The sequence below is a fragment of the Streptomyces sp. NPDC048254 genome, assembly GCF_043201895.1.
GTDB lineage: Bacteria > Actinomycetota > Actinomycetes > Streptomycetales > Streptomycetaceae > Streptomyces.
The window spans coordinates 808,584-921,313 of sequence record NZ_JBICZJ010000002.1 but is presented as its reverse complement, the minus strand read 5'-3'; the positions used below and the strand labels follow the sequence as shown (position 1 = coordinate 921,313).

97 protein-coding genes, 2 tRNA genes, 2 pseudogenes and 1 riboswitch (1 of these 102 only partly in view) are annotated in these 112,730 nt (G+C 70.9%); of the genes and pseudogenes, 49 read left to right on the top strand and 52 right to left on the bottom strand.

Translation table 11 applies throughout. The features are described from left to right. Positions 1 to 3,160: the 3' portion of a multifunctional oxoglutarate decarboxylase/oxoglutarate dehydrogenase thiamine pyrophosphate-binding subunit/dihydrolipoyllysine-residue succinyltransferase subunit gene (locus tag ACGFZQ_RS09500; protein WP_393839810.1), read on the top strand. 716 nt of this gene lie to the left of the window's left edge; 3,160 of the gene's 3,876 nt are visible here — the last part of the coding sequence; its start codon lies off the left edge, out of view; it ends in the stop codon at positions 3,158 to 3,160. A gap of 71 nt (positions 3,161 to 3,231) precedes the next feature. Here ACGFZQ_RS09500 and fxsT read toward each other — a convergent pair whose 3' ends face one another. From fxsT to ACGFZQ_RS09460, 8 genes are all read right to left on the bottom strand, one after another. Next, positions 3,232 to 6,234: an FxSxx-COOH system tetratricopeptide repeat protein gene (gene fxsT, locus ACGFZQ_RS09495; protein ID WP_393839809.1), complete on the bottom strand. Its 3,003-nt coding sequence runs from the start codon at positions 6,232 to 6,234 to the stop codon at positions 3,232 to 3,234. A gap of 126 nt (positions 6,235 to 6,360) precedes the next feature. Next, entirely contained in the window at positions 6,361 to 7,755 is a 1,395-nt protein-coding gene (locus ACGFZQ_RS09490) for an aKG-HExxH-type peptide beta-hydroxylase (RefSeq protein ID WP_393839887.1), read from the bottom strand. Next, positions 7,755 to 8,909, bottom strand: a complete 1,155-nt coding sequence (locus ACGFZQ_RS09485; RefSeq protein WP_393839808.1) for an FxsB family cyclophane-forming radical SAM/SPASM peptide maturase — start codon at positions 8,907 to 8,909, stop codon at positions 7,755 to 7,757. The genes ACGFZQ_RS09490 and ACGFZQ_RS09485 overlap by 1 nt, the downstream gene beginning before the upstream one ends. A gap of 168 nt (positions 8,910 to 9,077) precedes the next feature. After that, entirely contained in the window at positions 9,078 to 9,230 is a 153-nt protein-coding gene (fxsA, locus tag ACGFZQ_RS09480; RefSeq protein WP_351747318.1) for an FxSxx-COOH cyclophane-containing RiPP peptide, read from the bottom strand. 38 nt (positions 9,231 to 9,268) lie between these two features. Then, entirely contained in the window at positions 9,269 to 12,796 is a 3,528-nt protein-coding gene (locus ACGFZQ_RS09475; RefSeq protein ID WP_393839807.1) for an SAV_2336 N-terminal domain-related protein, read from the bottom strand. 7 nt (positions 12,797 to 12,803) lie between these two features. Next, positions 12,804 to 13,829 (bottom strand): MoxR family ATPase, encoded by a 1,026-nt coding sequence (locus ACGFZQ_RS09470; RefSeq protein ID WP_351747321.1) that lies wholly within the window; start codon positions 13,827 to 13,829, stop codon positions 12,804 to 12,806. 112 nt (positions 13,830 to 13,941) lie between these two features. Next, positions 13,942 to 16,146, bottom strand: coding sequence for a trypsin-like peptidase domain-containing protein (locus tag ACGFZQ_RS09465; protein WP_393839806.1), 2,205 nt, complete (start codon positions 16,144 to 16,146; stop codon positions 13,942 to 13,944). Beyond that, complete coding sequence (locus ACGFZQ_RS09460) at positions 16,143 to 16,601, bottom strand: CU044_2847 family protein (RefSeq protein ID WP_393839805.1); 459 nt, start codon at positions 16,599 to 16,601, stop codon at positions 16,143 to 16,145. The genes ACGFZQ_RS09465 and ACGFZQ_RS09460 overlap by 4 nt, the downstream gene beginning before the upstream one ends. Before the next feature lie 590 nt (positions 16,602 to 17,191). Between ACGFZQ_RS09460 and ACGFZQ_RS09455 the strand changes: the two genes are divergently transcribed. Continuing rightward, positions 17,192 to 17,371 carry a DUF6104 family protein gene (locus ACGFZQ_RS09455; RefSeq protein ID WP_152776632.1) on the top strand — a complete coding sequence of 60 codons (180 nt, stop codon included), beginning with the start codon at positions 17,192 to 17,194 and terminating at the stop codon, positions 17,369 to 17,371. Positions 17,372 to 17,464: 93 nt separating this feature from the next. Here the strand turns inward: ACGFZQ_RS09455 and ACGFZQ_RS09450 are convergent, their stop codons facing one another. Continuing rightward, the gene (locus tag ACGFZQ_RS09450) at positions 17,465 to 17,806 is read right to left on the bottom strand and encodes a hypothetical protein (protein ID WP_393839804.1); all 342 of its coding nucleotides are present in this window, start codon (positions 17,804 to 17,806) and stop codon (positions 17,465 to 17,467) included. 237 nt (positions 17,807 to 18,043) lie between these two features. Here ACGFZQ_RS09450 and ACGFZQ_RS09445 point away from each other — a divergent pair, with 237 nt between their 5' ends. Beyond that, a complete protein-coding gene (locus ACGFZQ_RS09445) occupies positions 18,044 to 19,012 on the top strand; it encodes a DUF4097 domain-containing protein (protein WP_393839803.1) in 969 nt (322 codons plus the stop codon). A gap of 1 nt (position 19,013) precedes the next feature. After that, positions 19,014 to 20,099, top strand: coding sequence for a helix-turn-helix transcriptional regulator (locus ACGFZQ_RS09440; RefSeq protein WP_393839802.1), 1,086 nt, complete (start codon positions 19,014 to 19,016; stop codon positions 20,097 to 20,099). 118 nt (positions 20,100 to 20,217) lie between these two features. Here the strand turns inward: ACGFZQ_RS09440 and ACGFZQ_RS09435 are convergent, their stop codons facing one another. Beyond that, positions 20,218 to 21,183 carry a zinc-binding dehydrogenase gene (locus ACGFZQ_RS09435; protein ID WP_351747332.1) on the bottom strand — a complete coding sequence of 322 codons (966 nt, stop codon included), beginning with the start codon at positions 21,181 to 21,183 and terminating at the stop codon, positions 20,218 to 20,220. A gap of 289 nt (positions 21,184 to 21,472) precedes the next feature. After that, on the bottom strand, positions 21,473 to 22,705 hold the full coding sequence (locus ACGFZQ_RS09430; protein WP_351747334.1) for an NADP-dependent malic enzyme: 1,233 nt from the start codon (positions 22,703 to 22,705) through the stop codon (positions 21,473 to 21,475). A gap of 585 nt (positions 22,706 to 23,290) precedes the next feature. Between ACGFZQ_RS09430 and ACGFZQ_RS09425 the strand changes: the two genes are divergently transcribed. Genes ACGFZQ_RS09425 through ACGFZQ_RS09415 form a run of 3 tightly spaced genes read left to right on the top strand, consistent with a single transcriptional unit; the run spans position 23,291 to position 26,005 of the window. After that, a complete protein-coding gene (locus ACGFZQ_RS09425) occupies positions 23,291 to 24,247 on the top strand; it encodes an ABC transporter substrate-binding protein (RefSeq protein ID WP_393839801.1) in 957 nt (318 codons plus the stop codon). Positions 24,248 to 24,278: 31 nt separating this feature from the next. Beyond that, positions 24,279 to 25,208, top strand: coding sequence for an amino acid ABC transporter permease (locus ACGFZQ_RS09420; RefSeq protein WP_393839800.1), 930 nt, complete (start codon positions 24,279 to 24,281; stop codon positions 25,206 to 25,208). Next, positions 25,205 to 26,005, top strand: coding sequence for an amino acid ABC transporter ATP-binding protein (locus tag ACGFZQ_RS09415; RefSeq protein ID WP_358919137.1), 801 nt, complete (start codon positions 25,205 to 25,207; stop codon positions 26,003 to 26,005). The genes ACGFZQ_RS09420 and ACGFZQ_RS09415 overlap by 4 nt, the downstream gene beginning before the upstream one ends. Before the next feature lie 66 nt (positions 26,006 to 26,071). Here the strand turns inward: ACGFZQ_RS09415 and ACGFZQ_RS09410 are convergent, their stop codons facing one another. After that, entirely contained in the window at positions 26,072 to 26,842 is a 771-nt protein-coding gene (locus ACGFZQ_RS09410; RefSeq protein WP_393839799.1) for a class I SAM-dependent methyltransferase, read from the bottom strand. Positions 26,843 to 26,942: 100 nt separating this feature from the next. Between ACGFZQ_RS09410 and ACGFZQ_RS09405 the strand changes: the two genes are divergently transcribed. Next, a complete protein-coding gene (locus ACGFZQ_RS09405; protein WP_351747343.1) occupies positions 26,943 to 27,590 on the top strand; it encodes a CGNR zinc finger domain-containing protein in 648 nt (215 codons plus the stop codon). Here ACGFZQ_RS09405 and sodX read toward each other — a convergent pair. Then, positions 27,476 to 27,928, bottom strand: coding sequence for a nickel-type superoxide dismutase maturation protease (gene sodX / locus ACGFZQ_RS09400; RefSeq protein WP_382527928.1), 453 nt, complete (start codon positions 27,926 to 27,928; stop codon positions 27,476 to 27,478). The two genes, ACGFZQ_RS09405 and sodX, sit on opposite strands and share 115 nt — an antisense overlap. A 145-nt stretch (positions 27,929 to 28,073) precedes the next feature. On the opposite strand from sodX, the gene sodN reads away from it, so the two are divergent. Then, positions 28,074 to 28,469: a superoxide dismutase, Ni gene (sodN, locus tag ACGFZQ_RS09395; RefSeq protein WP_055634112.1), complete on the top strand. Its 396-nt coding sequence runs from the start codon at positions 28,074 to 28,076 to the stop codon at positions 28,467 to 28,469. 7 nt (positions 28,470 to 28,476) lie between these two features. Here the strand turns inward: sodN and ACGFZQ_RS09390 are convergent. Continuing rightward, positions 28,477 to 28,644, bottom strand: a pseudogene (locus ACGFZQ_RS09390) (site-specific integrase); the annotation flags it as partial. Positions 28,645 to 28,694: 50 nt separating this feature from the next. On the opposite strand from ACGFZQ_RS09390, the gene ACGFZQ_RS09385 reads away from it, so the two are divergent. Continuing rightward, entirely contained in the window at positions 28,695 to 28,955 is a 261-nt protein-coding gene (locus ACGFZQ_RS09385; protein WP_393839798.1) for a hypothetical protein, read from the top strand. 140 nt (positions 28,956 to 29,095) lie between these two features. Then, positions 29,096 to 29,491, top strand: coding sequence for a hypothetical protein (locus ACGFZQ_RS09380; RefSeq protein ID WP_393839797.1), 396 nt, complete (start codon positions 29,096 to 29,098; stop codon positions 29,489 to 29,491). A 30-nt stretch (positions 29,492 to 29,521) separates the two neighbouring features. On the opposite strand, the gene ACGFZQ_RS09375 is transcribed toward ACGFZQ_RS09380, so the two are convergent. The 4 genes from ACGFZQ_RS09375 to ACGFZQ_RS09360 all read right to left on the bottom strand — a co-directional run bounded on the left by ACGFZQ_RS09375 (position 29,522) and on the right by ACGFZQ_RS09360 (position 32,455). After that, positions 29,522 to 30,016: a GNAT family N-acetyltransferase gene (locus tag ACGFZQ_RS09375; RefSeq protein WP_393839796.1), complete on the bottom strand. Its 495-nt coding sequence runs from the start codon at positions 30,014 to 30,016 to the stop codon at positions 29,522 to 29,524. Between the two features lie 100 nt (positions 30,017 to 30,116). Continuing rightward, positions 30,117 to 31,022 carry a polyphosphate kinase 2 gene (gene ppk2, locus ACGFZQ_RS09370; protein WP_393839795.1) on the bottom strand — a complete coding sequence of 302 codons (906 nt, stop codon included), beginning with the start codon at positions 31,020 to 31,022 and terminating at the stop codon, positions 30,117 to 30,119. Positions 31,023 to 31,055: 33 nt separating this feature from the next. After that, positions 31,056 to 31,286: a hypothetical protein gene (locus ACGFZQ_RS09365; RefSeq protein ID WP_393839794.1), complete on the bottom strand. Its 231-nt coding sequence runs from the start codon at positions 31,284 to 31,286 to the stop codon at positions 31,056 to 31,058. 14 nt (positions 31,287 to 31,300) lie between these two features. Continuing rightward, positions 31,301 to 32,455, bottom strand: a complete 1,155-nt coding sequence (locus ACGFZQ_RS09360; protein ID WP_393839793.1) for an anion permease — start codon at positions 32,453 to 32,455, stop codon at positions 31,301 to 31,303. 106 nt (positions 32,456 to 32,561) lie between these two features. Between ACGFZQ_RS09360 and ACGFZQ_RS09355 the strand changes: the two genes are divergently transcribed. The 6 genes from ACGFZQ_RS09355 to ACGFZQ_RS09330 all read left to right on the top strand — a co-directional run bounded on the left by ACGFZQ_RS09355 (position 32,562) and on the right by ACGFZQ_RS09330 (position 37,280). Further along, complete coding sequence (locus tag ACGFZQ_RS09355; protein WP_393839792.1) at positions 32,562 to 32,960, top strand: helix-turn-helix transcriptional regulator; 399 nt, start codon at positions 32,562 to 32,564, stop codon at positions 32,958 to 32,960. Between the two features lie 112 nt (positions 32,961 to 33,072). After that, the gene (locus ACGFZQ_RS09350) at positions 33,073 to 33,441 is read left to right on the top strand and encodes a hypothetical protein (RefSeq protein WP_351747365.1); all 369 of its coding nucleotides are present in this window, start codon (positions 33,073 to 33,075) and stop codon (positions 33,439 to 33,441) included. A 1-nt stretch (position 33,442) separates the two neighbouring features. Beyond that, positions 33,443 to 34,759 carry a tetratricopeptide repeat protein gene (locus ACGFZQ_RS09345; RefSeq protein WP_393839791.1) on the top strand — a complete coding sequence of 439 codons (1,317 nt, stop codon included), beginning with the start codon at positions 33,443 to 33,445 and terminating at the stop codon, positions 34,757 to 34,759. Next, entirely contained in the window at positions 34,740 to 36,050 is a 1,311-nt protein-coding gene (locus tag ACGFZQ_RS09340) for a Clp protease N-terminal domain-containing protein (protein ID WP_393839790.1), read from the top strand. Before ACGFZQ_RS09345 ends, ACGFZQ_RS09340 begins: the two co-directional genes overlap by 20 nt. A gap of 50 nt (positions 36,051 to 36,100) precedes the next feature. Then, complete coding sequence (locus ACGFZQ_RS09335; RefSeq protein ID WP_393839789.1) at positions 36,101 to 36,517, top strand: VOC family protein; 417 nt, start codon at positions 36,101 to 36,103, stop codon at positions 36,515 to 36,517. 22 nt (positions 36,518 to 36,539) lie between these two features. Next, positions 36,540 to 37,280 (top strand): VOC family protein, encoded by a 741-nt coding sequence (locus ACGFZQ_RS09330; protein ID WP_393839788.1) that lies wholly within the window; start codon positions 36,540 to 36,542, stop codon positions 37,278 to 37,280. On the opposite strand, the gene ACGFZQ_RS09325 is transcribed toward ACGFZQ_RS09330, so the two are convergent. The 3 genes from ACGFZQ_RS09325 to ACGFZQ_RS09315 form a co-directional block, all read right to left on the bottom strand. Further along, the gene (locus tag ACGFZQ_RS09325; RefSeq protein WP_351747374.1) at positions 37,277 to 37,609 is read right to left on the bottom strand and encodes a DUF952 domain-containing protein; all 333 of its coding nucleotides are present in this window, start codon (positions 37,607 to 37,609) and stop codon (positions 37,277 to 37,279) included. The genes ACGFZQ_RS09330 and ACGFZQ_RS09325 overlap by 4 nt on opposite strands. A gap of 423 nt (positions 37,610 to 38,032) precedes the next feature. Next, complete coding sequence (locus ACGFZQ_RS09320; RefSeq protein WP_393839787.1) at positions 38,033 to 39,133, bottom strand: family 2 encapsulin nanocompartment cargo protein polyprenyl transferase; 1,101 nt, start codon at positions 39,131 to 39,133, stop codon at positions 38,033 to 38,035. 113 nt (positions 39,134 to 39,246) lie between these two features. Beyond that, a complete protein-coding gene (locus tag ACGFZQ_RS09315; RefSeq protein ID WP_351747379.1) occupies positions 39,247 to 40,653 on the bottom strand; it encodes a family 2B encapsulin nanocompartment shell protein in 1,407 nt (468 codons plus the stop codon). A gap of 287 nt (positions 40,654 to 40,940) precedes the next feature. Here ACGFZQ_RS09315 and ACGFZQ_RS09310 point away from each other — a divergent pair, with 287 nt between their 5' ends. Together ACGFZQ_RS09310 and ACGFZQ_RS09305 are read left to right on the top strand one after the other, a co-directional pair. Further along, positions 40,941 to 41,531 carry an N-acetylmuramoyl-L-alanine amidase gene (locus ACGFZQ_RS09310; protein WP_393839786.1) on the top strand — a complete coding sequence of 197 codons (591 nt, stop codon included), beginning with the start codon at positions 40,941 to 40,943 and terminating at the stop codon, positions 41,529 to 41,531. A gap of 33 nt (positions 41,532 to 41,564) precedes the next feature. Further along, positions 41,565 to 42,446: a 1-aminocyclopropane-1-carboxylate deaminase/D-cysteine desulfhydrase gene (locus ACGFZQ_RS09305; protein ID WP_393839785.1), complete on the top strand. Its 882-nt coding sequence runs from the start codon at positions 41,565 to 41,567 to the stop codon at positions 42,444 to 42,446. 19 nt (positions 42,447 to 42,465) lie between these two features. Here ACGFZQ_RS09305 and ACGFZQ_RS09300 read toward each other — a convergent pair whose 3' ends face one another. Then, a complete protein-coding gene (locus tag ACGFZQ_RS09300; protein WP_393839784.1) occupies positions 42,466 to 44,061 on the bottom strand; it encodes a Na+/H+ antiporter in 1,596 nt (531 codons plus the stop codon). Positions 44,062 to 44,122: 61 nt separating this feature from the next. On the opposite strand from ACGFZQ_RS09300, the gene ACGFZQ_RS09295 reads away from it, so the two are divergent. From ACGFZQ_RS09295 to ACGFZQ_RS09285, 3 genes are all read left to right on the top strand, one after another. Further along, positions 44,123 to 44,383, top strand: coding sequence for a UBP-type zinc finger domain-containing protein (locus tag ACGFZQ_RS09295; RefSeq protein WP_351704979.1), 261 nt, complete (start codon positions 44,123 to 44,125; stop codon positions 44,381 to 44,383). 271 nt (positions 44,384 to 44,654) lie between these two features. Then, entirely contained in the window at positions 44,655 to 45,068 is a 414-nt protein-coding gene (locus tag ACGFZQ_RS09290; protein ID WP_020130755.1) for an anti-sigma regulatory factor, read from the top strand. Between the two features lie 17 nt (positions 45,069 to 45,085). Next, positions 45,086 to 46,159: an RNA polymerase sigma factor SigF gene (locus ACGFZQ_RS09285; protein ID WP_393839783.1), complete on the top strand. Its 1,074-nt coding sequence runs from the start codon at positions 45,086 to 45,088 to the stop codon at positions 46,157 to 46,159. 21 nt (positions 46,160 to 46,180) lie between these two features. Here the strand turns inward: ACGFZQ_RS09285 and ACGFZQ_RS09280 are convergent, their stop codons facing one another. Beyond that, complete coding sequence (locus ACGFZQ_RS09280) at positions 46,181 to 46,558, bottom strand: hypothetical protein (protein WP_393839886.1); 378 nt, start codon at positions 46,556 to 46,558, stop codon at positions 46,181 to 46,183. 198 nt (positions 46,559 to 46,756) lie between these two features. Between ACGFZQ_RS09280 and ACGFZQ_RS09275 the strand changes: the two genes are divergently transcribed. After that, positions 46,757 to 47,725, top strand: a complete 969-nt coding sequence (locus ACGFZQ_RS09275; RefSeq protein WP_393839782.1) for a diacylglycerol/lipid kinase family protein — start codon at positions 46,757 to 46,759, stop codon at positions 47,723 to 47,725. A 320-nt stretch (positions 47,726 to 48,045) separates the two neighbouring features. Further along, positions 48,046 to 48,303, top strand: coding sequence for a WhiB family transcriptional regulator (locus tag ACGFZQ_RS09270; protein WP_010353616.1), 258 nt, complete (start codon positions 48,046 to 48,048; stop codon positions 48,301 to 48,303). Between the two features lie 165 nt (positions 48,304 to 48,468). Here the strand turns inward: ACGFZQ_RS09270 and ACGFZQ_RS09265 are convergent, their stop codons facing one another. Next, complete coding sequence (locus ACGFZQ_RS09265) at positions 48,469 to 49,935, bottom strand: sensor histidine kinase (protein ID WP_393839885.1); 1,467 nt, start codon at positions 49,933 to 49,935, stop codon at positions 48,469 to 48,471. A 573-nt stretch (positions 49,936 to 50,508) separates the two neighbouring features. Here ACGFZQ_RS09265 and nagB point away from each other — a divergent pair. Beyond that, entirely contained in the window at positions 50,509 to 51,294 is a 786-nt protein-coding gene (gene nagB, locus ACGFZQ_RS09260; RefSeq protein ID WP_351704963.1) for a glucosamine-6-phosphate deaminase, read from the top strand. A gap of 116 nt (positions 51,295 to 51,410) precedes the next feature. Here nagB and ACGFZQ_RS09255 read toward each other — a convergent pair whose 3' ends face one another. The 4 genes from ACGFZQ_RS09255 to ACGFZQ_RS09240 all read right to left on the bottom strand — a co-directional run bounded on the left by ACGFZQ_RS09255 (position 51,411) and on the right by ACGFZQ_RS09240 (position 56,188). Further along, the gene (locus ACGFZQ_RS09255; RefSeq protein WP_393839781.1) at positions 51,411 to 52,913 is read right to left on the bottom strand and encodes a glycoside hydrolase family 3 protein; all 1,503 of its coding nucleotides are present in this window, start codon (positions 52,911 to 52,913) and stop codon (positions 51,411 to 51,413) included. Positions 52,914 to 52,921: 8 nt separating this feature from the next. Beyond that, on the bottom strand, positions 52,922 to 53,758 hold the full coding sequence (locus tag ACGFZQ_RS09250; RefSeq protein ID WP_351704957.1) for a carbohydrate ABC transporter permease: 837 nt from the start codon (positions 53,756 to 53,758) through the stop codon (positions 52,922 to 52,924). Beyond that, positions 53,755 to 54,729: a carbohydrate ABC transporter permease gene (locus tag ACGFZQ_RS09245; RefSeq protein ID WP_393839780.1), complete on the bottom strand. Its 975-nt coding sequence runs from the start codon at positions 54,727 to 54,729 to the stop codon at positions 53,755 to 53,757. The genes ACGFZQ_RS09250 and ACGFZQ_RS09245 overlap by 4 nt, the downstream gene beginning before the upstream one ends. 175 nt (positions 54,730 to 54,904) lie before the next feature. Beyond that, entirely contained in the window at positions 54,905 to 56,188 is a 1,284-nt protein-coding gene (locus ACGFZQ_RS09240) for an extracellular solute-binding protein (protein WP_393839779.1), read from the bottom strand. 358 nt (positions 56,189 to 56,546) lie between these two features. Here ACGFZQ_RS09240 and ACGFZQ_RS09235 point away from each other — a divergent pair, with 358 nt between their 5' ends. The 3 genes from ACGFZQ_RS09235 to mctP all read left to right on the top strand — a co-directional run bounded on the left by ACGFZQ_RS09235 (position 56,547) and on the right by mctP (position 59,329). Beyond that, the gene (locus ACGFZQ_RS09235; protein WP_089098851.1) at positions 56,547 to 57,311 is read left to right on the top strand and encodes a GntR family transcriptional regulator; all 765 of its coding nucleotides are present in this window, start codon (positions 56,547 to 56,549) and stop codon (positions 57,309 to 57,311) included. Positions 57,312 to 57,434: 123 nt separating this feature from the next. Further along, positions 57,435 to 57,704: a DUF3311 domain-containing protein gene (locus ACGFZQ_RS09230; protein WP_351749031.1), complete on the top strand. Its 270-nt coding sequence runs from the start codon at positions 57,435 to 57,437 to the stop codon at positions 57,702 to 57,704. After that, positions 57,701 to 59,329, top strand: coding sequence for a monocarboxylate uptake permease MctP (gene mctP, locus ACGFZQ_RS09225; protein WP_393839778.1), 1,629 nt, complete (start codon positions 57,701 to 57,703; stop codon positions 59,327 to 59,329). Before ACGFZQ_RS09230 ends, mctP begins: the two co-directional genes overlap by 4 nt. Positions 59,330 to 59,360: 31 nt before the next feature. Here the strand turns inward: mctP and ACGFZQ_RS09220 are convergent, their stop codons facing one another. Then, the gene (locus ACGFZQ_RS09220; RefSeq protein WP_393839777.1) at positions 59,361 to 62,984 is read right to left on the bottom strand and encodes an ATP-binding protein; all 3,624 of its coding nucleotides are present in this window, start codon (positions 62,982 to 62,984) and stop codon (positions 59,361 to 59,363) included. Between the two features lie 182 nt (positions 62,985 to 63,166). Between ACGFZQ_RS09220 and ACGFZQ_RS09215 the strand changes: the two genes are divergently transcribed. The 3 genes from ACGFZQ_RS09215 (at position 63,167) to ACGFZQ_RS09205 (ending at position 67,331) form a co-directional block, all read left to right on the top strand. After that, a complete protein-coding gene (locus tag ACGFZQ_RS09215) occupies positions 63,167 to 63,697 on the top strand; it encodes a GNAT family N-acetyltransferase (protein ID WP_393839776.1) in 531 nt (176 codons plus the stop codon). Then, positions 63,695 to 63,827, top strand: a riboswitch (cobalamin riboswitch). It overlaps the preceding gene by 3 nt. Positions 63,828 to 63,951: 124 nt before the next feature. Then, positions 63,952 to 66,318, top strand: coding sequence for a ribonucleoside-diphosphate reductase subunit alpha (locus ACGFZQ_RS09210; RefSeq protein WP_393839775.1), 2,367 nt, complete (start codon positions 63,952 to 63,954; stop codon positions 66,316 to 66,318). Continuing rightward, positions 66,318 to 67,331, top strand: coding sequence for a ribonucleotide-diphosphate reductase subunit beta (locus tag ACGFZQ_RS09205; protein WP_351749045.1), 1,014 nt, complete (start codon positions 66,318 to 66,320; stop codon positions 67,329 to 67,331). Before ACGFZQ_RS09210 ends, ACGFZQ_RS09205 begins: the two co-directional genes overlap by 1 nt. Here ACGFZQ_RS09205 and ACGFZQ_RS09200 read toward each other — a convergent pair. Further along, positions 67,244 to 67,486, bottom strand: coding sequence for a hypothetical protein (locus ACGFZQ_RS09200; RefSeq protein WP_393839774.1), 243 nt, complete (start codon positions 67,484 to 67,486; stop codon positions 67,244 to 67,246). The genes ACGFZQ_RS09205 and ACGFZQ_RS09200 overlap by 88 nt on opposite strands. Positions 67,487 to 67,579: 93 nt before the next feature. Here ACGFZQ_RS09200 and ACGFZQ_RS09195 point away from each other — a divergent pair, with 93 nt between their 5' ends. Continuing rightward, positions 67,580 to 68,545, top strand: a complete 966-nt coding sequence (locus ACGFZQ_RS09195) for a helix-turn-helix domain-containing protein (protein WP_393839773.1) — start codon at positions 67,580 to 67,582, stop codon at positions 68,543 to 68,545. Between the two features lie 39 nt (positions 68,546 to 68,584). Here the strand turns inward: ACGFZQ_RS09195 and ACGFZQ_RS09190 are convergent, their stop codons facing one another. The 10 genes from ACGFZQ_RS09190 to ACGFZQ_RS09145 form a co-directional block, all read right to left on the bottom strand. Next, entirely contained in the window at positions 68,585 to 69,964 is a 1,380-nt protein-coding gene (locus tag ACGFZQ_RS09190; RefSeq protein ID WP_393839772.1) for a cytochrome P450, read from the bottom strand. Continuing rightward, positions 69,961 to 71,046, bottom strand: coding sequence for an epi-isozizaene synthase (gene cyc1 / locus ACGFZQ_RS09185; RefSeq protein WP_393839771.1), 1,086 nt, complete (start codon positions 71,044 to 71,046; stop codon positions 69,961 to 69,963). Before cyc1 ends, ACGFZQ_RS09190 begins: the two co-directional genes overlap by 4 nt. 293 nt (positions 71,047 to 71,339) lie before the next feature. Next, the gene (gene def / locus ACGFZQ_RS09180) at positions 71,340 to 71,990 is read right to left on the bottom strand and encodes a peptide deformylase (protein ID WP_393839770.1); all 651 of its coding nucleotides are present in this window, start codon (positions 71,988 to 71,990) and stop codon (positions 71,340 to 71,342) included. A 130-nt stretch (positions 71,991 to 72,120) separates the two neighbouring features. Then, the gene (locus tag ACGFZQ_RS09175; protein ID WP_393839769.1) at positions 72,121 to 73,128 is read right to left on the bottom strand and encodes a tetratricopeptide repeat protein; all 1,008 of its coding nucleotides are present in this window, start codon (positions 73,126 to 73,128) and stop codon (positions 72,121 to 72,123) included. A gap of 111 nt (positions 73,129 to 73,239) precedes the next feature. Continuing rightward, the gene (locus ACGFZQ_RS09170; RefSeq protein WP_393839884.1) at positions 73,240 to 74,460 is read right to left on the bottom strand and encodes an HD-GYP domain-containing protein; all 1,221 of its coding nucleotides are present in this window, start codon (positions 74,458 to 74,460) and stop codon (positions 73,240 to 73,242) included. Between the two features lie 239 nt (positions 74,461 to 74,699). Next, positions 74,700 to 76,019 carry an HD-GYP domain-containing protein gene (locus ACGFZQ_RS09165; RefSeq protein WP_393839768.1) on the bottom strand — a complete coding sequence of 440 codons (1,320 nt, stop codon included), beginning with the start codon at positions 76,017 to 76,019 and terminating at the stop codon, positions 74,700 to 74,702. Positions 76,020 to 76,154: 135 nt separating this feature from the next. Beyond that, positions 76,155 to 76,493, bottom strand: a complete 339-nt coding sequence (rsrA, locus tag ACGFZQ_RS09160; RefSeq protein ID WP_351749302.1) for a mycothiol system anti-sigma-R factor — start codon at positions 76,491 to 76,493, stop codon at positions 76,155 to 76,157. Then, on the bottom strand, positions 76,490 to 77,173 hold the full coding sequence (gene sigR / locus ACGFZQ_RS09155; RefSeq protein WP_362569623.1) for an RNA polymerase sigma factor SigR: 684 nt from the start codon (positions 77,171 to 77,173) through the stop codon (positions 76,490 to 76,492). Before sigR ends, rsrA begins: the two co-directional genes overlap by 4 nt. A 256-nt stretch (positions 77,174 to 77,429) precedes the next feature. Further along, positions 77,430 to 78,062: an alpha/beta family hydrolase gene (locus ACGFZQ_RS09150; RefSeq protein ID WP_351745378.1), complete on the bottom strand. Its 633-nt coding sequence runs from the start codon at positions 78,060 to 78,062 to the stop codon at positions 77,430 to 77,432. A gap of 9 nt (positions 78,063 to 78,071) precedes the next feature. Next, positions 78,072 to 78,887, bottom strand: coding sequence for an SOS response-associated peptidase (locus ACGFZQ_RS09145; RefSeq protein ID WP_393839767.1), 816 nt, complete (start codon positions 78,885 to 78,887; stop codon positions 78,072 to 78,074). 332 nt (positions 78,888 to 79,219) lie between these two features. Between ACGFZQ_RS09145 and ACGFZQ_RS09140 the strand changes: the two genes are divergently transcribed. From ACGFZQ_RS09140 to ACGFZQ_RS09100, 9 genes are all read left to right on the top strand, one after another. After that, positions 79,220 to 79,777, top strand: coding sequence for a hypothetical protein (locus ACGFZQ_RS09140; protein WP_393839766.1), 558 nt, complete (start codon positions 79,220 to 79,222; stop codon positions 79,775 to 79,777). Between the two features lie 99 nt (positions 79,778 to 79,876). Continuing rightward, on the top strand, positions 79,877 to 81,376 hold the full coding sequence (locus ACGFZQ_RS09135; protein WP_393839765.1) for an ABC1 kinase family protein: 1,500 nt from the start codon (positions 79,877 to 79,879) through the stop codon (positions 81,374 to 81,376). Positions 81,377 to 81,456: 80 nt separating this feature from the next. Next, positions 81,457 to 82,215 (top strand): thioesterase II family protein, encoded by a 759-nt coding sequence (locus tag ACGFZQ_RS09130; RefSeq protein WP_393839764.1) that lies wholly within the window; start codon positions 81,457 to 81,459, stop codon positions 82,213 to 82,215. Then, positions 82,209 to 82,979: a class I SAM-dependent methyltransferase gene (locus tag ACGFZQ_RS09125; protein ID WP_393839763.1), complete on the top strand. Its 771-nt coding sequence runs from the start codon at positions 82,209 to 82,211 to the stop codon at positions 82,977 to 82,979. Before ACGFZQ_RS09130 ends, ACGFZQ_RS09125 begins: the two co-directional genes overlap by 7 nt. Next, the gene (locus ACGFZQ_RS09120) at positions 82,976 to 88,822 is read left to right on the top strand and encodes an amino acid adenylation domain-containing protein (RefSeq protein WP_393839762.1); all 5,847 of its coding nucleotides are present in this window, start codon (positions 82,976 to 82,978) and stop codon (positions 88,820 to 88,822) included. The genes ACGFZQ_RS09125 and ACGFZQ_RS09120 overlap by 4 nt, the downstream gene beginning before the upstream one ends. Before the next feature lie 161 nt (positions 88,823 to 88,983). Then, complete coding sequence (locus ACGFZQ_RS09115; protein WP_351745396.1) at positions 88,984 to 89,697, top strand: M50 family metallopeptidase; 714 nt, start codon at positions 88,984 to 88,986, stop codon at positions 89,695 to 89,697. A 128-nt stretch (positions 89,698 to 89,825) separates the two neighbouring features. Continuing rightward, positions 89,826 to 91,154, top strand: a complete 1,329-nt coding sequence (aroA, locus tag ACGFZQ_RS09110) for a 3-phosphoshikimate 1-carboxyvinyltransferase (RefSeq protein WP_393839761.1) — start codon at positions 89,826 to 89,828, stop codon at positions 91,152 to 91,154. A gap of 11 nt (positions 91,155 to 91,165) precedes the next feature. Next, complete coding sequence (rsgA, locus tag ACGFZQ_RS09105) at positions 91,166 to 92,176, top strand: ribosome small subunit-dependent GTPase A (RefSeq protein ID WP_393839760.1); 1,011 nt, start codon at positions 91,166 to 91,168, stop codon at positions 92,174 to 92,176. A gap of 76 nt (positions 92,177 to 92,252) precedes the next feature. Further along, on the top strand, positions 92,253 to 92,576 hold the full coding sequence (locus ACGFZQ_RS09100) for a multidrug efflux SMR transporter (protein WP_351745403.1): 324 nt from the start codon (positions 92,253 to 92,255) through the stop codon (positions 92,574 to 92,576). A gap of 21 nt (positions 92,577 to 92,597) precedes the next feature. Here the strand turns inward: ACGFZQ_RS09100 and ACGFZQ_RS09095 are convergent, their stop codons facing one another. From ACGFZQ_RS09095 to ACGFZQ_RS09085, 3 genes are read right to left on the bottom strand one after another with little or no spacing between them, the layout of a single operon-like run. Next, on the bottom strand, positions 92,598 to 94,397 hold the full coding sequence (locus ACGFZQ_RS09095; RefSeq protein WP_393839759.1) for a dipeptide ABC transporter ATP-binding protein: 1,800 nt from the start codon (positions 94,395 to 94,397) through the stop codon (positions 92,598 to 92,600). Next, positions 94,394 to 95,323, bottom strand: a complete 930-nt coding sequence (locus ACGFZQ_RS09090) for an ABC transporter permease (protein WP_393839758.1) — start codon at positions 95,321 to 95,323, stop codon at positions 94,394 to 94,396. The genes ACGFZQ_RS09095 and ACGFZQ_RS09090 overlap by 4 nt, the downstream gene beginning before the upstream one ends. Next, positions 95,320 to 96,306, bottom strand: a complete 987-nt coding sequence (locus ACGFZQ_RS09085) for an ABC transporter permease (protein WP_351745411.1) — start codon at positions 96,304 to 96,306, stop codon at positions 95,320 to 95,322. Before ACGFZQ_RS09085 ends, ACGFZQ_RS09090 begins: the two co-directional genes overlap by 4 nt. Before the next feature lie 134 nt (positions 96,307 to 96,440). Here ACGFZQ_RS09085 and ACGFZQ_RS09080 point away from each other — a divergent pair, with 134 nt between their 5' ends. Continuing rightward, positions 96,441 to 98,135, top strand: a complete 1,695-nt coding sequence (locus ACGFZQ_RS09080) for an ABC transporter family substrate-binding protein (protein WP_393839757.1) — start codon at positions 96,441 to 96,443, stop codon at positions 98,133 to 98,135. Positions 98,136 to 98,143: 8 nt separating this feature from the next. Here ACGFZQ_RS09080 and ACGFZQ_RS09075 read toward each other — a convergent pair whose 3' ends face one another. Further along, positions 98,144 to 98,746, bottom strand: coding sequence for a helix-turn-helix domain-containing protein (locus tag ACGFZQ_RS09075; RefSeq protein WP_351745684.1), 603 nt, complete (start codon positions 98,744 to 98,746; stop codon positions 98,144 to 98,146). Between the two features lie 234 nt (positions 98,747 to 98,980). Here ACGFZQ_RS09075 and hisN point away from each other — a divergent pair, with 234 nt between their 5' ends. Next, positions 98,981 to 99,781 (top strand): histidinol-phosphatase, encoded by an 801-nt coding sequence (gene hisN, locus ACGFZQ_RS09070; protein ID WP_351745417.1) that lies wholly within the window; start codon positions 98,981 to 98,983, stop codon positions 99,779 to 99,781. A gap of 183 nt (positions 99,782 to 99,964) precedes the next feature. Continuing rightward, the gene (locus tag ACGFZQ_RS09065) at positions 99,965 to 100,357 is read left to right on the top strand and encodes a CBS domain-containing protein (RefSeq protein ID WP_351745420.1); all 393 of its coding nucleotides are present in this window, start codon (positions 99,965 to 99,967) and stop codon (positions 100,355 to 100,357) included. Between the two features lie 95 nt (positions 100,358 to 100,452). Here the strand turns inward: ACGFZQ_RS09065 and ACGFZQ_RS09060 are convergent. Continuing rightward, positions 100,453 to 100,946, bottom strand: a pseudogene (locus ACGFZQ_RS09060) (catalase-related domain-containing protein); the annotation flags it as partial. Positions 100,947 to 101,041: 95 nt separating this feature from the next. Between ACGFZQ_RS09060 and ACGFZQ_RS09055 the strand changes: the two are divergent. The 4 genes from ACGFZQ_RS09055 to ACGFZQ_RS09040 all read left to right on the top strand — a co-directional run bounded on the left by ACGFZQ_RS09055 (position 101,042) and on the right by ACGFZQ_RS09040 (position 104,370). After that, positions 101,042 to 101,461 (top strand): Fur family transcriptional regulator, encoded by a 420-nt coding sequence (locus tag ACGFZQ_RS09055; protein WP_351745423.1) that lies wholly within the window; start codon positions 101,042 to 101,044, stop codon positions 101,459 to 101,461. Between the two features lie 100 nt (positions 101,462 to 101,561). Beyond that, the gene (locus tag ACGFZQ_RS09050; protein WP_382527648.1) at positions 101,562 to 102,383 is read left to right on the top strand and encodes an ABC transporter ATP-binding protein; all 822 of its coding nucleotides are present in this window, start codon (positions 101,562 to 101,564) and stop codon (positions 102,381 to 102,383) included. Continuing rightward, positions 102,380 to 103,243 (top strand): ABC transporter permease, encoded by an 864-nt coding sequence (locus ACGFZQ_RS09045; protein WP_351745429.1) that lies wholly within the window; start codon positions 102,380 to 102,382, stop codon positions 103,241 to 103,243. Before ACGFZQ_RS09050 ends, ACGFZQ_RS09045 begins: the two co-directional genes overlap by 4 nt. Further along, complete coding sequence (locus tag ACGFZQ_RS09040; protein WP_393839756.1) at positions 103,240 to 104,370, top strand: ABC transporter substrate-binding protein; 1,131 nt, start codon at positions 103,240 to 103,242, stop codon at positions 104,368 to 104,370. The genes ACGFZQ_RS09045 and ACGFZQ_RS09040 overlap by 4 nt, the downstream gene beginning before the upstream one ends. Before the next feature lie 68 nt (positions 104,371 to 104,438). Here ACGFZQ_RS09040 and ACGFZQ_RS09035 read toward each other — a convergent pair. The 4 genes from ACGFZQ_RS09035 to ACGFZQ_RS09020 all read right to left on the bottom strand — a co-directional run bounded on the left by ACGFZQ_RS09035 (position 104,439) and on the right by ACGFZQ_RS09020 (position 109,773). Beyond that, positions 104,439 to 104,512 (bottom strand) — tRNA-Met (locus ACGFZQ_RS09035). Between the two features lie 84 nt (positions 104,513 to 104,596). Next, the gene (locus tag ACGFZQ_RS09030) at positions 104,597 to 106,432 is read right to left on the bottom strand and encodes a sel1 repeat family protein (RefSeq protein WP_393839755.1); all 1,836 of its coding nucleotides are present in this window, start codon (positions 106,430 to 106,432) and stop codon (positions 104,597 to 104,599) included. A gap of 259 nt (positions 106,433 to 106,691) precedes the next feature. Then, a tRNA-Met gene (locus ACGFZQ_RS09025) sits at positions 106,692 to 106,765 on the bottom strand. Positions 106,766 to 106,806: 41 nt separating this feature from the next. Continuing rightward, positions 106,807 to 109,773, bottom strand: a complete 2,967-nt coding sequence (locus tag ACGFZQ_RS09020) for a UPF0182 family protein (protein ID WP_393839883.1) — start codon at positions 109,771 to 109,773, stop codon at positions 106,807 to 106,809. 181 nt (positions 109,774 to 109,954) lie between these two features. On the opposite strand from ACGFZQ_RS09020, the gene ACGFZQ_RS09015 reads away from it, so the two are divergent. Beyond that, complete coding sequence (locus ACGFZQ_RS09015; protein ID WP_393839754.1) at positions 109,955 to 110,503, top strand: PPA1309 family protein; 549 nt, start codon at positions 109,955 to 109,957, stop codon at positions 110,501 to 110,503. Positions 110,504 to 110,610: 107 nt separating this feature from the next. Here ACGFZQ_RS09015 and ACGFZQ_RS09010 read toward each other — a convergent pair whose 3' ends face one another. The 3 genes from ACGFZQ_RS09010 to ACGFZQ_RS09000 all read right to left on the bottom strand — a co-directional run bounded on the left by ACGFZQ_RS09010 (position 110,611) and on the right by ACGFZQ_RS09000 (position 112,512). Then, entirely contained in the window at positions 110,611 to 111,708 is a 1,098-nt protein-coding gene (locus tag ACGFZQ_RS09010) for a PDZ domain-containing protein (protein WP_351745441.1), read from the bottom strand. Positions 111,709 to 111,768: 60 nt separating this feature from the next. Continuing rightward, complete coding sequence (locus ACGFZQ_RS09005; protein ID WP_351745444.1) at positions 111,769 to 111,933, bottom strand: hypothetical protein; 165 nt, start codon at positions 111,931 to 111,933, stop codon at positions 111,769 to 111,771. Between the two features lie 117 nt (positions 111,934 to 112,050). Continuing rightward, positions 112,051 to 112,512, bottom strand: coding sequence for a molybdenum cofactor biosynthesis protein MoaE (locus ACGFZQ_RS09000; RefSeq protein WP_382527666.1), 462 nt, complete (start codon positions 112,510 to 112,512; stop codon positions 112,051 to 112,053). Between the last annotated feature and the right edge of the window lie 218 nt (positions 112,513 to 112,730).

The window sequence follows — 112,730 nt, the reverse complement described above, 5'->3', positions numbered from 1 at the left end:
GGCCATCAAGGCCATGCCGTCGATGAACTGGCACTACGCGGAGAAGGACGGGAAGCCCACCCTCGTCAAGCCCGCGCACGTCAACTTCGGCCTGGCCATCGACCTGGTGAAGCCCAACGGCGACCGCCAGCTCGTCGTGGCCGGCATCAAGAAGGCCGAGACGCTGAACTTCTTCGAGTTCTGGCAGGCCTACGAGGACATCGTCCGCCGCGCCCGCGACGGCAAGCTGACGATGGACGACTTCTCCGGTGTCACGGTCTCCCTGACCAACCCGGGCGGCCTCGGCACGGTCCACTCGGTGCCGCGTCTGATGCCCGGCCAGTCGGTCATCATGGGCGTCGGCTCCATGGACTACCCGGCGGAGTTCCAGGGCACCAGCCAGGACACCCTGAACAAGCTCGGCATCTCGAAGGTCATGACGCTCACGTCGACCTACGACCACCGGGTCATCCAGGGCGCCGCCTCCGGCGAGTTCCTGCGCGTCGTCGCCAACTACCTCCTCGGCGAGAACGGCTTCTACGACGACATCTTCGAGGCCCTGCGGATCCCCTACGAGCCGGTCCGCTGGCTCAAGGACATCGACGCCTCGCACGACGACGACGTCACCAAGGCCGCCCGGGTCTTCGAGCTGATCCACTCCTACCGGGTCCGCGGCCACGTCATGGCCGACACCGACCCCCTGGAGTACAAGCAGCGCAAGCACCCCGACCTGGACATCGTCGAGCACGGCCTCACCCTGTGGGACCTGGAGCGCGACTTCGCCGTCGGCGGCTTCGCCGGCAAGTCGATGATGAAGCTCCGCGACATCCTCGGCGTGCTGCGCGACTCGTACTGCCGTACCACCGGCATCGAGTTCATGCACATCCAGGACCCCAAGCAGCGCAAGTGGATCCAGGACCGCGTGGAGCGCCCGCACTCCAAGATGGAGCGCGAGGAGCAGCTGCGGATCCTGCGCCGGCTGAACGCGGCGGAGGCCTTCGAGACCTTCCTGCAGACGAAGTACGTCGGCCAGAAGCGCTTCTCCCTGGAGGGCGGCGAGTCCGTCATCCCGCTGCTCGACGCGGTGCTGGACTCGGCCGCCGAGTCCCGCCTGGACGAGATCATCATCGGCATGGCCCACCGCGGCCGGCTGAACGTGCTCGCCAACATCGTCGGCAAGTCGTACGCGCAGATCTTCCGCGAGTTCGAGGGCAACCTCGACCCGAAGTCGATGCACGGCTCCGGCGACGTCAAGTACCACCTGGGCGCAGGCGGCACCTTCACCGGCCTGGACGGCGAGCAGATCAAGGTCTCGCTGGCCGCCAACCCGTCCCACCTGGAGACGGTCGACCCGATCATCGAGGGCATCGCCCGCGCCAAGCAGGACGTCATCAACAAGGGCGGCACGGACTTCACGGTGCTGCCGGTGGCGATCCACGGCGACGCGGCCTTCGCGGGCCAGGGCGTGGTGGCCGAGACCCTGAACATGTCGCAGCTGCGGGGCTACCGCACCGGCGGCACGGTCCACGTCGTCATCAACAACCAGGTCGGCTTCACCGCGGCCCCCGAGTCCTCGCGCTCGTCCATGTACGCGACGGACGTGGCCCGGATGATCGAGGCCCCGATCTTCCACGTGAACGGCGACGACCCGGAGGCCGTGGTCCGCGTGGCCCGCCTGGCCTTCGAGTTCCGTCAGGCGTTCAACAAGGACGTGGTGATCGACCTCATCTGCTACCGCCGCCGCGGTCACAACGAGTCGGACAACCCGGCCTTCACCCAGCCGCTGATGTACGACCTGATCGACAAGAAGCGCTCGGTGCGCAAGCTCTACACCGAGTCCCTGATCGGTCGCGGCGACATCACCCTGGAAGAGGCCGAGCAGGCCCTGCAGGACTACCAGGGCCAGCTGGAGAAGGTCTTCACGGAGGTCCGCGAGGCCACCGCGCAGCCGGCCGTCGTGGACGCCCAGGCACCGCAGGACGGCTTCCCGATCGCCGTCCCGACGGCGATCTCCACGGAGGTCCTCAAGCGGATCGCCGAGTCCCAGGTCAACATCCCGGACTACTTCACCGTCCACCCGCGTCTGCTGCCGCAGCTGCAGCGCCGGGCGGCGATGATCGAGGACGGCACGATCGACTGGGGCATGGGCGAGACCCTCGCCATCGGCTCGCTGCTGATGGAGGGCACCCCGGTCCGGCTCTCCGGCCAGGACTCCCAGCGCGGCACCTTCGGCCAGCGCCACGCGGTCCTGATCGACCGCGAGACGGGCGCCGACTACACCCCGCTGCTGTACCTGTCCGAGGACCAGGCCCGCTACAACGTCTACAACTCGCTGCTCTCCGAGTACGCGGTGATGGGCTTCGAGTACGGCTACTCGCTCACCCGTCCGGACGCGCTGGTGATGTGGGAGGCCCAGTTCGGCGACTTCGCCAACGGCGCCCAGTCGGTCATCGACGAGTACATCTCGGCGGCCGAGCAGAAGTGGGGCCAGACCTCCGGCGTCACGCTGCTGCTCCCGCACGGCTACGAGGGCCAGGGCCCGGACCACTCCTCGGCCCGGATCGAGCGCTACCTCCAGCTGTGCGCGCAGAACAACATGACGGTCGCGATGCCGACCCTCCCGTCGAACTACTTCCACCTCCTGCGGTGGCAGGTGCACAACCCGCACCACAAGCCGCTGGTCGTCTTCACCCCGAAGTCGATGCTGCGCCTCAAGGCGGCGGCCTCGAAGGCGGAGGAGTTCACGAGCGGGCAGTTCCGTCCGGTCATCGGCGACGCGTCGGTCGAGGCCAACGCGGTCCGCAAGGTCGTCTTCTGCACCGGCAAGGTCTACTACGACCTGGAGGCCGAGCGGCAGAAGCGCGGTGTCACGGACACGGCGATCATCCGGGTCGAGCGCCTGTACCCGCTGCCGGGTGCGGAGCTCCAGGCGGAGGTCAACAAGTACCCGAACGCCGAGAAGTACCTGTGGGCCCAGGAGGAGCCGGCGAACCAGGGTGCCTGGCCGTTCATCGCCCTCAACCTGATCGACCACCTGGACCTGGCGGTCGGCGCGGACATCCCGGCCGGCGAACGCCTGCGCCGCATCTCGCGCCCGCACAGCTCCTCCCCGGCCGTCGGTTCCGCGAAGCGGCACCAGGCGGAGCAGGAGCAGCTGGTGCGTGAGGTGTTCGAGGCGTAGTCCTCCGGATCAGCACGCCGAAGGGCCCGGTCCCCGTCAGGGGGGCCGGGCCCTTCGGCGTGTGTGTCGCGTCAGCTCGCCTGGGGTTCGAAGTCCCAGTACGGGCGGTTGCGGGCGCGGGCGGAGATGGTGTGGACGTGCTGCTTGCCCATGGTCGTCTCCAGGTCGGCCAGCGCCTCCTGCTCGGTCTTCTCCGCCTGCTGACGGGCGCGCAGCCCGCGCAGGTCGGCCGCGTAGGCGACCCGGGCGGAGAGGGTGAGCGGGTGGGTGCGGCCGAGGGTCCCGGTGGCCCGGGCGATGGTGATCCTGCTGAGTTCGGCTGCGGACTCCGTCTCGCCCATCAGGTTGCGCAGGGCGGCGGCGTTGATGGCGCAGCCGAGGGTGTAGGGGTGGTTCTCGCCCACGGCCCCGGTCATGTCGGCGAGGGCCTGCTCGACCAGGACATGTGCGGCCTCGCGCTCACCGACGTTGCGCAGGACCAGCGCCTGGTTCGCCCGGGCACCGATGATGAACGGGTGTCCCTCCGCCAGCAGTTGCTCGTAGCGGGTCAGGATGGACTCGCTGGTCTCGCGGGCCAGGTCGATGTCACCGTGCTCCCGGTTGAAGCAGCTGTGGCTGACGGCGGCGGACAGGGTACGGAGGTGGTTCTCGCCCAGTTTCCGCTCGTACCCCTCCAGCACCTGGATGAGCAGCGCCCCTGCCGCCACCCGGTCCCCGCCGCGCAGCTGGCAGAGCGCCAGGTTGAGCTGGGCCCGCAACGCGTCCGGACTGGCCAGGCCACCGACTTTCTGGTAGTCGCGGATGTTCCGCAGATGGATGGACTCGGCCTCCGCGTAGCGGCCCAGCAGCCTGAGGTCGATGGAGTAGGACACCTCGGAGAAGAGGGTCATGAGGTGACGGCCCGTCAGCACGAGGCGGCGTGTATCCAGGGTCTGCCGGTCGGCGTTCATGGCCTCCTCGTACCGGCCCATGAGCCGCAGCGTGTACCCCTTGTTGTTCAGGGCGTTGAGGGTCCGGGAATCCTGCTCGCCCAGGAGGTCCCGGTAGGCCGGGTACAGCCGGTCGTCCAGTTCGAGGGCCTCGTCGTAGCGGGCCAGTTCACGAAGGTCGGCGCCCAGCCCGTTGGCCGCCCGAAGATACTCCAGGGACCGCTCCCCGCCCCCGCGCAGGTGCTCCATGGCTTCCCGGTCGATCGCTTCGGTCTCCTCGAACCGGCCCGCCGACCGCAGCAGGTTGGCGTAGTGGTGCGTGGCCTCCCACACCCGCGGATCCGTCTCGCCCAGCAGCTCACGCCAGGCGTTGACGGTCCGCCTGCCGAGTTTCCAGCCCGAGGTGTACTCCCCTGCCCACCACATGTACCGCAGGCAGTTGAGGACCAGGTTCTGCACTTTGCGGTCCGTGCTGTTGAGGACGTCGGCGTACTTCAGGTGCGGCACGAGCTCCGCGTACGCCTCCCAGTTACGGGTGTCGGTGGGACGGCCGGGGTCGGCCTCGGCCAGCGCGCGCCGCACCACGTCGATGAACTCCCGCCGGCTCTCCTCCGGCATGTCCTTGCCGACGATCTGGTGGACCATCCGGTGCAGGTACACCGCTTCACCGGGAGAGGGGATCTCCTCCGAACCGGCCTCGTGGGACTCCAGCCGGACCACGGAATACTGCCGCAGCTGGTTGATCGCCTTGTTCCACAGCAGCGGATCGTCGAACAGCCTGATCAGCTGCTCCGGCAGGTCGTCCTTCGACATCTCCCGCAACATGCGTACGGGGATGAAGCCCGGCGCGAAGAACGTGCACAGGCGGAGCAGGTCGACCGACTCGGGAACGGTCTCGCGCAGCTTGTTCAGCAGTATCGCCCACGCGGTCTGGAAGGCCAGCGGGAAGTCCGCCGACACCTTGACGACGTCGGGGTCGACGCCGTCCTCCAGCAGGGCGATGTAGTCGTCGACGGAGAGGTCGGAGTCGTTGAGCCAGCCCGCCGTCTGGTCCAGCAGCAGGGGTAGGTCCTCCAGCGCCTCGGCGAGCTGGTCGGCTTCCGGCTCGGTCAGCCGGGGTGCACGCCGCCTGATGAAGGCCACCGACTCGTCACGGTCGTAGACATTCACCTCCACCAGCTTGCTGTTGTGCTCGCCCCACTCCGGATTGCGGGAGGTGATGATCACATGTCCCGGGCCGGTCGGGACCAGGTCCCAGATCTGCTCGGGCTCGTCCGCGCCGTCCAGGATCAACAGCCAGCGCGAGTACGGATTGCCCCGCCGCAGCGAGTCACGGACCGCGCGCAGCCGCTCTCCGTATTCGTCACCCGTGGAGAGACCGAGCCTGGTGGAGAGTTCGGCCAGCACGCGGCGATAGGTGACCCTGCTCTCCGCGTTGACCCACCACACCACGTCGTACTCGGAACCGAACCGATAGACGTACTCGGCCGCCATCTGGGTCTTGCCCACCCCCGGCATGCCGTGCAGCGTCAGCACGCCCGCGCCCGGCTCACTGCCCTGGAGCAGGTGATAGGCGTCGTTCAGCACTGGTTCGCGCCCCGTGAAACGCGTGTTGCGGCGCGGTACGCCGCCCCACACTTCGGGCAACGCGGCCGGGAACCGCGGGCCACGGGCGCCGTCCGCCCCCGGCCGGACATCGGTCGGCAGGTCCAGCCGGTCCAGCAGACGGCGCTCCGCCTCGTCGGCCCCCATGTTGGTCAGGTCGACCGCACCCAGCACGGCGATCGCCGCGGGCACCTGCGTATTGGTGACGGAGACGGCTGCGAACTTGGCGGGATCCGGTCCTACCACCTCGCGCAGCGCCGCGTTCCACTCCTCGAAGGTCCGGGGGCCGAGTTGGAAGTACCACTCACTGACCAGGATGAGAATGCGGCCCTCCGCGAGCGCGAGGCCGCGCAGAAGGTCGACCAGGGTCTCCTCCGCCGGCGCGTCCCAGCGCACATAGACGACCCGCACGCCCCGCCGCTCCAGCCTGTCCCCGATCCACGCCGCCCAGGCCCGGTTGAACCCGGCGAAGCTGATCGTGACGGTCTGCCTCGCGGCCCCCCTCTCGGTCGACCTGACCGGCGTACGAGTTTCAGACATGCGACGGCCTCCACGCGTAGTCTTAAAATCCTAGAACCTCGGTGCGGCTATGGGGAGTCCGGCGACTTCGAAACCGACACCTCGGCTCGTCGATCTTTGCGCAGGGCGGCCTGAGAAGTCGTCATTTCAGAGCGATTCGGTGCGGGGCTGACGCTGCGTCCACAGCGCGCGCACCGCCTTCACGTACGCCTGCGCGCGCGCCGTGTGCCCCCGGGGCGCGGGACGCGCGGCAAGCCGTTCATGGGCGACGGCCATCTCGTCCACGAACCGCCGGCCCACCACCGTGAGGTCCGAAGAGGCGGCCAGCGCGGGCAGCGCGGCCCCGACCTGGGCGTGGTAGCGCGCGTACTGCGCCCACGCGCCCTCACTCCGCGCCGGCTCCACGGTGAGCGCGCGGCGCTGGAAGAAGTCCGCCAGGGCCAGATGGGAATACGCGCCCTGCAACAATCCGTCGTACGGCCTCGGGTCCGGACGCCAGGGCGCGAAGTACCGGGCCGCCGGCCCCGCCCGGTGCAGCTCCACCATCTCGCTCAGCGCCGCCAGTTTGGTGTGCTGGAGCTCATGGACGAGGGTCGCCGCGAAGGCGACCGGGGTCGCGGGAGCACTGCTGAGCAACGCCCCGAACGCCTCCCGCCGGGTACCGCTGCAACTGCCCCGGCCGCCCGCCCCCGGCGGCATCTCCAGCGGGACCAGACAGCGCAGCAGCGCCAGCGCCTCCGTGAGCCGCCCCTCGCCGCCCGTGCGGAGTGCGGCGGCCGTGCCGGACCAGCTCTGCAGCCACCGCTTGCGTTCGGCCTCGTCCGGGCCCGCCGGCCCGCTGAGCGCGTAGTGATCGGGTTCGCGGGGCGGTACGCGGTAGGGGTCGAGGTCGTCGAGGGGCATGGGGGCGGCGCCGGGAACCAGGCCCGAGAGCGTGTACGCCGACGTCCAGGCGAGTGAGCCGGACCATGCACCGCTGTCGTTCTCCAGAAACACGGTCACCTGATCGAGCGTCATGCGGGCCTGCTCGTACTTCACTCGAACCCGCGTGTCACCCCGCTCCGCCGACCTCAGAGCACCCAGCGACGGGAGTACCAGGATGCCGTCGCGGGCCGTCAGTTCCGTGGTGAACGGGATTCCGGCGCGGGCCGCCGCCACCGCCGCCACCGCGCTGAAGTAGGAGAGATCGAGGGCGAGTTCGCGGCGCCGTTCGTCCGACGGGGGAGACGTGCGCGGGTCGAGGCCGGTCAGGCAGCGCCGAGCCCAGGGGCCGAGCAGCGGATAGCTGAGCCTGGTCCGCGCCGGGGAGTCGGGGACAGCGGCCCGGTCCGCCGCCGTCAGCAGGGCCCAGTCCTCCCTCAGCCTCGCCTTCGCCGCCGGAGAGCAGAGCGCCGGATCCGCCTCCTCCGCCGCGTCCAGCACCGCCCGCAGCAGAATCAGCCGCCGGGTGTCCTGGTCCCGGTTCAGCAGAGAGAGCGTGTCTGGTTCGCCCCCGGTGCGTGCGAGTTCGGCGAGGAACCGGTCCGGGACCGCGGGGAGTATCACCGGGTTCCCCCTTCACAGGAGGCCGGCGCGGGCACCGCGTCCGCGGCGAGCCGGCCGGCCACATGCCGGATGAAACGCTCCAGGTCGGCGCAGTACACCGAGGGATTGCGGAAGCCGTGCCCGGCCCGGTAGCGGTGCGCGTAGTGGCCGCCGCCGCACACCGACAGCAGCGGGCAGGACCGGCAGTCGTCGGCGAGGGCCGCCGCGCCCGCCTGCCGTGCGGCGACCCCGGGGTGCCGTAACGCCTCGTCGAAATCGTGCCGGAAGACGTCCAGACCGGTCCGTGCGGCGCCCTCGTACGCCGACTTCAGCGAGTCGACCTGTTCGATCGACCCGTCCGTCTCCACCACGAGAGCGTCGAAGGGGGCCAGTCCGAGGGATTCGGTGGCCGCCGGCAACCCCAGCAACAGGGCCAGACACTCCTCGAACAGCCTTATCCGGGTCGCCCGTTGCCCGGCCGACCACCAACGGTCGAAGACGGCGCACAGCCAGTCGCCGTACCGGACTCCGGACCGATGCGGCGGCGGCGCGGACCAGTTGCCGTGCGGCAGCAGCAGGTCCACGGCGGGTGGGCGGAGTTCGAGCAGGGAGTCGTACGTCTCCACCGGGTCCAGCAGGGGGTCCACGACGGTCAGGATGCCCGCGTACGACTCCGGGAAGCGGTCGGCGACCAGGCGCGCACCGCGTGCCGCGGCCGGCCAGGACGGGCGGCCCGCGTGGTCGACGCGACGCGCGTTGTGCTCGGGGCGGCCGCCGTCGAGGCTGATGCCGATCCGGATGCCGTGCCGGGCCAGGACCGTGAGCCGGGCCTCGGTCAGGAGGGTGGCGTTGGTCTGGACGGTGGGGCGGACCGCGCAGTCGGCGGGCACGCGTGCGCGTACGGCGTCGGTGAAGCGGGCCAGGGTGTCGGCGCCCGCCAGCAGGGGTTCTCCGCCGTGCAGGACCAGGGAGACCGTGGTCAGGCCGTGGGTGCGGGCATGCTCGGCTATGCGGTCGGCGGTGCGGTCCAGGACGGCGGGCGGGGCGGCGGCCGGGCGGGTGCGCCAGGTGCGGTCGGGGCCCTCGTAGAGGTAGCAGTAGGTGCAGGCCAGGTTGCAGCGGCCGTGCACCTTCACGACGAACTGGCGGAAGGGGTGACCGGTCGTAGCCAATCCAGCACCCCCATGCCGTACGCCGTTCCACCCGTATCAGGGCGCATTCCCGGTCGGAGACCGGACGCAAACCCGATGCGATCGAAGTCGCCCTTTTCTGAATCTATTTGACCGAACGTGACCGCCTTCCACAGCGCCATGTGGCTCACAACACACCCTTCCGGTGGCTCACATCGCGTTGTTGAAGCCCCAGAGCATCTCGCTCGGCCGCTCCGCCCGCTCGCGCAGCCCCTCCAGCACCTCGTGCAGGACCGGGTGCTGAAGGGTCCTCAGCTCCTCCAGGTCCAGGTCCAGCAGTTCCGGCAACGGCTCGTCCGTCATGTCCCCGTTCCTCTCCTCTCGGCCGCTCTGTGGCGCGTTCACTCCAGTTCCGCCAGCCGCTCCGCCGTGTCGTCGGCCGTCGGCTCCCCCGTGCCCAGCGTGCCCTCCGGCAGCCGCGACCACTCCGCGCGGGCGGCCCGGTAGGCCTCGCGGGCGGCCCGTGGGCGTGCGGCCGCCTCGTAGGACATACCCCGCCAGTGGTGGGCCTGCGCGCCCAGCACCACCGCTTCCTGGCGGCGGCGCTCGGTACGGGCCTCCGCCTCCGCCTCGCGGGCCGACTCGGCGGCGAGGCGGAAGGCGTCCACCGCCTCGTCGAGCCTGGTCGGGCGGCCGAGGCTGCGGTAGGCCTCGTACTGCGCCTGCCCCAGCTCCAGGCGGCAGCGGGCGGCCAGCAGCGGGCCGTCCGTGGCGGTCGCCGCGAGCCCGAAGAGGTACTCCGCCTCGCGGAGATCCACGCGGTCGCCGCGCAGCCGGTAGCGGAGGATCAGGGCACGGCCGAGCAACAGCAGCCGGAGGCCGAGCTCCCGGTTCCCCGTGGAGGTCTCCCGGCGGCAGTCCCGCAGCACCCGGATCGCCTGCGACAGCGGCGCCCACGCACGGTCGCCGGTCTCCGAGTCCGCCCGGCGCAGCAGCGCCTCGCCCCACTCGGCGAGGACCTGGGAGTACGCCGGGTCGTCCCGCGGCATCTCCGCCGCCGCGCTCGCGAACGCGTTGGCCGCGTCCTGGAGTTCGCGCGGATCGCCGGTCTCCGCGTACCGGGCGACCCGGACGCGCCCGGCCCGCAGATGCAGGGCGGACCGCTGGCCGCGCTTCCGGGTGACCGCCAGCGCCTCGTCGAGCAGGTCCTGGGCCTCGTCCAGGGAGGCGCCCGCGCACAACAGGGCGTCCACCAGGTCGAGCCGTACCCTGACCCGGTCCGGGGCCTCGGGGGCGGCCTCCAGGGCATCGCGCAGCGACCTGGACGCCTGTTCCGCGTAGCCGCGGGCCTGCTCGGGGTCGGTCGTCGCCCCGGACAGGCGCAGCAGGATCCGGCCGTGCGCGCGCGGCAGTTCGGGCGGGCGGTGCCGGCGGTCCGGCCAGGCGTCGGCGAACGCCTCCAGCATGCCGACCGCGCTCTGCAGCAGCGCGCTGTCGCCGCCGAGGCTCCACTGCGCCTCCAGCGCACCGACCCGCTCCAGCGTGAGCCGCAGCGCCTCCCGCTGATCGAGGTCGGGGGCGCCGCAGGCCACCGCGTACTCCCGGTCCGCGCGGCGCAGCAGGTCGAGGGCGCCCGAACGGTCGCCGTGCCGCCTGCGGTCGGTGGCGGCGGCCCGCAACACCTGGGCCAGGACGGCCCGTTCACGCCGGGCGTGCGGGTGGGCCACGGCCCGCTCCGCCGCCTCCTCGGCCTCGTGCAGCAGCTCGGCGCCGCCCTGTACCTCCCACAGGCGCAGGGTGCAGTGCGCGTACTCGGCCCACAGCTCCGGGTCCGCGCCCACCGGCTCCTCGTGCCCGGTGGCCCCGCGCAGCAGCTGCACGGCGTCGATCAGGTCCTGCACCATGCCCTCGGTGTCGAACCGGGCGAGCAGGGCGCGGGCCCGGTCGACCGCCTGGTGGGTGCGGTGTTCGCCCGGCCGTACGGCGGTGTCGCGGGCGCCGTACAGGCGGAACTGCTCGGGCAGCGGCATGAAGCGCTCCAGTACGCGGGCGGCGACCTCGGCGAAGGGCTGCGGGACCAGGGTCGCGTCGCCGTTGTCGCCGTTGCGCGCCGGGTAGCCGGTCCCCGGCGGGGTGTACGGCCGCCCGGAGCCGCCGTCACCCAGCTGGGCGAGGGCGAGGGCCGGGAAGTTGGGGCCGCCCTTGCCGAAGTGCTGCTCGATGTACTCGGAGCAGTGCTTGAGGACGAGCAGGGCCTCGTCGCGGCCGAGCGCGGAGAGCAGCGCCTCCTGGATCTCGGGGGCCATCTCGTACCACTGGGTGCCGTCCGTGTTTTGATCGTTTTGATCGTTCTGATCGACGTACTCCTCGCGGGCCCGGGTGACCAGGCCGCCGAGCAGCACCTCGGCGAGTTCGGAGGGGCCGGAGTCGGGCAGCATGGTCCGCTGGACCAGTTGCATCACCGGGAGGCTGAGCGGGGCGGCGGCCAGGTAGACGGCGAGCCGGCCGGCGCTCGGGGAGGCGGCGGACTGGAACCTGCTGACCCGCTCGATCGGCGACGGCGGGCGCCCGGCGCGTACCGCCTGCGCGGGCGGCTGGTCGACGCGCACCCAGCCCACCGCGCCCGCCACCGGCCCGGCACCGACGCCGGACAGCAGCCTCGCCCACGCGCCGAGCGCCACGGGCTCGGGTGGCAGCACCGGCACCGGTACGGCGCCCCGTGGCCCGCCCGACGGGGTACCGGCCGGGGTGCGCACGCGCAGCGCGGTGGCGCCGCCCAGTGTCTCGCCGCGGCTCAGCTCGCCGTAGGTGACGGGCAGCCGGGTGCGGCTCCACATCCGCTGCGGCAGCGGCTGGAGCACCGCGACCGGGGCCTGCCGGGAGAGGTGGTGCAGCAGCCGGTGGGCGCGGCCGCTGTGCCACAGCGGTCCGGCGCAGTCGCTGATCAGGACGGTGATCCGGCGCCCGGTCGGGTCGCTGAGGCGGTCCGCGGTGTGCAGCGGTGCCGTGCGCACGTCCGCGCTGCGGCTGACCGCCGGCTCGCCGTCGGGGCCGGTGTGCAGATGACTGATCTGGATGTCCCGGAAGGCGCCCAACTGGCCGAAGACCTGGACCAGTTCGGTGAACATCCGGTCCCAGACCCGCATCGAGGGGGAGGCCTCCAGGACCAGTTGGAGCCGGGCGTCGCCCCGGGTCACCGCGCGGTACACGGGCAGGATCAGACCGCCCGCGCGTGCGCTGTGCTCGGCGGTCCGCGTCTCGTCCAGTTCGGTGCGCAGGGGCGGTGCGGCGCTGCGGTAGGCCTGCAACGGCCGTAAAGCGCGCTGGAGTTCGAGTGGCGCGGGCAGCGCGGGGGCGGCGGGTACGCCGACCGGCAGCCCGGCGATCCGGCCGGCGGCCCGGCCGTGCCCGGCGCCGTGCTGCTGCGGTACGGGGTACAGGGAGGCACGGCGGTCGGCTCCGCCGGCCTCGGAGGCGACCGGCGCCGGCCGCGGCGGCCGGCGCGCGCCACCCGTGGCCGAGGGGTCATCCTGCGGGTCCTTCGGCGGTGCGACGCTCCCCTTCGGCAGGCGGCCACCGGGCCCGGGGACCACCTGCTCCTCCGCCGCCTCGACGGCGGGCCGCGCCCATCGGGCCAGCCACAGGGCGTCGCTCAGCCCCTCGGTGTCCGGGTCGAGCCCGACCTCGCGCAGCCTGCGGACGAGTTCGGCCACCGGATCGCCGTCGGCGACGCCGCCCGGCTCCGGGCCGCCGGCGACAGCGCCGGGGCCGCCCCGCCCGGGGTCCCCGTCGGCCCTCGCGGCCGCCTCGGGCCCGCCGGAGGGGTCGCAGCGGTCCCCCGCCGGGTCGCCGGGGGGCAGTCCGGGCTCGCCCGGTGCCCGGTCCGGGTCGGGTGGCAGAGAGCCGTGTCGCGGCGCTGCGTCCGGCATCAGCGCCTCACCTCGGGCGGTCGAGTCGCTGGATGAGCAGCTCGGCGAGGCGGTCGCGGCTGGGCGGGGCGGCCGCGTCGGTGAGGTAGATGGCGTTCAGCAACTGGTCGGCGGCGAGGAGTTCACTGCGGGAGCGTTCCAGGAAGCGGCTGATCAGGTCGTCGCCCGCGCGGGCCGCCTCGTCGCCGAGGTGGGCGCGGACGAAGGTGGCGAGGCGGTTGTGGTCGGGGCGGTCCAGTTCGAGGTGGATGCAACGGCGCATCAGCGGGGCCGGGAAGTCCCGCTCGCCGTTGCTGGTGAGCACCACGAACGGGAAGGCCCGGCAGCGCACCCGGCCGTCCCGGACCCGGACCTTCGTGCCGTCGGCGGTGAGCACCTCGGCCTCGCCGTCCGGCAGCCGGTCGGCGATCCGCTGCAGCTCGGGTATCTCGAACTCCCCTTCCTCCAGCACGTTCAGCAGATCGTTGGGCAGGTCGATGTCGCTCTTGTCCAGCTCGTCGATCAGCAGCACGCGCGGGGTGTCGGAGGGGAGCAGGGCCGTGCCGAGCGGGCCCAGCCGGATGTAGCTGCCGATCGCCTCCACCGCACCCGGGGTGCCGCCGGCCGCGCCGTACCCGCCCTGAGCGGCGATCTGCACGTCCTGGAGCCGGGCGATGGCGTCGTAGTGGTAGAGGCCGTCCTGGAGCGCGGAGCGGCTGACGATGGACCAGCGCAGGACGTCGCCCAGACCGAGTTCGTACGCCACCGAGTGCGCCAGGGTGCTCTTGCCCGCGCCGGGGCTGCCGGTGACGAGAAGCGGGCGGCGCAGATACAGCGCCGCGTTGATCATCTCCAGCTCCTCGGCGCCCGGCCGGTGCAGCTCGGCCATATGCCGGTTGGCGCCGAGCCTGCGGTCCCGGGAGCCGTCGCCGCCGCCACCCTCGGCGGTCCGGCCGGTGAAGTCCCGCCAAGGGGGCGGCGGGGGCAGCCTGGTCATGCCGTCGTGGGGTTCGCCGGCGCCTCGGTAGATGAGCCACTCACTGGATTCGGTCATGTCCGGTCCTCGTCGTCACTCGTCCGTCCGGTCCCCACGGCAGCCATCGAACGTGCATCACGTTATCGACCTTCAGGAGACCCCGTAAGGGCCTCACACAGGGCGCGCGAGTTCACGGCGCCTGGAGCAGGTCACCCGTACCGGGCAGGGGTTGGTGCGGGTCGTCGTACAGGAGAGCGATGTCCTTGGCCCAGAACGCCTCCGTGAGCCCCTCGCGCACCTGTTTGCGCAACCTGTGCACCGATTCGGGCAGCTCCCAGGCGCCGTCCACGTCGTAGACGGTCATCCTGGCGCCCCGGTGGAACTCACCGCACACGGAGTCGGTCTGGCGGCTCCAGCGGCGCCACAGCACCACCCCGTACCCCGCCCGGACGATCCGGCCGAGTGCGGTGGGGTCGTCCGGGTAACGCTGGTCGCCCTGCCGGCACAGCACCGGGACGGTCCCGGGCGCGAGGCCGCGCAGCACGGCCACGTCGGACACGGGCCGGCGCACCGCGTCGTCGCAGTCCAGTATCTCGGCCCTGGCCCGGTTCTCGGCCCGCTCGCGCCCTTCGTGCACCCGGTGCCAGCGGTCGCGGCGGTCGGACTCCTCGTCGTCGCCGGGGAGTCCGTCGCCGGGGAGTCCGTCGCCGTACCAGCCGTCCTCCTCCCCCGGCAGCTGGTCGCGGTCCTTGCAGCGGACCAGGACCGGCCGTTCGACGCCCAACGGGTCGGCGCCGGGCCGCAGCCGCCACTCGTCCACCGGGAGGTCGAGCAGCAGATGCGGCAGGGCGGCGTGCAGCGGGACCGGCCGGCCGGGCTCGTCACAGCGGCGGAAGGCCTCGGCGAGCGGATCCGCGACCCGGGCGGCGAGGTCGGCGAGCGGGGCGCCCTGCCCGTCGTCCAGCCGGGTCGTCCCGCCGTCGGCCCGCACCACCGCGACCGACCAGTCGCAGTAGCCGCGGTTCCAGGCCAGATGGTCCACTTCGAGCAGGACGGACTGGTCGTGCGCGGTGCCCTGCGGGTGCTCCCGGCCCTGCTCCCCCGCCGCGCCCCCGGTCCGGTGCTCGCCGCGGTCGCGGCCGGTCCGCTCGCGCAGCCGGTCGCCGAGGTGCTGGGTGCGCCTGCGGGCCAGCTCGCTGCGGTAGTCGCTGTCCAGCCGGGTCGCGGCCTGCTTGATCCACTCCCACAGGGCCTGTTCGGCGTCGAGCACGAAGGGTGTGACCGGGCGCTCGGCGGTCATGACCCGCATCGCGTACTCGGCGACCAGCCGGAGCGCGCCGTCGTTGCGCACGTTCTCGTACAGCGCGCCGAGGCCGTCACGCCAGCCGCGCGGCGCGGGCGACAGGGTCGGCAGCCGGAAGTTCGGCAGCGACTGGAGGATGTCGAGCAGGCCACGGGTGCTGTCCGGCGGCGGCAGGTCGGCGAGCCGGCCGAGCAGTTCCGCCCGCTCGTCCGGGCTCAGGGTGCGGCCCGGCCGGGCCCCGAGTTCGGCCTGGAGGTCGGTCCAGGTGGGGCGCCCGTCGTCGGTGGGCTGCTGGCGGTCACGGTGGTAGCGGTCGTGGGCGTGGCAGACGGCCTGGTAGAGGTCGTGCTGGTACGGGTCGTGGTGGCGCAGCCCGTGCCGGTACAGGTCGTGCCGCCGGTCGCCCGGCGCCGTCGGCAGGGTGCGCAGCCGCTCGATCCCGATCGAGGTGCCGCCCGATCCGTGGTCCGCGCGTGACTTGAGCACGCCGACGACCTCGCCGCGCACCGGGTCGATCACCGGCCCGCCGGAGACGCCGAGCGGCAGGTCGTTCTCCCCGAGGCGCATCTGGGCGCCCGTGGACCAGCCGCCGATGGTGCCGTGCACGGTCAGGAATCCGTCGTGCGGCTGCGGCCGGCCCTGGAAGGGCGCCCAGCCGGCGTAGAACACCCGGCCCTCGGTGTAGTGCGGCATCGGCCGCTCGGAGACGTAGACACAGTCGTGGTCCACCGGCTCGCGCAACCGCACGAGCGCCAGGTCCGGAGCGGGCCAGCTGCTCGGGACGGGACGGTCGACGTGCTCCGGGAGGGTCGCGGCGACCTTGCCGGGCACCGCGCAGGGCTCCTCGAAGGGACCGGGCTGATAGATCACCGTGACCTCGCCCCCTTCCCCGCCGTCGATCACATGGGCGCAGGTCAGCACCCAGTTCGGTGCGATGAAGAAACCACTGCCGAGGAACGCCCCCGACTCCTCCGGGGCATACCCGACACCTGTGCGATGGATGCGTACGGTGGCCGCCATCACGAGTTCACGCAGCGCATGGTGGGCCGGCTCCCAGCCGCCGGACGCGCCCCCCTCGTGCCGGTCCGTCATTCCGCGCCCCCGGCCCCGGCTCCCTGGACGCCCCCTTGCACCGGGGCGCCGCCGGATGCGCCCGCGCGAGCGACCGGGGAGCCGTCGGGACCGGCGTCCGGGTCGGGCGGGCCGTCTCCGCGCCAGGTCAGGGTGACCGTGAGGGCCGCCTTCGCCTCCCCGTCCGCGAGCAGCCCGACCACCTTGCCCGCCTTCGCGGTCAGCTCGATGCCGAACTCGACGCTCACCTCGTCGGGCCGCACCGCCCGCAACGGCTCGGCGAGCGACCGCGCCACCCCGCCGACCAGCGAGTTCAGACTCTCGACGGTCGCCTCCACGCGGTCGGTGAAGCCGGTGTCCGTGAACGACAACTCCCCCGACGGCACGGCCAGTTCCTCGGCCCCCGAGATCCGCGCCCATACCGGCGTACCGTCCGGCAACCGCACCCGCGCTATCCGCGTAGCGTCCTGCTCCATTCCGCTCCCCCGTTCCCCCGAGCCCCGTGTGCTCCGTACGCCGTATCGTTCGTGGTTTCCCGCCCTTCCCGCACGGGAAGACATCGCCGCTTCAATCCACGGGGAAAGAGTCCTTCCCCCGGGAGCCGGGCCCTACCCCTGTGCCGCCCCGAAGCCGTGGGACCCACAGTCGTCACCCCGGCCGCGGCGGTGCGCTCCCGACGCCCACAGGGTTGCCCCGGCGGGACATCGACCCCGGCCGGGGCATGACGGCCCCAGCCTCGGTCACGGCCGCGGCCGGGGGTGGGCCGTTTGAAGACGACGGGCCCGCGCCGCCCCGGCGCGCAGCACAGGCGATCGGGTGCACCCCTGTGCGCGCAGAGGGGCGCACCAGACCGGGCAGGGACCCGGCACGCATGACGGGCCGGCTCCCAGCCGCCGGATGCGCACCCGCCGTGCCGGTCCGTCACTCCGCGCCCTCTGCTCCGGCCCCCTGGGCGCCCCCGTGCACCGGCGGGCCGCCCTACGCTGGTATCCAGCAACCCCAGCACCCGTACCTACGCTGGCCCAGCAATCCCACGCACACCCGTACCTACGCAGGAGACCGACCCATGTACTTCACCGACCGCGGCATCGAGGAACTGGAGAAGCGGCGCGGCGAGGAAGAGATCACCTTCGAGTGGCTCGCGGAACAGCTCCGCACGTTCGTCGACCTGAACCCCGACTTCGAGGTCCCGGTGGAGCGCCTGGCGACGTGGCTGGCGCGGCTGGACGACGAGGACGAGGAGTAGGCGCCCGGTCAGGGCGCGGGGAACCGCGCGACCAGCCCCACCGGCCCACAGCCGCAGCCGCAGCCGCAGTACGGACCTGAGCCCCGGGGTCCCTCAGTCCCGCGGGAACACCGTCTCGTACGACAGCTCCAGCGCCCCGTGCACCATCAGCACCGTCCCCACCACGGCCCACCTCACACTGCGCCGCCGCACCCCCCACGCGGCGGCCGGCACCCCCACCGCCACCTCGGCCAGGGCCAGCCGACGGGCCCTGGGCATCCCGCCCTCGGCCACACACGTGAGGACCGCAAGCAGCCCGCGCACACGCGCGCGCGTGTCGGCCTCCGGGGACCAGCGCCTGGACCGGGGCTGGGACTGGGACTGGGACCGGAGCTGGGGCTGGGGCCAGGGCTTGGGCTGAGGCCGGGAGACGGCCTTGGATTCGTCCGTCGGCATGGATACACGCTAAGCAATTCATCCACTTGCCGCCCGATATGCGGCCCCTCGCACGGCCCGGCTTGCGACCCGCCCACACCTCCCCGACGTCAAGTCCAAGCCCAATCGGCCACCCCAAAGGGTGTCTTGACTTCCGACAGCCACGATATATCGTGTTTACAGAAGACGCGATATGGCGCGAGCCGTGCATGCGCGTCCGTGTCCAGCCGTCATGCCCGGCCGAGGGAGGTCCGCACCATGTCCGAGTGGTCCGTCGCTGAGCCCAGGAAGCTCACCTTCGACACCCCCGTGAGCGATCTGCACGTGCGCATCGTCAACGGAACAGTCAACGTCGTGGGCACGGACGAGGGTTCCGCCCGCCTGGAAGTCTCCGAGATCGAGGGCCCGCCCCTGATCGTCACGCACCGGGACGGCACCCTCACGGTGGCCTACGAGGACCTGCCCTGGAAGGGCTTCCTCAAGTGGCTCGACCGCAAGGGCTGGCGGCGCAGCGCGGTCGTCTCGCTCGCCGTCCCGGCGGACACCCGCGTGGAGGTCGGCGTGGTCGGCGCCGCCGCGGTCGTCTCCGGGATCAGTGGTACGTCGGTGGTCAAGGGCGTCACCGGCGACACGACCCTGGTCGGCCTCGCCGGCGAGGTCCGCGCGGACACCGTCTCCGGGAACCTGGAGGCCCAGGCCGTCACCGGTGACCTGCGGTTCAACTCCGTGTCCGGCGACCTGACCGTCGTCGAGGGCTCGGGCTCCGCCGTGCGCGCCGAGTCGGTCAGCGGCTCGATGATCATCGACCTGGACCCGGACGGCCCGACGGATGTCCGGCTGACCAGCGTCTCCGGCGAGATCGCCATCCGGCTGCCGCATCCGGCCGACGCCGAGGTCGAGGCCAACACCGCGAGCGGCACGATCTCCAACGCCTTCGACGGGCTGCGGGTGCACGGTCAGTGGGGCGCCCACAAGATCACCGGCCGCCTCGGCGCGGGCACCGGCAAGCTCCGCGCCACCACGGTCTCCGGCTCCATCGCCCTGCTGCGCCGCCCGCCCAAGGAGGACGACGACGAGAAGACCGCCTGGGGGGCCGAACCGACGCCCGCCCCCTCGGAACCGACGGGTCCGGCCGCCCCCTCCGCGCCCACCGCCGGGTCCGAGTCCGGCTCCGGCTCCGGCTCCGCAGCCCCGGCCGACGGTACGACCGACAAGAAGGTGCTCTGAGATGCCTCCCGTCTTCGCCCACGGCCGCCTTCGCCTCTACCTGCTCAAGCTGCTGGACGAGGCCCCGCGCCACGGCTACGAAGTGATCCGGCTGCTGGAAGAGCGCTTCCAGGGCCTGTACGCCCCGTCGGCGGGCACCGTCTACCCCCGCCTCGCCAAGCTGGAGGCCGAGGGTCTGGTCACCCACACCACCGAGGGCGGCCGCAAGGTCTACGCCATCACGGACGCCGGCCGCGCCGAACTGGCCGACCGCAGCGGCGAGCTGGCCGACCTGGAGCTGGAGATCCGCGAGTCGGTGGCCGAACTGGCCGCGGAGATAAGGGCCGACGTACGCGGCGCGGCCGGCGATCTGCGCCGCGAGGTGCGGGCTGCCGCCTCCGAGGCCCGGCGCGGCAGCGGGACGGGGAGCGGCGACCTCGGTGACCTCGGTGACGGGGAGTCCTGGCGGGCCGCCAAGGAGGAGATGCGGCGCGTCAAGCAGGAGTGGAAGGAGCAGGCCCGCCGCGCCAAGGACGAGAGCCGCCGGGCCCGTGACGAGGCCCAGCGGGCCCGCCGACAGGCCCAGGAGGCCCAGTCCCGGGCCCGCGCCCAGGCCCAGGAGGAGATGCAGCGCATCGCCCACCGGGTGCAGGAGCACGTCCAGGACCACTTCGCCCGCGGTGACTGGCCGACAGGGGTCCGCGAGGGCCTGGCCGAACTCGCCAAGGAGTTCGGGGAGTTCGGAAAGGACTACGGCAAGGACTTCGGGAAGGACTTCGGCTTCGGCGGCCGGACCGAGCCGCAGCCCGGGTCAGGCCCGGACCTCCGCAAGCCGACCCCGCCCCAGGCACAGACTCCGACACCGGAGTATGCGGAGACCCCGGAGGACTTCCCGGCGCAGTACGTCCCGGAGTGGGCGCACGGCGACGAGACCGGCACCGGCGACCCGGCCCGCGACCTCGACCGGCTCCTGGACCGCTTCCGCGACGACATCCGGGACGCGGCCCGCGATTACGGAGTCACCGCGGAGCAGCTCGGCGACACCCGCCGCCACCTGTCCACGGCGGCGGCCCGCATCGGAGCGCTGCTGCGCGGCCCGAAGTCCTGAGGACCGGCGAGCGACAGCGGGCCGCCCCCACACGGCCCGCCCGCTTCCCCTCCCCCTCACGTCCCCCTCACGTCCCCTCACGTCCCCCTCGCGCAGGACTTGGCCGCTCGCCCGCCGCTCAGGAGTTGGTCAGGACGATCTTCCCGAACTGGTCGCCTGACTCCAGCCGTGCGAAGCCCTCGCGGGCGCGGTCGAGCGGGAGCAGTTCGTCGATGACCGGGCGTACCCCGGTGGCGGCGCAGAAGGCGAGCAGGTCCTCCAGCTCGTCCTTGGTCCCCATGGTCGAGCCCACGACCTTCAGCTCAAGGAAGAAGATCCGGGTCAGCTCGGCGTGCGAGGGCCGGTCGCCGCTGGTGGCGCCGGAGATGACGATGGTGCCGCCGGGCCGCAGCGACTTCACCGAGTGGGACCAGGTGGCGGCGCCGACGGTCTCGATCACGGCGTCCACGCGCTGCGGCAGCCGGGCGCCCGGTTCCACCGCCTCGACGGCGCCCAGTTCCAGGGCCCGCTTCCGCTTCGCCTCGTCCCGGCTGGTGGCGAAGACCCGCAGCCCCGCGGCCTTGCCGAGCACGATCGCGGCGGTGGCGACCCCGCCGCCCGCGCCCTGCACGAGGACCGAGTCACCGGGACGGACGCCCGCGTTGGTGAACAGCATCCGGTACGCCGTCAGCCAGGCGGTGGGCAGGCAGGCGGCCTCCGCGAAGGAGAGTTCCTTCGGCTTGGGCAGGAGGTTCCAGGTGGGTACGGCGACCTGCTCGGCGAAGGTGCCCTGGTAGCGCTCGGTGAGGATGGACCGGGGCTCGTTCGGCGCGACCCCGTGGCCGGTCTGCCCGATCACGGAGTGCAGGACGACCTCGTTGCCGTCCGCGTCGACACCGGCGGCGTCACAGCCGAGGATCATCGGCAGCCGCTCCTCCGGGAGGCCGACGCCGCGCAGGGACCAGAGGTCGTGATGGTTGAGGGAGGCGGCCCGGACGTCGACGGTACTCCAGCCGGGGCGGGCCTCGGGGGCGGGACGGTCCCCCAACTCAAGGCCGGAGAGCGGCTGGTCGCGGTCGATTCGGGCGGCGTAGACGGCGAACATAGGGCCGACGATAGGTTCCCGGGGCCGAGGGCGAAACCGGGGGCCGCTGTGACACATCCCCTCTTGCGCACAACGCCACGTAAGAGGCGCGGGCCGTTTTCGATATGCGGCTCCGCCGCGTGGGCGCGACCGGCCCCCACCCACCGGAACCGAAACAACGACTCCGGCCACCCCGATACGGGGGTCTGGGGGCGGCAGCCCCCACGGCGACGGTCGCCCCTCGGCCACCCGAACGGGTGGGCGGGCGGGCAAAGAAATGGCCCCGCCCGAGAGGGCGGGGCCATCCGGGTTACCGGCGGGCGACGCCCTCGGCGCGCGCAGCCGCGGCCACCGCCGCAGTCACCGCCGGCGCGACCCGCTCGTCGAACGGCGACGGAATAACGTAGTCCGCCGCAAGGTCGTCACCGACGACCGACGCCAGCGCCTCCGCCGCCGCGATCTTCATCCCCTCGGTGATCCGGGAGGCCCGCACCTGGAGCGCGCCCGCGAAGATCCCGGGGAACGCCAGCACGTTGTTGATCTGGTTCGGGAAGTCCGACCGCCCGGTCGCCACGACCGCCGCGTACTTGTGGGCGACGTCGGGGTGCACCTCCGGGTTCGGGTTGGCCATGGCGAACACGAACGCGCCCTCGGCCATGGAGGCGACGGCCTCCTCCGGGACCGTACCGCCGGAGACGCCGATGAAGACGTCGGCACCGGCCAGCGCGTCCTCCAGGGTGCCCTTGAGCCCGGCCTTGTTGGTGAACCCGGCGACCTCGCGCTTGACCGCGGTGAGGTCGTCCCGGTCGGCCGAGATGATGCCCTTGCGGTCGGCCAGGGCGACGTCCCCGATGCCGGCCTCGACCAGCATCTTGGCGATCGCGACCCCGGCCGCGCCGGCGCCCGAGATCACCGCGCGCAGCTGCCCGATCTCCCGCCGGCTGAGCCGCGCCGCGTTCCGCAGCGCCGCCAGCGTCACGACGGCCGTACCGTGCTGGTCGTCGTGGAAGACCGGGATGTCGAGCCGCTCCTGGAGCTTGCGCTCGATCTCGAAGCACCGCGGTGCCGAGATGTCCTCCAGGTTGACCCCGCCGAAGGACGGGGCGAGCCGGACGACGGTCTCCACGATCTCGTCGACGTCGGTGCAGGCGAGGGCGATCGGCACCGCGTCCACGCCGCCGAACTGCTTGAAGAGGATCGCCTTGCCCTCCATCACGGGGAGGGAGGCCTCGGGGCCGATGTCCCCGAGTCCGAGCACGGCCGTGCCGTCGGTGACGACGGCCACGACGGACGACTTCCATGTGTAGTCGTTGACCAGCTCGGGCTGTTCCGCGATCGCGGTGCACACGCGCGCGACTCCGGGCGTGTACGCGAGGGAAAGGTCGTCCTTGTCACGGATCGGCACGGTGGCCTGCACGGCCATCTTGCCGCCGCGGTGCAGCGCGAACGCCGGATCGAAGGAATCGAGGGGCTCGGCCCCACCGTCCTGGTCCGAATTGCCCGGCGTGCTGTCGCTGCGAGGATTGACGATCTCCGCTGCCACTTGTCTTACCCCTTAGGTATGCATGGTTGAGGGTCGGCCGCTCCCCGGTGAGGGAGTGGACGGGCACCGCGCAGGGCCCGATCACTGATACGTACGAGTGGCACGTACGAGCACCTGCGCGACGGGCGCGCCGCACACGCGCCCTGGAGCCCCGGATGAGGGGTGTAAAGAACCTTCTTACCGGACGGACCGCTCCCACGACGAGTCGAATAGGCGCAAGGTCACATCACGGATGTCGTAGGTAACCGACAGATGAGCGGTGCGAGTGACCGGAAGACGACCACGGAGTACGGCCCGGGATGAACCGGCGGTGAACCGAAGATCTTCCGCCCAGAAGGTCGGATTCCCGCAGATGTGCGGGGCGACGGGCCGGGGAAGGCCCTACCCGTCGTGTTCCGGGGGTCACCCGTTATCCGATTTTGACATCGTGACACGCCTGAATGGAGCAATCCCAATGGCAGGATGCCGTAAACCCACGAGGTCGCGACACCCGATGGTGTGTGTTTCCGTCGACCCATCGGCATATCGACATATCAGACACATCGGTATATCGGCTTGTCCAACCCACCGCCGGAGGAACCCACCATGACCGCAAGCTCCACCCGTCGTACCACTGTCGCGCGCTCCAGGACCGCAGCGTTCGGTGCGATCGCGGTCGCAGGCGCCCTGATACTCACCGGCTGCGGTGACCAGACGGACCAGGGCGGCGACACCGGCTCCTCCTCGTCCTCGGCCCCGCTGGCGAGCAAGCTGCCGGACGACATCCGCAAGGCCGGTGTGATCAAGGTGGGCTCGGACATCGCCTACCCGCCGGTCGAGTACATGGAGAGCGGCAAGGCCGTCGGCGTCGACCCGGACATCGCGGACGCGCTGGGCAAGCAGCTGGGCGTCAAGTTCGACTTCCAGAACGGCAAGTTCGCCCAGCTCATCGTGGGTCTGCAGTCCAAGCGGTTCGACATGGTGATGTCGGCGATGAACGACACCAAGGACCGCCAGAACGGCATCGACTCCGACACCGGCAAGAAGGTCGGCAACGGCGTCGACTTCGTCGACTACTTCACCGCCGGCACCTCGATCCTCGTCCAGAAGGGCAACCCGAAGGGCATCAAGTCCCTCGACGACCTGTGCGGCAAGGTCGTCGCCCTGCAGCAGGGCACCACCTCCGAGGGCATCGCCAAGGCGCAGAGCACGAAGTGTACGAAGGACGGCAAGAAGGCCATCACCCTGCAGACCTTCGACACCGACCCCGAGGCGCTGCTCCGGCTGAAGCAGGGTGCGTCCGTCGCCGACCTGAACGACTTCCCGGTCGCGGCCTACAACGCCAAGACCTCGGGCGGCGGCAAGGACTTCGAGGTCGTCGGCGACCAGATCGAGGCCGGCCCCTACGGCATCGCGGTCACCAAGGAGAACACCCAGCTGCGTGACGCCCTCCAGGCCGCCCTCGACGCGATCATCAAGAACGGCGAATACCAGAAGATCCTGTCGAAGTGGAACGTCACGCAGGGCGCGGTCACCGAGGCGAAGACCAACGGCGGCTCCTGAGGAACCCGGGCAAGACTGAAGGGCTGTCACTGTGACTGACACGGTCGACAAGATTCCGGCGCCAGCGGTGCCGCCGGAGCAGATCAAGGCCATCCCGGTCCGCCACTACGGCCGCTGGGTGGCCGGCGCCGCCGTCATCGCCGTCCTGGTGCTGATCGGTATCGCCTTCTCCAACGCGAACATCAACTACAGCATCATCCCGGACTACGTCACGGACGGCACCATCCTGTCCGGCGTCTGGCACACGCTGTACATCTCGGTGCTCGCGATGGTCCTGGGCCTGGTCCTCGGCATCATCCTCGCGGTGATGCGGATGTCCTCGAACCCGGTCACCAGCACCGTGGGCTGGCTGTACGTCTGGTTCTTCCGCGGTACTCCGGTGCTGGTGCAGCTGCTGCTCTGGTACAACCTGTCCCTCGTGTTCCCCATCCTCAACCTGGGGTTCTACAAGGACGAGATGAACCAGGTCATGACGCCGTTCCTGGCGGCGCTGCTGGGTCTCGGCCTGAACGAGGCCGCGTACATGTCGGAGATCGTCCGGGCCGGCATCCAGTCGGTCGACGAGGGCCAGACCGAGGCCTCGCACGCGCTGGGCATGACCAGCGGCCAGACGCTGCGCCGGGTGATCCTGCCGCAGGCGATGCGGGTGATCGTGCCGCCGACCGGCAACGAGTTCATCAACATGCTCAAGACCTCGTCGCTGGCGTACGCGGTGCAGTTCAACGAACTGATCAAGCGCGCCCAGGACATCTCCAGCACCTCGCTGGCGGTCGTGGAGATGTACTTCGTCGCGTCGATCTGGTACCTGATCCTCACCAGCGTCTTCAGCGTCGGCCAGTACTACCTGGAGCGCCGTTACGCCCGCGGTTCGACGCGCAACCTGCCGCCGACGCCGTTCCAGCGTCTGCGCAAGAACCTCCGCCTGTTCGGTTCGTTCCGCCGCCCGGAGGTGGCCCGATGACCGGTCTCGCCAAGGACATCACCCCGCCGAGCAGCGGCGCGCCGATGGTCAAGGCCGAGGGCGTGCACAAGTCGTTCGGGCTGGCGCACATCCTCAAGGGCATCGACCTGGAGGTGCTGCCGCGCGAGGTGTTCTGCCTGATCGGCCCGTCCGGTTCCGGCAAGAGCACGTTCCTGCGGTGCATCAACCATCTGGAGAAGATCAGCGCCGGCCGGCTGTACGTCGACGGTCATCTGGTCGGCTACCGCCAGCACGGCGACAAGCTCTACGAGCTGAAGGAGAAGGAGGTCGCGGCGCAGCGGCGGGACATCGGCATGGTGTTCCAGCGCTTCAACCTCTTCCCGCACATGACGGCCCTGGAGAACGTCATGGAGGCGCCGGTCCAGGTCAAGCGCGAGTCCAGGGCGGTGGCCCGGGAGCGGGCCGAGCGGCTCCTCGACCGGGTGGGCCTCGGCGACCGCAAGGGCCACTACCCGGCGCAGCTCTCCGGCGGCCAGCAGCAGCGCGTGGCGATCGCCCGCGCGCTCGCCATGCAGCCGAAGCTGATGCTCTTCGACGAGCCGACCTCCGCGCTCGACCCGGAACTGGTCGGCGAGGTCCTGGACGTGATGCGGGACCTCGCCGAGGACGGCATGACGATGATCGTCGTCACCCACGAGATGGGCTTCGCCCGCGAGGTCGGCGACAGCCTGGTCTTCATGGACGACGGCGTGGTGGTCGAGTCCGGCCACCCGCGCGACGTCCTGACCAACCCCCAGCACGACCGCACGAAGTCGTTCCTGTCGAAGGTGCTGTAGCAGGACTACGGCCGACGCCAACCCAAGGGGCGGTACGACTCTTGTCGTACCGCCCCTTCGGTCCCTCTACTTCACGGCGAGCAGCAGCGTGTCCGAAGGCGAGCACCACACCGCCCGGGCCTCCCCGAACCCCTTCTCCCGCAGCACGCGCGCGTGCCAGGCCGCCGGGGGCATGTCGCCGTCCGCGTGCTCGCCGTAGATCTCGAACCGGCGGGCCGTCGGCCCGGCCAGTACCGGGTCCTGCGCGGCCAGCTGCCACCACTCGGCCCAGTCGAGCGCCCCCGACCCCTTGGCCTGATCCATGCGGAGATGCCGCTGCGCCCGTTCCGCCGCGTTGATCCGGGGCGTGCTGTCGTCGATCATGTGGTCCGCGTTCATGAAGACACCGCCGTCGCGGACGAGTTCCGCGACCTGACCGTAGAGGGCCGCGAGGGGTTCACTGTGCAGCCAGTGCAGGGCCGTGGCGGTCAGGACGGCGTCGTAGGAGTCGTACGGCAGCCTCGCGCGCCACTCGGGGTCCTTGAGGTCGGCGGTGACGAACGTGGCCCGCCCGTCGCCCTCGAAGGTGCCCTCGGCGATGGCGAGGAGGGCCGGGTCGAGGTCGACCCCGACGCTCACCGCCGTCGGGAAGCGGGCGAGCAGCCGGGCGGTGATGCTGCCGGTGCCGCACGCGAGGTCGAGGATCCGAGGGGCCGTACCGACGAGCGCCTCGACCATGTCGAGCATGATCCTGAAGCGTTCCTCGCGGTCCGGCATGTACCACTCCTGCTGCCGGTCCCAGCTCCTCTGCCAGGCACCCCAGTCGGTCCCGGTCGTGGTCGTCTGCGCGTCCGTCATGGCAACCCTCCACCGCACAAGTCCCGTAATACCCTGGAAGCACGATCGGCTGTTACCCGACCGCACCACTGACCGTAGAGCACCCTCGTAAGGACTACAAGTGGAACTGGCCTATTACTCGGACTACGCCGTCCGGCTCGTCAACAGCGAGGAACCGGCCCGCGGCAAGGACTCCCTGACCTCGGTCGAGGCCGTCCGCGACCTCTTCGGGGTCAACGCGTCGGCGGCCCGCCGCACCACCGACGCCGATGTCACCCGCTTCCGCTCGGTACGGGCCCGGCTGCGCGCGGTCTTCGAGGCGGCCGACACGGGCGACGAGACGCTGGCCGTGGACCTGCTGAACTCACTGCTACTGGAGTTCCCGGTGTCGCCGCAGATCTCCGGCCACGACCACCGGGACGAGGACGACCGCCCGCTGTGGCACATGCACCTGGCCGACCACCCCTCCAACGCCACCGCCGGCTATGCGGCGATCGCGGCGATGGGCCTGGCCTTCCACCTCACCGAGTACGGCGTCGACCGGCTCGGCCTGTGCGAGGCCGCGCCGTGCCGCAACGCCTATCTCGACACCTCCACCAACCGCTCCCGGCGCTACTGCTCGGACCGCTGCGCGACCCGCGCCAACGTGGCCGCCTACCGGGCCCGCAAACGCCTGGAGGCGGACCGGCCCGACCTGCCCGAGCGGTCGGCGAGCACCGGGCGGGCCGCCGAGAGCGCCCAGCGCGCCAGTGCCAGCGGCGAACGCTGACCGGCCTTGAGCGGCCGCCAGCGGAACAGGGCGCGGCCGAGGATCAGCTCCTCCGGCACCGTCCCGTAGTCCGTACTGTCCCCGCCCGCGTACGCGTTGTCCCCGAGCACCCACCAGCCGCCCTCGCGCGGCTCCACGGCCCGCTTGACGACCAGCAGGTCCTGCTGGAAGGGGTGGCGCAGGACGACGACGTCACCGGCCCTCACCCTGGCCCCGTACCGCACCAGGAGCTGATCCCCCTGGTACAGCGTGGGCACCATCGACGGGCCGGTCACCTCGGCCAGTCCGAAGGGCGCGGCGCCCCTCCCCCGCTCGGTCTCCTGCGACAGCTCCGGCATCGCCGGCACCTCCCCGGTCCGTTCCTCCACCAGTCTCAGTCTGACCCTGGACTTTTGTCCGAAGCCCATGGGGGCACTCGCGAAATCAGGCTTCCCAGGGAGTAATGTCCCACCTGAGAAGACGATCACGAGGAAGGAATGCTCCATGCTTTCCCGCCTGTTTGCCCCCAAGGTCAAGGTCAGCGCGCACTGCGACCTGCCCTGCGGTGTGTACGACCCGGCCCAGGCCCGCATCGAGGCGGAGTCGGTGAAGGCCGTGCAGGAGAAGATGGCCGCCAACGACGACCCGCACTTCCAGGCTCGCGCCACCGTCATCAAGGAGCAGCGAGCCGAGCTTGCCAAGCACCACGTGTCGGTGCTCTGGAGCGACTACTTCAAGCCCCCGCACTTCGAGAAGTACCCCCAGCTGCACGTTCTGGTGAACGACACCCTGAAGGCCCTGTCCGCCGCCAAGGCGTCCACGGACCCGAAGACCGGCGAGAAGGCCCTGGAGCTCATCGCCGAGATCGACAAGATCTTCTGGGAGACCAAGAAGGCCTGATCTTTATTCATGCCTTCTGACCTGCGATTACTTTGGTTGCAGTGTCTCCGAGTCCGCACCCGGTCCGCAGGCCGCCGAGAACGGCGTCCATGACGGATCGGGTGCGGTCTTCTTCACCCGGCCACAGGTGCGCGTAGACCCGCAGCGTGATGACGGCGGACGCGTGGCCGAGGACCGTCCAGCTCTACCCGGTCGGCACCGCGCCACGGAACATGAGGTCAACTCGTGCCGGACCCCGCACAAGAGCCCCCGGAGCAGCCCGGGCTCTGGCAGGTGAAGATCGCGCTCGTCGCCACGGCTGCTCAGCACGAGGAACTGATGGACCGGATTTCAGACCTCCTGTGCCCCGACCCGAACCATGACGGGCCCTGCCCCATCCCATGGGGCATGCACAGCGTCAACGAGGACTCTCTCTCGCGACGGCAGCGCGAGGCGCTGTTGACGGAGATCAAGGAGACCAACTGGAATCCCGTAGAGGGCGATTAACCAGAGGGCGCAGGACGGGAGTTGGCGACCTGCCTGAGTCAGGTTTGGATCTCGTCCACCACCAGATCTCATCAGTCCGCACCCAGTCCGCAAGACACCCATCAAGACCGTCGCACCCCACGCCCCGGATCGGATCCCCCATGTCCAGTTCCATATGGAAACCGGCCGGAGTCATCGCTCTGCTGGTCGCCACCATCATCACGGCCACGTTCCTGGTCATGGCCCTGTGGGCGGCCCGGACCCGAAGCCCCAGGCGCCAGTATCTGGAGTGGCCCTTTTCCGTTCATGTCGTCGCGGCTTCACTGCTCAGCGTGCTCATCGGCGCAGGGGCAACCGATCGAACCCCGCACTTCGACATGGACGAGCTCAGAACCGTGTCGATTCCGCTCACCACGGGACTCTCGGCTCACGCCCTCGTCCGGACCCGGCTCGCCGACAACGAGGGAAGGCAGTGGCCGACCCGCTATGTCCCGGCTGCTCTCTCACTGCTCATCGGCACCCTCGTCGCCGGTGCGACGACATACCTCGACGCCTGAATTCCGACGCCTGAACACGGCGACGAGGATCTACGGCGCAACGGCCGGGGCCCGGGCCGCGAGTTCGCCGAGCGGGTCGCCGGTCAGGCGGCACACCCGCCACTCGTCCAGGAAGTCCGCCCCGATCGACTTGTAGAAGTCGATCGCCGACTGGTTCCAGTCCAGCACCCACCACTCGAACCGCTCGTAGCCGCTGCGCAGGCAGAGCGCGGCGAGGGCGGCGAGCAGGGCCCGGCCGTGGCCGCCGCCGCGGGCGTGCGGCCGTACGTAGAGGTCCTCCAGGTGCATGCCCCGGGTGCCGGTCCAGGTCGAGAAGCGCGGGAACCACAGGGCGAAGCCCACGACCCCGCCCGTGGTGTCGTCCTCGGCGATCAGCGCGTAGGCGGCCCGGTGCGCGCCGAACAACGCCTCGCGCAGTTGCTCCTCGGTGGCCCGGGCCTGCTCGACGGCCCGTTCGTAGGCGGCGAGTTCGCTGATCATCAGGCGGATCTCGGCGATGTCGTTCTCGGTGGCAGCACGGATCATACGGAAGATCCTCGGGCACCGCGCCGAGTCGTGTCCATCCCGTTCCGAAAGCAAAGGGGCCGGCCGGAGGTCCGGTCGGCCCCCGCCCTGTTCGCCGGTGCTAGTGATGGCCCCCGTGGTCGTCCTCGCCGGCCTCCAGGAGGCCCGCCGCCGCACCCACTATCCGCGGGTCCGGGCTGCCGACGACCTCCTCGTCCTTGTTGGCGTAGTCGAAGCGGGCCAGGACGCTGCGCATGGCCTCGACCCGGGCCCGCTTCTTGTCGTTGCTCTTCACCACGGTCCAGGGCGCGTACTCGGTGTCCGTCTCGCGGAACATCGCGACCTTCGCGGCCGTGTAGTTGTCCCAGAGATCCAGCGAGGCCAGATCCATCGGGCTGAGCTTCCACTGCCGTACCGGGTCGACCTGGCGGATGGTGAAGCGCGTCCGCTGCTCGCCCTGCGAGACCGAGAACCAGAACTTCACCAGGTCCACCCCGTCGTCCACCAGCATCCGCTCGAACAGCGGGGCCTGGCGCATGAAGCGGCGGTACTCGTCGTCCGAGCAGAAGCCCATGACCCGCTCGACGCCGGCCCGGTTGTACCAGGACCGGTCGAAGAGGACGATCTCACCGGCCGTCGGCAGGTGTTCGACGTAGCGCTGGAAGTACCACTGGCCGCTCTCGCGTTCGCTGGGCTTCTCCAGCGCCACCACCCGCGCGCCACGGGGGTTCAGGTGCTCCGTGAAGCGCTTGATGGTGCCGCCCTTGCCGGCCGCGTCCCGTCCCTCGAAGACGATGACGATCCGGCGTCCCGTCTCCTTGATCCAGGTCTGCAGCTTCAGCAGCTCGATCTGCTGGAGCCGCTTGTGCCACTCGTACTCCTTGCGCTCCATGCGGGACGCGTACGGGTAGTTCTCCCGCCAGGTGTCGATCGGGGATCCGTCCGGGCGGATCAGTACGGGGTCGTCCGGGTCGCTGTAGTCGACCTTCAGGTCGGCCAGGTCGGACAGCAGGTCCGGCGTCGTCATCCAGTCCTCCTCAGCGGCTCAGTGGGTCAGGGGTCAGTGGAACTGCGGGACGATCAGGTAGATGCCGTACGCCACCACCGCCAGGCAGGCCAGGAAGCACAGCCCCGCCTGGGCGACGCCCACGCTGCTGGTGCCCCCCTGCTCCTTGGCACCCTCGTAACGGGCGAGCCCGAGGACACCGAGGGCGAAGACGACCACCACTGCGACTGTAACTCCGATGCTCACCGCGGTGACCTGCCCCAGTGAGGTCCAGTCGATACTCATGGGAACTCCCTCACTCAGGCGGCGGTGCCGACGTTGGACGGGGGCGTGGTGCGGATGGCGACCTCGTGGCCGTCGTTGACGTTCTTCGCGTCGATCGGGTTGCGACGCGACAGCAGGACGATGCCCGCCGCGAGCGCGGCGCCGACCAGCGCGACCACGACCGTGCCGAAGTTGCCGCCTTGCTTGACCGCGGCCGCGGAGATGCCGCCGACCAGCGCGGCACAAGGCAGGGTGATCACCCAGGCGGCCACCATGCGGCCGGCGATGCCCCAGCGGACCTCCGCGAGTTTCCGGCCGAGGCCCGCGCCGAGGATGGAACCGGAGGCGACCTGCGTGGTGGACAGGGCGAAGCCCATGTGGGCCGAGGTCAGGATGACGGCCGTGGAGGCGGTCTCCGCCGCGAAGCCCTGCGGGGACTGGATCTCGGTCAGGCCCTTGCCCATGGTGCGGATGATCCGCCAGCCGCCGATGTAGGTGCCGAGGGCGATGGCGAGACCGGCGCTGAAGATCACCCAGACCGGCGGGCCGGCGTCGCCCGGGAGTGCGCCGACCGAGATCAGGGTCAGGGTGATGATGCCCATGGTCTTCTGGGCGTCGTTGGTGCCGTGCGCGAGCGAGACCAGCGAGGCCGAGCCGATCTGCCCGAGCCGGAAGCCCTTGGTCACGGAGGACTCGCGGCCGCGGGCGGTGAGCTTGTAGGCGCAGTACGTCGCGATCAGCGCGGCGACGCCCGCCACCACCGGCGAGGCGAACGCCGGGATGATGATCTTCTCAAGGACCTTGTCGAAGTTGACCGCCCCCGAGCCGGCGCCGACCCACACCGCGCCGATCAGTCCGCCGAACAGGGCGTGGGAGGAGCTGGAGGGGAGTCCGACCAGCCAGGTCAGCAGATTCCAGAGGATCGCACCCACCAGCCCCGCGAAGATCATCCCGGGGGTCACCACGGCGTCGTTCACAATGCCGCCGGAGATCGTCTTGGCGACCTCCGTCGAGAGGAAAGCTCCGACCAGGTTCAGCACACCACTGATCAGAACGGCTGTCTTCGGTCTGAGCGCGCCGGTCGCGATGGACGTGGCCATCGCGTTCGCCGTGTCGTGGAACCCATTGGTGAAGTCGAAAGCAAGTGCAGTGACGATCACGACCGCCACGAGGAACGTGATGTGGTCCATTCTTTTATGCAAACAAGCGCGGACCAATTGCGTGAGAACCGGAGGCAAACGAAGGTTCAAGAACAGACCCGGTCCGTGTGGGGGATGTGCATGCCATGCTGAGGCCATGACCCTGGAGGACCTGAGGCGGCTGCGCCGGGCGCGCGACCGGATGGACCGCGAGTACGCCGAGCCGCTCGACATGACCGAGCTCGCCCGGACGGCCGTCATGTCCCCGGGGCACTTCCAGCGCAGCTTCCGCAAGGCCTTCGGAGAGACGCCGTACAGCTATCTCATGACCCGCCGGGTCGAACGGGCCAAGGCGCTGCTGCGCCGCGGTGACCTCACGGTCACGGACGTGTGCATGGCCGTCGGCTGTACGTCGCTGGGGTCCTTCAGCTCGCGGTTCACCGAGCTGGTCGGGGAGACGCCGAGCGCGTACCGGGCGCGGGACCACGAGGAGAGCACGGTGATCCCGTCCTGTGTGGCCCGTACGTTCACCAGGCCCCGTCGCCGTCCGTACTGACCAGGTCGCTTTCCGCTGCCCCGGCCCTACACTGGCCGTCAAGGTCGACACCGTTGCCCGACGACGTCTGTGCACGCTTCGGGCAAGGTCGGTGCACGCATCGGGGGGATCCTTGGCAACTGCGATCATCTCTGTCCTGAGCCCCGCCCCCGTCACGGACGCCGAGTCCCTGACCGACTGGCTCAGCGGCGAGCCGGCGCTCGCCGGCAAGGTCCGGCTGACCGGGGGCGCCCCGGCCGAGGGCCGGCTGGGCGTCCCGCTCGACACGGTGTCCGTGCTGCTGGGCGCGGGCGGCCCGCTCACCGTGCTCGCCTCCTGTCTGCGCGCCTGGATCACCCAGCCGCGCCGCAGCGACGTGAAACTGAGCGTCAGGCACGAGCACGGCCCGGCCGTCGAGATCGACGCCAGGCGGGTCAGCCGCGAGGACGTCGAACAGTTGCTGCGGCAAGCCCTGGAGGAGCGGCCGGAACAGGGCGGGTGACATGCGCCTCCCCGACCCCCACCGCTCCCGGGTCGTCCTGATCGGCGCGAGCCGCTACTCCGACCCGGCACTGCCCGACCTGCCGGCCGTCGGGCGGACCGTCACCGATCTCGCCGGGCTGCTCACCGAGCCCGCGTACCGGCTCGTCCCCGAGAGCCACTGCACGGTCCTGCTCGACGACGGCGACCTGCGCACGGTCGGCGACCGGCTGCGTTCCGCCGTCGCCGAGGCCGAGGACCTGCTGCTGGTCTACTACGCCGGTCACGGCCTGGTCGCCGGCCGCCGCCACGCCCTGTACCTGGCGCTGCCGGACAGCCGCTGGGAGGCGCCCGAGTTCAACTCCCTGGAGTACGACAAGCTGCGCGACGCGGTCCTGGACTCGCCCGCCGAGACCAAGGTGGTCGTCCTCGACTGCTGCTTCTCCGGCCGGGCCGTCGGCGACTCGCTCAGCGGTGACACCGGGCGGATCGACCGGCTGGAGGTGGCCGGCACCTACGTCCTGACCTCCGCCCAGCGCGACCAGGTCGCCCTCGCCCTCCCCGACGAGGAGCACACCGCGTTCTCCGGCCGGTTGATCCGGCTGCTGCGCGAAGGGGTGGTCGGCGGGCCCGAGTTGCTCACGGTCGACGACCTCTATCGCCGGCTGAACGCCATCATGGCCGCCGAGGGTCTGCCCACCCCGCGCAACCGGGGCGCCGGCACGGCCAGTTCGATCGCCCTGGGCATCAACCGCGCGTTCGGCGCCACCGCCGGACCCGAGCTGCGCCGCCGCCACACGGCCGCGGTCGAGCAGGGCCGGGCCGGGGACTGGACGGGGGCCGCCGCGCTGCTCCAGGAGATCGTCGACGAGCAGACCCGGATCCTGGGCGCCGAGCACGAGGACACCCTGCGCGGCCGCCAGTCCCACGCGCACAGCCTCGGTGGCGCCGGCAGCCCCGTGGAGGCGGCGGGGCTGCTGCGCCGGCTCCTGGCCGAACAGGTGCGGCTGCTCGGCCCCGACCACGAGGACACCCTGCGCACCCGGCAGTTCCTCGCCGTCAACCTCGGCGAGGCGGGACACCGGGAGGAGGCGGTCGGGATGCTCCGGGTGCTGCTCGCGGACCGGGGGCGGGTGCTGGGCACGGAGCATCCGCACACGCTGCGGACCCGGCATCTGCTGGCCCGCAACCTGGCGTTCGCGGGCGGCCGGGAGGAGGCCCTGGCGCTGCTGCGGGAGGTGGTGGCGATACGGGAGCGGCTGCTGGGCGCGGAGCACCCGCACACCCGAAGGGCCCGGGCGGACCTGGCGGGGGTGAGCCATGTACGAGAGGTTCGGTGACCGGGCGCGGGAGGTCGTCGACCTCGCCCGCGAGGAGGCACGGGCGCTCAGGCACTGGTACGTCGAGTCCGGGCATGTCCTGCTCGCACTGCTCGTCGCGGACGAGACCGAGGTCGTACGGCTGCTCGGCACCCCCGCCGAAGGGCTGCGCGCGGCGCTGACCACAGCCCTGGGCAGGGGTACGGCCGAACCGGGGGACCACCTGCCGCTGACCGGTGAGGCCACCGCCGTGTTCGAACGGGCGCCCCGGGAGGCCGACCGGCTCGGTCACCGGCTCGTGCAGCCCGTTCACATCCTGCTCGCGCTGCTGGCCACCGCGCACACCCTGCCGGCGGACATCCTCACGGAACACCAGGCCGACCCCGGGCGGGTCCGCGCGTCCTTCACCGCCCCGCAGGCCCCCGCCCTGCCTGACTCCGCCTCCCTGCTGGAGTCCCTCACCCGGGATCCGGCCGCCGGTGCCATGCCCGTCATCGGCCGCGCCACCGAGATCGACCGGGTCCTGCGCACCCTCACCCGCCGCGACCGCAGGGTCCCGCTCCTCACCGGCCCGCCCGGCGTGGGCAAGGAGGCCGTGGCCGTGGGGGTCGCCCGGGCCGTCGGCGAGGGCCGGGTACCGGACGCCCTCCTCGGCCACCGGGTCCGCGCCCTCGACCTGAGTGCCGTCCTGACCGACCCCCAGCACCGCGCCCGCGGCACCGCCCTGATCGCCGGCCTCCTCAACGAGGTCAGGGAGAGCACCGGCCTGGTCCTCTACCTGAACGGCGCCCTCACTCCCCTGCACCTGCCCGAGGGCTCCACCACCCCCCTCGGCCTGCTCCGCCCGGTCCTGGGAGCCCCGGGTGTCCTGGTCTTCGGCGACTGCGGCCCCAGGGACTACGACCGCCGGGACCCCGACCCCGGCCTCGACCGCCTCGTCCAGCCCGTCCCGCTCGAAGAGCCGCCCGCCGCCGACGTACGCGAGATCCTCCGCGCCGGGCGGGCGGGCCTTGAGGAGCACCACGCGGTGACACTCACCGACGAGGCGCTGGCGGCGGCCGCCGCCCTCGCCCACGACCACGTGCCCGACCGGGCGCTGCCCGGCTCGGCGTTCGACCTCCTGGACGAGGCGGCGGCCCTGGCCCGGACCCACGCCGCCGGCGCGGACCCACCCCCGGACGGCCCGCTGACCGTCACGGCCGCCCATGTCACCCAGGCCCTCGCCACCACCTCGGGCATCCGCACCCCGGCCCCCACCGCTCAGGCCGGCCCACCTCCCGATCACGACCCCTACGTCTGGGCCATGAGCTGAACCCATGAGCCGATCCGGCGCGGCCGGCCGTTTCCTCCTAGCCTGACCCCATGGACGTAAAACTCGCGCAGTGTTTCATCGCCGTCGACGACCATGACAAGGCCCTGGCCTTCTACCGGGACGTCCTCGGCCTGGAGGTCCACAACGACGTGGCGTTCGAGGGGATGCGCTGGGTGACCGTCGGGTCGCCCCAGCAGCCGGGGGTGGAGATCGTGCTGGAGCCGCCCGGCGCCAACCCGGACGCCTCCCCCGCCGACCGGCAGGCCATGGCCGAGCTGCTCGCCAAGGGCATGCTGCGCGGGGTGATCTTCTCCACCACCGACTGCGACGCGCTCTACGAGCGGGTGCGGGAACACGGCGGTGACGTGATCCAGGAGCCGACGGACCAGCACTGGGGCGTCCGGGACTGCGCGTTCCGGGACCCGGCGGGCAACCTGCTGCGCTTCACGGAACGCCGGGACACGTAGCAGCACCTTTACGATCCCGTCCATGACCATCCGCTGGACATACGCCTTCGCCGACCGCCCCGCCGCGCACCTCGCCACCGCCCAGGCTTTCTGGACGGCCGTCACCGGCACCTTCCTCTCCGCGCCCCGCGGGGAGAACGACGAGTTCGTGACGCTGCTGCCGGCCACCGGCGTCGACGCCTGCGTCAAGCTCCAGGGCGTCGACTCGGGCCCCGGCGGAGCCCACCTGGACCTCTGCGCGGAGGACGTGCCGGGCCTGGTGAAGCGGGCCCGGGAACTCGGCGCCGAACCGGTCGCCGAGCACGACGGCTGGGCCGTACTGCGGTCGCCCGCCGGACAGTTGTGGTGCGCGGTGCCCTGGCAGGGGGAGTCGGTACGGCCGCCGGTCGCCGCGGGCACCCGGCTCGACCAGGTCAGCCTCGACATCCCGCCGTCCGCGTACGAGACGGAGACCGCGTTCTGGGCGGAGCTGACCGGCTGGGAGCTGCTGACCGGTGCGCTGCCGGAGTTCCGGGTGCTCAGGCCACCGGCCGGGCTGCCCGTGCGGATCCTGCTCCAGCGACTGGCCGACGAACGGCCCGCCGCCGCCCATCTCGACCTGGCCTGCGCGGACATCGCGGCGACCCGGGCCCGGCACGAGGAGCTCGGCGCCGTCCACGTGGCCGACGGCCGGCACTGGACGGTCATGCGCGACCCGGCGGGCGGCGTCTACTGCCTGACCGGCCGGGACCCGGAGACCGGCGGACTTCCGGGCCGGGGCTAGCCCCAGGGCTCCACGTCCACCACGGCCGTGACCGGGATCGGCCCGTACACGTGCGGGAACTCCTCGCCGCCCGGCTCCGCCGCCTCCCACTTCACCGGTACGCCGACCCGGGCCGGGTCCACGACGAGCACCACCAGCTCGTCCGGGCCGTCGTAGGAGCCGTACAGGAAGGCGGCTATGCGCGGGAGTTGGTCGCGGGTGGAGCAGTGGATGAAGCCCTCCTCCTGGAGGGTGCGGCCGCGGGTGGACAGCTCGTAGCCGCCCCGTGCCCGGGCCTCCTCCCACAGGGAGCGCTCGGTGATGTGCAGGATGTTGGGAAGTCCGGTCATGGGAGCACGCTACGGGTCAGTGCGCAGGGCTCGCATCGTCCGATTCGGGCGGCGTGGGCGGGGGCGGGGGCGCCGGCTGCTCTTCCGTGCGGTTCCCGCCGCAGTCGGGGTTACGGCAGGGACCCGGCCTCCAGACGGGTACCCATGCCCCCAGCGTCTTGTGCCGATGCACCACACGCGCGACGGTCTGCCCGCACACCGGACAAACCTGACCCTGGCTGTCCATGTCCCCAGCGTAGGCCGAGGCCGGGCGCCCCGCCCATCAAAAACAGCGAAAAACAGTGGAATGCATCTGATAATGGTGGAAAACGCTGGAAATCGGCGGGCCCCGCACACCGTGGGGATGTGCGGGACCCGTCGGGCCGGAGCCCCTGGGGGCCGTGCGGGGTCAGGAGCCGCACGGTTCCGGGGGCTCCGGGGTCTTCACCTGCTGCGCCGGGTCACGAACTCGGCGAGCGCGAGCAGACCGCCGGCCGACTCGGGGTCGGGTACGGCACGGGCGAGCTCCTGCATCGCCCGGGCCATCCGGTCGGCCGCCTCGGCCTGCGCCCAGTCGCGGCCGCCCGCCCGCTCCACGGCCAGTGCCGTACGCGCGATCTCGTCGGCGTCGGCCCGCACCCGCGGCCCGGTGTACAGCTCGGCGAGTTCGTCCGCGGCCGGGGTGCCGGAGGTGAGGGCCGCGACGACCGGCAGGGACTTCTTGCGGGCTGCCAGGTCCGCGCCGGCCGGCTTGCCGGTGCGCCGTGGATCACCCCATATCCCGATGACGTCGTCGATCAGCTGGAAGGCGAGCCCGGCCTGCCTGCCGAAGCCGTCGAGCGCCGCCACCTCCTGCGCCGCCGCGCCCGCGTACAGCGCGCCCAGGGCGCAGGCGGAGCCGAGCAGCGCCCCGGTCTTGGCCTCGGCCATGACGAGCACCTCGTCGAGGGTGACCTCGCCGGGGGCCCGGTCCTCCATGGCCGTGTCCGCGTGCTGACCGGCGCACAGTTCGAGGACGCACTGGGCGAGCCGGGCGGCGGCCGGGCCGGACGCCGGGTGCGGGTCCTCGGCGAGCAGCCGCAGGGCCAGCGCCTGGAGGGCGTCCCCGGCGAGGATCGCGTCGGCGTCACCGAACACGGTCCACGCCGTGGGCCGGTGCCGGCGGGAGGTGTCCCGGTCCATGACGTCGTCGTGCAGCAGCGTGAAGTTGTGCACCAGCTCCACGGCGGCCGCGCCCCGTACGGCGGCCGCGCGGGCTGCCGGTCCGCCGAGCGCCTCGGCGGCGGCGAGGACCAGGGCGGGCCGGATGGCCTTGCCCGCGTCGCCGGCCGCCGGGGTGCCGTCCGCCTGCTCCCACCCGAAGTGGTAGCGCGCGATCCGCCGCATCGAACCGGGCAACGAGTCGACGGCCGCGTGCAGTTCGGGGTAGACGGAGGCCCGGGCCCGCTCGAGTATGGCCGTCGCCTCGGCCCCGTCGAGCGACTCGGACCGCTCCGGCGGCACCCCCGTGGCACGCTGCTGCCGCTCCGTCACGAACTCGGCCATGGCCTCCCCTTCGCGGAGTGCGCATACGGTGGCGTCTCCGCCCCGGCTCGGCACGTACCCCGAGGGTGTACCCGCCCCGGAGGGCGGGAACACGGCCGCCAAGTGCGGAAACGTCACCTCCAGCGGCCGATCTCGACGTTCTCCAGCACGCCGAGCGCGTCGGGGACCAGAACGGCCGCCGAGTAGTAGGCCGTGACCAGGTAGTTGATGATGGCCTGCTCGTTGATGCCCATGAAGCGCACCGAGAGGCTCGGCTCGATCTCGTCGGGGATCCCGGACTGGCGCAGCCCGATGACGCCCTGATCCGCCTCGCCCGTACGCATGGCGATGATCGACGTGGTCCGGGCATCGGAGACCGGGATCTTGTTGCACGGGTAGATCGGGACCCCGCGCCAGGTCGGGATGCGGTTGCCGCCGACCTCGACGGACTCGGGGACCAGTCCGCGCTTGTTGAGCTCACGGCCGAAGGCGGCGATCGCGCGCGGGTGGGCGAGGAAGAGCTTGGTGCCGCGGCGACGGCTGAGCAGCTCGTCCATGTCGTCCGGGCTGGGCACGCCGTCGTGCGGCTGCAGCCGCTGGTCGTACTGGCAGTTGCTGAGGAGACCGAACTCCGCGTTGTTGATCAGCTCGTGCTCCTGGCGCTCCTTCAACGCCTCGACGGTGAGCCGGAGCTGGTGCTCGGTCTGGTTCATCGGCTGGTTGTAGAGGTCGGCCACCCGGGTGTGGATGCGCAGCACGGTCTGGGCGATGCTCAGCTCATACTCGCGCGGCCGGGCCTCGTAGTCGACGAAGGTGTGCGGGATCTCGGGCTCGCCGCTGTGGCCGGCCGCGAGGGCGACCTCCTTCTCGCCGAACTTGTTGGTGCGCTGCTCGGGGATCGCGCGCAGCTGCTGAAGGTGCTCGCGCAGCGAGTCGGCGCGCTCCGCGACCTGCTCGAAGTCCTGCCGGGACAGGGTCAGCACGGTGCAGGCCGTGTCCGCGCGGGCGGTGTACTCCCAGATGGCGTCCGGGTCGATCAGGCCCTGCTCGCCGAAGTGCGCGCCGTCGGCGAGGACGCCGAGCACCGCGTCGTCGCCGTACGGGCCGGTGCCGACCTTCTCGACACGGCCGTGGGCCAGCAGATAGACCTCCTCCGCCTGGTTGCCGAACGAGGCGATCACCTCGCCCGCGGCGAAGTCGCGCTGCCGGCAGCGCTGGGCCAGCTCCCCCAGTACCTCCTGGTCCTCGTACGACCGCAGGATGGGCAGCTCGCCCAGCTCCGCGGGGATGACCTCGACCCGGTCGCCGGTCTTCAGGAACGTGATACGGCCGTCGCCGACCGTGTAGGTGAGCCGCCGGTTCACTCGGTACGTGCCGCCCTGGACATCGACCCAGGGCAGCGTCCGCAGCAGCCAGCGGGAGCTGATCTCCTGCATCTGGGGCGCGGACTTGGTCGTGGTGGCCAGGTTCCGCGCGGCCGCCGTGTCCAGAGACTGCTGCGGCTTGCCCTGATCCGTGCGGACCTCTTCGCCTACCGACATAAGGAAATGCCCTCCCATACCTGCGCGGACGCCGAACTGCCCGCGCATCGGTCTCACCGGCCACCCTGTCATCACGGAGCGTGCCGGGACCATTACCCGAAAGAGCGGGAATAGATCATCGAACAAGTGGGCATGCCGGGCGAATATCCACTCACCTGACCTGTGATATGACGACTTGTCCGGATCGGCTCGCACGCGATCCGAACACCTTCGTGGGTGCTGGTCCGGGGCTCGCGCCTTCGGTAGAAGTTCCGGCACAAGCCAGTACAAAAGCGAAGGAGGCGGTCATGGCCCCACCCATGTCCGCGGGCGCTTTCCTCGACGCGTTGCGGAACGAGGGCGTCACGGTCGTCGAGGTCGGCGACTGGAGAGAACACAACCGGAACCACAAGGGGCCCTGGGGCCCCGTCCACGGCGTGATGATCCACCACACGGTGACCCGCGGCACCGGAAACACGGTCCGGATCTGCTACGACGGCCGCCCCGACCTCCCCGGCCCGCTGTGCCACGGAGTCATCACCAAGGACGGCACGGTCCACCTCGTGGGCCACGGCCGCGCCAACCACGCGGGACTGGGCGACGACGACGTCCTGCGCGCCGTGATCGCCGAGAAGGTCCTGCCCCCGGACAACGAGGCGAACACCGACGGCAACCGGCACTTCTACGGCTTCGAGTGCGAGAACCTGGGCGACGGCGAGGACCCCTGGCCCGAGGCCCAGCTGGAGGCGATCGAGAAGGTGGCCGCGGCGGTGTGCCGGCGGCACGGCTGGTCCGAGCGGTCGGTGATCGGCCACGCGGAGTGGCAGCCCGGGAAGGTGGACCCCCGCGGCTTCACCATGGGCTGGCTGCGCGAGCGCGTCCGGGACCGCCTGAAGTGAGCCCCGGTGCGCACTCCGGGCGACAATGACGGCGTGACCAGCGCCGACATACTTTCGCCCCGGCTCCCGTCCCCTCTTGAGGAGGTGGCCGACGACCGGTTCGCCCGCCAGGGGGTCCGGCTCCTCCTCAAGCGGGACGACCTGATCCACCCGGAGCTGATCGGCAACAAGTGGCGCAAGCTGGTCCCGAACATCGAGGCGGCGGCCGGACGGCCGGTGCTCACCTTCGGCGGGGCGTACTCCAACCATCTGCGGGCGACGGCCGCGGCCGGGCGCCTGCTCGGTTTTCCGACGGTGGGCGTGGTCCGGGGCGAGGAGCTGGCCGCCCGGCCGCTGAACCCCTCGCTGGAGCGGTGCGCGGCCGACGGCATGCGTCTGCACTTCGTCGACAGGTCGACGTACCGGCGCAAGACCGAGCCGGAGGTGCTGGCCGGTCTGGCGCGGGCGGCGGGGGCCGAGGACGCGTACGTCGTACCGGAGGGCGGCAGCAACGCGGCGGCGGTACGCGGGTGCCGGGCCCTCGGCGAGGAGCTGCGCGGACGGGCCGACCTGGTGGCGATCGCGTGCGGAACCGGGGGCACGCTGGCCGGGCTCGCCGCCGGGCTGGGCCCGGGACAGCGGGCGCTGGGGGTGCCGGTGCTGCGGGGCGGGTTCCTGGCGGGGGAGACGGAGCGGCTCCAGACCGAGGCGTTCGGGGGGCGTCGGGGGGACTGGTCGCTCGACGAGCGGTTCCACTTCGGCGGATACGCGCGGACGACACCCGGACTCGACGGCTTCGCGCGGGACTTCGAGGACCGGCACGGGGTGGCGGTGGAGCGGTTGTATGTCGCCAAATTGCTGTATGGGCTTGTCGAGCTGGCAGCGGAAGGCGCGTGGGGGCGCGGGACCCGGGTGGCGGCGGTCATCACCGCCTGACCAGCGCTTCTCCTGGGGTTCAGGCCGCCTCCCGGTACGCCGCCGCCTCCTCCAGGTCGAGTCGGCGCAGCAGGGTGCGGAGCATCTCGTCGTCGATGTAGCGGTGGTCACGGAGCCGGACGAAGACCTCGCGTTCGGCGCTGATCATGTCGCGGGACAGCCGGCGGTAGGTGTCGTCGACCGTCTCGCCGGTGACGGGGTTGGTCTGGCCGAGGCGCTCCCAGACGGCGTTGCGGCGGCGTTCCAGGACCGCGCGCAGGCGGTCGGCGAGCGGCGGCGGCAGCTCGTTGCGTTCGTCGGAGAGGAGTTCGTCGAGGCGGTTCTCGGCCGCGCGGGACGCCTGCGCCTGGGCGTTGGCCTCGGCGAGGGTCTCGGCCTGCACGTCCCGGGGCGGGAACTTCATCAGGCGGATCAGCGGGGCCAGGCTGAGGCCCTGCACCACCAGGGTGCCGATGACGGTCGTGAAGGTCAGGAACAGGATCAGGTTGCGCTGCGGGAAGGGGCTGCCGTCGTGCACGGTGAGCGGGATCGAGAAGGCGACGGCCAGCGAGACGACCCCGCGCATCGCGGCCCAGGACTCGACGGCGGGCGATCTCCAGGTGGGGTTCTCCTCCCGCTCGCGGATCCGCCGGAACAGCATGCGCGGCACGAAGGCCGCCGGGTAGATCCACACGAAGCGGGCCGCGACCACGACGAGGAAGAGGGCGACCGCGTACCAGGCGGCGTCGATGCCCTTGTACGCGCCGAGGCCCTTCAGGACGACCGGCAGTTGCAGTCCGATCAGCGCGAAGACCGCCGACTCCAGCAGAAACGCGACCATCCGCCACACCGCGTCCTCCTGGAGACGGGTGGCGAAGTCGACCTCCCAGGCGCGGTGGCCGAGATAGAGGGCGACCACCACGACCGCCAGCACACCGGAGGCGTGGAACTGCTCGGCGACGCCGTAGGCGACGAACGGGATCAGCAGCGACAGCGTGTTCTGGAGCAGGGGCTCCTGGAGATGGGTGCGCAGCCAGTGGATCGGCACCATGAGCGCCAGCCCGACGAGCACGCCGCCGATCGCGGCCACCAGGAACTCGCCCACTCCGTGGATCCAGGAGGCGCCCTCGCCCAGGGCGGCCGCGACGGCCACCCGGTAGGCGGTGATCGCGGTGGCGTCGTTCAGCAGGGACTCGCCCTGGAGGATCGTGGTGAGCCGGGACGGCAGCCCCACCCGGCGGGCGATCGCGGCGGCCGCGACGGCGTCCGTGGGCGCCACCACGGCGCCCAGCGCCAGCGCCGCGGGCAGCGGCAGCCCGGGCACGATCGCATAGGCGGCCCAGCCGACGACGAAGGTCGCGAAGAGCACGTACCCCACCGACAGCAGCGCCACGGGCCGCATGTTGGCCCGCAGATCGAGATACGAGCTCTCGGTGCCCTCCTTGTACAGCAGCGGGGGCAGCACCAGCGGCAGCACGACGTCCGGGTCGAGGGTGTAGTCGGGAACTCCGGGAATGTACGACACGGCCAGCCCGACGGCGACCAGCAGCAGGGGCGCCGGCACCGGGGTGCGGCGCGCCGCGCCGGCGATCGCCGCGCTTCCGGCCACCAGCAACAGCAGTGGCAACACGTCCATGATCCTCGCCCGCCCTCATTTTCCGCGCGGCCACCCGCACAGCCGTCGTAATCTGGCAATCATGAAACAGTGCACGCACGCCGGCGCGCTGCCGCACCCGGAACCCGAGCCACTGAACGAGACCTGCCCGGAGTGTCTCTCACGGGGCTGGCACCCGGTCCAGCTGCGGCTCTGTCTGACCTGTGGCCATGTCGGCTGCTGCGACTCGTCACCGGGAAGACACGCGACGGGGCACCACGAAACGTCCGGTCACCCCGTGATGCGGACCTTCGAGCCGGGCGAGGACTGGCGCTGGTGCTTCGTCGACCACGTCCTCGTGTGACACTGCACTACGGCTGCTGAAGGCGGCCGTGGCGACGGTTCGACGGTTCGACGCCGGGGTACGTCAACCCGGCGCGCGCTCTTCCCAATTGGACGAGCCGGACCCCTAGACACGGAGCGTATCCGCAGGTTTACTGTGAGTGACGCCAGGGGGTTGGGGTCCCGGGACAGAAAAGTTCGGAGCGCGGTAGCGTCACCGCTGAACCACGTAGTGCGTTACCCCGGGGGGCGACCCTCGGCCCCGAAATGCTTGTACCACCATGGAGGTGAGGGTGTCCCAGATCGCAGGCGAGCCCGCGACCCAGGACTTCGTGGAAGTCCGGCTGCCGGCTGCGGGTGCCTACCTGTCGGTGCTGCGGACGGCCACGGCCGGTCTCGCCGCCCGCTTGGACTTCACCCTGGACGAGATCGAGGACCTGCGCATCGCGGTGGACGAGGCCTGCGCGATCCTGCTCCAGCAGGCCGTTCCCGGCTCGGTGCTCAGCTGTGTCTTCCGCCTTGTCGACGACTCGCTGGAGGTCACGGTCTCCGCCCCTACCACGGACGGCCACGCCCCTTCGCGAGACACCTTCGCCTGGACCGTGCTCTCGGCCCTGGCGGGCAAGGTCTCGTCGGCCGTCGACGAGGACAAGACCGTGACGATCAGCCTCTACAAACAGCGCGGCGCGGGACCCGGGCCGGCGTGAGGAACGGGGACGGGCCGGTGCGGGACGAAGAGCGCGGCACACGGGAGCTGCCGGCCGGGGGCGAAGACCCCGAGGCCGGCTCCCGCCGCATGGCTGACGGCATCGACGGCATCCCGGAACAGGCCAGGCCGCACCCGGAGGAACCCTCCGCGCCGGCCGGGCTTGACGGTGCCGTGCAGAGCGCGCCTCCGGAAGGGCGGAACGGGGTCGCGGCCCCGGACCGAGCCGGGGCGAAGGCTCGTGGAAGGGCGACGGGCGGGACGATGAGCGAGCACGAGCGATACGCCGAGGACGAGGCGCTGGCCGCGGAGGTTGTGCAGGCGACCCAGCACGGACCTCAGGACCGCAGCGGGGCCCGCGCCATGTTCATCGAGCTGCGCAAGCTGACGGACGGCAGCCCCGAGTACGCGGAGCTGCGCAACAAGCTGGTCCGGATGCATCTGCCGCTCGTGGAGCACCTCGCGCGCCGGTTCCGCAACCGCGGCGAGCCGCTGGACGACCTCACCCAGGTCGCCACCATCGGCCTGATCAAGTCGGTCGACCGGTTCGACCCGGAGCGGGGCGTGGAGTTCTCCACGTACGCCACCCCGACCGTGGTCGGCGAGATCAAGCGCCACTTCCGCGACAAGGGCTGGGCGGTCCGCGTCCCGCGCCGTCTCCAGGAGTTGCGTCTCGCGCTCACGACCGCCACGGCGGAGCTGTCCCAGCAGCACGGCCGCTCCCCCACGGTCCACGAGCTCGCCGAGAAGCTCGCGATCTCGGAGGAGGAGGTCCTGGAGGGCCTGGAGTCGGCCAACGCGTACTCCACGCTGTCCCTGGACGTCCCCGACACCGACGACGAGTCCCCGGCGGTCGCCGACACGCTCGGCGCGGAGGACGAGGCCCTGGAGGGCGTCGAGTACCGCGAGTCCCTCAAGCCGCTCCTGGAAGACCTCCCGCCCCGAGAGAAGCGGATCCTTCTCCTCCGCTTCTTCGGCAACATGACGCAGTCCCAGATCGCCCAGGAGGTCGGCATCAGCCAGATGCACGTCTCCCGGCTGCTGGCCCGGACGCTGGCTCAGCTCCGGGAGAAGCTGCTGGTGGAGGAGTAGGTCTCTGCGGCACCCCGCGGATCAGCTACTACGCCCGGGCCCCTTGATCCCCAGGGCCTGGGTGGTAGCGGAGTTCACCAGCAGGACCAGCGAAGCCACCGCCACCACGGCCAAGGCGATCCCCGCCGGAATGGCCGCGCTGTCGGCCTGCAGCAGGCTGTAGGCCACCGGCAGCGCCATGATCTGCGTGATCACCGCAGGCCCCCGGCTCCAGCTCCTGCGCAGCAACAGTCCGCGCGCCGCCACCAGCGGCAGCAGCGCCAGCACGATCACGGTGACGCCCCCGGTGACCGCCTGCCCCCGGTCGTCCGGAGACCCGGTGAGCCCGAGGACGAGCATCCACACCCCGCCGACCGCCAGCGCGAGCCCTTCCAGTCCGCTCAGCGCGGCCGCGTACATCAGCCGCCGCGGACGGGACCCGTCGGTTACGTCGGCCTTCTCAGCCGTAGGCGCATTGCTCACGCCAGAAGGGTAGCCCTCGCCCGAAAACACCGGCCCCGCCCCGCAGGGTCACGTGTTCAGACTCACGCCCCTTTCTCTTACCGGATCCCTAACACGGCCTGGGCCCGGTACTTTCGAGTAGGTACGCTGCAATCCATGCGTGCACTTCTCGTGGTCAATCCGGCGGCAACCACCACAAGCGCACGTAGGCGCGATGTCCTGATCCACGCGCTCGCGAGCGAGGTCGAACTCGAGGCCGTCACCACCGAGTACCGCGGCCACGCCCGTGACCTGGGCCGGCAGGCGGCGGAGAGCGACGACATCGACCTTGTCGTGGCCCTCGGCGGCGACGGCACGGTCAACGAGGTGGTCAACGGACTCCTCTACGCCGGCCCCGACCCGGACCGGCTGCCCGGCCTCGCCGTGGTGCCCGGCGGCTCCACCAATGTCTTCGCACGCGCCCTCGGCCTGCCCAACGACCCGGTCGAGGCCACCGGCGCCCTGCTCGGCGCGCTGCGCGAGAAACAGGAGCGGGTCGTCGGCCTCGGGCTGACCGCCGGCACCCCCGGCACCGCGGACGAGGGGGTCCCGGCCCGCTGGTTCACCTTCAACGCGGGGCTCGGCTTCGACGCCGGTGTGGTCGGCCGGGTCGAGCAGCAGCGTGAGCTCGGCAAGAAATCGACGCACGCCCTGTATGTACGACAGGTCGTCCGGCAGTTCTTCGGTGAGCAGCACCGCAGGCACGGCACGATCACCCTGGAGCGGCCGGGCGCCGACCCGATCGACGATCTGGTCGTGGCGATAGTCTCGAACACCTCGCCCTGGACGTATCTCGGCAATCGCCCGATGTACACGTCACCTAAGGCCTCGTTCGATAAAGGCATCGACGTACTCGGTCTCAGCCGCCTGTCGACAGCCGCGGTTGCCCGGTATGGCACGCAGTTGCTCACTTCGTCCCCCGAGCGCGGACCCCATGGCAAGCACGCCGTGTCCCTGCACGATCTGGACCAGTTCACCTTGCATTCGAAGGTCCCCCTCCCCCTTCAGATGGACGGCGACCACCTAGGATTGCGTACGAGCGTGACGTTCACAGGCGTACGCCGCGCACTGCGTGTGATTGTGTGAGCGGAACAGGCCAAAGTCCTTTCACTCGAACGTTTAGGCCAGGATCCACCCCATGGAAGTACGGCTGTGACCCAGTCGACACCGAGGAATCAAAAAAAACTTTCCGGAAGGGGTTGTATCCGTCGCTGAGGTTTGCGAGGCTCTACGTGGCGATCGGGACGGCCCGCAAGACCGGCCTCCACTGATCACCGGAATCCCCCTTCAACTCACAGGACCCCTGCCAGGGAACCTGGCGGTCGGCCCTTCACTTGTTGAGGGATTCGTGAAAGCGTTCACATTCACAAGCAACGTGCATGTAATACCAAGGAGAGGTAGCAGCCATGGACTGGCGTCACAACGCCGTTTGCCGCGAGGAAGACCCCGAGCTCTTCTTCCCCATCGGCAACACCGGTCCTGCGCTGCTGCAGATCGAGGAAGCCAAGGCCGTCTGCCGTCGCTGTCCCGTTATGGACCAGTGTCTGCAGTGGGCGCTCGAGTCCGGCCAGGACTCCGGCGTCTGGGGTGGCCTCAGCGAGGACGAGCGTCGCGCGATGAAGCGCCGTGCCGCCCGCAACCGAGCCCGTCAGGCCACCGCCTGACAGTCCCACCCCTGGTGACAGCCTGAGCTTGGCGGCGCGTACAGCGAGTACGCATCTCCCGCCCCCGAGCCGCAGCGCGCAGTACCCCCAACGAGCGAACAGCCTCGGACCCACCAGGTCCGGGGCTCTTTGCTGTGCCCGGTACCTGAAGCGCCCCGGCCCGGACTACTTCTGCGGCTGCACCGGAACGTCGAGGATCACCCGGGTCCCCCGCTCCGGCGCGGGCACCATGTCGAACGTGCCGCCCAACTCGCCCTCCACCAGCGTCCGTACGATCTGCAGACCGAGGTTGCCGGAGCGGTGCGGGTCGAAGCCCTCGGGCAGGCCGACGCCGTCGTCCTGGACGGTGACCAGGAGCCGGGCCTCCTTGGTGGTGCCGCCACGGACCGCCGCGACCTCGACGGTGCCGGTGTCGCCCTCGCGGAAGCCGTGTTCGAGGGCGTTCTGCAGGATCTCGGTGAGCACCATCGAGAGCGGGGTGGCCACCTCGGCGTCGAGTATTCCGAAGCGTCCGGTGCGCCGGCCGGTGACCTTGCCCGGCGAGATCTCGGCGACCATCGCGAGCACCCGGTCGGCGATCTCGTCGAACTCCACGCGCTCGTCCAGGTTCTGGGACAGCGTCTCATGCACGATCGCGATCGAGCCGACCCGTCGTACGGCCTCCTCCAGGGCCTCCCGGCCGCGCTCGGACTCGATCCGGCGGGCCTGCAGGCGCAACAGCGCGGCGACCGTCTGAAGGTTGTTCTTCACCCGGTGGTGGATCTCCCGGATGGTCGCGTCCTTGGTGATCAACTCGCGTTCGCGGCGCCGGAGTTCGGTGACGTCCCGGAGCAGCACCAGGGAACCGATGCGGGTGCCCTTGGGCTTGAGCGGGATCGCCCGGAACTGGATCGCGCCGTCGTTGGACTCGATCTCGAACTCGCGCGGCGCCCAGCCGCTGGCGACCTTGGCGAGCGCCTCGTCCACCGGCCCCCGGGTCGGGGCGAGTTCGGCCGTGGTCTGACCCAGGTGATGGCCGAGCAGGTCGGCGGCGAGGCCGAGGCGATGGTAGGCGGAGAGGGCGTTCGGGGAGGCGTACTGGACGACGCCGTCCGCGTCCAGCCGGATCAGGCCGTCGCCGACGCGCGGCGAGGCATCCATGTCGACCTGCTGGTTCGGGAAGGGAAACGATCCGGCAGCAATCATCTGCGCAAGGTCGGAGGCGCTCTGGAGGTAGGTCAGCTCCAGCCGGCTCGGGGTGCGCACGGTCAGCAGATTGGTGTTGCGGGCGATGACCCCGAGGACCCGGCCCTCACGCCGTACCGGGATGGACTCGACCCGTACGGGGACCTCCTCGCGCCACTCCGGGTCACCCTCACGGACGATCCGGCCCTCGTCCAGGGCGATGTCCAGCATCGGGCGGCGGCCCCGCGGGACCAGATGGCCGATCATGTCGTCCTGGTAGGAGGTGGGACCGGTGTTGGGGCGCATCTGCGCCACCGAGACATACCGGGTGCCGTCTGCGGTGGGGACCCACAGGACCAGGTCGGCGAAGGAGAGGTCGGAGAGCAGCTGCCACTCCGAGACCAGCAGATGGAGCCACTCGAGGTCGGAGTCGTCGAGAGCGGTGTGCTGGCGGACCAGTTCGTTCATGGAGGGCACATCTGCGAGCGTACCCGCGGGTCTGTTCATGGCCTAAAAGCGGCCGAAAACACCCGCGGGCCGCGGCGCCTGAGAGGGACCCTCAACCCTCCCGGCACCGCAGCCCGGAGCAGCAACGGCCGTGGGGTGTGCGGTCCCGGTCGGCCGAAGGGTGAGGAGCCGGGGCAGTCAGGGCAGAGAGCTCCGGTTCCTCGGTCCGCCTTCCTGTGCGGGGAAGACGGAAGAGTGTGACTGTGTCGTACGGTCCCGCCGTACTCCTTCAGTCCTCGTACGCAATTGTGGACTAGACCACGGTGTGTGTCCATGCGTTGGAGACTGTTCACAGTCGATGCGATCGCAGCGTAGCCCGCCGGAAGCGCTTGTGGGGCCGGATGGGGCACGGCAATTTCCGACACTCCGGTAGACGGCTGGGAATTTTCCTTGATTCACCCGTTCTGACGCATTCACGTAACCTCGCACTTGTCCCCTTTTCCTGCACCCGCTCCCAGGGTGGCGGGGGCTGGTTCTGTTAGATTGGTCCCATCGGATTGGTCTAAACCACATAGACAGAACGGCAGGCCCAGCGTGGAAGTTGTCATCGTTCCGGACGCCGCCGCGGGTGGCGAGCTGATCGCCGAGGCCATGGCCCAGCTGCTCCGCCGCAAGCCGGACGCGCTGCTCGGGGTGGCCACGGGCTCGACCCCGCTGCCCATCTACCAGGCGCTCACGGCCAAGGTGCGGTCCGGTGCCGTGGACACCTCGCGGGCGCGCATAGCCCAGCTCGACGAATACGTGGGGCTGCCGGCCGAGCATCCGGAGTCGTACCGGTCGGTGCTGCGGCGCGAGGTGCTGGAGCCGCTCGGGATCGGGATGGACGCGTTCCTCGGCCCCGACGGCGCGGCCGAGGACGTGCAGGCCGCCTGCGAGGCGTACGACGGGGCGCTGGCGCAGGCAGGCGGCGTGGATCTGCAGTTGCTCGGGATCGGGACGGACGGGCACATCGGGTTCAACGAGCCGTGCTCGTCGCTGGCCTCGCGGACGCGGATCAAGACGCTCACCGAGCAGACCCGGGTCGACAACGCGCGGTTCTTCGACGGGGACATCGCGCAGGTGCCGCACCATGTGATCACCCAGGGGATCGGGACGATCCTGGAGGCGCGGCATCTGGTGCTGCTCGCGACGGGTGAGGGGAAGGCCGACGCGGTCGCGGCGACCGTGGAGGGGCCGGTCGCCGCGGTGTGTCCCGCGTCGGCGCTGCAGTTGCATCCGCATGCGACGGTGGTGGTGGACGAGGGGGCCGCGTCCAAGCTGAAGCTTGCGGATTACTTCCGGTACACGTTCGTCAACAAGCCGGCTTGGCAGGGGATTTAGCGGTCCCTGTGCCGGGTGCGGTGCGTCGGCGGGTGGCCGCCCGGTGGGGGCTGGTCGCGCCCCCGCGGCGGAGCCGCGTGTCGACACAGCCCCGCGCCCCTGAAGGGGCGCTCCAGCTAACGGGGTGCGATGACCTCCGCCGCTGCCGTGCCGCACACCCGTGCCGCGCCGTGGGTCGCGATGTGCAGGGCGCCTCTGGCCGGGGCCTGGGGGACGCCCATTTCCACCACGATCGTGTCCGGGCGGGACTTGAGGAGTGCGTCCAGGGCCGTGGTCATCCAGGGGTGGCGGTGTTCGTCTCGGAGCACTGCCACGATCCTGCGGTCGCCCGCCGCCGCCAGGGCCTCCTGGCCCGCGTGGTCGCCCGTGAAGTCGGCCGTCTCCGTGCCGGGCAGGCGGCGGGACAGTTCCGCGGCCACTCCCCAGGGGGTCTCCGTGCCCACCGCGATGTTGGACTCCGAGGTGAACACGGCCACGAAGGGGGCCGTGGTCAGGGGCGCGCCGGAGTCGACGCGCGTCACATCGAGTGCGCGGCGGGCCGCGACGAGGCCGATGTCCGTGGCCGCGGGGTCCGGATGCGCCCGCTCCGTCGTCGCCGTCCAGCGGGCCAGTGACCGTACCCGGTCCGCCGCCTCCGCCAGGCGTTCCTCGGGGAGTTCACCGGAGTGGACCGCCGCGACCAGGGCGTCGCGCAGGCGCCGTACCGTCTCCTCGTCCGAGAGGCCGCCGCCCACGCAGATCGCGTCGGCTCCGGCTGCGATGGCCAGGACGCTGCCGTGTTCGATGCCGTAGGCCGCGGAGATGGCCTGCATCTCGATGCCGTCGGTGACGATCAGGCCGTCGTAGCCGAGTTCGCCGCGGAGGAGATCGGTGAGGATGGTGCGGGACAACGTGGCCGGCCGGTCCGGGTCCAGGGCCGGGACCAGGATGTGCGCGCTCATCACGGCGCGGGTGCCGGCGGCGATGGCGGCACGGAAGGGTGCCAGCTCACGGGTGTGCAGCAGGTCGGCGGTCGCGTCGATGCGGGGCAGCGCGAGGTGGGAGTCGACGGCGGTGTCGCCGTGGCCCGGGAAGTGCTTGGTGCAGGCCGCCACCCCGGCCGCCTGGAGGCCGGTGACATAGGCCGCCGTGTGGCGGGCGACCAGCGCCGGGTCGCCGCCGAAGGAGCGGACGCCGATGACCGGGTTGGCCGGGTTGGAGTTGACGTCCGCGGACGGGGCCCAGTTGAAGTTCACCCCGCAGGCCGCCAGGCGGCGGCCCAGTTCGAGGGCGACCTCCCTGGTCAGCTCCACGTCGTCGACGGCGCCGAGGGCGTTGTTGCCGGGGAAGGAGGAGCCGGTGCGCACCTCGAGGCGGGTGACGTCACCGCTCTCCTCGTCGATCGCCACCAGGAGGTCGTCCCGTTCGGCGCGCAACTGGGCGGTGAGGGCGGTGAGTTGTTCGGGTGAGGCGACGTTGCGGCCGAACAGGCCCACGGAGGCGAGGCCTTCGCCGAGCCGGCGCAGCAGCCAGTCGGGGGCGGTGGTGCCGGTGAAGCCGGGCTGGAGGACCGTCAGCGCGTCGCGGGACAGGCGGTCCTTCGGATCGGACGCGGTGGTGCCGCCGGCGAGTGTCGTCATCGGGTGGGTTATCCCTTCACGGCGCCCGCGGTCAGGCCCGCGGCCATCTTGCGCTGGACGAGGAGGAACAGGACGACGATCGGCACGGCCATCATCGTGGAGCCGGCCATCATCGGGGCGTATTCGGTGCCGTGCTTGGTGGTGAAGTTGGCGAGCCAGACGGTCGCGGTCTGGTGCTCCTGGCTGAGCAGCATCAGGGCGTAGATGTACTCGTTCCAGGCCTGGATGAAGGCGTAGACCGAGGTGGCGACCAGGCCCGGGGCCAGCAGCGGGAAGACCACCCGGATGAAGGCACCGGTGCGGGAGCAGCCGTCGACCATCGCGGCCTCCTCCAGCTCCTTCGGGATGTTGACGATGAAGCCGCGCATCGTCCACACCGTGAACGGGAGGATGAAGGTCAGATAGGTGATGATCAGGCCGGTGAGCTTGTCGTACTGCCCCAGGTCGTTGAGGAGCAGGAAGACCGGGATGATCATCGCGACCAGCGGGACCATCTGCACCGCGAGGATGCCGACGATCACGATTCTGCGGCCGCGGAAGGCGAACCGCGAGATGGCCAGGGCGGCCAGTAGGCCGATGATCATGCCGATCACGACGACGGACAGGGAGACGATCAGGCTGCGGCCCACCGAGCCCCAGAAGTCGCCGATGTCCAGGGCGCGGCGGAAGTTGGACAGGGTCAGACCCGTGGGCAGCAGGCTCGGGTCCGGGTCGATGGCGTCCTTCGCCGGCTTGAACGCCGTGTTCAGCATCCAGTAGACGGGGAAGCCGACGACGACGAAGACCAGGAGGCCGAGGAGGTTCCAGCCCAGACGGGGTCCCCTGCGGGCGGCTGCGGTGCTCATTCGACCTCTCCGATCTTCAACATCTGGCGCATGTACACGGCGACGACACCGAGCAGGAGGAGCACGGTGAGCAGGGCGATCGCGGAGCCCTGTCCGTAGTCGTTGACCACGAAGGCGCGGTCGTAGGAGTAGGTGGTCAGCAGCTGGAACTCGGGCTCGGGGTGGCCGCCGCGCATCACGAAGACCTGGGGGAAGACGCCCATGTCCCAGATCACCGAGAGAGTCGTGAGCATCACGATGATCGGCTTGAGGATGGGGAGCCTGACATAGCGGAAGACGCCCCAGGCGCCAGCGCCGTCGAGCCGGGCGGCCTCCTCCAGCTCCGCCGGGACCTGGGTCAGACCGGCGCTCAGCGTGATGACCACGAAGGGCACCGCTCCCCAGACCACCAGGAGCATGATCACCGCGAGTCCCTCGGGGCCGCTGGCGAACCAGTTGTGGCCGATCAGCTCCACCCCGGGGATCTTGCTGAGCAGGGCGTTGAGGATGCCGTAGTCGGAGTCGAAGAGCCACTTGAAGAGCGTGGTGGCGACGATGACCGGCATGCCCCAGCTGGCCACCAGCACGATGTTGACCAGGGTCTTCACCCAGCCGGAGACCCGCTGCAGCAGCAGGGCGATGAGCATGCCGACGACCATGGTGAAGCCCACGCAGCCGACCGCGAAGACGATCGTGCGCAGCACGACCTGCCAGAACTCGGTGTCGCCCAGGACGTCGGAGAAGTTCCCGAACCCGACCCACTCGGCAGACTTGAACCCCCACAGCTGGGACTGCCCGAACTCCTGGAAGGAGAGGGCGACCAGCCGGTAGAAGGGATAGCCGAGCACCAGCCCGAGAATCGCGAGACAGGGCGCGAGCAGCAGCCAGGGGACGGACGGCCCGCCCGAGCGCCGGTTCGCACGTGGTCTGTACCGGGAGTCCGGTGGAGGTGCCGGCACCTTGGCGGGTGTGGTCGTGTCAACGGCACTCATCGCGCTCCTAAGCAGTTCAAGAAACGTCAGGTGACGCGCCCCGTCAGGGGCGCGGAGAACTGCGCGACCAGCCACAACACACCCGCAGCGGCCCCGCAACCCAACGCGGCACTCTCTTTTTGGAACCCACCGACCGGACCTGACCCCCCGTCGGCCAGGCCCGGCCGCACTCCGACTACTTGGTGTTGATGACCTTGTCGATCGCCGCGTCCGCGGTCTTCGCCGCCGCCTCGACCGACTGCTTGCCCGTGCCGATGTTCTGCAGCATGGTCTGCAGGACCTGCGCCTTCTCGACCTGGCCCCAGCCCGGCGCCATCGGGACGAACCAGTTGGACTCGGCCGCCTCGGCCGGCACCGCGGTCGCCGGGTCGTTCTTCAGCGTCGCGAGGTCGGTCTTGTTGTTGGGCAGGTTGCCCTTGGCCATCAGGCCCTTCTGGCCGGAGGGACCGGTGAACGCGTTGATCCACTCGGCGGCCACGCCCTGCGCCTTGGACTTCACCGGGATGGCGAGGTCGGAGCCGCCCAGGAAGACCGGCATGTTCTTGCCGGACGGGCCGGGCATCACGAAGTTGACGAGGTTGTCCTTCAGCTTGCCGCCGGTCTTGTCGTTCTTCGGGTCGGCCGCGGTGGCGCCTTCCCAAGCGGCGCCGAAGATCATGGCCGACTTGCCCTGGCCGTAGACGATGTACCGGTCGGACTCGTCCTTGGTCTTGTCACCGTGCATGTACTTGTCGATGACGTTCTTGAACTCGGTGAGGCCCTTGATGGACTCGGGCGAGGAGAGGTTGCCCTTCCACTGGCCGCCGGACTCCGCGGCGATGGAGCCGCCCGCGTCGTAGACGAAGGACATGGCCGCGTACCAGTCGCGGGTGGGCTGGTACCAGGCGCTGAACTTGTCGCCTTCCTTCTTCTGGATCTTGTCCAGGTCGGCGGTCAGCTCGGTGTAGGTCTTCGGCGTGGTCTTGACGCCGGCCGAGGCGGCGACGTCCTTGCGCCAGTTGGCGACGCGGCCACCGGCGTAGTACGGCACGCCGTAGGTCTTGCCGTCGTAGCTCACCGAGGCCTTGAGGCCGTCGAGCCACTGGTCGGCGTTGGTGAACTGGGAGGTCTCGACGGGGGCGAAGGCGCCCTTGACCATGTAGCCGAGCATCTCGGTGTTGCCCATCTCGACCACGTCGGGGGCCTTGTCCGTGGCGAGGACGGCGTCCAGCTTGGTGTTCTTGTCCGGCCAGCCGTAGTACTCGTGCTTGATCTTGATGCCGGGGTGCTTCTTCTGCACGGCCGCGTCGGCGGCCTTCACCAGGTCGGGCCAGTTGTTCTGGGCGTCCACGGTGAGCCAGACGGTCAGCTCCTTGGCGTCCGTCCCCTGCGCCTTGTTGTCGTCCTTGTCATTGCCACACGCCGCGATGGAGACGACCATGCCCGCGATACCAATCGCGGCTATCAGCTTGCGCTTCACGCCACCCTCCTCAGGGATGCCACAAACCCCCCTGCCTCCCCGCGCGAGCGTTGGGCCGGGACCTGGACCAATGGTGTAGACCAGTGCGGGAAGCTTGGCCCAGACCAGCAGGCCTGTCAAGGGTGGTCGAATGGCCTCCGACCAGCCGTTATGCGACCTATATATGCAGGAACCTTTAAGTAAGAAGCCCTCGAAAACCCGGGGCGCGGACGAGACAATTCCGGTAGACCACTCACCTGGTGGACTAGACCAAAAGAGCCCGCGGCGGTATACAGAGGGGATCACGCAGCGTGCCGGGGACATCCCGGTACGCTGCCGTGCCACGAAGTGGCCGGATCAGGAGCCGGGAAGGCGGAGCATGAGCACCGACGTCAGCAGTGCGGAGAACGAGAGCGGGACAGCCGTCCGTACCGCGCGCGTGCCCAAGTACTACCGCCTGAAGAAACATCTCCTCGAAATGACGGAGACACAGGCGCCCGGCACCCCGGTCCCGCCCGAGCGCACGCTGGCCGCCGAGTTCGACACCTCCCGCACCACCGTCCGCCAGGCCCTCCAGGAGCTGGTCGTCGAGGGCCGGCTGGAGCGCATCCAGGGCAAGGGCACCTTCGTGGCCAAGCCGAAGGTCTCCCAGGCACTGCAGCTGACCTCGTACACCGAGGACATGCGCGCCCAGGGCCTGGAGCCGACCTCGCAGCTGCTGGACATCGGCTACATCACCGCCGACGACCGGCTCGCCGGCCTGCTCGACATAACGGCGGGTGGGCGGGTGCTGCGCATCGAGCGGCTGCGCATGGCCAACGGCGAGCCCATGGCCATAGAGACCACGCACCTGAGCGCCAAGCGCTTCCCGGCCCTGCGGCGCTCCCTGGTCAAGTACACGTCCCTCTACACCGCCCTCGCCGAGGTGTACGACGTCCATCTCGCCGAGGCCGAGGAGACCATCGAGACCTCGCTGGCCACCCCGCGCGAGGCCGGCCTGCTCGGCACCGACGTGGGCCTGCCGATGCTGATGCTCTCCCGGCACTCCCTGGACCGCGAGGGCCAGCCGGTGGAGTGGGTGCGCTCGGTGTACCGCGGCGACCGCTACAAGTTCGTGGCCCGCCTCAAGCGCCCGCAGGACTGACGCGGAGCACCCTTCACGGAATCGACATACCGATAGCCGAACAGCTACTTCCGCTCCGGTGACGCCGTGACCTAGATTGCCTGCGCATTACACAGGCGAACGGTGAGGGGACGGAGCCGCGGTATGTCGGATGTACCTGAAGTGAGGCAGCCGGTGGTGACACCGATACGCGTGGTCATCGCCGTCTGCCTCGTCGCGCCCTTCGTGGCGATGCTGTGGGTGGGTTCCTACGCCAAGACGGACCCGACGTTCATCGGGATCCCGTTCTTCTACTGGTACCAGATGCTGTGGGTGCTGATATCCACCGTGCTCACGATGACCGCGTACCAGCTGTGGCAGCGTGACCAGCGCGCCCGCAAGGCCGACCACACGAGCGGGGGTGCGCAGCAGTGAAGGACGGTGTGAACGGCGTCGCGCTCGGCGTCTTCATCTTCTTCTTCCTGGCCGTCACGGTCATGGGTTTCCTCGCCGCACGCTGGCGCAAGGCCGAGAACGAGCACTCCCTCGACGAATGGGGCCTGGGCGGCCGGTCGTTCGGCACCTGGGTCACCTGGTTCCTGCTCGGCGGCGACCTCTACACGGCGTACACCTTCGTCGCCGTACCGGCGGCGATCTACGCGGCGGGCGCGGCCGGCTTCTTCGCGGTGCCGTACACGATCCTCGTCTATCCGCTGATCTTCACGTTCCTGCCCCGGCTGTGGTCGGTCTCCCACAAGCACGGCTATGTGACGACCTCCGACTTCGTGCGCGGCCGCTTCGGCTCCAAGGGCCTCTCGCTCGCCGTCGCCCTGACCGGCATCCTGGCGACGATGCCCTACATCGCGCTCCAGCTCGTCGGCATCCAGGCCGTCCTCGACGTCATGGGCGTCGGCGGCGGCAACGGCACCAACTGGTTCGTGAAGGACCTGCCGCTCCTCATCGCCTTCGGCGTCCTGGCGGCGTACACCTACTCCTCCGGTCTCCGCGCGCCCGCGCTCATCGCGTTCGTGAAGGACGGGCTGATCTACCTCGTCATCGCGGTGGCGATCATCTACATCCCGATCAAGCTGGGCGGCTTCGACGACGTCTTCGCCAAGGCGGGCCATGCGTTCGCGCAGGTCAACCCGGCCACCGGCAAACCACGCGGCGCCCTGGCACCGCCCGAGGCCGGCCAGTGGACCTACGCCACCCTGGCCCTGGGCTCCGCGCTCGCGCTGTTCATGTACCCGCACTCGATCACCGCGACGCTCTCCTCCCGCAGCCGTGACGTGATCCGCCGCAACACCACGATCCTGCCGCTGTACTCCCTGATGCTGGGCCTGCTCGCGCTGCTCGGCTTCATGGCCATCGCGGCCGGCGTCAAGGTCACCAACGGCCAGCTGGCGATCCCCCAGCTGTTCGAGAACATGTTCCCGGACTGGTTCGCGGGCGTGGCCTTCGCCGCGATCGGCATCGGCGCCCTGGTTCCGGCGGCCATCATGTCCATCGCGGCCGCGAACCTCTTCACCCGCAACATCTACCGGGACTTCATCAAGCCGGACGCCACGCCGAAGCAGGAGGCCCAGGTCTCCAAGCTGGTGTCGCTGCTGGTGAAGGTCGGCGCGCTGGTCTTCGTCCTCACCATGGACAAGACGGTCGCCATCAACTTCCAGCTCCTGGGCGGCATCTGGATCCTCCAGACCTTCCCGGCCCTGGTCGGCGGCCTGTTCACCCGCTGGTTCCACCGCTGGGCCCTGCTGGCGGGCTGGGCGGTCGGCATGGTCTACGGCACGGCCGCGGCGTACGGCGTGGCCTCCCCCACCCAGAAGCACTTCGGCGGCTCGGCCAAGGAGATCCCGGGCATCGGCGAGATCGGCTACATCGGCCTGACGGCGTTCGTGATGAACGTGGTGGTGACCGTGGTCCTGACGTTCGCGCTGAAGGCCCTGAAGGCCCCCGAGGGCGTCGACGAGACGACCCCACAGGACTACACGGCGGACGCGGGCGACGCGGGCGTCGAGGTCGAACTCCCGCCGGCCGTCGCGGGATCCGCGCACTGACGAGGCCCGGCCCCGGCACACGCGTGGCTCTCTAGTCGCGCGTGCGCCGGGCCATCGCGTCCCAGAAACGGTCCAGTTCACGGACGCGCATGCTGACCCAGGCCGGTGTCTTGCGGTGCACCAGCCTGGGGAAGCACCGCCTTACGGACCCTGGCAGCAGCACCTGCTGCTGACGGCAGAAGGGCTCACGGACCTCGCCCCGGGGCACCGTGCCCCGGGGCGGGTACGGACACAGCTGGAACTTGCAGTCGGGCAGACAGGTGGTGCCCGGTGCGGGCGGTGCGGAGTTGCCGGACCGCAGACCGGGCCGGAGCGGCTCGCGGCTCGTGCGGATGCACGGAGGGAGCGGCATCCCCGAGCGCTCGGCGCGGGCCATGCGCTCCTCGACCTCGTCCGGGTACCCGTCCCGCTCGACCAGGTTCACCATGAGCAGCACGTCGGCGACGAGGCGCTGGGCGCGTCCGTCGAGGGTGCTCCACCCGGCCGAGGGCGGTATCCACAGGTTGTGCTTGCGGTAGCCCCCGTTCTGTTCGGTGCGCGAGCCCACGTTGTCGGTGACGGTCTTCTCGTCGATCCACAGGAAACGCTCGGGCTGCCCGGTCTCCAGTGCCATGGCCACCAGATCGCCGGCCTCGGCGACGAACGGATGCAGCGTCCGCCGGGGCGCGTCACCGTTCGTGCCGGGTGGGCCCGGCGGGCCGTTCACCGTGCCCGCCATGGACAGCCAGCGCTGCACCGTCTGCACCGCGCTGGACCCGCCGATCGCCCGGGGCGGCCCGGGCCGCCCGTCGGAGTCGTTCCCCTGCCACACCGCGTCGTCCGCCTCCCGTTCGCGGTGGCCGGCGCTGTCCGGGAGCTCCCACAGGCACAGCGCCTGAAGCAGCAACAGCTGCGTGTGCCAGCATCGGGACCGCTGCAGCACCGTCTCCGCCTGCCGGACCAGCTCGGCTCGGCTGCCCGGATACGAATAAGGGTGGCGCTTGCGCCGGTTGGCCGCGAACTTGAACCCCTGAGCCAGCGCGGCCTCCAGGGCGAGCGGCAGGTCGGGCGCGCCGCGGGTGTACTCCGGATCGAGGTGGCGCATCCACTTGTTGAGACGTTCACGGGCCTCGTCACGGTGGGCGTCGTCGACGGAGCCCAGCAGCATGGGAATCGTCCAGGCCCGCATCACGAACTCCCTGGACAGCTCGATGCAGTCCTTCCGGTACCGCTGCTTGCTGTCCTTCCGGCGCTGCTGCAGCCTGTCGACCTCCGCGGCCGACCTGTCCCACGAGGACGTGCGGGCCCTCATCGCGTCCCGCATCCGCGCGGTCCAGTCGTGGTCCTGCTTCCTCCTGCGAGCCCTCAGATCGCTGACCGTCTCGTGGTATTCCCTGATGGGGTCGGTGCTCAGACTGTACTTCTCCCGGATGATCGCGAACGCCGGGTTTCCGCCACTGCCGAACTCCTGGACGACGGCCAGGCGCACGGCGTACGAGGACTCCGCCTTGCCGATCTGGAAGAAGTGGTAGTAGAGGAGCATGGTGTCGGTCTTCTCGGAGGCCGCACGCAGGGCCATGCCGAGCTGCTTGGCCAGCCTGCACTTGGCGTCCTCGACGGTGCGCCGGTCACCCTTGATGTCGGGCCAGCGGTCGCGCACCTTCTTGACGATGTCGCTCAGCAGGCGCGGCCTGGCCTCGGCACTGTCGACCTCCAGGGCCGCCGCGTACAGGTCGAGGGCCTTGGGATCGTCCGTGCGGCGGTTCGCGGCCGTGAAGAGCCGGTCGGCCATGGGCCGCCCGTACAGGGGAGTCTGCCGCCGCAGCTCGTCCTGGTACTTCCTCAGCTCGGCTCCGACACTGCCTCCCTTGGCCGACAGCTCCGCCGCCCGGCGACGGGAGAGCAGCACCAGCGCGATGAGCAGCTCGCGGCTGGGGCCCGGCGGCCGCAGCGCCAGCTCGATCAACTCGCCGGCGTCGTGCTCGCCGAGGTGACTCAGCATGCGGAAGCCGAAGTAGGCCTGGAAGGTGCTGTGCGGGAAGCGGACCCTCTTCTCGAAGCCCTCCACCAGCCGCAGCTTGCTCGCGTTGGCCGCGAAACGGGCGAGCGCGATCTGGCACTGGCCCATGTTGCCCTCGCGCAGACGCTTGCTCTCCCTGGGGCTCAGACGGTCGCAGAGCGTGTTCCAGATCTGTTCCCGGTGCCACTCGGAGAAGGTGTTCCCGCGCTTGCCGTACCGGTCGAAACGGCGTGCCATGGCCCACAGATGGTCCGCGCGGGCCGATGTCCGCCGCGCCGGACCGGGGTGGACGTCTTCGCCCAGCAGTTCGGTGAAGCCGACCTCCAGCCTGTCCTGGAGCAGTCCGATACATGCGAGCGCGGACACCACCTCGACGGTGTCGTCGCGTTCCTGGGGGCTCAGCTCGACGTCTTCGCGCAGCCGGCCCTCGCGCACGGAACGGTCCCACGTCTCCAGCAGCCACAGCCGCAGTGTGCTGCGGTCCCAGCTCCGGGTGTCCAGCCGATGGGCACGGTTGTGCACACGGTCGCGTTCCAGGCCGCCGTGGTGGTGCAGTTCACGGGCGATCTGGAGGTAGATGGGCGATTCGGTGACCTCCGCGGTCTCCACGATCCAGTCGACGCGGCGCTCGTCGGTCTCCGGGACCCGGGCCTCGACGAAGCGCAACGCCTCCTCCTCGCTCAGCGGTTCGAGCTCCACTATCGCGGCGGGTGTGCTCTCCAGCGGGCTGTGCGGGCGGGACGCGATGACGAGCGGCAGCTTCTCCTCGTGGGCACACTCGATGGCCTTGCGGATGATGTTGTCCCGGTCCTCCTGGAATCTCTCGTCGAGCACCGCCTCTTCGAGGCCGTCGGCGATGACCACCACCTTGTCGTCGGCGAGCAGTTGGTGCCAGACCCGGTCGTTCTTGCCGCGCGCCAGAATGCCCCGGGGCGCCTCCTCGGCGAACCGCTCCCTGGCCATGCGCTCGAAGTTCAGGTCTCCGCCGGTGGCGTCCCGCAACCGGATCGGCACGGGAACGGCATGCTGCTCGGCCAGCAGTTCGGTGAGCCGCACCAGAACGGCGGTCTTCCCAGTGCCGATACCGCCGACGAGCAGATACGGCCTGCGGGTCTCGCGCTGCCGCAGCCGCTGGGCGATGACCCGGGCCAGCTCCTCGCGGCCCACGACCTCGGAGATGTCCGGCCCCGCGGTGCGCACCAGTCTGCGCGGCTCGTTGCGCGCCTTGGCGAGATACCGCCCCTTGGTCCAGTGGTACCAGAAGAACAGGAACACCGCCGCGGCGACCGAGGCGGCAAGGAGCGGACCGACGAATCGCACGACGGCGTCGAACCCGTCCTCGGACCTGTGCCGCCACTGCTCGAAGGCGGTCGTACGGTGGGTGAACAGGATCCAGAACCCCTCACCGACCCAGGCGAGGAGCAGAACCAGGAAGGTCAGCCAGACAACCCGGTTCAGATTGGTGTACGACCACCACCGACGCCAGTTCTTGGAGCGGGTGGTGTTACGGCGGGCCTCCAGCCAGATGGTCAGACGGTGCCAGTGCCCCAGAAAGAACCGCCGGAGCCGACGCCACGCCCGCCTCGCGTCCAGCGTCGCCATCGGCGCACTGCGTGGCCGGACCTTGCCCGGCGGGTGACGGACGATTCTCGACATGGCGCCTCTCCTTCCGAGCCTTCCGAGACCAGCTCTCGGCACGGAGGACCCGCGGGCACCTAACTCCATGGAAGCACTACCGTCGCACCACGCAACTCGGCTGCCCCACCGCCGGACAGGGCCGGAACACCCCCTGGAAAACCGGGAGCACGTGGTCGGAGCCCTCCGGCAGACTCGGCACCATGGACATCACGATCCGGCCCGCGGACCCGGCCGAATACGGACCCCTCGGTGAGATCACCGCCCAGGCCTACCTCCAGGACGGCCTCCTCGACTACGGCGAGGGCGACGAGTACCTGCCCGTGCTGAAGGACGTGGCACACCGGGCGGCCGCCGCCGAGGTGCTCGTGGCCGTGGACGGCGAGCGACTCCTCGGCGGAGTCACCTTCGTCGCCGGTCCCGGCCCGATCGCCGACATCGCGCGCCCCGGCGAGGCCGAGATCAGGGCGCTCGCGGTCGCGCACGAGGCCCTCGTCCGCGCCTGCGTCGACCGCGCGCGGGCCACGGAGGGCTGCACGGCCGTCGTCCTGTCGAGCCAGCGGAGCATGCACACCGCCCACCGGATCTACGAACGCCTCGGCTTCGTCCGCACACCCGAGCGGGACTGGAATCCCGTGCCGCACCTGGACGACATCACTCTCCTCACCTACGAGCTGACACTCCGACACCACCGCGACACAACATGTGGGGGTGACACCGCGACCCGGCACTAGATGTATGCTCATGCTCGCTGTCGCAGCAGGGGAATCCGGTGCGAATCCGGAACTGTCCCGCAACGGTGTACTTGCGCATATCTGTGCACAAGTGTCAGTCCGAGGACCTGCCGACAGCACACCCGGCCGTCCGGCCCGGGTGTTCTGACGTCCGGGCCTCGTGGAGTGGGCCGGGGACGCGACACGCGTGCGTGCGCCCGTGTGCTGCCTCCTGCCCTCCGCCAGGCCCCGTGCCGAGCGAGGGAGAGCCCCACGTGACCATCGCGCCAGCCGAACCGGCTTCAGCGACCATCTCTGTGGACGAGGACGGCCCCGGCACCGCGTTGCTGCGGACCCTGACCGAGCTGACCGCCGACCTCCCCGACGCCGACCCCGGCCGGGTCGCCGCCGCCGCGCTGCGCGGCCGGTCCGCGCGGGCCGACGAGTCGGAGTTGCGCGAGCTGGCCACCGAGGCGGCCGCCGGCCTCATCTCCGAGGACCCCGCCTACTCCCGGCTCGCCGCCCGGCTGCTGACGGTCTCGATCCGCGCCGAGGCCGCCTCGCAGGGCGTGACGTCCTTCACGGAGTCCGTCGCCGTCGGCCACCGCGAGGGCCTCATCGCCGACCGCACCGCCGAGTTCGTGCGCCTGCACGCGGCCCGCCTGGACGCCCTGGTCGACCCGGACGCCGACGACCGCTTCGGCTACTTCGGCCTGCGCACCCTGCACAGCCGTTACCTGCTCCGGCACCCGATCACCCGCAAGGTCATCGAGACCCCCCAGCACTTCATGCTCCGCGTCGCCGCCGGCCTGGCAGAGGACGACACCTCCCGCGCCCTGGCCGAAGTCGCCGCGCTCTACCGGCTCATGAGCCGGCTCGACTACCTCCCCTCCTCCCCCACCCTCTTCAACTCCGGTACCCGGCACCCCCAGATGTCGTCCTGCTACCTCCTCGACTCCCCGAAGGACGAGCTGGACTCCATCTACGACCGCTACCACCAGGTGGCCCGGCTCTCGAAGCACGCCGGCGGCATCGGTCTCTCGTACAGCCGGATCCGCTCCCGCGGTTCGCTGATCCGCGGCACCAACGGGCACTCCAACGGCATCGTGCCGTTCCTGAAGACCCTGGACGCCTCGGTGGCCGCGGTGAACCAGGGCGGCCGGCGCAAGGGCGCCGCCGCGGTCTACCTGGAGACCTGGCACTCCGACATCGAGGAGTTCCTGGAGCTGCGCGACAACACCGGTGAGGACGCCCGGCGTACGCACAACCTGAACCTCGCGCACTGGGTCCCGGACGAGTTCATGCGCCGGGTGAACGCCGACGGGCAGTGGTCCCTGTTCTCCCCGGCCGACGTGCCGGAGCTGGTGGACCTGTGGGGCGACGAGTTCGACGCGGTCTACCGCAAGGCCGAGGCCGAGGGGCTCGCGCGCAAGACCATCCCGGCCCGTGACCTGTACGGCCGGATGATGCGCACCCTCGCGCAGACCGGCAACGGCTGGATGACCTTCAAGGACGCGGCGAACCGGACCGCGAACCAGACGGCCACCCCCGGCCATGTCGTCCACTCCTCCAACCTCTGCACGGAGATCCTGGAGGTCACGGACGACGGCGAGACGGCGGTCTGCAACCTGGGGTCCGTGAACCTCGGCGCGTTCGTCGACACCGCGGCCGGTGACATCGTCTGGGAGCGGCTGGACGAGACCGTCCGCACCGCGGTCACCTTCCTGGACCGGGTCGTCGACATCAACTTCTACCCGACCGAGCAGGCGGGCCGCTCCAACGCCAAGTGGCGTCCCGTCGGCCTCGGTGCCATGGGTCTGCAGGACGTCTTCTTCAAGCTGCGGCTGCCCTTCGACTCCGCCGAGGCCAAGGCGCTCTCCACCCGGATCGCCGAACGGATCATGCTCGCCGCCTACGAGGCCTCCGCCGACCTCGCCGAGCGGAACGGACCGCTGCCGGCCTGGGAGAAGACCCGCACCGCGCGGGGTGTGCTGCACCCCGACCACTACGGCGTCGAGTTCACCTGGCCGGAGCGCTGGGCGGCGCTGCGCGCGCGGATCGCGACGACCGGCCTGCGCAACAGCCTGCTGCTGGCCATCGCGCCCACCGCCACCATCGCCTCGATCGCCGGTGTCTACGAGTGCATCGAGCCGCAGGTCTCGAATCTCTTCAAGCGCGAGACACTGTCCGGTGAGTTCCTCCAGGTCAACTCCTACCTGGTGCAGGAGCTGAAGGACCTGGGCGTCTGGGACGCCCGCACCCGGGAGGCGCTGCGCGAGGCCAACGGCTCGGTGCAGGACTTCGCGTGGATCCCGGCGGACGTACGGGCGCTGTACCGCACGGCGTGGGAGATCCCGCAGCGCGGTCTGATCGACATGGCCGCGGCCCGGACCCCGTACCTGGACCAGGCCCAGTCCCTGAACCTGTTCCTGGAGACGCCGACCATCGGCAAGCTCTCCTCGATGTACGCGTACGCCTGGAAGTCGGGCCTGAAGACGACGTACTACCTGCGCTCGCGCCCGGCGACCCGGATCGCCCGCGCCGCGCAGGCCCAAGCCACCGTTCCCGCCCAGCAGACGGCTCCCGAAGACGCGGTCGCCTGCTCCCTGGAAAACCCCGAGTCCTGCGAGGCCTGCCAGTAATGACCACCCAGCACAAGAACCTGCTCGACCCGGGCTTCGAGCTGACTCTCCGCCCGATGCGCTACCCGGACTTCTACGAGCGCTACCGGGACGCCATCAAGAACACCTGGACCGTCGAGGAGGTGGACCTCCACTCGGACGTCGCCGACCTCGCCAAGCTCAGCCCCTCCGAGCAGCACCTGATCGGCCGGCTCGTCGCCTTCTTCGCGACCGGTGACTCGATCGTGGCGAACAACCTGGTGCTGACGCTGTACAAGCACATCAACTCCCCCGAGGCGCGGCTGTACCTGAGCCGCCAGCTGTTCGAGGAGGCCGTGCACGTCCAGTTCTACCTGACCCTCCTGGACACCTACCTCCCCGATCCGGAGGACCGCACGGCCGCGTTCGCCGCGGTGGAGAACATCGCCTCCATCCGGGAGAAGGCCGAGTTCTGCTTCAAGTGGATGGACTCGGTGGAGAACCTGGACCGCCTGGAGTCCAAGGCCGACCGCCGCCGCTTCCTGCTCAACCTGATCTGCTTCGCCGCGTGCATCGAGGGCCTGTTCTTCTACGGCGCCTTCGCGTACGTCTACTGGTTCCGCAGCCGGGGTCTGCTGCACGGCCTCGCCACGGGCACCAACTGGGTGTTCCGTGACGAGACGATGCACATGAGCTTCGCGTTCGAGGTGGTCGACACGGTCCGCAAGGAGGAGCCGGAGCTCTTCGACGACGAGCTTCGGCAGCAGGTCACCGACATGCTGCGGGAGGCCGTCGAGGCGGAGCTGCAGTTCGCCCGTGACCTGTGCGGTGACGGCCTGCCCGGCATGAACACCGACTCGATGCGCCAGTACCTGGAGTGCGTCGCCGACCAGCGGCTCGGCCGCCTCGGCTTCGCTCCGGTGTACGGCTCGGAGAACCCGTTCTCCTTCATGGAGCTGCAGGGCGTTCAGGAGCTGACGAACTTCTTCGAGCGGCGTCCGTCCGCGTACCAGGTCGCGGTGGAGGGCACCGTGGACCTGGACGAAGACTTCTGAGTCTCCCGCTCCCCGCGGTCCTCATGGGCCTCCCTGATCTGCCGGTCGATGCGCCTGTCGCGCAGGACGCCGAGCACGGACGGGAGGGTCATGAGGACCAGGATGCCGAGGACCAGGACCATTCCGACGAGACCTTCGATCTGGTTTCCGTTCATGGACACCACTCTCGCGCCGAATGCTCCTTACCGTGAGTGGCAGCACTGCCACACACCCTCGAATTACTGCCAGCGGCGAGGCACACTGGCAGCATGCTGAAGAACGTGGCGGCAGTGCTGCTGGACGGTGTACACCCCTTCGAGCTGGGGGTGGTCTGCGAGGTCTTCGGCCTCGACCGCTCCGACGAGGGGCTGCCGGTGTACGACTTCGCGGTGGTCTCGGCGGAGGGGCCGTCGCTCGGTACCCATGTGCCGGGCCTGACGGTCTCCACGCCGTACGGCCTGGACCGGCTGGAGGAGGCCGATCTGATCGCGGTGCCGGCCTCGGACTCCAATGTCGAGCGGGGCTACCCGCCCGAGCTGCTCGACGCGCTGCGCCGGGCGGTGGACCGAGGCGCCCGGGTGCTCAGCGTCTGCTCCGGCGTCTTCGTCCTCGGCGCGGCCGGGCTGCTGGACGGGCGGCGGTGCGCCGTGCACTGGCGGCACGCGCAGCTGCTGGCCCGCCGTTTCCCGCGCACCCGGGTCGAGCCGGACGTGCTGTACGTCGACGAGGACCCGGTGATCACCTCGGCGGGCACCGCGGCCGGTATCGACGCCTGTCTGCACATCGTCCGCAAGGAGCAGGGCCCCGAGGTCGCCAAGAAGATCGCCCGGCGGATGGTGGTGCCCCCGCACCGGGACGGCGGCCAGGCCCAGTACATCGAACGCCCGCTGCCGGAGGGCCCCTGCGACACGGTCGGCGAGGTGCTGGCCTGGATGGCGGAGCATCTCGACGAGGAGGTCACCGTCGAGCAGCTGGCCGCCCGCGCCCTGATGGCCCCGCGCACCTTCGCCCGCCGCTTCCAGCAGGAGACCGGCACCACGCCGTACCGCTGGATCCTGCGGCAACGGGTGCTGCTGGCACAGGAGTTGCTGGAGGGGACCGACGAGACGATGGACGCCGTCGCGGGCCGCGCCGGCTTCGGTACGGCGGCCGCGCTGCGGTACCAGTTCGTGAAGGAGCTGGGCACCACGCCGAACGCCTACCGGCGCGCGTTCCGGGGCCCGGAGGCCGCCTGAGCGCGCGCCGGTATCAGGAGTCACCCGCCGATCGGCCGGTCACCAGGGCACGGGCGTGAGCAGCAGCCGGTGCGGCCGCAGCGTGATGCCCACCCGGGTGGCGTCGTTGGACCCGGGGACCTGTTCGAAGCGGTACCTGGCGCACAACGCCGCCGTGATCAGGCTGAGTTGGGTCATGGAGAAGTGGTCGCTGGGGCACTTGCGGTTGCCGACGCTGAAGGGGCTCATGGCGTACTTCGGCACCTCCCGGGCCCGCTCCGGAAGCCAGCGGTCCGGGTCGAAGTCGAGGTGCGCGTCGTACGACTCGGCGTCGCGCTGGATGGCGTAGGGGCTGTAGACGATGTCGGCCCCCGCCGGAATGCGATAGCCGCCGAGCTCGGTGTCGGTCTTGGCGCGCCGCGTCAATATCCATACGGCGGGCCGCAAACGCATCGCCTCGACGACGACATTGTTGGTGTGCGTGAGCCGCCGAACGTGCTCGAATCCAACCGGTCGACCTCCTGTCACGGATTCGACCTCGGTCCGTACCTTCTCGGCGTGTTCCGGGTGTTCGGCGAGGACCTGGAGCAGCCACATGATCGTGGAAGCGACAGTTTCGCTGCCGGGGGTGAGTATCGCGACGACCTGGTCGTGGATCTCCTGTTCCCCGATGGGCTCGCCATTCTCGTCCTTCGCCGCCAGCAATGCTGTCAGCAAATCGTCCGGCTTTTGACCAGATGCCCGACGCTCGGCGACGATCTCGTCCACGAGGAGATGCAAATCGGCCAGCGCCCGGTTGAATTCGCGGTTGGCCGGCAGCGGCAGCCGGTACAGCGGGCCGAGTGGTACGACCATCCGCCGGTACATACCGCGGAACACGCTCGCGAGGTCGACGCTGAGCCGCTCGGCACGCTCGTCCATGTACTCGCCGCGCAGCAGGCAGCGGGCGGCGATGCGGACGGCGACCCGGAAGGACTCCGAGGTGCAGTCGACGGTGTCGCCGGGCTGCCAGCGCTCGGTCAGCGCGTGTGCCTCCTCCTCCATGATCGGCCCGTAGTCGGGGATCGCGGAGAGGTTGAAGGCCGGCTGGATGGTGCGGCGCTGGCGGCGGTGGCGGGGCCCGTTGGCGGTGGCCACGCCCTCCTTGCCGAGCAGTCCCTCCAGGGACTCCCAGAGCGGGCCTGCGATGATGAAGTCGGGGTTGAGGGCGAGGGCCCCGGTGAGCGCCGGGGTGGTGACGGCGTACACCTCCTTGGGGCCGAGGCGCAGGCGCACCATGTCGCCGTCGGCGCGCAGCCGGGACATGAAGGCCAGCGGGTCGCGGACCAGCTGCCGGCCGTGGCCGAGTATCGGCACACCGCCCCCGGCCAGGGGCGGTTCGCGCAGTTCACCGCGTTCGGAAGCCTCCGCGGTCGCGGGCTTCACGGACTCGACGGTCATTTCTCACCTGCCGCTTCGTTGTTGACGTACGGGGGCGTGGACCGGTCGTCCCAGCTGTCGACCATGTACCGGCCGGATTCGTGGTGGAACCAGTAGACGGAACTGAACCAGTTCCGCATATTGGCGACACAGGCCAGGACCGCGGCACCGAGTTCCTTTCCGTGCACGGTGCCGTCGTCGAGCTGTTCGGCGAACCGATGAGCAGTCCGCTCGGCGGCCAGGAATTCGCTGATGCATTCCTCGACGCGTCGCCTGACTTCTTCGACCGCCTGTTCCAGACTCATTTCCTCATGGGTGACGAGACTGATTCCGAGATTGTGCACCTCATTGCCCGCTATTTCCTTGGGCAGCGAGCAGAGGTCGTTGTACCAGGCGGCGAATTCCTGGCTGAGCAGCGCCGGACGGCGGTATGCCGGATTCTTGCGCACGGCGTCCGGGAGTTCGGTCCCGGCGCTCGGCTCGAGCAGGTCCGTCCATATCCAGTGGGCGAAGGTGAGGCGCCGCAGGGCGAGGTACTCCTCGACCCTCGGAATGTATCCCGTGGTGCGGTTGCGGTACTCGCGGTCGTACGCCTCGATCACCTCGTGGAAGTGCCGGGCGAACCGCTGGTTCCAGGCCCCCGGCAGGAACGAGTACAGCCGGGCGACACTGTCCGCGAACCCCGCGACCAGGGTGTCCGGGTGGTGCAGATGGTACAGGGGGGCATCGAGGGCCGCATGCAAACGGAACCTCAGCTTTCGCCAGTCGGCGGACCGGCCGTGCACCACGTCACGGTCGTGCCGGTCGTCCCAGACGAAGAACCACGCGCTGTAGTCGCATATCGCCTGGATCACCTCGTCGGACGCGCCCAGGTAGTACCCGGCCATCAGGTCGGTGTAGCAAAGGCCATCGGCATATTCCTGCACCTTGTCCGCCGGCATCAGCCGCTTTTCCAGCAGCCAGAGGCGGGTCTTCTCCTGGAGCTGCGGCCAATACGGATGCAGTTGCCGGGGAAACTCGGCCTCGATGACGGGCAGGGCGAGTTGTGGTGGAACCGCGATCGCCGTCGGCGTCGATGTGGTGCTGTGTGAGAAAGCGTGCACGAACAAACCCCTCTCAGCCGCCAGGTGCGCACGCCCCTCCCGCTGTGCCGGGCGTGCGCCGTTGCGTATCCCCGCACATCCCATTCAGCACCACAACTGACCGGTCTGGGAACGGATTTGCTCCATTCACTACCCCGGCATGCCGAGAATCTCCCCTTGTGTGACTGGTCAGGGTTCGCTAGTGGCGCACAAAGGATCGAATGTACGACGGACAGGTGAGCGAGTCTGACCGAACATGACGAACGCCTGGCCGGGGCAGTCCCGACCAGGCGTCACAACAGCCCTTGTCCGTCTCAGTCGTTGGCGACCACGGGGTAGCGGGGCTCGTTCTCGGCCATCTGCCGCAGGGCGTCCTTGCGCTCACGCTTGGAGAGCCGGTCGATGTACAGGTACCCGTACAGGTGATCCGTCTCGTGCTGCAAACACCGAGCGAAGTAGCCGGTGCCGCGCACCTTGATCGGGTTGCCCTGCTCGTCCTGCCCGGTGACCTCGGCGTAGTCGGGCCGGGCGAGCGGGGCGTAGGCGGTGGGCACCGACAGGCAGCCCTCGTTGCTGTCGTCCAGCCGCCGCTTGTCCGCCGGCAGGTCGACCAGCTTCGGGTTGCACACCACACCGACGTGCCGGGCGCCCTCGTCGTCCTGGCAGTCGTAGACGAAGACCTTCAGATCGACGCCGATCTGGTTGGCGGCGAGGCCGACGCCCTCGGCGGTCCGCTGGCTGGCGAACATGTCGGCGACCAGCTGTGCCAGCTCGTCCCCGAACTCGGTGACGTCCTTGCACTCCTTGTGCAGCACCGGGTTCCCGACGACGGTGATGGGCCGCGAGGTCCCCCGCGCACGCCAGGCGTTCTCGCGCTCCTCGGCCCCCTCGGTGTCGACGACGAACCCGTCGTCATCCACGGGGAGCACGCCCACGTGCTGCTGATCGGTGTCCTGCTGCGCCATGACCGACGTAAGCCTTCCTAGGTAAAACAAGGGTGATGTTGCTGATACAGGGTACGGGGAGTGGCCTGTCTTTTAGGGGCGCGGGGAACTGCGCGAGCAACCACACACGGCCCGCAGCGATCCACCGGCCTCAGCAGACCTCTTCCAAATCCCGCCAATCCCTGGAATCAGGGCTGTCCGCGACCCACCCGTCCAGCAACCCCCTGACCAGCGCGGCCGGCGCAGCCACCCCGCACTCCCGCTCCGGCACCCACAGCTGCCCGTCCGTCCGATGCCCCAGCGGCCCCGGATGCCCCGGCTCGCTGTGGTCGTGGGGATCCAGATGCACCCCGTCGCCCTCGTCCGACGGCATGCGCGACTCGGAGCACATCCGGCAGAGCAACCGCACCGACGAGGACCAGTCCTCCGCCGCGAACCCGGCGTCCCCGGCGAGTTGCTCCAGCGCGTCCCGGTCGGCCTCCGTCGCCGCCTCCAGCAGCACCACCCAGGTCGGCACCGGCGACGGCGCCCACAGCTCGATCTCGTCGAAGACGGGGTACGCGTGCCCGGTCACCGTGGTCCGCTCGCCGTGCGGCACGCCGTCGTGCAGCACGACCTCGCCCCAGCGCCGTCCGGACGACGGCAGCGGAATGGACTGCACCTCGATCCGGGCGGGGTCCAGCCGCCGCCCCCACACCACCTCGGCCTCCCCCTCCGGGGACAGCCGTACGGCGGCGCTGCCCAGGTCCATCCCGGCCGGCTCACCGGACACCGTGGCGCCTCCCCCAGCCTTCGGCCGGGAGGTGCCCCCAGGCACCCGCAGCCCGTACGCCTGCCAGGCCCGCCGGGCCAGCGGCCAGTCCTGCAGCGCGGTCGCGGCGATACCCACGTTCCACCAGTCGGGCGCCCCGGTCTCCCGGTCGAGGAGGGCCACCGCCCGCAGGCCGGCCGCCCGCGCCTGCTCCCAGTCGTGCCGGAACTTGTGCAGCAGGGCGAGGTTGAACCAGGACTCGGACAGCCAGGGTTCCAGGTCGGCGGCACGTGTCAGCAGTTCGCCCGCGTCCTCGTACCGGCCGTCGCCGATCAGCGTGAACGCGCGATCGGTGGCCTGCCGCCAGGAGGCGGAGGGCCGGTGCCGTCCCTTGCCGAAGATCCTCACGATTCCCGCCTGCCAGTTCCATTTCCGCACAGTGGGCTGGCTTGTGCCCCCGGACACGCTCTCCCTCGCATCCAACCACGTACGACGGGAGGGCCGCTCATTACCCATGGGTTACCCAGCCGCGCGCAAGGTCAGACAGTCCCTGGAGAGCACGCGCGCCAGGCACTCCACGACCTCGGGAGCGTAGTCCCCGGCGGTGGCCAGCCGTAACTCCTCCAGCGCGGTCAGCGGCCCGCCGGGCCCGGAATCCCGGGTCTTCTCCTCGTACGCGTTGACGACCCGCACGATCCGGGCGGCGAGCGGCTGCTCCCGGTACGGATCGGCCTGCCGCTCCACGACCACGGCGACCGCCGCGTCCACCCCGGTGTGCCGTACGACGGCACCGCCGAGCAGGGCTATCCGCCGCTGCTCCGTCGCCGGCAGCCCGGCGGTGGCCCCGGCGGGTACCGGGTCGACGAGACTGAGCTGGCCGATGTCGTGCATCAACGCCGCGTACTCCAGCACGGTGAGCTCCGCTTGGGAGAGCCCCAGGTCACGCCCGACGGCCTGGCTCAGCGTGGCGACCCGGCGGGCGTGCCCGGCCGGCGTGTACCCCGCTATCTCGGTGGCACGGGCGAGGGAGGCGATGGTCTGCCGGTAGGTGGCCCGGACGGCCGCGTACCGGCGCAGGGACAGCTGGGTGAGGAGGAGGGGCAGACAGAAGACGGGCAGCGCCCAGAGGCCGACGACGGCGACGGCCAGCGCCATCACCGCGCCGGTGGCGCAGACGGCGGACCCGATGCCGAGCAGTCCGCGCAGTTCGTCCCGCAGCAGCGGCCCGAACGGCCAGCCGGTGCGGGAGTGCGCCTGCGCGGCGGCGAGCACGGCGTCGCACAGCGCGGTGAGTACCAGCAGCGCGACCAGCAGCAGCGCGTACGCCGGTCCGCCCCACTGTGCCAACACGCCTCTGCTGTAGAGGGGTTGGAAGCAGACGGCGGCGAAGCAGACGGTGAGCACCCGGCGGGTGAGGTGGTCGAGGGTGGGCCGGCGCCCGCCGGCTATGTGGGGCACGCTGCCGAGCAGCGAGGCCACGCAGACGACGGTGACGACCTGAAAGGCCCCGTCGTGGGTGGCGGCCCCGCCGTCGGCACCGAGCAGGGCGTAGGCGAGCCCCCCGGCAGCCGCGAGCGGAGCGGCCTCCCGGGCCTCGGCACCGCTCCGCCGGCTGAGCTCCCCGACGGCGACGAGGCCCCCGAAGGCGAGCGCGATCCTCCGGTCGGCGAGCCCTTCCCAGAGCGTGCCGCCGAGACACCCGAGGCCGAGGATCAGCGCGGCACCCCGGATGCCCCACAGAGCGGCGGGAGGACGGCACCGGAGCCCCGCGGCCGCACCACCGAAGCCAGGACCGGCCCCCCGGAACCCAACGGAACCCCCACCGCCCCCGACCGCCGAACCCACCGAGCCACGCCCCACACCACCGACCTCGGACGCAGAACCCGCCGGGCCGCGGGCCGGTGGGGGCGTGGGGGTCGGAGTCGGGGCGGTGGGGGTGGGGTTCGTGTGTCTTGGGGTGTGCGACGGGTCGTCGGGAGTCATGGGGTGTCCCGGCCTACGCTCTGGGCCTCGCTTCTCGGCCGGCTGGAAACAGCTGGGTCGGGTGGGAAGTCGTCGGCGGTCACCGCGGGGTGCCAGCCCTGCTTGGCCAGCGCTCGGACCAGGGCGTCGACGGCGCCCGCGTCGAACTGCCGGCCGGCGCAGCGTCGTAACTCCTCCACCGCCGCCCCCACCGGCCGGGCCCGGCTGTAGGAGCGCGTCGAGGTCATCGCGTCGAACGCGTCGGCGACGGCCACCACGCGGGCGGACTCGGGGATCTGACCGCCGACCAGACCGTAGGGGTAGCCGCTGCCGTCGATGCGCTCGTGGTGGTGGAGGATCGCCGCCCGGGCCTCGCCGAGGAAGGAGATCCCGCGCACCATCTCATGGCCGTACTCGGGATGGAGTTCGATGATCCGCCGTTCGTCCGGGGTGAGCGGGCCGTCCTTGCGGAGCAGCCGGGTCGGGACGCCCAGTTTCCCCACGTCGTGCAGGATCCCGGCGAAGCGGAGCACCTCGACCCGATCGTCGTCCATGCCCAGCTCGCGCGCGATCATCACGGAGGCCTGTCCGACTCGTTCGGAGTGTCCGCGGGTGTAGCCGTCCTTGATGTCGACGGCCTGCACGAGCGCGCGGATGGTGGCCTGGTGGGCGGCCCGTTCCCGGTGGTACTGGGCGAACACCCACCAGGACACGCACATCGGCAGCAGGACGAGCAGCGCGGCGACCGGACCGAAGGGGCTGCGCCACAGCACCGCCATCATCAGCCCGGCGAGCCCGTGCACCCCGATCGGCCCGAGGGAGCGGGAGAGCAGACCACGCCAGGCCCGTCGTACGGGAACGCGCTCCGCGAGGGCCAGGATCCCGCCGTCCAGCAGCGCGAGCACCCCGCAGAACGCCAGGACCGCCGCGGCGCACGGCAGCAGCGCGTACGGGAAGTCGCAGTCCACGACGGAGTCCCGGCCGCCCAGGGCCCAGTGGACCCGCCCGGCGGCCCACACGGCGAGCGCCAGTTCGGCGGCCCGCCAGACCCGCCGCAGCCCCTGCGGCCGCTGCTCGACGTACGAGAGCAGCGCACCCGGCAGCGGTACGAGCGCCGCGGCCGGCGGTGGCAGCAGGAACGCACCCGCGAGCAGTACCGGGTGGAAGATGCCGCCGAGCCGCCGTCGTAGGACGTGCTCGCAGCCCGCGTACAGCGCGGCCAGCAGGGCCACCGCCCACCAGGGCGTACGCAGGGCCGGCAGCGGCAGCAGACAGCACAGGGCGCCGAGGGCGACACAGGTCACGTACGCGCGCACCCGTGCCGGAACCGCCTCCATCTCGCCCCTCCCCCGACCATGCCTGTCCAGGCTCCGGAGCCTAGGGGGGAGCCGGAGGGTCCGGGGGTTATGACCGGAGGATTAGCACATTCGGGTGACGGACCACCGGGGGCGGCAACGCCCGGCGAGGAGCGCTCAGCTCTCCTGCGAAGCGACCGGAGCGGCCTGTGTGACCGACGTGGTCGGGGTGACCGTGACGTCGTGCTCCGGGACGGCCTGGCCGGAGCGGATCAGGTCCAGCCGCCCCAGCACCTTGGCCCGCAGGTCACTGGGCACGTCGTCATGGCCGCAGCACCGCTTGACCAGCTTCTTCACGGCCTGCTCCAGCCCGTACTTCTCCAGGCAGGGCGAGCACTCGTCGAAGTGCTGCTTGAACTTGACGCGATCGACGTCCGGCATCTCACTGTCGAGGAACTCGTACAGGTGATCGAGTACCTCACCGCAGTCCGTCTCGTGCGGCTCTCCGCAGCTCATGAGCCCGAACCTTTCGCTTCGTTCGACTCCCCGGCGCCGGCCGGGACGAGCCCGCGCTCACGCGCGTAGTCCTCCAGCATGCCGCGCAGTTGACGGCGGCCCCGGTGCAGCCGGGACATCACCGTACCGATGGGTGTCCCCATGATGTCCGCGATCTCCTTGTACGCAAAGCCCTCTACGTCGGCAAGGTAGACCGCGATGCGGAATTCCTCGGGGATCGCCTGCAGCGCCGACTTCACATCCGAGTCGGGCAGGTGGTCGAGCGCCTGCGACTCCGCGGAGCGCAGACCGGTCGACATGTGCGACTCGGCGCGGGCGAGCTGCCAGTCCTCGATCTCCTCGGCCGCGGAGCGCTGGGGTTCACGCTGCTTCTTGCGGTACGAGTTGATGAAGGTGTTGGTGAGAATGCGGTACAGCCACGCCTTGAGGTTGGTGCCCTCACGGAACTGGTGGAAGGACGCGTACGCCTTGGCGTACGTCTCCTGCACCAGGTCCTCGGCGTCGGCCGGGTTGCGTGTCATGCGCAGCGCGGCCGAGTACATCTGGTCGAGGAATTCCAGCGCGTCCCGCTCGAAGCGCGCGGTGCGCTCCGAGGTCGACTCCGCGCTCGTGCCCTGGCCCTCGGGCAGCTCCGCCTGGCCGTTGTCGGTCCCTGCGTCGGTCCCAGTGACCGGACCCACCTCCTCAAGATCCAGGGCAGGACCGAAACCGATCCCACTCGACTCGGAGGATAGAACACGACCCGGGCCTGCCGCCGCTCGAATAGGAGCGGTCTTGGCCGCGTGCAGCACTGTCCAGTCCAGGTCAGCGCTGCTGGTACGGCTCGGGCAGATGGTCGAACCCATGCGGCGGACTTCCTCTCCTTCGGCGTCGGCACTGGTGCCCCAGCGCTTCTGTCCGGCTCAACAGTGGTCCGCCGCTCAGCATTCCCGGGCGTCACCCGAGCGCCGCGGTCCACGCGACGACCGCGTCCGTGATGATGGTCACTGCCCGTTCCGGCTCGATGTCTGCCCTTTTGGGCACCGCGAATCCATGATCGCCATACGGCACCTCGACCAGTCGGTAGTCGCCCGCCGGGAACTCGGCCGGTTTTCCGAACGGGTCGTTCCCGCCCTGGACGACGAGGGTGGGCACCCCGGCGCCCAGCAGCTCCTCGGCCCGCGACTTCTCCGGCCTGCCCGGCGGGTGCAGCGGGAAGCCGAGGGCGAGGACAGCGGCCGCGCCCAGTTCCCTGGCCGTACGGCAGGCGACCCGGGCTCCGGCGCTGCGCCCGCCGGACACCACCGGCAGCCCCGGCGCGGCGAGCGCGGGCCACACGCCCCGCCAGCCCACGTCGAGCGTCCTGGGCGCCGGGGCGACCTTCTTGCCGGCGACCCGCCAGGGCTGCTCCACGAGTGCGACGGTCACGCCGTGCTCCGGCAGCACCGCGGCGAGAGCCTGGAGGTCACGGGCCTCGATGCCGCCGCCCGCCCCATGGCTCACGGCGAGCACCAGCCGCGCCTTCTCCGCCTCGTACCAGGTGATGCGGGCGTCCCCCGCCTCCGTACCGACGATCTTCGAAGTGGTCACGCCAGCAGGCTAGAAGAGTGTGCTCTCTTCCGGTGCCTCCAGCTCCGTCAGCAGCTCAGGGCCGTTGTTGCGGACGTTGCTGACGGCCGTGGCGACCGGGTAGGCCCGCATCAGGCCCTCCGGCGGCGGGGCGAGCAGCGAGCGCAGGTCCTCGACGTCCGTGCGGACCGGGTCGAGCCAGGCGTCCCAGCGGTCCGGGGTCAGCATCAGCGGCATCCGGGGGTGGATGTCGGACAGCGACCGCGGGCCCTCGGCGGGGGCCACCGCCAGCGGCGAGGTCTCCGCCTCCGTGGTGATCACCGAGCAGGTCACCCACCAGGCCAGCGGATGCTCGTCGGGCAGCGTGCGGTCCCGCCAGAACTCGTACAGCCCGGCCATGGCGAACACCGAGCCGTCGGCCGGCAGGACGAAGTACGGCTGCTTGCGCGGCCGCTTCTTCCTGCCCTCGACCTCCAGCTCCCGCTCCTCCGCGGCGGTGACCCATTCGTAGTAGCCGTCGGCGGGCAGGATGCAGCGCCGGGCGGCGAAGGCGCGGCGGTACGACGGCTTCTCGTGCACGGTCTCGGCGCGCGCGTTGATCATCCGGGCGCCGCCCTCGGGCGACTTGGCCCAGGAGGGCACCAGGCCCCACTTGAGCCTGCGCAGCTGACGGACCGGCCGCTTGTCGTCCGCGTCCCTCAGGGGCCGGTCCACAACCGCGTAGACCTCCTTGGTGGGGGCCACGTTGTAGTCGGGCGCCAGAGTCTCCTCGGGCTCCCACTTCTCGACCTCGAAGATTCCGGCCAGGTCCTCGGGTTTACGACTCGATGCGTACCGTCCGCACATCTTCACAACCCTACATTTCACTCCCAGGGCTGAAGCCGGGACGGCGGAATCGGTACTGGGCCGCACGGGGCCGGGCACACACCCCTGGCATATGTGCTGGTCAATAGCTCAAGCCGACAGGCAGATCAGGCAAACATCCGCAAGTAGTGCAAAATTCTATTACTTCCCTCATCCCGTGCGTCTTGCTAAGTTTTTCACTGCTTCGGATGTCTTGTCCGGACATTCGGCGGTGATACCTCTCCCGCACCCCCCTCCTCCCCACCCCGCGGCCGGCGGTAGGCCGTGGGCTGCCGTGGCACGGCTCACAGCACTCAGCACCAGGAAGGACTCCTGTGGGAACCATCGACACCATCAAGGACTTCTACGGCGATGTCGCCGACGACTGGAAGAAGGCCTGGGACGACCTGCTCGACCGGGACGACGATGACGATCTGCCCTTCGGACTGCCCGCGCACGCCTTAGCGGCCATGCCCGGGGACACGCTGCGCACACTCACGGCCATGTCCCTGCTCCAGGACGACGACGACAAGAAGAAGAACAAGAACAAGAACCGCAATCTCGCGGCCCTCGCCCTGCTGTCCGGCGGAGCCGGCGGGATCGGCGGGTTGGGCGGGTTGGCGGGGCCGGGCGGGATCGGCGGTGCCGCCGCTGCCGTCCAGCAGCCCGTCGCCGCCCTCACCGGGGCCGTCGGCGCCCCGTTGGCGGCGGCCGGGGAGCTGACCCAGCAGCTGGGCGCGCTCCCCCAGCAACTCGCGGCGCTGCCCCAGCAGATCCAGCAACTGTCCGATGTGGTCGGCCTGTTGATGGAAGCGTTGAAGACGGTGGAGCCGCTGCTCGGCGCGGCCGGAGCCATCGGGGCGGTCACCAGGAGCGCGCCCAAGAAGGCGTAGAGCCGTCCCGGCTCACGCCCCTCGCACGCCCGCCCGCCGGCGTGCCGCGACGGACCCGCACTCCGTCGCGGTACGCGCGCCACCGGAAGGACCCCGTTCATGGCCCCGCGCACCGGCAGCCGGATGCGGACGGTAGCCGCCGTACTGAAACAGGTCGTCGGTGAGACCAGAGCGGCCCCGACCGGCGCCGCCCCGGACGAGCGGGAGCGGCGGCGGGCCCGGGCCGTGCGCGGCGCCCTGGAGAGCCTGGGGCCCTTCTACGTGAAGATCGGCCAGATGCTGTCCACCCGGCCCGACATGGTCTCCCCGATCATGATCGAGGAGCTGCAGAACCTGCACGACGAGGTGGACGTCCAGCCGTTCTCCGAACTCGAACCCGTGCTGGAGCAGAACCTCGGGCCGGACTGGAAGCGGTACTTCGACGACATCGATGTCGAGCGCCCGCTCGGCGCCGCCTCCCTGGCCCAGGTGCACCGGGTCACCCTGGCCGACGGCCGGCCCGGGGTGATCAAGGTGCAGCGGCCCGGCATCCGGGAGACCGTGCTGACGGACATGGCGCTGCTGCGCCAGGCCGCCCGGCTGACCGCCCGGGTGGCCCCGCGGTTCAGCACGGTCGTGGATGTCGAGTCCATGCTCGGCGGGGTCTTCGACGCCATGGAGCCGGAACTCGACTTCACCAAGGAGGCGGCGAACATGGACCGGGCGCGCGAGGCGCTGCGCGGCTTCTCGCGGCTGTCCGTGCCCGGCGTCCTGGCCGCCACGCCGGGGGTCCTGGTGCAGTCCATGGCCCCGGGGGTCTCCGTGCGCAAGGCGGACCCGGCCTCGCTGCGCGACCGCGACCGGCTCGCCGTCAGCCGCGAACTGATCGCGTTCATGTACCGCAGCTACTTCATCGAGCGCATCTACCACGCCGATCCGCACGCCGGGAACGTCTTCGTGACCGACGACGGGGAGGCGACGCTGATCGACTGGGGCATGATCGGCCGGATCGACCAGCGCACCAGCATGCGGCTGCTGCTGGTGCTCATGGCCGTCGCCCAGAACGACGGGCACGGCCTGGCCAAGGCCTGGGTGGAGATGGGCCGCACGACACCGTGGTCGGACATCCCCGGGTTCTCCCAGGACATGGCGGCGCTGGTACCGAAGATCGCGACGGCCTCCCTGGACGAGCTGAACTTCGGCATCACGCTCACCAGCGTCCTCGAGAAGTCCACCCGCCGGGGCATCGCCTCCTGCCCGGCGGTCTCGCTGCTCGGCAAGTCCTTCGCCAACCTGGAGGGCTCGGTGCGCTGTCTGGCACCCGAGCTGGCGCTGGTCGACGTCTTCCAGCGCGAGGTCCCCCGCATCGTCCTGCACATGGTGCGCGAGACCGCCTCCCCGCAGCAGTCGGCGCGGCGCCTCCTGGAGGCCACCCTCACCCAGGCCGGGGCCGCCGAACAGCTCCGCGCGCTGAACGACGACATCGCCGACCGCAGCCTCAGGGTGCAGTTCAGCGAGGTCGTGCCGACCCGGTCCCAGGGCGGCAGATCCGGCCCGAACGTGGCGCTCGCCCTCGGTGCCCTCGCCCTCTACCTGGACCACCGGCGGCGCCGGGCGTGAGTGCCCCGCGCCGTCTCTCCCACCCGTCCGTTTCGGGTGGCGTGACCCGTCACCCGTGAACCGAAGGTCTCTGTCTGCCCGTGTGTGTCACAACAGCAGCCTCATGGTTCCCGCACGCCCTGCCGGGCGCGTCCCGGCCGTCCCCTGCCCGCGTCCGGTTCTTCTGCATCCCCCACGGCGGCGCCGGCGGCTCGGTGTTCCGCCCCTGGCAGCACCTGCTCGGCCCCGGTACCGAGGTCGTCCCCGTCCAGTTGCCGGGCCGTGAGATCCGTATGACGGAACCCGCCGAGAATTCGGTCGTGCGGCTCGCGGAGAGACTCGCGGCCCCGCTCGCCCGCCGCGCCGAAGGGCTGCCGTACGTCCTGTTCGGCCACAGCATGGGCGCCCTGCTCGCCTATGAACTCGCCCTCAGCCTCCAGGACTCCGGCCGTCCGCCGGCCGCGCTGGTCGTCTCCGGCAGCGTGCCGCCCCACCTCCCGCGCTCCACCCCCGCCATGCACCCGCTCCCGGACCCCGAGTTCGTGGCCGGGCTGCGACGGCTCGGCGGCATCCCACCGGAGTTGCTGGCCGACGAGGAGTGGCTCGCGCTCGTCCTGCCCCAGTTGCGCGCGGATTTCGAGGCCGCCGAGACCTACCGGGCGCACGGAGTGCTGCGGCCCGGGATCCCGCTGATCGCCCTCGGCGGGTCCGGCGACCCCGCCGCCGCACCCGCCGAGGTCGAGCGCTGGCGCGACCTCGGCACCGACGTCAGGGTCCGGGTCTTCGCCGGCGACCACTTCTTCGTCTTCGCCGCCGCCCCGCAGGTCCTGGCCTTCGTGGCCGGGGAGCTGGCGTGGTAGGCGCGGCCGGGAAGGGCCGGTACGGCGTCGACGCGCCCGGCTGGCTGATCGGGCTGGGCGGCTCGGTCGTACTGCCGCTGGTGGCGGTCGCCGCGGGGGCGCCCCGCTGGCTGCTGCGGATCCCGGCGGTGACGGCCGCCCCGGCCGGCCTGTTCCTGCACGCCAGCGTGCGCGGCAAGTTCCTGGTGTGGGAGGAGCTCCTTGACGGGCTCCGGCTGCGCGGCGACGAACAGATCCTGGACCTGGGCTGCGGGCGCGGCGCGGTGCTGACCGCGGTGGCCCGCCGGGTGGAGCGGGGCCGGGTCACCGGCGTCGACCTGTGGCGCTCGGTCGACCAGTCCGGCAACCGCGCGGGGACCACGCTGGAGAACGCCGACCGGGAGCGGGTCGCCGACCGGATCGACCTGGTCACCGCCGACATGCGGCAACTCCCCTTCGAGGACGGCCGGTTCGACCTCGTGGTGTCCAGCATGGCCCTGCACAACATCACCGACGCGCGGGGCCGAGGGGAGGCGGTGCGTGAGGCGTACCGGGTGCTGCGGCCGGGCGGACGGCTGCTCGTCGTCGACATCCTCCACACCGGCCAGTACCGCGACCTGCTGCTCGCCGCCGGCGCCCGGGACGTCACCCGCGCCGACGTCGGCCACCGGATGTGGTGGAGCGGACCGTGGGTGCCCACCCGGTGGGTCCGGGCGGAGAAGCCCGGGCACCCCGATCCCGCGGAGCGTCCCGAACCCTCAACGGAAACCGGAGGACCAGCATGAACACCCCCCTCAAGACCGTCCCGCGCAGTCTCGTCGACCTGTTGCGGACCCGCGCCGCGGAGCAGCCCGGCCGGCAGGCGTACGTCTTCCTCGACAGCCACGGCACGGAGGAATCCACCCTCACCTACGCCGAGTTGGACCGCCGGGCCCGCCAGGTGGCGGCGGCCTTACAGGCGAGCTGCTCCCCCGGCGACCGGGTGCTGATCCTGCATCCGCCGGGCACCGCCTACCTGACCGCGTTCTTCGGCTGCCTCTACGCCGGGCTGGTCGCCGTGCCGTCGTATCCGCCGCATGCCCGCAACGCGGCGCGGCTGCGGGCGATCGCCGCGGACGCGGCGCCCGCCGCCGTGCTCGCCGGTGACCGGGCCACGGCCACCGCACGGCAGCACCTGAGCGAACTGGGTCCCGTCGCCTGGCTGTCCGGCGCCGCCCCGACCGCCGACCCCGACGCCTGGACGGACCCGGGCGCCGGCCGGGCGGATCTCGCCTTCCTGCAGTACACCTCGGGCAGCACGGCCGTGCCGAAGGGCGTGATGGTCTCGCACGGCAATCTGCTGCACAACTCCGCCCAGATCCAGTGGCGGCTGCGGACCACGGAGGACTCCCGCCTCGTCAGCTGGCTGCCGCCGTTCCACGACATGGGACTCATCGGCGGCATCCTCCAGCCGCTGTTCGGCGGTTTCCCCGGGGTGTTGATGGCGCCGGGCACCTTCGTCCTGGACCCCGTGCAGTGGCTGCGCGCGATCTCCGTGTACGGCGGCACGGCGTCCGCCGTGCCGCCGTTCGCCCTGGACCTGTGTGTCGAGCGCGTCGACCCCGCCGCCGGGGCGCCGCTCGACCTGGCCGGTCTGGAGACCGTGGTGGTCGGCGCGGAGCCGGTGCCGGCCGCGGCCCTCGACCGGTTCGCCGCGCACTTCGCCCCCTGGGGGATGCGCAGGGAGGCGCTGCGGCCCAGTTTCGGGCTGGCGGAGGCCACACTGATGGTGTCCTGCGGGGAGCACCTCACCGACGCGGCCGCCGTCACCCTGGACGCCGCCGCGCTGGAGGCGCACCGGGTGGTGCCCGGCGGCGCGGGGCAGCACCGGACCGTCGTGGGGTGCGGCGCTGCCGTCGACGGACAGCGGCTGCTCGTCGTCGATCCGGCCGAGGGGGCGCCGTGCCGGCCCGGGCAGGTCGGGGAGATCTGGGTCGGCGGTCCGAACGTGGCACAGGGGTACTGGAAGCGGCCGGAGGAGAGCACGGCCGTCTTCGGCGCCCGTACGGCGAGCGGCGAGGGCCCCTTCCTGCGCACCGGCGACCTCGGTTTCCTGCGGGACGGCGAGCTGTTCGTGACCGGGCGCAGCAAGGACCTGATCATCGTGCGCGGCCGCAATCTCTATCCGCAGGACATCGAGCGCTGCGCGGAGGGCGCCCATCCGGCGCTGCGGCCCAACGCCACGGCCGCCGTCGGCATCGACGACGGCGACGGTGTGGAGCGGCTGGTCGTGGTCGCGGAGGTGCGGCGGGGAGTGGCCGCGCCACCCGTGGCCGAGGTGGCGGATGCGGTCGGGCGGGCGATCACCGCGGAGTTCGACGTACGGCTGCACCGGCTCGTCCTGGTCCGCGCCTCGACCGTGCCCAAGACGTCCAGCGGGAAGATCCAGCGCCGGGCCACCCGGGCGGCGCTCGTCGCCGGGTCGCTCAGCGTGGTGGGCGAGTGGGCCGACGGGGCGTCCGTGGAGGACCGCGACGGGGCGTCCGTGGAGGACTATCTGACCGACCTCGTCGCCTCGCTCGCCCCCGCCTCCGGGCGGCGGCCCGGGCCCGGGGACTCGCTGCCGGGGCTGGGCCTGGACTCGCTGGCCATGTTGCGGCTCGCGGGACGGATCGAGCAGGACCTCGGGATCTCCCTCTCCGAGGACGCGCTCTACGACGCCCAGACGATCGCCGCACTCGCGGCGGCCGTCGGAGAACGGCCGAGGTCCGCCTCCGCCTCCGCGCCGGACCCGGCTCCGGTCGCGCCGGACGACCCGCACGCCCCCTTCCCCCAGACCGACACCCAGCAGGCCTACTGCCTGGGCCGCACCGGCGCCTTCGAGCTGGGCAACGTCTCCACCCACGTGTACGTGGAGTTCGACGCCCCTGATCTCGACCTGCTCCGCTTCGAGCACGCCTGGCGGCGGGTGATCGACCGGCACGAGATGCTGCGCGCGGTCATGCTGCCCGACCGCAACGAGCAGCGGATCCTGCCCGAGGTGCCGCCGTACGAGATCCGGGTGACCGATCTGCGCGGGCAGGAGAAGGACGCGGCCGAGGCCGCACTGGCGGCCGTGCGGGAGCGGCTGTCGCACGAGGTGCGGCCCGCCGACCGGTGGCCGCTGTTCGAGGTGGCCGCCACCCGGCTGGACGACGGCCTGCGGATCCATCTCAGCGTGGACTCGCTGATCGCCGACTTCTCCTCCGGCCGGCTGCTCTTCGACGACCTGTCCCGCTTCTACTGCGAGCCCGACGCCCGACCGCCCGCCCCCGCCCGCTCGTTCCGCGACCACGTACACGCCGAGACCCGGCGCCGGGACACCCCCGAGTACCGGCGCGCCTACGACTACTGGTGGCGCCGGCTACCGGAACTGCCCCCGGCGCCGCAGTTGCCGGCCCGGGTCGCGGCCGTGGACGTACCGCACTTCGCGCGCCGGGACACCGTGCTGTCCGCCGGGACCTGGCAGGGCCTCAAGGAGCGCGCGGGACGGGCCGGTCTGACCCCGAGCGCCCTGCTGCTCGCGGTGTACGCGGAGGTGCTGGCCGTCTGGAGCAACAGCCGCCACTTCACCCTCAACGTGCCGCGCCTGACCCGCCCGGTGCGCGACACGTCGTACGACGAGGTGCTCGGCCAGTTCGCCTCCTTCACGCTCCTCGAGATCGACCACCGTGGTGCCGAGACGTTCCTGGAACGGGCCCGGCAGGTGCAGCGGCGGCTCCGGGACGACCTGCGGCACACGGCCGTCAGCGGGGTGGAGGTGCTGCGTGAGCTGATGCGCCTGCAGGGCGGCTACGACCGTGCGCTGATGCCGGTGGTGTTGACGAGCAACCTCGCCTTCGCCACCGCGGAGCGCACCCCGCTGGAACGGCTGCTGACCCCGGTGTTCACCATCTCCCAGACCCCGCAGGTCACCCTGGACTGCCAGGCCCACGAGCAGGAGGGCGCGCTGCTGCTGAACTGGGACTCGGTCGACGCGCTCTTCCCGGACGGGCTGGTGGACGCCATGTTCGACGCCCAGACGGCCCTGCTGCACCGGCTCGCCACCGACGAGGAGGCCTGGACACGGCCGGCACCGCTCGCCCTGCCGGAACACACCTACGCCGGCCCCGAACGCCCCGTCCCCGACCTCCAGGTGCAGCAGCTGTTCGAACGGCAGGCCGCGCTCCGCCCCGACGCCCCCGCCGTGATCGCCCCGGACCGGACCCTGTCGTACGCCCAACTCGCCGACGCCTCCCGGCAGGTGGCCCGCTGGCTGCTCGCGCACGGCGCCCGGCCCGGGCAGCTCGTCGCCATCGTCATGGAGAAGGGCTGGGAACAGGTCGTCGCGGCCTACGGCGTGCTGTTCTCGGGGGCCGCCTATCTGCCCGTCGACCCGGACCAGCCCGCCCTGCGCGTGCGGCAGCTGCTCGACCGGGGCGAGGTGGCGCTCGTCCTCACCCAGTCGCACCTCGACGTGGACCTGGAAGGGCGCCCGCGGCTCTGCGTCGACCAGCCGCTGCCCAGCGTCGCCGACACCCCGCTGCCGGCGCCCGGCAGCCCGGACGACCTCGTCTACACGATGTTCACCTCAGGATCGACGGGCGAGCCGAAGGGCGTGATGGTCCCGCACCGGGCGCTGGTCAACTGCCTGGTGCAGACGATCGAGACGTACCGGGTCACCGAGGCCGACCGCTGCCTCGCCGTGACGGCGCTCCACCACGACCTGTCGGCCTTCGACCTCTTCGGGCTGCTGGGCGCCGGCGGCAGCGTGGTCGTCCCGGCCGCCGCCGACCGCCGCGACCCGGCGCACTGGGCGGAGCTGATCGCCCGCCACCGGGTCACGGTGTGGAACTCGGTCCCGGCGATGATGGAGATGCTCCTGGAGAGCGGGGCCTGCCCGGCCTCGCTGCGGCTGGTGATCCTCGGCGGCGACTGGATCCCGCTCCCCGTACCGGGCCGGCTGCGCGAGCTGGTGCCGGGCGTCGAGGTCGTCTCCATCGGGGGTCCGACCGAGACCACGGTGTGGAGCATCTGGTTCCCAGTCGGCGAGACCCACCCCGAGTGGCGGAGCATCCCGTACGGCACCGCGATCGCCAACGTCCGCTACCGCGTGCTCGACGAACGGCTGCGGGACTGCCCGGACTGGGTCACCGGAGAGATGTACGTCTCCGGGGTGTGCCTCGCCGACGGCTACTGGCGCGACCCGGAGCGCACCGACGCGGTGTTCGTGGCGCACCCGGCGACCGGGGAGCGGATGTACCGCACCGGCGACCTGGGCCGGTGGCGGCCGGACGGCACCATCGAGTTCATGGGCCGGACCGACTTCCAGGTCCAGATCCGCGGCCAGCGGATCGAACCCGGCGAGATCGAGTCGGCGCTGCTCGCCCATCCCGAGGTCGGCTCGGCGGTCGTCGCCGCCACGTCGGGCGCGGACCGGCCCGGCCATGACGGTCTGGTCGCCTATGTCGTCCCCGGCCGGCAGGACGGTACGGCGGACTTCGAGGCCGGGCGGCGGGCCGGCATCACGCTGCTCGACCCGCTGGCCCGGGCGGAGTTCAAGCTGGCCCGGCACGGACTGCGCCGGGAGCCCGGCCGGCACCGGGTCCCGCTGCCCGGGGTCCGCGCCGAGCCGTCACGGCGGCGCAGCGACCGGGCGTTCCTCGGCGCGCCGGTCGCCCTCGCCGAACTGGCCGCCGGCCTGGGCCTGCTGGGGCAGGACGAGGTGGACGGGCTGGCCAGGTGCCGCTATCCGTCGGCCGGGGGCCTGTATCCCGTCCAGACGTATCTGCACGTGAAGGCCGGTGCGGTGGCCGGCCTGGCGCCCGGCGCGTACTACGTCGACCCGCGGCAGAACGCCGTGGTGCTGCTCGGCGAGGGCGCGGTGGTCGGCGCCGAGGTGCACGCCGGGCACAACCGCGCCCTCGTCGACGCGGCCGGGTTCACCCTGTTCCTGGTCGCCGACCTGGCGGCGATCGAGCCGCTGTACGGTTCACTCGCCCGCGACCTGTGCCTGCTGGAGGCCGGCTACATGGGGCAGCTGCTCATGGACTGGGCGGCGGGCACCGACGTCGGGCTGTGCCCCATCGGCGAACTCGACTTCGGGCCGCTCAAGCCGCTGTTCGCCCTGGGCGACCGTCATCTGCTGGTGCATGCCCTGGTCGGCGGCCGGGTGGACCGTACGGCCGCTCCCGTGCCACCGCGGGAGGCGCCCCTCCCGGACCGGCTGCGTGACTGGCTCCGCGGGCGGCTGCCCGCCCACATGGTCCCGGAGCACGTGCTGACCCTGGACAGCCTGCCGCTCACCGGCAACGGCAAGGTGGACCGGCGCCGGCTGCCGGCCCCGCGGCAGGCCGCCGGTACGGCCACGGGCTATGTCGCCCCGCGCACCCCCACCGAGCACCAGCTGGCCACCCTGTGGAGCGAGCTGCTGGACGTGCCCAGGGTGGGCGTTCAGGACAATTTCTTCGACCTCGGCGGGCACTCGCTGGCCGCGACCCGGCTGATCGCCAGGATCCGCGACCGCTTCCAGATCTCGATCAGCCTGCGCGAGGTCTTCACCAGCCGGACGGTCGCCGACCTGGCGACGGCGGTGGACCGGCGCCGCGGGGAGGTGAGCGGCGCGGTCTGATCCGGGACCGCTGACAGCGCTCCGGGACCGCGGACAGTGATCCCGGCCCGAAGACGGTGATCCGGGGACGTTCCCTCTCTCCTGGCCGTTGACACGCCGACCACACATACATACGTGTCAGACTGCCGACTCCGTACGACGAGAGGGAACGACCGGAGACCATGGACACCAGCACAGCGACCTCTCTCTGGGACGAGCTGATCGGCACCCAGCCCGACCCGGACCTGTGGGTGGTGATCGCGACGCTCGCCGCCGCGGCCGCCGTGGTCGTCCCGCACACCGTGTGGCGGATATCCCGCAACGCCATCACGATCGCCCACGAAGGCGGCCACGGCCTGGTCGCCCTGCTCACCGGCCGCCAGCTCACCGGCATCCGCCTGCACTCCGACACCAGCGGCCTCACGGTCAGCCGGGGCAAGCCGCACGGCCTGGGCATGATCCTGACGGCGGCGTCCGGCTACACCGCGCCCCCGCTGCTCGGCCTGGGCGGCGCGGCCCTGCTCGGCGCCGGCCGCATCACCCTTCTGCTGTGGGTCGCGACGGCCCTGCTCATCGCCATGCTGGTGATGATCCGCAACGCGTACGGCGTCCTGACGGTGTTCCTGACGGGCGGCGCGTTCCTGCTGGTGTCCTGGCTGGCCGGGCCCCAGGTGCAGGCGGCGTTCGCGTACGCGGTGGTGTGGTTCCTGCTGCTGGGCGGCGTACGCCCGGCGTTCGAACTCCAGGCGAAGCGCTCGCGGGGCGGCGCCGGCGACTCGGACGCGGACCAGCTGTCCCGCCTGACCCACGTACCGGCGGGCATGTGGCTGTTCCTGTTCCACGCGGTGTCGCTGTGTTCGCTGATCGGTGGGGGCAGATGGCTGTTGGATGCCTGACGCGCCCCGTAGGGGCAGGCGCCAGGGGCGCGGTGCCCGTATCCCGGCGGCTCCCGCGCGGGCGCGACCGGGGGCCCGCACAGCCTCACACGAAGCCGCTACCCACGGCCTCCCACTAAAGTGACCCCATGGCCGCAAACCCCACCGCACCAACCGCCCTCTGGCCCGCCCCCCATGCAAGCGGGGCCGTCGACGCGACGGTCCACGTGCCCGGGTCCAAGTCGGTCACCAACCGCGCCCTCGTCCTCGCCGCCCTCGCCTCCGAGCCCGGCTGGCTGCGCCGCCCCCTCCGGTCCCGCGACACCCTGCTGATGGCCGGCGCTCTGCGCGCGATGGGCGTCGGCATCGAGGAGGGCGTGGGCCCCGACGGCTCCGGCGAGGCCTGGCGAGTGATCCCGGCAGGGCTCCGCGGCCCCGCCACGGTCGACGTCGGCAACGCCGGCACCGTGATGCGCTTCCTCCCGCCCGTCGCCACCCTCGCCGCCGGCGACATCCGCTTCGACGGCGACCCCCGTTCCTACGAGCGCCCCCTGCACGGCGTGATCGACGCCCTGCGCGCCCTCGGCGCCCGGATCGACGACGACGGCCGGGGCGCGCTCCCGCTGACCGTGCACGGCAGCGGCGCCCTGGAGGGCGGCCCGGTGTCGATCGACGCCTCGTCCTCGTCCCAGTTCGTGTCCGCCCTGCTGCTCTCCGGTCCGCGGTTCAACCAGGGCGTGGAGGTCCGCCACATCGGCGCGAACCTCCCCTCCCTCCCGCACATCCGGATGACCGTCGACATGCTGCGCGCGGTCGGCGCCCAGGTGGACACCCCGGAGTCGGGCGGCGAGCCGAACGTCTGGCGGGTCACCCCGGGCGCCCTGCTCGGCCGGGACCTGACCGTCGAGCCGGACCTCTCGAACGCCCAGCCGTTCCTCGCCGCCGCCCTGGTGACGGGCGGCAGGGTGCTGATCCCGGACTGGCCGTCGCGGACCACCCAGCCGGGCGACCGGCTGCGCGAGATCTTCACCGAGATGGGCGGTTCCTGCGAACTGACCGAGTACGGCCTGGAGTTCACCGGTTCCGGCCGGATCCACGGCGTCGACGTCGACCTGGGTGACGTGGGCGAACTGACCCCCGGCATCGCGGCGGTCGCCGCCCTCGCCGACTCCCCCTCCACCCTCCGGGGCGTGTCCCATCTCCGTCTCCACGAGACGGACCGGCTGGCCGCGCTCACCAAGGAGATCAACGAGCTGGGCGGTGACGTCACCGAGACCGCCGACGGCCTCCACATCCGCCCGCGCAGGCTGCACGGCGGGGTCTTCCACACCTACGAGGACCACCGCATGGCCACGGCCGGTGCGATCATCGGGCTGGCCGTGGAGGGCGTTCAGATCGAGAACGTGGCGACCACGGCGAAGACCCTGCCGGACTTCCCCGACCTGTGGACCGGGATGCTCGGGAGCGACGGGGCCTAGGGGCGACGACCATGCGCCGCTACGGCAAGCACACCGACGAGGACGACATCCGTCAGCGCCCCAACCGCAAGGGCACCCGGCCCCGTACGCATATCCGCCCCGCGCACGAGGACGCGGCCGAGGGCATGGTCCTCACCGTCGACCGGGGCCGACTGACCTGCCTGGTCGAGGACCGTACGGTCCTGGCGATGAAGGCGCGCGAGCTGGGCCGCAAGGCGGCGGTGGTCGGTGACCGGGTGGCCCTGGTGGGAGACCTGTCCGGCAAGAAGGACTCCCTGGCCCGGATCGTGCGCATCGAGGACCGGACGTCCGTGCTCCGCCGTACCGCCGACGACGACGATCCGTTCGAGCGGGTGGTCGTCGCCAACGCCGACCAGCTGGCGATCGTCACGGCCCTGGCCGACCCGGAGCCCCGCCCGCGTCTCATCGACCGCTGCCTGGTCGCGGCCTTCGACGCCGGCCTCACCCCACTCCTGGTCATGACCAAGTCGGACCTGGCCCCGCCGGACAAGCTCCTGGAGCTGTACGGCGACCTGGACATCCCCTACGTGGTCACGAGCCGTGAGGAACTGGAGACGGGACACGCGGCCCGCGTCGTCCAGGACCATCTGGACGGCAAGATCACGGCGTTCGTCGGCCACTCGGGCGTCGGCAAGACGACGCTGGTGAACGCCCTGGTCCCCGAGGACCTCCGGCGGACGACGGGCCACGTGAACGCGGTGACCGGCCGGGGCCGCCACACCACGACCTCCGCCCTGGCCCTTCCCCTCACCGGCGAGGAAGGCTGGGTGATCGACACCCCGGGCGTCCGCTCCTTCGGGCTGGCGCACATCGACCCGTCCCGGGTGATCCTCGCCTTCCCCGACCTGGAGCCCGGCACGGTGAACTGTCCGCGCGCGTGCAGCCACGACGAGCCGGACTGCGCGCTGGACGCGTGGGTCGCCGAGGGCCACGCGGATCCGGCCCGTCTCTACTCGCTGCGCCGTCTCCTGTCGACACGCGAGCGAACGGAAGGCGACTGACCACCGCGTTGTTTGTCCTGACCCGAGTTCGGTAAGTGCATAATCGCACCGAGCTGGACTTACGGGAGGACGGCACATGGCGTGGCTGCTCGTGATCGTGGCCGGAATTCTGGAGACCGGCTTCGCCGTGTGCCTCAAGCTCTCCCACGGCTTCACCCGTCTATGGCCCACGATCGCGTTCGCGTCCTTCGCCCTGGGCAGCTTCGGCCTCCTGACCCTCTCCCTCAAGAAGCTGGACGTGGGCCCGGCGTACGCGGTGTGGACGGGCATCGGGGCGGCGGGCACGGCGATCTACGGCATGGTCTTCCTGGGCGACCTGGTGTCCACCCTGAAGATCATCTCCATCAGCCTGGTGATCGCGGGCGTGATCGGCCTCCAGCTCTCGGGCTCGACGCACTGAAGCGCGCCTCTTCGGGGCTTGTCACACGACCACCCGCACGCGCGGGAAATGACAGGCCACCCCGTCCCCGTCGAACACCGGCACCTCGTGAGCGCACCGTTTCCGCTCGTCCTGCGTCAGCTCCGCGTACAACGGGCACCGCCCCCGGAAACGGCATCCCTCGTATCTCCGGGTAGGACTCGGCGGATCCCCCGCCAGCAGAATCCGGGTCCGCCGCCGCTCCCGCTCCGGATCGGGCAACGGCACGGCCGACAGCAGGGCCTGCGTGTAGGGATGCCGGGGCCGGGCGAACACCTCGTCCACGGGCCCCGCCTCGACCGTCCGCCCGAGATAGACCACGGACACCCGGTCGGCGATGTTCCGGACCACGGACAGATCGTGCGAGACGAACAGATACGCCAGCCCCAGCTCCTCCTTCAACCGCTGGAGCAGGTCCAGCACCCCCGCCTGGACGGAGACGTCGAGCGCGGACACCGGCTCGTCCAGCACCAGCAGCTCCGGCTCGACGGACAGCGCGCGGGCGATACCGATCCGCTGCCGTTGTCCTCCGGAGAACTCGTGCGGGAACCGCTCCGCATGCGCCGGATCGAGTCCGACCTGCGCCAGCAGCTCGCGCACCCGTCGCCCGACGACGGCCTTGCCGGCCCCCTGCGTCCGCAGCGGCTCGGCGACGATGTCCCCGACCGGCATGCGCGGATCGAGCGATGCCATCGGGTCCTGGAAGACGATCTGCATCCGCCGCCGCAGCGCCTTGATCCCGGCCTTGTCCAGCTTCCCGGGTTCCTGCCCGAACAGCTCGACCGAGCCGCCTTCCGGCCTGCCCAGTTCGAGCAGTTCGAAGAGGGTCGTCGACTTCCCGGACCCCGACTCGCCGACCAGCGCGAGCGTCTCGCCCCGCCGCACGTCGAGATCGACGCCGTCCACGGCGTACACCGTGCCGACGCGGCGCCGGAAGGCGGTGCCCTTGAGGACGGGGAAGGTGCGGGTGAGCCCGCGTACTCTCAGCACCGGTTCCCCGCTGCCCGGCCGGGGCCGGCGCGTCGCGTCGAGTCGCGGGACCGCCGCGAGCAGCTCCCGCGTGTACGGCTCCCGTGGGCGCCCGAAGACGTCGTCCACCGGTCCCTGTTCGACCACCCGCCCGTCGCGCATCACGGCGACCCGGTCGGCCGTCCCGGCGACGACCCCGAGATCGTGGCTGACCAGCAGCACGGCGGCCCCGGTCTCCCGCTGGGCGGTCCGCAGCACGTCCAGGACCTGGGCCTGGATGGTGACGTCGAGAGCGGTGGTCGGTTCGTCGGCGAGGATCAGGGCGGGGTCGTCGGCCATCGCCATGGCGATCATCGCCCGCTGGCGCATGCCTCCGGAGAACTCGTGCGGAAAGGACCGCGCCCGCAGCGCGGGTTCGGGAATCCCGACGAGGTCGAGCAACTCGACGGCACGGGCGGCGGCCTTCTCCCGTGAGATGTCCTGATGGGCCCGTACGGCTTCGGCGATCTGGTCGCCGATCCGGTAGACGGGCGTGAACGCGGACAGCGGGTCCTGGAAGACCATCGAGACCCGGCCGCCCCGGATCCGGGTCAGCTCCCGTTCGGGGGCGCCGAGCAGCTCGGTCCCCTCCAGGCGCACGGAACCGCGCACGGCCGCGTTGCCGGGCAGCAGCCCGAGGACGGCCAAGGCGGTCGCGGACTTCCCGGACCCCGACTCCCCGACCAGACCGAGGACCTCGCCCCGGTCGAGGGCGAGATCGATCCCGCGCACCGCCGGCCGGCCGTCGAACCGGACTTCCAGACCGGCCACTTCGAGCAGCGGTCCCTTCGTCATCGTGTTTCCCCCGCGGAGGTCGGATCCAGCGCGTCCCGCAGCCCGTCGCCCACCAGGTTCACGGCCAGCACGAACACCACCAGCAGTCCGGCGGCGAAGAAGAACATCCACGGGTAGGTCACCGCCGCACCCGTCCCCGAGGCGATCAGGGTGCCCAGGGACACGTCGGGCGGCTGGACGCCGAAGCCGAAGTAGGACAGCGCGGTCTCGCTCATCACCGCGCCGCCGACCTGGATGGTCGCGTCGATGATGAGGAAGGAGGCGACGTTGGGCAGGACGTGCCGCCAGATGATCCGGAAGGGGCCGACGCCCATGAAGCGCGCGGCGCGCACGAACTCGCGCTCCTTCAGGGACAGGGTCATGGACCGCACCACCCTCGCGGTGATCATCCAGCCGAAGGCGGCGAGCAGTCCGACGAAGGCGAACCAGCCGCCGGAGCGCAGCCGGGGCGAGACGATCGCGATGATCAGGAAGGAGGGGAAGACCAGCAGCAGATCGACGAAGAACATCAGCAGCCGGTCGGTCCAGCCGCCGAAGTAGCCCGCGCAGGCCCCGACGAGCGAGGCGAGACCGGTGGCGAGCACGGCCACCAGCAATCCGATGACCAGGGACTTCTGGAGCCCGCGCACGGTCTGCGCGAACACGTCCTGCCCGATCCGGTTCGTCCCCCACCAGTGGTCGGCGCTCGGCGCGGCCCGCAGCGCGGTGTAGTCGATGTGGCTGTACGACCACGGGGTGACATACGGCCCGGCGAAGGCCAGCAGGAAGAGCAGCAGGAGGGCCACCGCGCCCGTGAGGGCGGTGCGGTTGCGCAGGAAGCGGCGCAGGACGACGGCGCCCCGGCCGGCCGGGGCCCGGTCCCGGCCGGCCTTTTCGGAACCCTCCGGTTCGAGGCCCTCCGGGGGCCTTTCGAGAGCGGTGCTCATGACCCCTGCCGGATACGCGGGTCGAGGGCGGCGTGCAGCAGGTCGGCGAGGAAGCCGGACAGGAGCACGGTGACGGCGGCGAAGACGTTGACGGCGACGACCGAGTTGACGTCGTTCTTGCCTATGGAGGCGACGAACCACTCGCCCATGCCGTGCCAGCCGAAGATGGTCTCGGTGAAGGTGGCACCGGTGAACAGGGCGAGGAAGCCGTAGGAGAAGTAGGTCGACATGGGGATCAGCGCGGTGCGCAGGCCGTGCTTGAGCAGCACCGTCCGCCGCCCCAGCCCCTTCGCCCGGGCGGTGCGCAGATAGTCGGAGCCGAGGACGTCGAGCATGGTGTTGCGCTGGTAGCGGCTGTAGCTCGCGATGGCGAAGAGGGCGATGGAGAGGGTGGGCAGGAGGAGATGCACCGACCGGTCGCGCAGGATCGCCCAGAAGCCGCCGGTCAGCCCGGGGCTCTTCTCCCCCGTGAACTGGATGAGATCGGTGCCGGTGCTCTGGTTGAACCAGATCGCCCCGGTCTTGAGCAGGATCGCCAGCAGGAACACGGGAGTCGACAGGAGCGCGAAGGACGCCACGGTGACCGCCCGGTCGCTGAACCGGTACTGCCGTACGGCCGTCCAGGCGCCGACGAGCACACCCGCGACCGTGCCGAGGACGGTGCCGGCGAGCAGCAGCCGCAGGCTGACGCCGATCCGACGGCCGAACTCGGCGTTGACGGAGGTGCCGTCGATGGTCTGCCCGAGGTCGCCGCGGACCGCGTGACCCGCCCAGCGCAGGAAGCGGGAGAGCAGCGGGTCGTGGTCGTTGACGCCGATCTCGGTGAGGTGGTGGTTCACCGAGGCCGTGGGAATCGGCGGCTGCCGCTCGGCGTAGTACGCGCGGGGGTCGAGCGCGAAGGACGCCAGCAGATAGGACAGGCAGACGGCGGCCAGCAGCAGTACGGCGTAGTAGCCGAGGCGTTTGGCCAGGTAGGCGGACACAGAAGAAATGGTGTAGTCCTCTTGTTGCCACATTATGAAGAGGGCATGTCAGATCTCTGGGAGGCCTCCCCCGATCGTCGTAGCGCGTTCTACGTTCGGCGCATCCAGTCCCGCCTTCCGTGAAGGACACCGACATGCGCCCGCCTCTGCGCTCCACCACCGCCGCCGCCTGGGTCGCCGCCACCGCGGCGACGGCGCTGCTGGTGACCGGCTGCGGCTCGTCGGACGACGGCAAACCCGTCGCCCAGAAGAGCGCGGCCCCGTCCGGCAGCCAGCAGATCAACGCCCACCCGCTGAGCGACATCAGGCAGGGCGGCACCCTCAAACTGGCGATCTCGCAGTGGATCGCGGACTTCAACCGCTACACCGCCAACGGCAACCAGGGCGACGCCGCCGACATCAACGAGCTGGTCGAACCCGATCTGTTCGACGCGGACGCGCAGGGCGACAGCCACGTCAACCCGGACTTCCTGATCTCCGCCGAGGTCACCTCCACCAGCCCGCAGACCGTCGTCTACAAGCTCAACCCGAAGGCCCGGTGGTCCGACGGGAAGCCGCTGGGCTGGCGTGACTTCAAGGCCGTCTGGCAGTCGCAGAACGGGAAGAACAACGCGTACGAGGCCGCCGACACCTCGGGCTACGAGCAGATCACCACGGTCCGGCAGGGCGCCGACGCACACCAGGTCGAGGTCGTCTTCGCCACCCCGTACGCCGACTGGCGGCGCCTGTTCGACCCGCTGCTGCCTGCCTCCGCGATCGACACACCCGACAAGTTCAACAAGGGCTGGACCGAGAAGATCCCGGTCACCGGCAACGCCTTCAAGATCTCCTCGTACGACAAGACGGCCCAGACGATCACGGCGGTGCCGGACCCCGACTGGTGGGGAACCAGGCCGAAACTGGACTCGATCGTCTTCCGCGCACTGGACTACACGGCCTGGACGGACGCCTACCTCAACAAGGAGATCGACTACGCCTCGGCCATCCTCCCCGAGGACTACAAGCGGCTGGACAAGGCGGCCGGCACCGACATCCGGGTCGGCGCCCGCTGGGACGAGGTGCACATCGAGATCAACGGCGCGCACGGGCCGCTCAAGGACGTCCGGGTCCGCCAGGCCCTCCAGCACGCCATCGACCGCAAGGCCATCGCCACCGCCTTCGGCAAGGACCTGCCGGTCGAGCTCAAGTCGTACGGCAGCCACTTCTTCATGCCCAACCAGGCCGGGTACCAGGACAACTCCGGCACCTACGCCACGTACGACCTGAAGAAGGCGGGCGAGTTGCTGGACGCGGCCGGCTGGAAGCTCCAGGGCGACAAGCGCGTCAAGGACGGCAAGCAGCTCACCCTCGGCTACACGCTCAGCGCGGGCTCCACGTCCGCGCAGGTCGACCAGTCGGAACTGGTCCAGGCGCAGCTGGCGCAGGCCGGCATCAAGGTCGACATCCAGAAGGTGCCGAGCGACGACTACTTCTCCAAGTACGTCACGATCGGCAACTTCGACCTGACCAGTTTCCGCTGGGTCGACCAGACCTTCCGCTCCCAGGCGTACCCGATCTACCGGCAGCCGTCGGGCAAGAACCTCTACCAGAACTACGGCTCGGTGAGCTCCCCGGAGATCGACGCGCTGCTGAAGAAGGCGGGCGAGACCACGGACACGGCCGCGGCGAACAAGCTGTACAACGAGGCCGACGCGAAGATCTGGGCGCTGGGCCACTCCATCCCGCTCTACCAGCGCCCGCAAGTGCTGGCCGTCCGCTCCGATCTGGCGAACTACGGCGCGAGCGGGCTGGCCGACGTGGACTACACGAAGGTGGGCTGGCTGAAGTGACGCGCTGATCAGGCGAGCTGCCGGTGGAGCGCCCCGCGGACCAGTTCCGCCACCCCGCCCTCCCCCGGCGGCGCGGCCACACACGACAACGCGAGCCGCACCATGAGTTCGCACGACCGGGCCAGCTCGCCGTTCCCCCGCACGGCTCCCGGTCCGGACAGCACCGCCACCGCCCGGTCCCGCACGATCTGCACGAAGTCCCCAGGAGAAGGCAGCGGCCCGTCCGCCCTCCGCTGCGCCGGTACCGCCGAAGAAGACGGCACCGCGGTCAGCGTCGGCGACGGCAGCCGCTCGCTCCAGCACCCCGTGAGCATCGCCCGTACCAGCACGTTCTCCCGAGCCGCCGCGGCCATCCACTCGGCCGTCGCCGTCAGGCGCTCCCGCATCTCGGTATGGCTGACCAGCGCCCGCTCCACCCCCGCGAGATACCCGTCGGCCTCCCGGCGGACCAGCGCCCTCGCCAGGCCTTCCTTGCTGCCGAACTCGTTGTACAGCGTCTGCCGGGACACCCCGGCCGCCGCGGCCACGTCGACCATCCGCACGGCGGCCCACGGGCGGCGGGCGAGCGCCGTGTACGCGGCGTCCAGCAGGGACTCCCGGGCTGCAGGCATCATCGCCTCCTGGGGCGAGCGGCTCTGCGCCCAGATTTGACGCGCACGATCCCACTGTCAAGGGTTCGCGAAGGCACCGGGGGGCGCCCTTCGGCCAACCCACGCGGGCGCGCCGAGGCCACCACCCGATCGCCGGATGATCACCCCCGCCCGTACCACCGTCCCGGGACATCCCCGGTATCCGCCCCGTGCCTCTGTAGCCCCGCCCCCACCCCGGCAGATAGCGTTCGTCACATGCCGGACTACCACGATGACCTGCGGCTCGCCCACGTGCTCGCTGACGCGGCCGACGCCGCCACCATGGCCCGCTTCAAGGCCCTCGACCTCAAGGTCGAGACCAAGCCGGACATGACCCCGGTGAGCGAGGCCGACAAGGCCGCCGAGGAGCTGATCCGCGGCCACCTGCAGCGCGCCCGCCCACGGGACGCGGTCCTCGGCGAGGAGTACGGCATCGAGGGCACCGGCCCGCGCCGCTGGGTGATCGACCCGATCGACGGCACCAAGAACTACGTACGCGGGGTCCCTGTCTGGGCGACCCTGATCTCCCTGATGGAGGCGGCCGAGGGCGGCTACCGGCCGGTCGTCGGCGTGGTCTCCGCACCGGCGCTGGGCCGCCGCTGGTGGGCGGCGCAGGGGCACGGCGCCTACACCGGCCGCAGCCTCACCTCGGCGACCCGCCTGCACGTCTCCAAGGTCTCGAAGCTGTCCGACGCCTCGTTCGCGTACTCCTCGCTGAGCGGCTGGGACGAGCGGGGACAGCTGAACGGCTTCCTGGACCTGAGCCGCGAAGTGTGGCGCACGCGCGCGTACGGCGACTTCTGGCCGTACATGATGGTCGCCGAGGGGTCGGTGGACATCTGCGCCGAGCCGGAGCTGTCCCTGTGGGACATGGCGGCCACCGCGATCGTCGTGACGGAGGCCGGCGGCACCTTCACCGGCCTGGACGGCCGCCCCGGCCCGCACAGCGGCAACGCGGCCGCGTCCAACGGCCTGCTCCACGACGAGCTGCTGTCGTACCTCACCCAGCGTTACTGAAACAGCCTTCTGAGGCAGAACAGGGCAGTTTCCTCCGGCACATATGAGCGCATGTGCCCTCAATTGGCTACGCACACCCCCTTGTTGACCCGGGCTTTACCTGCCACCCTGTGAGAACCCCCGCTTTGTGCGTTTGTGAATCACGGAACTAACTCCGCGGTTCCCTAGGAGGTGGCACCTTTCATGCTCGTCCGTGACGCCATGAGCACGGTGGTCCTCACCGTCGGCCCCGCCCACACACTCCGCCAGGCAGCCGCCCTGATGTCCGCGCGTCGCGTGGGCGCGGCGATCGTCCACGACCCGGACGCCGGCGGCATCGGCATCCTCACCGAACGCGACATCCTGAACTCCGTCGGCCTGGGCCAGAACCCGGACACGGAGCCCATCCACGCCCACACCACCAACGACGTCGTGTTCGCCACCCCGACCTGGACCCTGGAGGAGGCGGCCCGGGCGATGGCCCACGGCGGCTTCCGCCATCTGATCGTCCTCGACGGCGGCGAGCCGGCCGGCATCGTCTCGGTCCGCGACATCATCCGCTGCTGGGTCGGGGCCCGCACCCCGCAACCCGTCTAGCACCCCGGTCCGCACCGGCACGCCGAACGGGCCGGACCCCGACCTCCCGGGGATCCGGCCCGCCCGCCCACGACAAGCGGTCCAGTACTGGAGTGTCAGCCACGCAGGGCCTGGACCGCGACCTCCAGCCGCTTGCCGAAGTCCGCGTCGGCCCGACGGAAGTTGCCGATCGCGCGCTCGGCGATGTCCTCGCGCGACACCTTGGCGATGAAGCCCGCCAGGTTCCCGATCAGCCGTTCCTTCTCGTCCTCGGACACCAGGCGGTAGAGATCGCCCGCCTGCCCGAAGTCGTCGTCCTCGGCGTGCACCGGCGCCGAGGACTCGCCGGTCGCCCCGCCGACCGCTATGGCCTGCCACAGCGGACGGCCGGTCTGCGCCGGTCCGCCGAAGCTGTTCGGCTGCGCGCCTCGGTGGCGTGCGGGCGGTTGACCGGCAGGTGGTCGGCTTTGATGCCGACGCGGTAACGGTGCGCGTCGCCGTAGGCGAACAGGCGACCCTGGAGCATCTTGTCGGGCGACGGGCCGATGCCCGGCACGAAGTGCGCCCGCGAGAAAATCGACCGCGGGTAGTCCGCGTGCGGCCACACCTTGAGTTCGATCCCACATTGGAGTTAGTCCAAGTCGAGCCCAGCTCCAAAGTCACACTCGTTCGGAAAATGGTCGGCCTGCTGTTAGGCTGGTGAGCATGAGTGACCTTCTGGAACGGCTGCGTGGACGCGGATGGCGGATGACCGCGCAGCGACGCGTCGTGGCCGAGGTCCTCGACGGCGAACACGTCCACCTGACGGCCGACGAGGTCCACGCCAGGGCTGTCACCAAGCTGCCGGAGATCTCCCGGGCGACCGTCTACAACACCCTCGGCGAGCTGGTCTCGCTCGGTGAAGTGCTCGAGGTCTCGACGGACAAGCGCGCCAAGAGGTACGACCCGAACGCCCACCGCCCGCACCACCACCTGGTCTGCGCCCACTGCGGCTCGATCCGCGACGTCCACCCGACCGGCAACCCGCTGGCCGACCTCCCCGCCTCGGAGCGGTTCGGCTTCACGGTCTCCGACGTCGAGGTGACGTACCGCGGCCTGTGCCCGGACTGCGCGGCGGCCGCCTGACGAACGTCCCGAAGGGCCCCGGCACTCACGGTGAGTGCCGGGGCCTTCGTGTCGTATCTCTTCGCCGTACACGGGGTTCCCGAATCTGACGGTCCGTCATATGGTCTTGGGGTCCGCACTCTTGCGAGGAGATCCCGTGGGAGAGCCGTATCAGCCGCCTCCGGCGTATCCGAAGCTCCACGCCCATGCCCTGACCCGCACCTTCGGCCGGTCCCCCCACGCGGTCGACGCCCTCGGCCCGCTCGACCTGGCCGTCGCGCCGGGTGAGTTCGTCTGTCTGGTCGGGCCCTCGGGCTGCGGCAAGTCGACCCTGCTGCGGATCGCGGCCGGCCTGCTCCGCCCGAGCGCCGGCCGACTGGAGATCCGTACCGACAGTCCCCGCCCGGCCGCGATGATCTTCCAGGACTACGGTATCTACGACTGGAAGACGGTCCTGGCCAACGTCCGTTTCGGCCTCGACGTACAGCGCGTCCCGCGCCGCGCGGCGAACGCCCGGGCCGCGGACTGGCTGGCCCGGCTGGGGCTCGCGGACTTCGCCGACGCCTACCCCGCGACCCTGTCGGGCGGGATGCGCCAGCGGGTGGCGATCGCCCGCGCCCTCGCCGTCGAGCCCGAACTCCTCCTCATGGACGAGCCGTTCGCCGCCCTGGACGCGCAGCTGCGAGTGATCCTCCAGGACGAGCTCCTGGACCTCACCCAGGCCCTGCGCACCACCACCCTCTTCATCACCCACAGCCTGGAGGAGGCGCTGGTCCTCGGCGACCGGGTGCTGGTGATGTCCGCCCGCCCGGGCCGGATCATCGCCGAGCACCGCCCGCCGTTCCCGCGCCCGCGCACCGGCGGAATCCGCGACACCCCCGAGTTCACGGCGCTGAAGAGCGAACTGTGGGAGCTGCTGCGCAAGGAGGCGGTACCGGCATGACGACCCTCACACCGGGCCGCGAGACCCGTGTCCTGGTCCGCGCCCCCGGCCCCGCCGAACTCCGTCCCGCCCGCACCCACCGGCGCCGGCGCGCCCTGGAGCTGACCCTGGCGACCGCCGTCCCCGTTCTCCTGGTCCTCCTGTGGCAGCTGGCCGCCACCCAGGCCTGGATCGACGACCGCGTCTACCCGGCACCGTCCACGATCCTCTCCGACGGCTGGGACCGGGCGACGGCGGGCGACCTGTGGCCGGACGTCTGGGCGACCACCCGCCGGGTGCTCGCGGGCTACGCGGTGGGCACGGCGGCCGGCTATCTGCTGGGCCTGCTGATGGGCTCCCTCCCGCTGGTCAAGGCGGCCCTGGAGCCGCTCCTGGACGCCCTGTACGTGGTACCGAAGCTGGCCCTGCTCCCGGTCTTCCTGAACATGTTCGGCCTGGGCGAGGGCCCGCAGGTGGCCCTGGTGGCGGTCACGGTCTTCTTCTTCGTGTGGATCTCCACGATGTCGGCGGTGATCGCCGTCCCGTCCGGCCACCGTGACGCGGGCCGGGTCTTCGGCGCCTCGCCCTGGCAGATGTTCCGCCATGTCCTGCTGCCGGCCTCACTCCCGGCGGTCCTGGTCGGCGCGCGGATCGCCGCGGGAGTGGCCGTCCTGGTGATCGTCGCCTCCGAGCAGATCGCGGCCACGGACGGCCTCGGCCACCTCATCTTCGACTCGCGCGCGCTGTTCCAGAACGACGTGATGTTCGTGGGGATCGTCTGCGTCGCCGTCCTGGGCGTGGTCTTCTCCGAGCTGATTCGGCTCGCCGGCCGCCTGCTCACCCCGTGGGCGCCGCGGGACCGGGGACGGGGGCAGTCATGAGAGCGCATCGGTACGCGGTCGCGGCAGCGGCGCTGACCCTGCTGGCGACGGCCTGCTCGGCCAGGCACGCCGAGGACCGGGAGACGGCCACGGCACATCGCACGATCCGACCGGTGGCGGGCTGCGGCCAGGGATCCTGGACCGACCCGGCCGACCTCTCACCGACGAGGACCCCGGCCCGGTGCTCCCCCGGCAAGCCCGCGGCCCGCCCCCTGGCGAAACCCCGCAAGATCACCATCGCCACCGGCACCCTGAGCGCGGAGTACGTGGCACCTCTCGAAGTGGCCCTGGACAAGGGCGAGTTCAAAGCGGAGGGCCTGGACGTCACGCTGAAGGTGCTGCCCACGCCGGACGCGCTGCCCCTGCTGGCCAAGGGGGACATCGACGCGATGTGGGCGGCGCCCGAGGCGGCCGTGATGAACGGCGTCCGCGGCGGCTTCGACATCAAGTGGGTCGCGGGCAACTTCTCGCCCGACCCGGAGTCGCGGAGCGGCCTGTGGGTGCGCCTGAAGAACGGCGAGAGCGCGTCCGGCGTGGAGATGGCGGGGCGCACCCTGGGCACGATGATCGGCAAGGGCTCGGTGATCGCGTACCCCATGCAGAAGGCGCTGGCGAGCCATGGCGGCGGCCTGGACCGGATCCGCTACCAGCAACTGGGCTCGGCCGACGTCCTCACGGCCCTGCAGAACGGCGGCGTCGAATCGGCCTGGCTCCTGGACCCGGTGTGGCGCCAGGTCACCGGGAAGGCCGGCTACGCGTTCCTGGGCGGCCAGCCGCAGGGCGAGCCGCTGGGCGGGATGCTGTACGGCCGTACCCTCCTGGACGACGACGTCGACGCGGGAGTGGCGCTGCTCAGGGCCTACATCCGCACGGTCGACACGTACTTCGCCGGCGACTACAAGTCGGACGCGGACTTCGTCACGTACCTCGCGAAGCTGCTGAAGACCGACCCCGCGATCCTGCGCTCGACCCCGCCGCTGCGCATGGACTGGGAGATCCGCGCGGGCACGACGACGCGGCTGCAGTCGGCGTACCGGGCCCAGGGCGTCGAGTCCGGCGCCCCGCTCCCCGAGTCCCGGACGGTGGACCGGGCGCTCTACGAGGAGGCGGTGGGGCACGCCCCGTAGCCGTACCTGTCGCCGGGGAAAAACCGAGGGCCGGAATCCGTTTCTGGATTCCGGCCCTCAGCCTTCAGTAGCGGGGACAGGATTTGAACCTGCGACCTCTGGGTTATGAGCCCAGCGAGCTACCGAGCTGCTCCACCCCGCGTCGATGAACAGAACACTACGTGAGGGATGCGAGCAGAAGCAAATCCATTGCCGTCAGCCCACCTGAGCTGCGGAAATGCTCAGCTCAGGCCGACAGCTCCTCGCGCAGCGCGTCCCGGAGCCGGCCCGCCCGCCCGGTCACCTCGGCCGGTCCCAGCGCCACCGCCCGGTCGGCCCACCGCTGCCCCTCGGCCAGCTCGCCACGACGCGCGTAGACCAGGGCCAGCCGCAACGCCGCCCGCCCGTGCCCCGCGTCGGCGGCCCGCTGCCACCACACGGCGGCCTCGGGCTCGCTCCCCTCCCGGGCCAGCAGCAGCCCGAGGTTGAACGCGCCGTTCCGCGATCCGGCCTCGGCCGCGATGCGGTACCACCGCGCCGCCTCCACCACGTCCCCGCGCGCCGCGGCGAGCATCCCGACCCGCACCTGGGCGCGCCGGTGCCCCTGCGAGGCGGCGCGCTCGTACCACTCCTCGCACTCGGTCTTGGTGTGCAGCGAGGACTCGCCGAGCTCGTGCTCGGAGACCGCCGGGCGGCGGGCGTCGAGCACGGCGGCCAGCCGGTAGGCGGCCTCGGCGCTCCCGCCGCCCGCGGCGCACCGCAGATGCCGCTCGGCGGCGGCCTCGTCGCCCTCCCGCAGCCGGGCGATGCCGACCTGGAGCGCCGCCTCCGTGTGCCCGGCGGCGGCCGCCTGCTCGTAGCAGCGCAGCGCGACACGGTCCTCGCCGCGCCCGGCGTAGAGGATCCCGAGGTTGAACGCGGCGTCCACGCTGCCGGCCTCGGCGGCCTTGGAGAACCACGGTTCGGCGCCGGCCGTGTCGCCGCCCTGGAGCAGCAGGATGGCGAGCGCGTTCGCCGCCTCCCGGTGTCCCGCGTAGGCCGCCCGCCGGTACCACTGCTCGGCCTGCGCGGTCCGCCCCTGTTCGGCGCAGAGCAGCCCGAGGTTGTACGCCCCGTTGTCGTCGCCCGCGTCCATCGCCGCGCGGTACCAGCGCTCGGCGGTCTGGGTCTCGCCCCGCTCGGCGTGCAGCGCGCCGAGCGCGTTGGCGGCGTTGCCGTCGCCGTCCTGGGCGGCCCGCAGCCACCACACGGCGGCGCTCTCGGTGTCCCCGGCGTCGCGCAGCAGGAAGCCGAGCGCGCAGGCGGCCCGGGGCTCGCCGTCCTTGGCGGAGGTCAGATACCAGCGCCCGGCCTCCTTGAGCTCGCCGCGTCTCTCCAGGATCGCCCCGAGGTGCAGCGCGGCCCGCCGGTGGCCGCGGGCGGCGGCCTGCCGGTACCACTGCTCGGCCTCTTCGGTCTCCGCGGCCCCGGCGGCGGTCTCCGCGCCGACACCGTTGTCGGCCCCGGCCTCACCCTCGCCCGCCCTGCGGTCGAGCGCGCGCGCCAGCCGGTACGCCGCCTCCCGGTGCCCGCGTTCGGCGGCGGCCCGCATCCACTGGCCGGCGTTCGCGTCGCCGCGGTGCTCCAGCAGATCGGCCAGCGCGTAGGCGCCGAGCGCATGGCCCTGCTCGGCGGACTGGCGCAGCCAGTACTCGGCGGCGGGTTCGTCGCCGCGCTCACGGTGGTGCCGGCCCAGGGCGTGGGCAGCGGCCGCGGAGCCGGCCACGGCGGCGATCCGCCACCATCCGGCGGCCTCGTCGGGGTAGCCGCGCTGGTGCAGGAGAACGCCGAGGTTGTTGGCGGCGGCACGGTCACCGGCGGCGGTGGCGGCACGCAGCTGGGGTTCGGCCCCGTCGAGGTCGCCACGGCGCAGCAGCATGGCGCCGAGGACACTCATCGACTCGACGTCACCGGCTTCGGCGTGGAGCCGGCGTCGTGCCTCTTCAGCGGCCTCGGCGGCCTCGTCGCGGGTCGGCTCCTCGCCCGAAGGCTGCACAAATCGCCCTGTCTCGAACAGAGTTGCCTTGTCCCCCATAACGTCCATCGTCGCACCACCTGCAACCTGGGTACATCCGGTATACCGCAACCCGTGAGGTCACTTCAGCGTTTTGTCGACATGCCCACAGAACGACAAGTCAAACACATCTCTCCCAACTCCCCACAGCGGCACGGCGACCTCTCGCACCGGTACATGCGTTCGCCGCCCGTCCGGACACCACGAGCCGCTCGCCCGGGCGCCGTTGGCCGCCCGTCCGGACATCACGAAGGCCCGGATCCAAAAGGATCCGGGCCCTCGATTTCAGTAGCGGGGACAGGATTTGAACCTGCGACCTCTGGGTTATGAGCCCAGCGAGCTACCGAGCTGCTCCACCCCGCGCCGTTGTGTTCAAACCGTACCACGGCGCGGGGCGGACGCGATCATCCGCTCGGACTGGGGCTGCTGCTCGCACTGGCACCGGGGCTCGCACTGGCGCTGGGCTTCGGGCTGCTGCCGGACGACGTGCCGCCACCGGTCTTGTCGGCCTTGGACTGCGCCGCCTCGGCCCGGCTGAGCGCGTCCTGCAACTCGTCCTGGGCCTTGCCGTACGCCGTCCAGTCGCCCTTCTTCAGGGCCTCCTGTCCCGCGTCGAAGGCCTTCTGGGCGTCACTCAGAGCCTGTTGGACCGTCGGGTTGCCGGACGCCGGCGGGGTGGTCGTCCCGGTGTCGGAGGATCCCGTGTCCGAGGACCCGGTGTCCGAGCCGGTCGAGCCGAACACCTTGTTGAGCGCCTCGCCGAGGGTGTTCTCGAAGACGGTCTTGCCCTGGTAGGTGACCAACACCTTGCGCAGCAGTGGGTACTTGACCCCGGCACCGCGTACGTAGACGGGCTCCGCGTACAGCAGGCCCCCGTCCAGCGGCACGGTCAGCAGATTGCCGTACTCGACCTCGGAGTCGCCGCCCTTGAGGAGTTTGATGGCGGCGGCGATCTCCTGTTCGGAGTTGAACTTGCTCTGGACCTGTTTGGGTCCGTCGACGGTCGTACTGGTCGGCAGTTTCAGGATTCTGATCTTGCCGTAGTCCTTGGAACCGGCCTCGGAGTCGACCGACATGAACGCGCTGAGGTTGTCCCGGCCGTTCGGCGTGAAGGTCGTCGACAGCGAGAACTTCTGCGCGCTCTGGTCCGGCATCTTCATGCTCAGGTAGTACGGCGGCACCGCGTCGCCCGACTTGTTGCTCGGGTCGTCGGGCACCTGCCACACCTCGCTGCCGGTCAGGAACGTCTGGGCGTCCGTCACGTGGTAGCGGGTGAGCAGTTCGCGCTGCACCTTGAACAGGTCCTGCGGGTACCGGAGATGGTCCATCAGGTCCTGCGAGATGGCACTCTTGGGCTGCACCGTGCCCGGGAAGGCCTTCATCCAGGTCTTCAGCACCGGGTCCTCGGTGTCCCACTGGTAGAGCTTGACGTCGCCGGTGTACGCGTCGACGGTCGCCTTCACCGAGTTGCGGATGTAGTTGACCTGGTTCTGCTGGGCCACCACCGCACGGGAGTTGTTGGTCGCGGTCAGCGAGTCGGCGGTGGTGTCACCGAGGGTCGTACGGGAGGCGTAGGGATAGCCGTTCGACGTCGTGTAGGCGTCGACGATCCACTGGATACGGCCGTCCACGATCGCCGGGTACGCGTCGCCGTCGATGGTCAGCCAGGGGGCGACCGCCTCGACCCGCTCCTTGGGCGTGCGGTTGTAAAGGATCCGCGAGCCCTTGCCGATCGCGCCCGAGTACAGGATCTGCGGCTCGTTGAACGCCACCGCGTACGCGGCGCGGTTGATCGGGCTGGAGAGGCTGACCCCGCTCTTTCCCTGGTAGCTGGTGAGCTTCTCACCGTTGTCGTCGGAGTAGTCGATCTCCTTCTGGGGACCGCCGACGATCGAGTAGGTGTTGGTCTTCTCGCCGTAGTAGATCCGCTGCTGGTACGTCCCCAGGTCGCCCTGGGACGGCAGGTCGGACTCGGTGAAGACCGGCTGGCCCTGGTTGTCGGCCTCGGTGCCCTTCGCGGCGACCACGCCGTAGCCGTGGGTGTAGCGGAAGTGGTCGTTGATCCAGTTGTTCTTCGGGATGCCGGCGAGGTTCAGCTCGCGCAGACCGATGACGGTGTCCTGGACCTTGCCGTCCTTGGTGTAGCGGTCCACGTCCAGATTGGTCGGGAACGCGTAGTAGTTCCGCATCTGCTGGAGCTGCTGGAACGTCGGCGAGACGATGTTCGGGTCCATGATCCGGATGCTCGCCGTGGCGTCGACGTCGTCCCGGAGCTTGGTCTCGTCCGTGGTCGTGCTCTTGCCCGTGTACTCGGTGACCTGGGTGTCGTCGATGCCGTACGCCTCGCGGGTCGCCTTGAGGTTCTTCTGGACGTACGGGGCTTCCTTGGCCTGCTCGTTGGGCTGGACCTGGAACTTCTGGACGATCGCCGGATACAGGCCGCCGATGAGGATCGCCGACAGGACCATCAGGCCGAACCCGATGACGGGCAGCTGCCAGGTGCGCCGCCACAGGGTGGCGAAGAACAGCAGTGCGCAGATGACGGCGATACAGAACAGGATCGTCTTGGCCGGCAGATACGCGTTCGCGTCGACGTATCTGAGGCCGGTCCAGTTGCCGGTGGCCTTGAAGTCGCTGGACTTGACGGCCAGTCCGTAGCGGTCGAGCCAGTAGGCGACCGCCTTGAGGGCGACGAAGAAGCCGAGCAGCACCGAGAGGTGGCCGGTCGCGGCACCGGTGGCACGCGCGCCGGGGCTGGTGACGCGCAGCCCGCCGTAGAGGTAGTGGGTGAGCGCGGCCGCGATCAGGGAGAGGATCGCGGTGGCGAAGCCGAAGCCCAGCAGGAACCGGTACCAGGGCAGGTCGAAGGCGTAGAAGGAGACGTCGAGGTGGAACTGCGGGTCCTTCTGGTGGAAGGGCACGCCGTTGACCCACATCAGCCAGGTGCGCCACTGGCCGGCCGCGGAGGCGCCGGCGATCAGCCCGACCAGCGCGGTGACCGCGAACAGCAGCCACTTCTTGTACGGCGCGATGCCCATCCGGTAGCGGTCCAGGCTCTGCTGCTCCATGGACATGGCGCTCAGCGGCGGCCGCAGCCGGTGCGCCAGCCAGATGTTGAAGCCCACCGCGGCCGCCATCAGCAGCCCGAAGACGAAGAACAGCCCGATCTTCGTCCACAGGGTGGTGGTGAACACCGAGGAGTAGTGCACCGACCGGTACCAGAGCCAGTCCGTCCAGAAGCCCGCGAACATGGTGAACGCCATGCCGAGTACGGCAAGGACGCCCAGTGTCATGAGCAGGGTCCGGACGCGCCGGGACGGGCGGCCCGCTCTGATCCGCGGCCCCGTCGGGCCTCCGCCGCGGTCCGGCATCTGGAAAGCCAAGGTGCGCACCTCGAAGTTCGCTGTTTGATTCGCTGTTGATCCGCTTTTGTTGCGTCAGGCCCCCTTGTTCGCGGGCCGGACGTGGCCCCCCGTGATCGTGGGGCCACACCTATGCAACTTACTCACGACTTACTCGGTTCCCGATTCCGGCCATGAACGAGGCAGGATTGTGACCATGTCCAACACTCCCATGGCAGCGAACCCGCTCACCCGGGCCGTCCTCGAGATCGACGAGTACGCCTCCGGCCTCGGCTGGGACCAGCCCGCTCGCCTCTTCGCCCTCGTCGACACCGCACGGCTGCGCACCCAGGAACCGGCTCTCGCCGCCCAGCTCGGTCTGGAGGACGAGTCCGTGACCACCGGTCTCACCCCGATCGAGCAGGACGAAGTGCCAACGGCCAAGGCCCTGGATGAGTTCCTGGGCACCATCGCCTGGCCGGACGCGGTGGTCGGCTGCGCGCTCACGGTGGAGCGGCTGATGCTGCCGCCGTCCGCCGAGAACCAGGTCCCGGAGGGGCTGAGCGACGCCAAGCTGGCCAAGTGGGTGGCTCAGCACCCCGACCGCCAGGAGGTCCGGATGACGGTCGGCGTGCTGCGGGACGGCAGCCGCGACTCGGCGGTGCGGCTGCGCGAGAAGGACTCGCCGACGGAGGTCCTCACCGGCCCCGACCTGGTCCCGGGTCTGGCGGAGGCCCTGAAGGCGACGTTCGCGGACTGAGCCTCCCGCACACGGTCGTACGCGGTCGTGCACGGCCGGCACACGGCACCGGGGGCGCCCCTCGTCAGGAAGGGCGCCCCCGGGCTTTTCTGGTCGTCTGCCGGTCCTCAGCTCTTGGTGCTGCACTTCGGCAGGGCGCCGGTGTCCCCGGCGCGGATGTCCTTGAGGGCGCCGAGGGCGTCGTCGATCGTCTTGACCTTGACCAGGGTGAGACCGCTCGGGGTGTCCTCGGCGGCCTCGGCGCAGTTGTCGGCCGGGGTCAGGAAATACTGGGCTCCCTTGTCGCGCGCGCCGATGGTCTTCAGCGAGATGCCGCCGATCGGGCCGACCGTGCCGTCGTCGTCGATCGTGCCGGTGCCGGCGACGAACTTGCCGCCGGTGAGGTTGCCCGGGGTGAGCTTGTCGTAGATGCCGAGCGCGAACATGAGGCCGGCGCTCGGTCCGCCGACGTCGGCGAGCTTGATGTCGATGTCGAACGGGAACGTGTGATCGGTCCCGGCGGAGATCCCGACGATGGCGCGCTTCTCGCCGCTGTCGCTGGAGGCGGTCGTCTTCAGGGTGACCTTCTCGGTCTTGGTGGCCGTCTTGTCCGCCTTCACGGCGGCCGCCTGCTCCTTGGCCGGTACGACCGTGAAGACGACGTCCTCGCCGGGCTTGTGCTTGGTCACCAGCGTGGCGACGTCGGTCGGCTGCTTGACCGCCGTACCGTCGACGGCCTTGATCACGTCACCGGCGTGCAGCTTGCCCTCGGACGGCGAGCCCTTGAGGACCGTCGAGACGATGACCCAGGACTTCACCGGGACGTCCAGTTCCTTCAGGGCGGCGACCTTCGCGCTCTCCTGGGACTCGCTGAACTCCTCGGCGTTCTCCTGGGTGGACTGCTGTTCGGTCTTGCCGTCCGGGTAGAGCGTGTCGTGCGGCACGACCTTGTTGTCGTGCGAGAGCCATCCGTAGACGGCCTCCACGAGGTTCATCTTGTAGTCGGCGCTGGTGACCCGGACGGTCGTCATGTTCAGGTGCCCGGAGGTCGCGTAGGTCTTGTGACCGGAGATCTGCAGCACCGGCTCGCCGCCGTGGTCCCCGAGCGTGTTCACGGTCGGGCCGGGGGACATCTCCGAGTACGGCACGTTGATGAGCACTCCGGCGCACAGGAGCGCGATCAGCATCAGGGTGGAGGCGAGCATCGTCGCGGTGCGGCGTGGCATGCGAAGACAGTACGGGACGTGTCTGTCAGCGCACCGTCAGGGCCACCCCTCAGACATGTCTCAGCTGCCCGAGTGGGACCTCTCCATGGCCTCGCGGAACCGCGCGTATCCGTCGAGTTCGGGCCCGTCGCTCCGGGCTCTCCTGGTCCGGTTGGCCCAGCTGCCCCACAGCCCGGCAGCGACCGCGGCCACAAGCGGAATCAGCAACCAGACAAGCGCCCCCATGCCGACCTCCCAACCCCATGACCGTCCGCGACTGACTGATCAGCAGATTAATCATCCGCACTGACAACGCTCACGCGGGGGGTACGGTTACGCAACCGGAAGCCGGACAGGCGTTCTTCAGCAGGCTCCGACCCATTCCTCCGTCCCATCCGAGAACTTCTGGTGCTTCCAGATGGGCACCTCGTGCTTGATGTCGTCGATCAGCTTCCGACAGGCTTCAAAGGCGTCCCCGCGATGTGGACACGACACGCCGACGACCACCGCGAGATCACCCACCCGCAGCTCCCCCACCCGGTGCACCGCCGCCAGCGCCCGCACCGGATACTCGGCGACGACCTTCTCGGCGATCCGTCGCATCTCGCTCTCGGCACTGGGATGACACGAATAGCCGAGCGCGTCCACGTCGGCGCCGCCGTCGTGGTTCCGCACGGTCCCCACGAACAGCGCGATGCCACCGGCCGCGTCGTCCCCCACGGCCGCGAAGACCTCGTCCACGGAGAGCGCGCCCTCCCGGATCCCGATCAGCTTGACGGGATCTTCGGCACCCAGTTCACCGGGATGATCGTTCACAGCAGCCATACCCCCATCGTGCCGCACGCCCGGGACCATACGGAATACACCCAACGCCCGGCACACGCGCGTGCGCGTTTGGAGACTCCTACTACTCCCGGCTAGCGGTCACCGATTCCGGCACGCGACCATCGATTCCGGCCGGCGGTGGCCGGCTCCAGGTCGTGATCGCCGGCTCCGGCTCGCAGGCCGCCGCTTCCGGCCCGCGACGCCGCCTCCGAGTCATG

Coding starts and splice junctions, on each gene's coding strand:
- fxsT (WP_393839809.1), bottom strand. CDS start 6,234: ATGTCTGAAACTCGTACGCCGGTCAGGTCGACCGAGAGGGGGGCCGCG.
- fxsA (WP_351747318.1), bottom strand. CDS start 9,230: ATGACGGACGAGCCGTTGCCGGAACTGCTGGACCTGGACCTGGAGGAG.
- ACGFZQ_RS09475 (WP_393839807.1), bottom strand. CDS start 12,796: ATGCCGGACGCAGCGCCGCGACACGGCTCTCTGCCACCCGACCCGGAC.
- ACGFZQ_RS09470 (WP_351747321.1), bottom strand. CDS start 13,829: ATGACCGAATCCAGTGAGTGGCTCATCTACCGAGGCGCCGGCGAACCC.
- ACGFZQ_RS09465 (WP_393839806.1), bottom strand. CDS start 16,146: ATGACGGACCGGCACGAGGGGGGCGCGTCCGGCGGCTGGGAGCCGGCC.
- ACGFZQ_RS09460 (WP_393839805.1), bottom strand. CDS start 16,601: ATGGAGCAGGACGCTACGCGGATAGCGCGGGTGCGGTTGCCGGACGGT.
- ACGFZQ_RS09455 (WP_152776632.1), top strand. CDS start 17,192: ATGTACTTCACCGACCGCGGCATCGAGGAACTGGAGAAGCGGCGCGGC.
- ACGFZQ_RS09450 (WP_393839804.1), bottom strand. CDS start 17,806: ATGCCGACGGACGAATCCAAGGCCGTCTCCCGGCCTCAGCCCAAGCCC.
- ACGFZQ_RS09445 (WP_393839803.1), top strand. CDS start 18,044: ATGTCCGAGTGGTCCGTCGCTGAGCCCAGGAAGCTCACCTTCGACACC.
- ACGFZQ_RS09440 (WP_393839802.1), top strand. CDS start 19,014: ATGCCTCCCGTCTTCGCCCACGGCCGCCTTCGCCTCTACCTGCTCAAG.
- ACGFZQ_RS09435 (WP_351747332.1), bottom strand. CDS start 21,183: ATGTTCGCCGTCTACGCCGCCCGAATCGACCGCGACCAGCCGCTCTCC.
- ACGFZQ_RS09425 (WP_393839801.1), top strand. CDS start 23,291: ATGACCGCAAGCTCCACCCGTCGTACCACTGTCGCGCGCTCCAGGACC.
- ACGFZQ_RS09415 (WP_358919137.1), top strand. CDS start 25,205: ATGACCGGTCTCGCCAAGGACATCACCCCGCCGAGCAGCGGCGCGCCG.
- ACGFZQ_RS09410 (WP_393839799.1), bottom strand. CDS start 26,842: ATGACGGACGCGCAGACGACCACGACCGGGACCGACTGGGGTGCCTGG.
- sodX (WP_382527928.1), bottom strand. CDS start 27,928: ATGCCGGAGCTGTCGCAGGAGACCGAGCGGGGGAGGGGCGCCGCGCCC.
- sodN (WP_055634112.1), top strand. CDS start 28,074: ATGCTTTCCCGCCTGTTTGCCCCCAAGGTCAAGGTCAGCGCGCACTGC.
- ACGFZQ_RS09380 (WP_393839797.1), top strand. CDS start 29,096: ATGTCCAGTTCCATATGGAAACCGGCCGGAGTCATCGCTCTGCTGGTC.
- ACGFZQ_RS09375 (WP_393839796.1), bottom strand. CDS start 30,016: ATGATCCGTGCTGCCACCGAGAACGACATCGCCGAGATCCGCCTGATG.
- ppk2 (WP_393839795.1), bottom strand. CDS start 31,022: ATGACGACGCCGGACCTGCTGTCCGACCTGGCCGACCTGAAGGTCGAC.
- ACGFZQ_RS09365 (WP_393839794.1), bottom strand. CDS start 31,286: ATGAGTATCGACTGGACCTCACTGGGGCAGGTCACCGCGGTGAGCATC.
- ACGFZQ_RS09360 (WP_393839793.1), bottom strand. CDS start 32,455: ATGGACCACATCACGTTCCTCGTGGCGGTCGTGATCGTCACTGCACTT.
- ACGFZQ_RS09355 (WP_393839792.1), top strand. CDS start 32,562: ATGACCCTGGAGGACCTGAGGCGGCTGCGCCGGGCGCGCGACCGGATG.
- ACGFZQ_RS09345 (WP_393839791.1), top strand. CDS start 33,443: ATGCGCCTCCCCGACCCCCACCGCTCCCGGGTCGTCCTGATCGGCGCG.
- ACGFZQ_RS09340 (WP_393839790.1), top strand. CDS start 34,740: ATGTACGAGAGGTTCGGTGACCGGGCGCGGGAGGTCGTCGACCTCGCC.
- ACGFZQ_RS09335 (WP_393839789.1), top strand. CDS start 36,101: ATGGACGTAAAACTCGCGCAGTGTTTCATCGCCGTCGACGACCATGAC.
- ACGFZQ_RS09330 (WP_393839788.1), top strand. CDS start 36,540: ATGACCATCCGCTGGACATACGCCTTCGCCGACCGCCCCGCCGCGCAC.
- ACGFZQ_RS09325 (WP_351747374.1), bottom strand. CDS start 37,609: ATGACCGGACTTCCCAACATCCTGCACATCACCGAGCGCTCCCTGTGG.
- ACGFZQ_RS09320 (WP_393839787.1), bottom strand. CDS start 39,133: ATGGCCGAGTTCGTGACGGAGCGGCAGCAGCGTGCCACGGGGGTGCCG.
- ACGFZQ_RS09315 (WP_351747379.1), bottom strand. CDS start 40,653: ATGTCGGTAGGCGAAGAGGTCCGCACGGATCAGGGCAAGCCGCAGCAG.
- ACGFZQ_RS09310 (WP_393839786.1), top strand. CDS start 40,941: ATGGCCCCACCCATGTCCGCGGGCGCTTTCCTCGACGCGTTGCGGAAC.
- ACGFZQ_RS09300 (WP_393839784.1), bottom strand. CDS start 44,061: ATGGACGTGTTGCCACTGCTGTTGCTGGTGGCCGGAAGCGCGGCGATC.
- ACGFZQ_RS09295 (WP_351704979.1), top strand. CDS start 44,123: ATGAAACAGTGCACGCACGCCGGCGCGCTGCCGCACCCGGAACCCGAG.
- ACGFZQ_RS09280 (WP_393839886.1), bottom strand. CDS start 46,558: ATGTACGCGGCCGCGCTGAGCGGACTGGAAGGGCTCGCGCTGGCGGTC.
- ACGFZQ_RS09275 (WP_393839782.1), top strand. CDS start 46,757: ATGCGTGCACTTCTCGTGGTCAATCCGGCGGCAACCACCACAAGCGCA.
- ACGFZQ_RS09270 (WP_010353616.1), top strand. CDS start 48,046: ATGGACTGGCGTCACAACGCCGTTTGCCGCGAGGAAGACCCCGAGCTC.
- ACGFZQ_RS09265 (WP_393839885.1), bottom strand. CDS start 49,935: ATGAACGAACTGGTCCGCCAGCACACCGCTCTCGACGACTCCGACCTC.
- ACGFZQ_RS09255 (WP_393839781.1), bottom strand. CDS start 52,913: ATGACGACACTCGCCGGCGGCACCACCGCGTCCGATCCGAAGGACCGC.
- ACGFZQ_RS09250 (WP_351704957.1), bottom strand. CDS start 53,758: ATGAGCACCGCAGCCGCCCGCAGGGGACCCCGTCTGGGCTGGAACCTC.
- ACGFZQ_RS09245 (WP_393839780.1), bottom strand. CDS start 54,729: ATGAGTGCCGTTGACACGACCACACCCGCCAAGGTGCCGGCACCTCCA.
- ACGFZQ_RS09235 (WP_089098851.1), top strand. CDS start 56,547: ATGAGCACCGACGTCAGCAGTGCGGAGAACGAGAGCGGGACAGCCGTC.
- ACGFZQ_RS09230 (WP_351749031.1), top strand. CDS start 57,435: ATGTCGGATGTACCTGAAGTGAGGCAGCCGGTGGTGACACCGATACGC.
- ACGFZQ_RS09220 (WP_393839777.1), bottom strand. CDS start 62,984: ATGTCGAGAATCGTCCGTCACCCGCCGGGCAAGGTCCGGCCACGCAGT.
- ACGFZQ_RS09215 (WP_393839776.1), top strand. CDS start 63,167: ATGGACATCACGATCCGGCCCGCGGACCCGGCCGAATACGGACCCCTC.
- ACGFZQ_RS09205 (WP_351749045.1), top strand. CDS start 66,318: ATGACCACCCAGCACAAGAACCTGCTCGACCCGGGCTTCGAGCTGACT.
- ACGFZQ_RS09200 (WP_393839774.1), bottom strand. CDS start 67,486: ATGAACGGAAACCAGATCGAAGGTCTCGTCGGAATGGTCCTGGTCCTC.
- ACGFZQ_RS09195 (WP_393839773.1), top strand. CDS start 67,580: ATGCTGAAGAACGTGGCGGCAGTGCTGCTGGACGGTGTACACCCCTTC.
- ACGFZQ_RS09190 (WP_393839772.1), bottom strand. CDS start 69,964: ATGACCGTCGAGTCCGTGAAGCCCGCGACCGCGGAGGCTTCCGAACGC.
- def (WP_393839770.1), bottom strand. CDS start 71,990: ATGGCGCAGCAGGACACCGATCAGCAGCACGTGGGCGTGCTCCCCGTG.
- ACGFZQ_RS09165 (WP_393839768.1), bottom strand. CDS start 76,019: ATGGAGGCGGTTCCGGCACGGGTGCGCGCGTACGTGACCTGTGTCGCC.
- rsrA (WP_351749302.1), bottom strand. CDS start 76,493: ATGAGCTGCGGAGAGCCGCACGAGACGGACTGCGGTGAGGTACTCGAT.
- ACGFZQ_RS09145 (WP_393839767.1), bottom strand. CDS start 78,887: ATGTGCGGACGGTACGCATCGAGTCGTAAACCCGAGGACCTGGCCGGA.
- ACGFZQ_RS09135 (WP_393839765.1), top strand. CDS start 79,877: ATGGCCCCGCGCACCGGCAGCCGGATGCGGACGGTAGCCGCCGTACTG.
- ACGFZQ_RS09120 (WP_393839762.1), top strand. CDS start 82,976: ATGAACACCCCCCTCAAGACCGTCCCGCGCAGTCTCGTCGACCTGTTG.
- ACGFZQ_RS09115 (WP_351745396.1), top strand. CDS start 88,984: ATGGACACCAGCACAGCGACCTCTCTCTGGGACGAGCTGATCGGCACC.
- aroA (WP_393839761.1), top strand. CDS start 89,826: ATGGCCGCAAACCCCACCGCACCAACCGCCCTCTGGCCCGCCCCCCAT.
- rsgA (WP_393839760.1), top strand. CDS start 91,166: ATGCGCCGCTACGGCAAGCACACCGACGAGGACGACATCCGTCAGCGC.
- ACGFZQ_RS09100 (WP_351745403.1), top strand. CDS start 92,253: ATGGCGTGGCTGCTCGTGATCGTGGCCGGAATTCTGGAGACCGGCTTC.
- ACGFZQ_RS09095 (WP_393839759.1), bottom strand. CDS start 94,397: ATGACGAAGGGACCGCTGCTCGAAGTGGCCGGTCTGGAAGTCCGGTTC.
- ACGFZQ_RS09090 (WP_393839758.1), bottom strand. CDS start 95,323: ATGAGCACCGCTCTCGAAAGGCCCCCGGAGGGCCTCGAACCGGAGGGT.
- ACGFZQ_RS09080 (WP_393839757.1), top strand. CDS start 96,441: ATGCGCCCGCCTCTGCGCTCCACCACCGCCGCCGCCTGGGTCGCCGCC.
- ACGFZQ_RS09075 (WP_351745684.1), bottom strand. CDS start 98,746: ATGCCTGCAGCCCGGGAGTCCCTGCTGGACGCCGCGTACACGGCGCTC.
- hisN (WP_351745417.1), top strand. CDS start 98,981: ATGCCGGACTACCACGATGACCTGCGGCTCGCCCACGTGCTCGCTGAC.
- ACGFZQ_RS09065 (WP_351745420.1), top strand. CDS start 99,965: ATGCTCGTCCGTGACGCCATGAGCACGGTGGTCCTCACCGTCGGCCCC.
- ACGFZQ_RS09055 (WP_351745423.1), top strand. CDS start 101,042: ATGAGTGACCTTCTGGAACGGCTGCGTGGACGCGGATGGCGGATGACC.
- ACGFZQ_RS09050 (WP_382527648.1), top strand. CDS start 101,562: ATGGTCTTGGGGTCCGCACTCTTGCGAGGAGATCCCGTGGGAGAGCCG.
- ACGFZQ_RS09045 (WP_351745429.1), top strand. CDS start 102,380: ATGACGACCCTCACACCGGGCCGCGAGACCCGTGTCCTGGTCCGCGCC.
- ACGFZQ_RS09040 (WP_393839756.1), top strand. CDS start 103,240: ATGAGAGCGCATCGGTACGCGGTCGCGGCAGCGGCGCTGACCCTGCTG.
- ACGFZQ_RS09030 (WP_393839755.1), bottom strand. CDS start 106,432: ATGGACGTTATGGGGGACAAGGCAACTCTGTTCGAGACAGGGCGATTT.
- ACGFZQ_RS09020 (WP_393839883.1), bottom strand. CDS start 109,773: ATGCCGGACCGCGGCGGAGGCCCGACGGGGCCGCGGATCAGAGCGGGC.
- ACGFZQ_RS09010 (WP_351745441.1), bottom strand. CDS start 111,708: ATGCCACGCCGCACCGCGACGATGCTCGCCTCCACCCTGATGCTGATC.
- ACGFZQ_RS09005 (WP_351745444.1), bottom strand. CDS start 111,933: ATGGGGGCGCTTGTCTGGTTGCTGATTCCGCTTGTGGCCGCGGTCGCT.
- ACGFZQ_RS09000 (WP_382527666.1), bottom strand. CDS start 112,512: ATGGCTGCTGTGAACGATCATCCCGGTGAACTGGGTGCCGAAGATCCC.